This is a genomic window from Marinomonas polaris DSM 16579, from assembly GCF_900129155.1.
Lineage (GTDB): Bacteria > Pseudomonadota > Gammaproteobacteria > Pseudomonadales > Marinomonadaceae > Marinomonas > Marinomonas polaris.
In genome coordinates this window covers 1-115343 of record NZ_FQVF01000010.1, presented here as the reverse complement: position 1 = coordinate 115343, position 115343 = coordinate 1, and the positions used below count along the sequence as shown (strand labels likewise).

102 protein-coding genes (1 of these 102 running past the window's edge) are annotated in these 115343 nt (G+C 41.9%); 35 read left to right on the top strand and 67 right to left on the bottom strand.

Annotated features, from left to right (window positions below):
* The 4 genes from BUA59_RS12240 to BUA59_RS12225 form a co-directional block, all read left to right on the top strand.
* Positions 1 to 681: the 3' portion of a 2-hydroxycarboxylate transporter family protein gene (locus BUA59_RS12240; protein ID WP_084122397.1), read on the top strand. It extends 603 nt beyond the left edge of the window; only the last 681 of its 1284 coding nucleotides appear in the window; its start codon lies off the left edge, out of view; it ends in the stop codon at positions 679 to 681.
* A 137-nt stretch (positions 682 to 818) separates the two neighbouring features.
* Entirely contained in the window at positions 819 to 2417 is a 1599-nt protein-coding gene (locus tag BUA59_RS12235) for an ATP-binding protein (RefSeq protein WP_072840049.1), read from the top strand.
* Positions 2414 to 3100 (top strand): response regulator, encoded by a 687-nt coding sequence (locus BUA59_RS12230; protein WP_084122395.1) that lies wholly within the window; start codon positions 2414 to 2416, stop codon positions 3098 to 3100. Before BUA59_RS12235 ends, BUA59_RS12230 begins: the two co-directional genes overlap by 4 nt.
* A gap of 54 nt (positions 3101 to 3154) precedes the next feature.
* Complete coding sequence (locus BUA59_RS12225) at positions 3155 to 3517, top strand: nucleoside-diphosphate sugar epimerase/dehydratase (RefSeq protein WP_245813143.1); 363 nt, start codon at positions 3155 to 3157, stop codon at positions 3515 to 3517.
* Positions 3518 to 3578: 61 nt separating this feature from the next.
* Here the strand turns inward: BUA59_RS12225 and BUA59_RS12220 are convergent, their stop codons facing one another.
* The 12 genes from BUA59_RS12220 to sdhC form a co-directional block, all read right to left on the bottom strand.
* Positions 3579 to 4043: a hypothetical protein gene (locus BUA59_RS12220; protein ID WP_072839983.1), complete on the bottom strand. Its 465-nt coding sequence runs from the start codon at positions 4041 to 4043 to the stop codon at positions 3579 to 3581.
* 100 nt (positions 4044 to 4143) lie between these two features.
* On the bottom strand, positions 4144 to 5367 hold the full coding sequence (gene lhgO / locus BUA59_RS12215; protein WP_175550771.1) for an L-2-hydroxyglutarate oxidase: 1224 nt from the start codon (positions 5365 to 5367) through the stop codon (positions 4144 to 4146).
* 87 nt (positions 5368 to 5454) lie between these two features.
* The gene (locus BUA59_RS12210; RefSeq protein WP_072839982.1) at positions 5455 to 5658 is read right to left on the bottom strand and encodes a cysteine-rich CWC family protein; all 204 of its coding nucleotides are present in this window, start codon (positions 5656 to 5658) and stop codon (positions 5455 to 5457) included.
* Between the two features lie 87 nt (positions 5659 to 5745).
* Positions 5746 to 6618, bottom strand: a complete 873-nt coding sequence (gene sucD, locus BUA59_RS12205; RefSeq protein WP_072839981.1) for a succinate--CoA ligase subunit alpha — start codon at positions 6616 to 6618, stop codon at positions 5746 to 5748.
* Positions 6619 to 6620: 2 nt separating this feature from the next.
* Positions 6621 to 7787, bottom strand: coding sequence for an ADP-forming succinate--CoA ligase subunit beta (sucC, locus tag BUA59_RS12200; RefSeq protein ID WP_072839980.1), 1167 nt, complete (start codon positions 7785 to 7787; stop codon positions 6621 to 6623).
* A gap of 87 nt (positions 7788 to 7874) precedes the next feature.
* Positions 7875 to 9314 carry a dihydrolipoyl dehydrogenase gene (gene lpdA, locus BUA59_RS12195; protein ID WP_072839979.1) on the bottom strand — a complete coding sequence of 480 codons (1440 nt, stop codon included), beginning with the start codon at positions 9312 to 9314 and terminating at the stop codon, positions 7875 to 7877.
* An 85-nt stretch (positions 9315 to 9399) separates the two neighbouring features.
* A complete protein-coding gene (gene odhB, locus BUA59_RS12190) occupies positions 9400 to 10932 on the bottom strand; it encodes a 2-oxoglutarate dehydrogenase complex dihydrolipoyllysine-residue succinyltransferase (protein WP_072839978.1) in 1533 nt (510 codons plus the stop codon).
* Positions 10933 to 10965: 33 nt separating this feature from the next.
* Positions 10966 to 13803: a 2-oxoglutarate dehydrogenase E1 component gene (locus tag BUA59_RS12185; protein ID WP_072839977.1), complete on the bottom strand. Its 2838-nt coding sequence runs from the start codon at positions 13801 to 13803 to the stop codon at positions 10966 to 10968.
* Positions 13804 to 14178: 375 nt separating this feature from the next.
* Positions 14179 to 14883: a succinate dehydrogenase iron-sulfur subunit gene (locus BUA59_RS12180; protein ID WP_072839976.1), complete on the bottom strand. Its 705-nt coding sequence runs from the start codon at positions 14881 to 14883 to the stop codon at positions 14179 to 14181.
* Positions 14884 to 14895: 12 nt separating this feature from the next.
* On the bottom strand, positions 14896 to 16668 hold the full coding sequence (gene sdhA / locus BUA59_RS12175) for a succinate dehydrogenase flavoprotein subunit (RefSeq protein WP_072839975.1): 1773 nt from the start codon (positions 16666 to 16668) through the stop codon (positions 14896 to 14898).
* A 3-nt stretch (positions 16669 to 16671) separates the two neighbouring features.
* Positions 16672 to 17019 carry a succinate dehydrogenase, hydrophobic membrane anchor protein gene (sdhD, locus tag BUA59_RS12170; RefSeq protein WP_072839974.1) on the bottom strand — a complete coding sequence of 116 codons (348 nt, stop codon included), beginning with the start codon at positions 17017 to 17019 and terminating at the stop codon, positions 16672 to 16674.
* Entirely contained in the window at positions 17013 to 17390 is a 378-nt protein-coding gene (gene sdhC, locus BUA59_RS12165) for a succinate dehydrogenase, cytochrome b556 subunit (protein WP_072839973.1), read from the bottom strand. The genes sdhD and sdhC overlap by 7 nt, the downstream gene beginning before the upstream one ends.
* A gap of 571 nt (positions 17391 to 17961) precedes the next feature.
* Here sdhC and gltA point away from each other — a divergent pair.
* Positions 17962 to 19245 (top strand): citrate synthase, encoded by a 1284-nt coding sequence (gltA, locus tag BUA59_RS12160; protein WP_072839972.1) that lies wholly within the window; start codon positions 17962 to 17964, stop codon positions 19243 to 19245.
* 80 nt (positions 19246 to 19325) lie between these two features.
* Here gltA and BUA59_RS12155 read toward each other — a convergent pair whose 3' ends face one another.
* Both BUA59_RS12155 and BUA59_RS12150 read right to left on the bottom strand, forming a co-directional pair.
* The gene (locus BUA59_RS12155; protein WP_072839971.1) at positions 19326 to 19556 is read right to left on the bottom strand and encodes a hypothetical protein; all 231 of its coding nucleotides are present in this window, start codon (positions 19554 to 19556) and stop codon (positions 19326 to 19328) included.
* Entirely contained in the window at positions 19557 to 20642 is a 1086-nt protein-coding gene (locus BUA59_RS12150) for a DUF2066 domain-containing protein (RefSeq protein WP_072839970.1), read from the bottom strand. It lies immediately after the preceding gene.
* A gap of 116 nt (positions 20643 to 20758) precedes the next feature.
* Between BUA59_RS12150 and purM the strand changes: the two genes are divergently transcribed.
* Genes purM through BUA59_RS12135 form a run of 3 tightly spaced genes read left to right on the top strand, consistent with a single transcriptional unit; the run spans position 20759 to position 23221 of the window.
* Positions 20759 to 21817, top strand: coding sequence for a phosphoribosylformylglycinamidine cyclo-ligase (gene purM / locus BUA59_RS12145; protein ID WP_072839969.1), 1059 nt, complete (start codon positions 20759 to 20761; stop codon positions 21815 to 21817).
* Positions 21814 to 22467, top strand: a complete 654-nt coding sequence (purN, locus tag BUA59_RS12140) for a phosphoribosylglycinamide formyltransferase (protein ID WP_072839968.1) — start codon at positions 21814 to 21816, stop codon at positions 22465 to 22467. The genes purM and purN overlap by 4 nt, the downstream gene beginning before the upstream one ends.
* A gap of 13 nt (positions 22468 to 22480) precedes the next feature.
* Entirely contained in the window at positions 22481 to 23221 is a 741-nt protein-coding gene (locus BUA59_RS12135) for a DUF3108 domain-containing protein (protein WP_072839967.1), read from the top strand.
* Positions 23222 to 23247: 26 nt separating this feature from the next.
* On the opposite strand, the gene BUA59_RS12130 is transcribed toward BUA59_RS12135, so the two are convergent.
* The 14 genes from BUA59_RS12130 to BUA59_RS12065 form a co-directional block, all read right to left on the bottom strand.
* Positions 23248 to 23823 carry a molybdenum cofactor guanylyltransferase gene (locus BUA59_RS12130; RefSeq protein ID WP_072839966.1) on the bottom strand — a complete coding sequence of 192 codons (576 nt, stop codon included), beginning with the start codon at positions 23821 to 23823 and terminating at the stop codon, positions 23248 to 23250.
* A 14-nt stretch (positions 23824 to 23837) separates the two neighbouring features.
* On the bottom strand, positions 23838 to 24887 hold the full coding sequence (locus BUA59_RS12125) for a glycosyl transferase family protein (RefSeq protein WP_232617032.1): 1050 nt from the start codon (positions 24885 to 24887) through the stop codon (positions 23838 to 23840).
* A complete protein-coding gene (locus BUA59_RS12120) occupies positions 24884 to 27583 on the bottom strand; it encodes a nitrate reductase (RefSeq protein WP_072839965.1) in 2700 nt (899 codons plus the stop codon). The genes BUA59_RS12125 and BUA59_RS12120 overlap by 4 nt, the downstream gene beginning before the upstream one ends.
* Positions 27584 to 27886: 303 nt before the next feature.
* Positions 27887 to 28219: a nitrite reductase small subunit NirD gene (gene nirD / locus BUA59_RS12115; RefSeq protein ID WP_084122393.1), complete on the bottom strand. Its 333-nt coding sequence runs from the start codon at positions 28217 to 28219 to the stop codon at positions 27887 to 27889.
* 4 nt (positions 28220 to 28223) lie between these two features.
* On the bottom strand, positions 28224 to 30794 hold the full coding sequence (nirB, locus tag BUA59_RS12110) for a nitrite reductase large subunit NirB (RefSeq protein ID WP_072839964.1): 2571 nt from the start codon (positions 30792 to 30794) through the stop codon (positions 28224 to 28226).
* 71 nt (positions 30795 to 30865) lie between these two features.
* On the bottom strand, positions 30866 to 32131 hold the full coding sequence (locus BUA59_RS12105) for an NAD(P)/FAD-dependent oxidoreductase (protein ID WP_072839963.1): 1266 nt from the start codon (positions 32129 to 32131) through the stop codon (positions 30866 to 30868).
* Positions 32124 to 32972: an ABC transporter ATP-binding protein gene (locus BUA59_RS12100; protein ID WP_072839962.1), complete on the bottom strand. Its 849-nt coding sequence runs from the start codon at positions 32970 to 32972 to the stop codon at positions 32124 to 32126. The genes BUA59_RS12105 and BUA59_RS12100 overlap by 8 nt, the downstream gene beginning before the upstream one ends.
* A gap of 39 nt (positions 32973 to 33011) precedes the next feature.
* Positions 33012 to 33983 (bottom strand): ABC transporter permease, encoded by a 972-nt coding sequence (locus tag BUA59_RS12095; RefSeq protein ID WP_100185702.1) that lies wholly within the window; start codon positions 33981 to 33983, stop codon positions 33012 to 33014.
* Positions 33984 to 34046: 63 nt separating this feature from the next.
* Positions 34047 to 35456: a CmpA/NrtA family ABC transporter substrate-binding protein gene (locus tag BUA59_RS12090; RefSeq protein ID WP_072839961.1), complete on the bottom strand. Its 1410-nt coding sequence runs from the start codon at positions 35454 to 35456 to the stop codon at positions 34047 to 34049.
* Between the two features lie 343 nt (positions 35457 to 35799).
* Complete coding sequence (locus tag BUA59_RS12085; protein ID WP_072839960.1) at positions 35800 to 36993, bottom strand: CmpA/NrtA family ABC transporter substrate-binding protein; 1194 nt, start codon at positions 36991 to 36993, stop codon at positions 35800 to 35802.
* Positions 36990 to 37595, bottom strand: a complete 606-nt coding sequence (locus BUA59_RS12080; RefSeq protein ID WP_072839959.1) for an ANTAR domain-containing response regulator — start codon at positions 37593 to 37595, stop codon at positions 36990 to 36992. The genes BUA59_RS12085 and BUA59_RS12080 overlap by 4 nt, the downstream gene beginning before the upstream one ends.
* 198 nt (positions 37596 to 37793) lie before the next feature.
* Positions 37794 to 38429: a helix-turn-helix domain-containing protein gene (locus BUA59_RS12075; protein WP_072839958.1), complete on the bottom strand. Its 636-nt coding sequence runs from the start codon at positions 38427 to 38429 to the stop codon at positions 37794 to 37796.
* A 104-nt stretch (positions 38430 to 38533) separates the two neighbouring features.
* Positions 38534 to 39865 (bottom strand): HlyD family type I secretion periplasmic adaptor subunit, encoded by a 1332-nt coding sequence (locus tag BUA59_RS12070; RefSeq protein WP_072839957.1) that lies wholly within the window; start codon positions 39863 to 39865, stop codon positions 38534 to 38536.
* 2 nt (positions 39866 to 39867) lie between these two features.
* Positions 39868 to 42156, bottom strand: a complete 2289-nt coding sequence (locus BUA59_RS12065) for a type I secretion system permease/ATPase (protein WP_072839956.1) — start codon at positions 42154 to 42156, stop codon at positions 39868 to 39870.
* 144 nt (positions 42157 to 42300) lie between these two features.
* On the opposite strand from BUA59_RS12065, the gene BUA59_RS12060 reads away from it, so the two are divergent.
* A complete protein-coding gene (locus BUA59_RS12060) occupies positions 42301 to 42672 on the top strand; it encodes a hypothetical protein (RefSeq protein WP_072839955.1) in 372 nt (123 codons plus the stop codon).
* 40 nt (positions 42673 to 42712) lie between these two features.
* Here the strand turns inward: BUA59_RS12060 and BUA59_RS12055 are convergent, their stop codons facing one another.
* Genes BUA59_RS12055 through BUA59_RS12035 form a run of 5 tightly spaced genes read right to left on the bottom strand, consistent with a single transcriptional unit; the run spans position 42713 to position 47061 of the window.
* The gene (locus tag BUA59_RS12055; protein WP_072839954.1) at positions 42713 to 44662 is read right to left on the bottom strand and encodes a bifunctional diguanylate cyclase/phosphodiesterase; all 1950 of its coding nucleotides are present in this window, start codon (positions 44660 to 44662) and stop codon (positions 42713 to 42715) included.
* Positions 44663 to 44672: 10 nt separating this feature from the next.
* A complete protein-coding gene (locus BUA59_RS12050) occupies positions 44673 to 45362 on the bottom strand; it encodes a transglutaminase-like cysteine peptidase (RefSeq protein WP_100185747.1) in 690 nt (229 codons plus the stop codon).
* A 7-nt stretch (positions 45363 to 45369) separates the two neighbouring features.
* Complete coding sequence (locus BUA59_RS12045; RefSeq protein WP_072839952.1) at positions 45370 to 45663, bottom strand: DUF1244 domain-containing protein; 294 nt, start codon at positions 45661 to 45663, stop codon at positions 45370 to 45372.
* 42 nt (positions 45664 to 45705) lie between these two features.
* A complete protein-coding gene (locus BUA59_RS12040) occupies positions 45706 to 46305 on the bottom strand; it encodes a tRNA-uridine aminocarboxypropyltransferase (RefSeq protein ID WP_072839951.1) in 600 nt (199 codons plus the stop codon).
* Between the two features lie 30 nt (positions 46306 to 46335).
* Complete coding sequence (locus BUA59_RS12035) at positions 46336 to 47061, bottom strand: pyridoxine 5'-phosphate synthase (protein ID WP_072839950.1); 726 nt, start codon at positions 47059 to 47061, stop codon at positions 46336 to 46338.
* 411 nt (positions 47062 to 47472) lie between these two features.
* On the opposite strand from BUA59_RS12035, the gene BUA59_RS12030 reads away from it, so the two are divergent.
* From BUA59_RS12030 to BUA59_RS12020, 3 genes are all read left to right on the top strand, one after another.
* A complete protein-coding gene (locus BUA59_RS12030) occupies positions 47473 to 48147 on the top strand; it encodes a DNA-3-methyladenine glycosylase I (protein ID WP_072839949.1) in 675 nt (224 codons plus the stop codon).
* A 40-nt stretch (positions 48148 to 48187) separates the two neighbouring features.
* The gene (locus BUA59_RS12025) at positions 48188 to 48829 is read left to right on the top strand and encodes a DsbA family oxidoreductase (RefSeq protein ID WP_072839948.1); all 642 of its coding nucleotides are present in this window, start codon (positions 48188 to 48190) and stop codon (positions 48827 to 48829) included.
* A 187-nt stretch (positions 48830 to 49016) separates the two neighbouring features.
* A complete protein-coding gene (locus BUA59_RS12020; RefSeq protein WP_072839947.1) occupies positions 49017 to 49211 on the top strand; it encodes a (2Fe-2S)-binding protein in 195 nt (64 codons plus the stop codon).
* Between the two features lie 34 nt (positions 49212 to 49245).
* Here the strand turns inward: BUA59_RS12020 and bfr (BUA59_RS12015) are convergent, their stop codons facing one another.
* The 3 genes from bfr (BUA59_RS12015) to parC all read right to left on the bottom strand — a co-directional run bounded on the left by bfr (BUA59_RS12015) (position 49246) and on the right by parC (position 52616).
* Positions 49246 to 49710, bottom strand: a complete 465-nt coding sequence (bfr, locus tag BUA59_RS12015; protein WP_072839946.1) for a bacterioferritin — start codon at positions 49708 to 49710, stop codon at positions 49246 to 49248.
* A gap of 11 nt (positions 49711 to 49721) precedes the next feature.
* Complete coding sequence (bfr, locus tag BUA59_RS12010) at positions 49722 to 50195, bottom strand: bacterioferritin (RefSeq protein ID WP_072839945.1); 474 nt, start codon at positions 50193 to 50195, stop codon at positions 49722 to 49724.
* 123 nt (positions 50196 to 50318) lie between these two features.
* Positions 50319 to 52616 (bottom strand): DNA topoisomerase IV subunit A, encoded by a 2298-nt coding sequence (parC, locus tag BUA59_RS12005; protein ID WP_072839944.1) that lies wholly within the window; start codon positions 52614 to 52616, stop codon positions 50319 to 50321.
* 181 nt (positions 52617 to 52797) lie between these two features.
* Here parC and BUA59_RS12000 point away from each other — a divergent pair, with 181 nt between their 5' ends.
* Entirely contained in the window at positions 52798 to 53529 is a 732-nt protein-coding gene (locus BUA59_RS12000) for a hypothetical protein (RefSeq protein WP_072839943.1), read from the top strand.
* Between the two features lie 7 nt (positions 53530 to 53536).
* Here the strand turns inward: BUA59_RS12000 and BUA59_RS11995 are convergent, their stop codons facing one another.
* The 15 genes from BUA59_RS11995 to BUA59_RS11925 form a co-directional block, all read right to left on the bottom strand.
* Complete coding sequence (locus BUA59_RS11995) at positions 53537 to 54424, bottom strand: GNAT family N-acetyltransferase (RefSeq protein WP_084122391.1); 888 nt, start codon at positions 54422 to 54424, stop codon at positions 53537 to 53539.
* A gap of 365 nt (positions 54425 to 54789) precedes the next feature.
* Positions 54790 to 55668, bottom strand: a complete 879-nt coding sequence (gene aguB, locus BUA59_RS11990) for an N-carbamoylputrescine amidase (protein WP_072839942.1) — start codon at positions 55666 to 55668, stop codon at positions 54790 to 54792.
* A 47-nt stretch (positions 55669 to 55715) separates the two neighbouring features.
* Complete coding sequence (gene speA, locus BUA59_RS11985; protein ID WP_072839941.1) at positions 55716 to 57620, bottom strand: biosynthetic arginine decarboxylase; 1905 nt, start codon at positions 57618 to 57620, stop codon at positions 55716 to 55718.
* A 155-nt stretch (positions 57621 to 57775) separates the two neighbouring features.
* Complete coding sequence (gene lipA / locus BUA59_RS11980; protein ID WP_072839940.1) at positions 57776 to 58735, bottom strand: lipoyl synthase; 960 nt, start codon at positions 58733 to 58735, stop codon at positions 57776 to 57778.
* A gap of 1 nt (position 58736) precedes the next feature.
* Positions 58737 to 59381 carry a lipoyl(octanoyl) transferase LipB gene (gene lipB, locus BUA59_RS11975; protein ID WP_012070530.1) on the bottom strand — a complete coding sequence of 215 codons (645 nt, stop codon included), beginning with the start codon at positions 59379 to 59381 and terminating at the stop codon, positions 58737 to 58739.
* Positions 59382 to 59687 (bottom strand): YbeD family protein, encoded by a 306-nt coding sequence (locus BUA59_RS11970; RefSeq protein WP_072839939.1) that lies wholly within the window; start codon positions 59685 to 59687, stop codon positions 59382 to 59384.
* A gap of 29 nt (positions 59688 to 59716) precedes the next feature.
* Positions 59717 to 60865: a D-alanyl-D-alanine carboxypeptidase family protein gene (locus tag BUA59_RS11965; protein ID WP_072839938.1), complete on the bottom strand. Its 1149-nt coding sequence runs from the start codon at positions 60863 to 60865 to the stop codon at positions 59717 to 59719.
* An 82-nt stretch (positions 60866 to 60947) separates the two neighbouring features.
* The gene (locus BUA59_RS11960; protein ID WP_072839937.1) at positions 60948 to 61883 is read right to left on the bottom strand and encodes a septal ring lytic transglycosylase RlpA family protein; all 936 of its coding nucleotides are present in this window, start codon (positions 61881 to 61883) and stop codon (positions 60948 to 60950) included.
* The gene (gene mltB, locus BUA59_RS11955; protein ID WP_072839936.1) at positions 61870 to 62925 is read right to left on the bottom strand and encodes a lytic murein transglycosylase B; all 1056 of its coding nucleotides are present in this window, start codon (positions 62923 to 62925) and stop codon (positions 61870 to 61872) included. The genes BUA59_RS11960 and mltB overlap by 14 nt, the downstream gene beginning before the upstream one ends.
* A complete protein-coding gene (gene rodA, locus BUA59_RS11950; RefSeq protein ID WP_072839935.1) occupies positions 62925 to 64046 on the bottom strand; it encodes a rod shape-determining protein RodA in 1122 nt (373 codons plus the stop codon). The genes mltB and rodA overlap by 1 nt, the downstream gene beginning before the upstream one ends.
* Entirely contained in the window at positions 64039 to 65919 is a 1881-nt protein-coding gene (gene mrdA, locus BUA59_RS11945) for a penicillin-binding protein 2 (protein ID WP_072839934.1), read from the bottom strand. The genes rodA and mrdA overlap by 8 nt, the downstream gene beginning before the upstream one ends.
* 9 nt (positions 65920 to 65928) lie before the next feature.
* A complete protein-coding gene (gene rlmH, locus BUA59_RS11940) occupies positions 65929 to 66396 on the bottom strand; it encodes a 23S rRNA (pseudouridine(1915)-N(3))-methyltransferase RlmH (protein ID WP_072839933.1) in 468 nt (155 codons plus the stop codon).
* Positions 66397 to 66407: 11 nt separating this feature from the next.
* Positions 66408 to 66761, bottom strand: a complete 354-nt coding sequence (gene rsfS / locus BUA59_RS11935) for a ribosome silencing factor (protein ID WP_072839932.1) — start codon at positions 66759 to 66761, stop codon at positions 66408 to 66410.
* 14 nt (positions 66762 to 66775) lie between these two features.
* The gene (nadD, locus tag BUA59_RS11930; RefSeq protein ID WP_084122389.1) at positions 66776 to 67441 is read right to left on the bottom strand and encodes a nicotinate-nucleotide adenylyltransferase; all 666 of its coding nucleotides are present in this window, start codon (positions 67439 to 67441) and stop codon (positions 66776 to 66778) included.
* Entirely contained in the window at positions 67431 to 68690 is a 1260-nt protein-coding gene (locus BUA59_RS11925; RefSeq protein ID WP_072839930.1) for a glutamate-5-semialdehyde dehydrogenase, read from the bottom strand. The genes nadD and BUA59_RS11925 overlap by 11 nt, the downstream gene beginning before the upstream one ends.
* A gap of 132 nt (positions 68691 to 68822) precedes the next feature.
* Here BUA59_RS11925 and tsaA point away from each other — a divergent pair, with 132 nt between their 5' ends.
* Together tsaA and BUA59_RS11915 are read left to right on the top strand one after the other, a co-directional pair.
* A complete protein-coding gene (gene tsaA, locus BUA59_RS11920) occupies positions 68823 to 69542 on the top strand; it encodes a tRNA (N6-threonylcarbamoyladenosine(37)-N6)-methyltransferase TrmO (protein WP_072839929.1) in 720 nt (239 codons plus the stop codon).
* A gap of 11 nt (positions 69543 to 69553) precedes the next feature.
* Complete coding sequence (locus BUA59_RS11915) at positions 69554 to 69802, top strand: hypothetical protein (protein ID WP_072839928.1); 249 nt, start codon at positions 69554 to 69556, stop codon at positions 69800 to 69802.
* A gap of 133 nt (positions 69803 to 69935) precedes the next feature.
* Here the strand turns inward: BUA59_RS11915 and rpsA are convergent, their stop codons facing one another.
* The 6 genes from rpsA to gyrA all read right to left on the bottom strand — a co-directional run bounded on the left by rpsA (position 69936) and on the right by gyrA (position 79780).
* Complete coding sequence (gene rpsA / locus BUA59_RS11910; RefSeq protein ID WP_072839927.1) at positions 69936 to 71618, bottom strand: 30S ribosomal protein S1; 1683 nt, start codon at positions 71616 to 71618, stop codon at positions 69936 to 69938.
* A 181-nt stretch (positions 71619 to 71799) separates the two neighbouring features.
* Positions 71800 to 72483 carry a (d)CMP kinase gene (cmk, locus tag BUA59_RS11905; protein ID WP_072839926.1) on the bottom strand — a complete coding sequence of 228 codons (684 nt, stop codon included), beginning with the start codon at positions 72481 to 72483 and terminating at the stop codon, positions 71800 to 71802.
* Between the two features lie 19 nt (positions 72484 to 72502).
* Positions 72503 to 74713 (bottom strand): bifunctional prephenate dehydrogenase/3-phosphoshikimate 1-carboxyvinyltransferase, encoded by a 2211-nt coding sequence (locus BUA59_RS11900; RefSeq protein WP_072840043.1) that lies wholly within the window; start codon positions 74711 to 74713, stop codon positions 72503 to 72505.
* Between the two features lie 59 nt (positions 74714 to 74772).
* Positions 74773 to 75894: a prephenate dehydratase gene (gene pheA / locus BUA59_RS11895; RefSeq protein ID WP_072839925.1), complete on the bottom strand. Its 1122-nt coding sequence runs from the start codon at positions 75892 to 75894 to the stop codon at positions 74773 to 74775.
* Positions 75895 to 75934: 40 nt separating this feature from the next.
* Positions 75935 to 77014 carry a 3-phosphoserine/phosphohydroxythreonine transaminase gene (gene serC / locus BUA59_RS11890; protein WP_072839924.1) on the bottom strand — a complete coding sequence of 360 codons (1080 nt, stop codon included), beginning with the start codon at positions 77012 to 77014 and terminating at the stop codon, positions 75935 to 75937.
* 75 nt (positions 77015 to 77089) lie between these two features.
* Entirely contained in the window at positions 77090 to 79780 is a 2691-nt protein-coding gene (gyrA, locus tag BUA59_RS11885) for a DNA gyrase subunit A (RefSeq protein ID WP_072839923.1), read from the bottom strand.
* A gap of 336 nt (positions 79781 to 80116) precedes the next feature.
* On the opposite strand from gyrA, the gene ubiG reads away from it, so the two are divergent.
* From ubiG to BUA59_RS11870, 3 genes are all read left to right on the top strand, one after another.
* The gene (gene ubiG / locus BUA59_RS11880; RefSeq protein WP_072839922.1) at positions 80117 to 80839 is read left to right on the top strand and encodes a bifunctional 2-polyprenyl-6-hydroxyphenol methylase/3-demethylubiquinol 3-O-methyltransferase UbiG; all 723 of its coding nucleotides are present in this window, start codon (positions 80117 to 80119) and stop codon (positions 80837 to 80839) included.
* A 20-nt stretch (positions 80840 to 80859) separates the two neighbouring features.
* Complete coding sequence (locus BUA59_RS11875) at positions 80860 to 81603, top strand: YciK family oxidoreductase (protein WP_072839921.1); 744 nt, start codon at positions 80860 to 80862, stop codon at positions 81601 to 81603.
* Positions 81604 to 81680: 77 nt separating this feature from the next.
* A complete protein-coding gene (locus tag BUA59_RS11870; RefSeq protein WP_245813142.1) occupies positions 81681 to 84698 on the top strand; it encodes an insulinase family protein in 3018 nt (1005 codons plus the stop codon).
* 30 nt (positions 84699 to 84728) lie between these two features.
* Here BUA59_RS11870 and BUA59_RS11865 read toward each other — a convergent pair whose 3' ends face one another.
* Positions 84729 to 85268, bottom strand: a complete 540-nt coding sequence (locus tag BUA59_RS11865; protein WP_072839920.1) for a hypothetical protein — start codon at positions 85266 to 85268, stop codon at positions 84729 to 84731.
* A gap of 103 nt (positions 85269 to 85371) precedes the next feature.
* Complete coding sequence (fabV, locus tag BUA59_RS11860) at positions 85372 to 86574, bottom strand: enoyl-ACP reductase FabV (protein WP_072839919.1); 1203 nt, start codon at positions 86572 to 86574, stop codon at positions 85372 to 85374.
* Between the two features lie 163 nt (positions 86575 to 86737).
* Here fabV and BUA59_RS11855 point away from each other — a divergent pair, with 163 nt between their 5' ends.
* Entirely contained in the window at positions 86738 to 87970 is a 1233-nt protein-coding gene (locus BUA59_RS11855; protein WP_072839918.1) for a glycosyltransferase, read from the top strand.
* Positions 87971 to 88020: 50 nt separating this feature from the next.
* Here BUA59_RS11855 and BUA59_RS11850 read toward each other — a convergent pair whose 3' ends face one another.
* The 4 genes from BUA59_RS11850 to BUA59_RS11835 all read right to left on the bottom strand — a co-directional run bounded on the left by BUA59_RS11850 (position 88021) and on the right by BUA59_RS11835 (position 91399).
* The gene (locus BUA59_RS11850; RefSeq protein WP_072839917.1) at positions 88021 to 88212 is read right to left on the bottom strand and encodes a DUF1289 domain-containing protein; all 192 of its coding nucleotides are present in this window, start codon (positions 88210 to 88212) and stop codon (positions 88021 to 88023) included.
* A gap of 108 nt (positions 88213 to 88320) precedes the next feature.
* Positions 88321 to 89037 carry a YebC/PmpR family DNA-binding transcriptional regulator gene (locus BUA59_RS11845; RefSeq protein WP_072839916.1) on the bottom strand — a complete coding sequence of 239 codons (717 nt, stop codon included), beginning with the start codon at positions 89035 to 89037 and terminating at the stop codon, positions 88321 to 88323.
* 179 nt (positions 89038 to 89216) lie between these two features.
* Entirely contained in the window at positions 89217 to 90383 is a 1167-nt protein-coding gene (locus BUA59_RS11840) for an aminotransferase-like domain-containing protein (protein ID WP_072839915.1), read from the bottom strand.
* A gap of 110 nt (positions 90384 to 90493) precedes the next feature.
* Entirely contained in the window at positions 90494 to 91399 is a 906-nt protein-coding gene (locus BUA59_RS11835) for an acyltransferase (RefSeq protein ID WP_072839914.1), read from the bottom strand.
* A gap of 241 nt (positions 91400 to 91640) precedes the next feature.
* Between BUA59_RS11835 and BUA59_RS11830 the strand changes: the two genes are divergently transcribed.
* Both BUA59_RS11830 and BUA59_RS11825 read left to right on the top strand, forming a co-directional pair.
* Positions 91641 to 93047: an ATP-binding protein gene (locus BUA59_RS11830; protein WP_072839913.1), complete on the top strand. Its 1407-nt coding sequence runs from the start codon at positions 91641 to 91643 to the stop codon at positions 93045 to 93047.
* Positions 93048 to 93078: 31 nt separating this feature from the next.
* A complete protein-coding gene (locus BUA59_RS11825) occupies positions 93079 to 93759 on the top strand; it encodes a response regulator (protein ID WP_012070560.1) in 681 nt (226 codons plus the stop codon).
* Between the two features lie 9 nt (positions 93760 to 93768).
* Here BUA59_RS11825 and BUA59_RS24135 read toward each other — a convergent pair whose 3' ends face one another.
* Positions 93769 to 93951 (bottom strand): hypothetical protein, encoded by a 183-nt coding sequence (locus tag BUA59_RS24135; protein WP_245813141.1) that lies wholly within the window; start codon positions 93949 to 93951, stop codon positions 93769 to 93771.
* Between BUA59_RS24135 and BUA59_RS11820 the strand changes: the two genes are divergently transcribed.
* The 7 genes from BUA59_RS11820 to BUA59_RS11790 all read left to right on the top strand — a co-directional run bounded on the left by BUA59_RS11820 (position 93872) and on the right by BUA59_RS11790 (position 102545).
* Positions 93872 to 94732, top strand: a complete 861-nt coding sequence (locus BUA59_RS11820) for an AEC family transporter (RefSeq protein WP_332835592.1) — start codon at positions 93872 to 93874, stop codon at positions 94730 to 94732. The two genes, BUA59_RS24135 and BUA59_RS11820, sit on opposite strands and share 80 nt — an antisense overlap.
* Before the next feature lie 58 nt (positions 94733 to 94790).
* Complete coding sequence (locus BUA59_RS11815) at positions 94791 to 96872, top strand: sensor histidine kinase (protein WP_072839911.1); 2082 nt, start codon at positions 94791 to 94793, stop codon at positions 96870 to 96872.
* Position 96873: 1 nt separating this feature from the next.
* Positions 96874 to 98247: a sigma-54-dependent transcriptional regulator gene (locus BUA59_RS11810; RefSeq protein WP_072839910.1), complete on the top strand. Its 1374-nt coding sequence runs from the start codon at positions 96874 to 96876 to the stop codon at positions 98245 to 98247.
* 135 nt (positions 98248 to 98382) lie between these two features.
* Positions 98383 to 99270 (top strand): helix-turn-helix domain-containing protein, encoded by an 888-nt coding sequence (locus BUA59_RS11805; protein ID WP_072839909.1) that lies wholly within the window; start codon positions 98383 to 98385, stop codon positions 99268 to 99270.
* Between the two features lie 23 nt (positions 99271 to 99293).
* Positions 99294 to 99830: a flavodoxin gene (locus tag BUA59_RS11800; RefSeq protein WP_072839908.1), complete on the top strand. Its 537-nt coding sequence runs from the start codon at positions 99294 to 99296 to the stop codon at positions 99828 to 99830.
* A 271-nt stretch (positions 99831 to 100101) separates the two neighbouring features.
* Positions 100102 to 100416: a DUF3301 domain-containing protein gene (locus BUA59_RS11795; protein ID WP_072839907.1), complete on the top strand. Its 315-nt coding sequence runs from the start codon at positions 100102 to 100104 to the stop codon at positions 100414 to 100416.
* Positions 100417 to 100658: 242 nt separating this feature from the next.
* Positions 100659 to 102545: a methyl-accepting chemotaxis protein gene (locus BUA59_RS11790; protein ID WP_072839906.1), complete on the top strand. Its 1887-nt coding sequence runs from the start codon at positions 100659 to 100661 to the stop codon at positions 102543 to 102545.
* A gap of 113 nt (positions 102546 to 102658) precedes the next feature.
* Here the strand turns inward: BUA59_RS11790 and gltX are convergent, their stop codons facing one another.
* Together gltX and xni are read right to left on the bottom strand one after the other, a co-directional pair.
* Positions 102659 to 104140: a glutamate--tRNA ligase gene (gene gltX, locus BUA59_RS11785; RefSeq protein ID WP_072839905.1), complete on the bottom strand. Its 1482-nt coding sequence runs from the start codon at positions 104138 to 104140 to the stop codon at positions 102659 to 102661.
* 102 nt (positions 104141 to 104242) lie between these two features.
* Positions 104243 to 105034: a flap endonuclease Xni gene (gene xni / locus BUA59_RS11780; RefSeq protein ID WP_072839904.1), complete on the bottom strand. Its 792-nt coding sequence runs from the start codon at positions 105032 to 105034 to the stop codon at positions 104243 to 104245.
* Positions 105035 to 105151: 117 nt separating this feature from the next.
* Here xni and BUA59_RS11775 point away from each other — a divergent pair, with 117 nt between their 5' ends.
* Both BUA59_RS11775 and BUA59_RS11770 read left to right on the top strand, forming a co-directional pair.
* Positions 105152 to 106408, top strand: coding sequence for a hypothetical protein (locus BUA59_RS11775; RefSeq protein ID WP_072839903.1), 1257 nt, complete (start codon positions 105152 to 105154; stop codon positions 106406 to 106408).
* A gap of 196 nt (positions 106409 to 106604) precedes the next feature.
* A complete protein-coding gene (locus tag BUA59_RS11770; RefSeq protein WP_072839902.1) occupies positions 106605 to 107933 on the top strand; it encodes a TolC family outer membrane protein in 1329 nt (442 codons plus the stop codon).
* An 80-nt stretch (positions 107934 to 108013) separates the two neighbouring features.
* Here BUA59_RS11770 and BUA59_RS11765 read toward each other — a convergent pair whose 3' ends face one another.
* A complete protein-coding gene (locus BUA59_RS11765; protein ID WP_072839901.1) occupies positions 108014 to 109312 on the bottom strand; it encodes a M18 family aminopeptidase in 1299 nt (432 codons plus the stop codon).
* A gap of 123 nt (positions 109313 to 109435) precedes the next feature.
* Between BUA59_RS11765 and BUA59_RS11760 the strand changes: the two genes are divergently transcribed.
* From BUA59_RS11760 to BUA59_RS11740, 5 genes are all read left to right on the top strand, one after another.
* Entirely contained in the window at positions 109436 to 111484 is a 2049-nt protein-coding gene (locus BUA59_RS11760; protein ID WP_072839900.1) for a carboxy terminal-processing peptidase, read from the top strand.
* 101 nt (positions 111485 to 111585) lie between these two features.
* Positions 111586 to 111876, top strand: coding sequence for a LexA regulated protein (gene ybfE, locus BUA59_RS11755; RefSeq protein WP_072839899.1), 291 nt, complete (start codon positions 111586 to 111588; stop codon positions 111874 to 111876).
* A 70-nt stretch (positions 111877 to 111946) separates the two neighbouring features.
* The gene (locus BUA59_RS11750) at positions 111947 to 112525 is read left to right on the top strand and encodes a thymidine kinase (RefSeq protein WP_072839898.1); all 579 of its coding nucleotides are present in this window, start codon (positions 111947 to 111949) and stop codon (positions 112523 to 112525) included.
* A 2-nt stretch (positions 112526 to 112527) separates the two neighbouring features.
* Entirely contained in the window at positions 112528 to 113424 is an 897-nt protein-coding gene (locus tag BUA59_RS11745; RefSeq protein WP_012070576.1) for a recombination-associated protein RdgC, read from the top strand.
* A 299-nt stretch (positions 113425 to 113723) separates the two neighbouring features.
* Complete coding sequence (locus tag BUA59_RS11740; protein WP_072839897.1) at positions 113724 to 114890, top strand: cation diffusion facilitator family transporter; 1167 nt, start codon at positions 113724 to 113726, stop codon at positions 114888 to 114890.
* Positions 114891 to 115343 lie beyond the last annotated feature (453 nt).

Here is a 115343-nt window from a genome sequence, read left to right as displayed (position 1 = left end):
CCAGCGCTAGCTATTGGTAATGCTATTGCCATTGTTATGGCCGGTTTGCTACACAAACTTGGTCAAGTAGCACCAAGTCTTACTGGCAACGGACAGCTAATTCGCGGTCAAAAATCTATCGCGGAAGAAGATCAAAAAACCTCACCGCTGAACATCACAACACTAGGTGTTGGCGCTTTACTTGCGGTAAGCATGTATTTCCTTGGTACCTTGCTATCCAATTACATCAGCATGCACACCTATGCACTAATGATCCTATCTATCGCGATCATCAAAGTGTCTGGCATCATGCCAAAAGCATTAGAGCAAGCTGCGTTCTCTTGGTATAAATTTGTTGTTGGTAACTTAACACCTGCATTGTTAGTCGGTATTGGTGTTGCTTATACAGATCTAAACCAAATTCTTGACGCCTTGTCTCCTATGTACTTCTTGCTTGTGTTAATCACAGTGCTTGGTGCCGTGTTTGGCGCTGGTTTGATTGGCTGGTTAATGGGCTTCTACCCTATCGAAGCAGCTATCACTGGTGGTCTTTGCATGGCAAACATGGGTGGTACGGGCGACGTAGCGGTTCTTGCGGCAAGCAAACGCATGGAGCTAATGCCTTTTGCGCAAATCTCTTCTCGAATTGGCGGCGCTTTCATGCTAATTCTTGCGACCCTAGTGGTTCAAGCGATCGCTTAACCCAAAAGACGGGTTATATTACGGTCAATTATCAAACAAAAGGGAAAAGTCCATTATGGCTTTTCCCTTTTGTTTAGCACTTCCTCTGTATGTTGTATAATCGCGACTCTTATTTTTTCATTAGTAATGAAGCGCATATGACACTCAAGTCTTACCTCGCCTTAATCACAATTTCGACTATTACCATTATTGTGTTAGCGGTTGGTGTGGTGCTAGGCTATTCTCTGCAAAAAACCTATCTAGATGGCATTAGCCAACGAGGTCTAGAGCTGGGTCACGTGATTGCACACAATGAAAGAGTGATTCAGGCCGTCGAATTAAGCAATCAAGGTAAGGCAAGTGATATCGAAGTCTATATAGAAATGCTTCGCGCCCAAACCGATGCCTCTTATATTGTTGTTGTTAATAAAGACTCCATTCGCTTAAGCCACCCAGAACCAGAAAGAGTCGGTAAACACTTTGTTGGTGATGATATTTACCAAGCGCTTAACCAAGGTAAAGATTACACAAAAGTCGCAGTGGGTACGCTAGGGAAAGCCATTCGGAATTCAGTCGCCATACGAAAAAATGGCCAAATCATTGGTGCTATTAGCATAGGCTATCTATCCCAACCCACCAGTGAACTAATTTTTAAACATTTACAAGAAGCGGGACTATTAGTCGGCTTTGTTTATCTTCTTGGTGTTGTTATTGCCGGCTTTTTGATTCTTAAACTCAAACGAACTTTTTTGAGCTTAGAACCAGAAGAAATAGTTCAGAAATTTAAGGAACATGAGTTAATTTTAGATAGCATTCGTGATGGTATTGTTGCTATCGACCATGAGCAAAACATCACCGCTATCAACAGCATGGCAATTGAATGGCTAACAATGAATGTGCTTAGTGCAACACAAGTTGTAAGCAAACCATTGAGCGAACAATCACAAAGCCTTTCTCACTTTGCATTAGAAGCCAAAGGACAAATAACACAAAACCGATTTAATTTAGGTAAGCTAGAATTCATTGCAACCCTGTACCCTATTAAAGGAAAAAAGGGCGAAGTAGGTTACGTCATTGTATTTTTCCCAGATCATGGGGAAAAATCACTAGAACAAGAACTAACAGCAACAAAAAACTATGCCGACTTATTACGCGCTAAAACTCACGAATATTCCAATCACTTAAATGTACTTTCCGGCATGTTACAAGCAGAACGCTATGATGATGCCATCGAGTTTCTTCAGCAAGAAAGTGACGGCGATCAAATCGTACTAAGACGTATTATTAAAACTATTGAAAACAGTGCTGTGGCAGGACTAATTTTCGCCAAGCACAATAAGGCCAAGGACTTAAAAGTCGATATGCTGATCGAAAGTGATTGCCAGCTTGGTCGATACCCCTCAAAAACCAATGAAGCATTGGTTACACTAGTAGGAAACTTAATAGACAATGCCTTGCTAGCCGCTTGGTCCAACAGATTACTTACACCACCTTTTGTTAAACTGTATATTAGTGACCGAAATGCCCACATTATGATTCAAATCGAAGACAGCGGTGCTGGCGTAGATGAGAAACTAGAAAGTCGAATATTAGACTTTGGTGTGAGCAGCAAACACAACACTGAACAGCATGGTATTGGGCTTTATTTGGTCAAAAAAGTTGTCGATCAATATCACGGCAGCCTTGATTGGGAACGCAGTGAGATTAATACCACTGTGTTTAGTATTTACTTAGACAAACGAGCGCTAACAAGATGAATCGCATTCCGGTCATGATAGTGGAAGATGATCTACGTGCTAGCTACGTATTAGAAAACACCATCAATCAACATACAGATTTTTATGTCGTCGCCGCTTGCGAAAGCCAGCTAGAAGCAGAGTTAAAAGCAGAGGCTTTTGACCCCGAACTCATTATGGTCGATATTTCCCTACCTGATGGTAGCGGCATTGATCTAGTACAATCATTAAAAAGCAAAGGCATCAAAGCCGCTTTCATAATGACCACGGCGGAAAGAGAAACTACTACTATCGAAAAAGCTATTCAGCTTGGCGTGATGGATTACCTTGTAAAACCCATTCGAATGTCTCGTGTGTTACAGGCCCTTGACGATTATTTAGACTTTAAAAAACGCCTTACCAAAAACGATAAAATTGATCAGCAAGACATAGATGCCTTATTTAGAAAAAGCGCGACGCTCGCCGGTAGCCGAAAAACACCAAAAGGTATTGATGAAAACACCTTAGATAAACTCACCCAATATCTAGAAACCATAAACGATGACAGTCCATTCACTGCAGAAGACATAGGTGAAGCAATCAATCTTAGCCGCATTACCGCCAGACGCTATCTTGAGTACTTAGAAGCCCAAGGCCAAGTAAGTATGACACTAGATTACAAAACCGGTGGTAGACCAAAGCAGCGCTATACCAAGACGGTTTAATTAGAGATGATTCAACTAACTCATTTTTTTAGGCAATTTTTCCGACGTAAAGCCATGCCCAAAAAGGTTATTTTTATTGGAATAGATTATCTGTGCTTTTCCTTGTCGAAGTCCCTACTCGACAACAACAAATACGCCGAACAACCTATTGAGATTATCGCGTTTATTGACGATGAGCCTTGGAATAATCGTACTCAAGTTCACGGCGTAACCGTATTTTCACCAAGTGAAATATCCGCTCTCGTTCGGAAGCACGATGTTATGCTGATAATACAAATACAGGGGGAATCCATCAGCATCGCTGATAATATTTGGGAAGGTATTTTTAAAACAAAAGCCAAACTGATAACACTACAACACCACCAAGATATCGTGACCATGCAAAAAGCTGTTTATAAAGCCTATGCAATCAAATAGTGCTAGATCTTAAAGCTAAAGAATCCATCTTTTAGTTTTAAGATCTAAACCTGAATTCATACTATTGAGCAAAAGCTACTCGTTCGTTAGACATACTCATTGCTGTTTTAAGAGACTGAGTAGACGACATAGCCACCACATTCAATTGATCTGTATAAGTACCTTCTGGCAATTTAATATCATTACGCTGTGCCATCACAGTTTTAAACTTCTCAACATCTATTGAATCTGGACTATTCTTGATCGAATTCAACTCATCCTCTGTCAAGCTCGCCATGCCACCGCCTGGCAGATAAATAGCGCCTGTAATGAAATCGACACCAAACGCCACAACACCAGGGACAAAGAAAAACAACAGGCCAATAGCATCTAATGCAGCAACACCCACATCGATTTGACCATTTGTTTGACCGCGACGCTCTGGATAAAGCAAAGTACCACACGCTGTCACTTGAGTAATAAGCAGCGCAGCTGCAATGCCTCGCGCCAAATGAGTAAAGCCTAGATTTTTCTTTAAACCAGTCATACTTATTCCTTATCAGTGATTGTTACGATTACCTACCACTCTATATCGAAACACTTACAAAGCACAAACTAAGCCACCTTTATTTCACAATGCTTTCGTACTAAACAGGCGAGATTTGCTCATCGAGTTTATCGATAATATAAGTGCCTATAGGAAACGCACTGGTAGCTGCTGGTGAAGGCGCATTACAGACATGCAATGTCCGAGCACTTTGAGCAAATAGAAAGTCATGCACCAAACTACCGTCATTCAAAACAGCTTGCGCTCGAATTCCAGCAGGATAAGCTTGCAGGTCATCTAAGGAAACAAGATCACAATACTTTCGGACTTGAGCTAAATAGCCGGGCTTATACCAAGAATTTTTGGTCTCTACCAACCCAGTTCGCCAATGACTCTTTAATAACTTCCAAAAACCTGGAAAACGCACCATATCGAAAATATCACGCAAATCAATATTGATTCGACCGTACCCTTCTCGCTTCCATCCCTGCACAGCATTAGGGCCAACCGTCACTGAGCCATCAATCATTCGAGTAAGATGCACACCTAAAAATGGTAAATCTGGATCAGGAATCGGATAAATTAGATGATTAACAATCTGATTATGTTTCGCCGGTAATTGAAAATACTCACCACGAAAAGGAATGATCTGAAAATCGGTTGGAATATTCAGCATTTTAGTTAAACGATCAGCCATAAGGCCACCACAGCTCACAAGATAAGAAGTATGGACAACATCGTTATTCAGTGTAATCGCAACACGCTCATGGCTTTCATCTAAATTCATCACCTCAGTACTTAAACGTAACTCTCCGCCTTTTTGTACAAATAGCTCAGCTAGCTTTTGACAAATTTTCCGATAACTAACAATCCCGGTGGAAGGAACAAACAAGGCAGCAACACCCTTCACATTCGGCTCACGCTCTTTTAGCTGAGCTTGATCTAACTTATGCACTTCCAAGCCATTATCCTGACAACGTAAGTACAAGGCCTCCATACGCTCTTCTTCAAGCGCATTCGTCGCAACCAATAACTTACCACATTCGTCGAACTCAATATCATGCTGGAGACAAAAAGCCTTAGTCGCTTTAGCGCCACGCTGACAAAAGTCAGCCTTAAGACTACCTGGCGCATAATACACACCCGCATGTATCACTCCAGAATTGTGCCCTGTTTGATGCAACCCTACTTCGGATTCTTTTTCAACCAGTAAAATACGATATTTAGGATAGCGCTGAAGCAACTGCCACGCCGTCGAAAGCCCAACAATACCCGCACCAATCACAGTAATGTCATAAATAGAGTTTTTTAACGCTTCACTCATCACCTCATTCCTTTTTTATTGTTGTTAAAACACATAACAAGATACTAATGTGCTCGCGACAAATCATCTCAAAAAATAGAGAGCATTTTAATCAAAGCTAAATGCTTTTAAGAAGCCTAGTTTATCGGTGCTATAAAACTCAATACATTGCAGACAAACACAAACGCTACCTTTTTGTTGTGATGGAATAAGCGCCACCATATCGTCAGGCACTGTGACATTAAAACACCAACAAGTCTGGCTATCATCGAGTGCACAACCATTATCAGTCAAACAAAAAGGACACTTCATTTTTGACACCTACTTACGTACCTACAAAGCAAAAAAATCCCCGCCGAAGCAGGGATTTTATAATCAGTAACACTTTAAAATACTAGCTTACCAGCCAGTGATTTCTTTAAGTGCAGTACCGATGTCCGCTAGAGAGCGAACAGTTTTAACACCAGCGTCTTGAAGAGCTGCGAATTTCTCGTCAGCTGTTCCTTTACCGCCAGAAATGATCGCGCCAGCGTGACCCATACGCTTACCAGCAGGTGCTGTAACACCAGCAATGTAAGAAACAACAGGCTTAGTCACGTTTGCTTTGATGTAAGCAGCCGCTTCTTCTTCAGCAGTACCACCAATTTCACCGATCATAACAATCGCTTCAGTTTGTGGATCGTTTTGGAACATTTCCAATACGTCGATGAAGTTAGTACCAGGGATTGGGTCTCCACCGATACCTACGCAAGTAGATTGACCGAAGCCAGCATCAGTAGTTTGCTTAACAGCTTCATAAGTCAACGTACCAGAACGAGATACTATACCTACTTTACCCGGCATATGAATATGACCAGGCATGATACCGATCTTACATTCACCTGGTGTGATAACACCTGGGCAGTTAGGGCCGATTAGACGTACGCCTAGCTCGTCACATTTAACTTTACAGTCAAGCATGTCAAGAGTCGGAACGCCTTCAGTGATACAAACGATTAGTTTAATACCAGAATTAGCTGCTTCAAGGATAGAATCTTTGCAGAAAGGAGCTGGAACGTAGATAACAGACGCTTCTGCACCTGTTTGTTCAACAGCTTCTTTAACTGTGTTAAAAACGGGTAGACCTAGGTGAGTTTGACCACCTTTACCAGGAGTAACACCGCCGACCATTTTCGTTCCGTAAGCAATTGCTTGCTCAGAGTGGAACGTACCTTGTCCGCCAGTGAAACCTTGACAGATTACTTTAGTATCTTTGTTTATTAAAACAGACATTATTATTTGCCCTCCGCAGCTTTAACAACTTGTTCAGCAGCGTCTTTTAGACTTGTTGCAGCGATGATGTCTAGACCAGAATTTGCTAGAACTTCACGGCCTTTCTCTGCGTTAGTACCTTCAAGACGAACAACAACAGGCACGTTAACACCTACTTGTTCAACAGCACCGATAATACCTTCAGCGATCATATCGCAACGAACGATACCACCGAAGATGTTAACCAATACCGCTTTAACATTGCTGTCAGAAAGGATGATTTTGAATGCTTCAGCAACACGCTCTTTAGTCGCACCGCCGCCTACGTCTAGGAAGTTAGCAGGTTTGCCACCGTGTAGGTTAACGATATCCATAGTACCCATTGCTAGGCCGGCACCGTTTACCATGCAGCCAACGTTACCGTCTAGAGCTACGTAGTTAAGTTCCCATTTAGCTGCATGTGCTTCACGCTCATCTTCTTGAGATGGATCGTGGAACTCTTGCATTTTCTTCTGACGGTACACAGCGTTGCTGTCGATGCCAATCTTGCCATCTAGACAATGAAGGTTACCTTCTTCTGTGATAACAAGAGGGTTGATTTCAAGAAGTGCGAAATCGTAGTCGTGGAACATTTGAGACAAACCAAGGAAAACTTTAGTGAACTGCTTGATTTGAGTTGGGTTAAGACCCAATTTAAATGCCAATTCACGAGCTTGGTAAGGCTGAGCGCCAACTAAAGGATCAATGATCGCTTTGTGAATAAGTTCTGGAGTTTCTTCAGCAACTTTCTCAATTTCAACACCGCCTTCTGTAGACGCCATGAAAACAACGCGACGAGTAGAACGGTCAACTACTGCACCTAGGTACAATTCGTTTGCAATGTCAGTGCATGATTCAACAAGAATCTTAGTAACAGGCTGACCCTTTGCATCTGTTTGATAAGTAACGAGGTTTTTGCCTATCCAGTTTTGTGTAAACGCTGCAACTTCTTCATAAGAATCAACAAGCTTTACACCGCCCGCTTTACCGCGACCACCAGCGTGAACCTGAGCTTTAACAACCCACTTGTCACCACCAATTTTTTTCGCTGCTTCAACTGCCGCTTCAGGCGTGTCTACTGCGTATCCTGTAGATACTGGCAGGCCGTATTCAGCAAAAAGCTGTTTAGCCTGATATTCATGTAAGTTCATTTGATTCTTCCGCTCATCTGAATGATTGACATAAGCTCTGCCCGCTAAGACAGAAATTGCCGGCTCGAAGCCGGCAAATCTAATTTATTAACGCTTTTTACGGTTTGCGATATGAATCGCGTGGTTATCTACCGCTAGCGCTGCTTCATGAACTGCTTCACTTACTGTTGGGTGAGCAAATACAGTCAAAGCAATATCTTCTGCTGTAGAACCGAATTCCATTGCAATAACCGCTTGTGCGATCAAATCAGCCGCATGACCACCAATAATATGGCAACCTAAGATACGGTCAGTTTCTTCACAAGCAATCATTTTAACGAAACCATCAGTGTCATTAGCCGCCATAGCACGACCAGACGCTGCAAATGGGAATTTACCCACTTTAAACTTAACACCTTCTGCTTTTAGCTCTTGCTCATTTTTACCGACCCAAGCTAGTTCTGGATGAGTATAAATAACAGATGGAATACAGTCATAATTCATTTGTGCTTTATGGCCAGCGATAATATCCGCAACCATCACACCTTCTTCTGATGCTTTGTGAGCCAACATTGGACCACGAACGATGTCACCAATCGCGTATACGCCTGGAACAGAAGTACGGCATTGCTCATCAACAAAGACAAAACCACGCTCGTCCAATTTCACACCAGAGTCTTCAGAGAAACAACCTTGAGTGAATGGTTTACGACCAACAGCAACAATTAACTTGTCAAATGTCTGCTTCTGCTCTTCGCCTTTAGCATCAAGGTAAGTTACTTCAACTTCTTCACCATTGATTTGGCTACCAGTAACGCGAGCGCCAAGACGAATATCAAGATGTTGTTTCTTGAAGATTTTAGCTGCTTCTTTAGCAAGGTCTTGGTCACAAAGGCTTAGGAAAGAGTCTTGCGCTTCAAGCACAACAACTTCAGAACCTAGACGAGCCCATACAGAACCAAGTTCTAGACCGATTACACCTGCACCGATAACGCCAAGACGTTTTGGTACAGCGCGGAAATCAAGAGCACCTTCGTTATCAACGATAATATCGCCAGTACGAGGAGCCGGTGGAATGTTAACTGGCACAGAACCCGTTGCTAGAATAACGTTTTCAGTTTCAATAACAGTCACAGTACCGTCATGCGCAGTAAATTCTACTTTTTTGTTCGCTAGAACTTTACCGAAACCTTCAAAGCTAGTTACGCCATTTGCTTTGAAAAGGCCTGTGATGCCACTTGTCAATTGATCTACGATTTTGTCTTTACGATCAACCATAGTATCAACATTCATAGCGACATCTTTCATACTAATACCATGAACGCCAAAAGCGTCTTTTGCATCATGGTATTTTTGTGAAGAATCTAACAACGCTTTAGAAGGAATACAGCCAACGTTCAAACAAGTTCCGCCAAGGCGAGGCTTGCTATCTTTGTCTAACCATTTTTCGATACAGGCTGTTTTCAAACCTAACTGAGCAGCTCGGATAGCGGCTACATAGCCGCCAGGGCCGCCACCAATTACAACAACATCAAATTTATCAGACATAAGAGGTCCCATTTTTCAGTCAAGCTGAGCAGCACACACAATGCCACTCAGCATTCAATTCATACAAAATAGTTGGTACGAATACTTAGATTTCAAGTAAAAGACGTGCTGGGTCTTCAAGCAAGTCTTTGATCGTTACCAAGAATTGTACGGCTTCTTTGCCGTCAATCATACGGTGATCATAAGACAAGGCCAAATACATCATTGGCTGAATCACAACTTGACCATTCACTGCCATTGGGCGCTCTTGGATTTTGTGCATACCCAAGATAGCTGTTTGCGGTGGGTTGATGATTGGCGTAGAAAGCAAAGAACCGAAAGTACCACCATTAGTAATAGTGAAAGTACCGCCTTGCATGTCATCCATACCAAGTTTGCCATCACGACCACGAAGCGCGAAGTCCATGATTGCTGACTCGATATCCGCAAGACCCATTGCTTCAGTATTACGAAGAACAGGAACCATCAAACCACGATCAGTAGAAACAGCAACACCGATATCTTGGTAACCATGGTAGACCATGTCATTGCCATCGATAGATGCGTTTACTGCAGGGAAACGTTTAAGTGCTTCAGTCGCCGCTTTCACGAAGAAAGACATAAAACCAAGCTTAGTACCGTTATGAGCTTTGATAAACTCATCTTTGTACTTCTTACGAAGTTCCATGATTGGACCCATGTTCACTTCATTGTAAGTCGTCAATAGAGCAGCAGTTTGCTGAGCTTCAACCAAACGCTTAGCAATAGTTGCGCGAAGACGAGTCATAGGAACTCGTTTTTCGATCCGGCCTTCAGCGCCTAGTGCTGCCATTGGTGTAGCTGCAGCTTTAGGAGCTGATGCAGGAGCGGCTTTTGCAGGAGTGGCAACAGGAGCTGCTGATTTTGCTTTAACAGCAGCGTCAACATCTTCTTTAGTAATACGACCGCCTTTGCCTGTGCCCTTAACTTGAGCAACAGTTAGACCTGCCTCAGAAAGTGCTTTACGAGCAGCAGGACCTGCAACACCGTCTTCGTCTGCTTCTGCAGCAGAAGTAGAAGCTGCTGGAACAGATGCCGCTTCAGCGCCAGACGCACCAACCAAGAAGTTAGCAAGAACTTCGTCACTAAGAACAGTATCGCCTTCGTTTTTCAAAATTTCGCCAATCACACCATCAGCAGGCGCTACGACTTCTAGAACAACTTTATCGGTTTCGATATCAACAATATGATCATCACGTGAACAAGCTTCACCTGGCTGTTTGTACCAAGTAGCAACCGTACCATCAGCAACAGATTCAGGGAAAGTCGGCGCTTTAATTTGAACAGTCTCTTTTGAAGAAGAAGTGGCAGCTGCAGCTGCAGGAGCGGCTGCTTTTTCAGCTGGAGCGGCAGAAGCTGCTGCACCAGATTCAAAAATAGCCAACACTTCATCGCTCAATACAATGTCGCCTTCCGCTTTTAAAATTTCTTTTAGCACACCATCAGCAGGTGCAACGACTTCTAAGACAACTTTATCTGTCTCGATGTCTACAATGTGTTCATCACGAGCACAGGCTTCGCCTGGCGTTTTGTACCAAGTAGCAACGGTGCCGTCTGCTACAGATTCTGGAAAAGTAGGTGCTTTAATTTCAATGCTCATTTTATACCCTTATCTCTCTGACAGGCTATGGTACTAACCAACTAATGCGTCGTTGACCAGCGCTTCTTGTTCTTCAACATGGATAGACATGTAACCAGCCGCTGGCGCAGCAGACGAAATTCGACCTGCAAAGCGGATTTTCAATTCTGGATACAATTTTTCCAATACTCGATTCATACGGTGACGATTGGCATGCCAAGCACCTTGGTTTTTCGGCTCTTCTTGACACCAAACCAAGCTATCAACATTTTTGTACTGTTCTAACTCAGACTCAAGGTCTGCATATGGGAACGGATACAATTGCTCCAAACGAATCACAGCAACATCATCTTTTTGTAGCTCTTCACGACGGTTAATCAAGTCGAAATAAACCTTACCGCTACATAGGACAATGCGTTTTACTTTATCCGCAGTAACAGCTTCAGATGATTCTGGTAAGACTGTTTTAAAGCTTCCTTCCGCCAAGTCTTCTAATGTCGAAATTGCTTGTTTGTGACGCAACAAACTCTTAGGAGACATTATGATCAGCGGACGACGCATAGGACGAATCGCTTGACGACGAATAATGTGGAAAATTTGTGAAGGTGTCGTCGGAACACAAACCTGAATATTGTATTCAGCACAAAGCTGCAAGAAGCGCTCTAGTCGTGCTGAAGAATGCTCAGGACCTTGGCCTTCGTAACCATGTGGCAACAGCATAGTCAAACCACATAGGCGACCCCATTTGTGTTCACCACTAGTAATAAATTGATCAATTACAACCTGCGCACCGTTGGCAAAGTCACCAAACTGTGCTTCCCAAATAACCAAGCCTTTAGGTGAAGTACTTGCATAACCATACTCAAAGGCCAATACCGCTTCTTCTGAAAGGTAAGAGTCATAGAGATCCATCGTAGGCTGATCATCTGACAAATGTTTCAGAGGAATATAGGTACTGCCATCTTTTTGGCTATGAATTACCGCATGACGATGCGAGAAAGTACCACGACCAGAATCCTGACCTGTAATACGAATCGGATAGTCTTGCTCAAGCAAAGTTGCAAACGCTAACGTCTCTGCGTAACCCCAGTTTAGAGGTAAAGCACCCGCTGTCATTTTATCTCGGTCTTGGTAAATCTTTTGAACTTGACGCTGAACAACCACACCATCTGGAATATTCGTTAATTTCTTAGCGACTTCCTGCAATTTAGCCAATGGGTATGTTGTATCACCTGCATCAGTCCATTCAACACCAAGATAAGGCTTCCAATCAACAAATGAACCAGTCTGAGACTCAAGAACAAGACTTTTCGCAACATGGCGAGCATTGTCTAAATCTTCACGATTCTCAATAACCATTTGATCAGATTTTTCTTGTGTAACAACAGACTCTGCAACTAGACGCTCTGAGTAAAGAGTACGCGTTGTTTTCAGATTATTGATTACACTGTACATTAGTGGCTGAGTACCAGAAGGTTCGTCTGTTTCGTTGTGACCACGACGACGGTAACAAACCATGTCAATCACAACATCACGACCAAACTCGTAACGGTAGTCTAATGCTAGCTGTGTAACAAACAATACCGCTTCAGGATCATCACCATTAACGTGGAAGATAGGCGCTTGAATGATTTTAGCAACATCTGTCGCATATTCAGTAGAACGCGAGTCTTCTTGACGGTTGGTAGTAAAGCCAACTTGGTTGTTGATTACGATATGTACTGTACCGCCGGTACGATAAGCACGAGTTTGAGACATCTGGAATGTCTCCATAACCACACCTTGACCAGCAAAAGCAGCATCACCGTGAATCGAGATAGGAACAACAGTCTTACCTGTCGTGTCTTTACGACGATCTTGACGAGCACGAACCGAACCTTCAACAACAGGAGAAACGATTTCCAAATGCGATGGGTTGAAAGAAAGGGCTATATGAACTTCCCCACCAGCCGTCATCACATTAGAAGAGAAGCCTTGGTGGTATTTAACGTCACCTGAAGTGTTAACTAATTTTTTACCTTCAAACTCATCAAATAAGTCTTTAGGGTTTTTGCCTAGAGTATTAACTAATACGTTTAGACGGCCACGGTGAGCCATACCGATCACAACTTCTTTAGCACCGAGTGCACCAGAACGCTGAATCAATTCATTCACCATAGGGATCAAACTCTCGCCACCCTCAAGACCAAAACGTTTTGCACCTGGGTAACGGCTAGCAAGATATTTCTCTAAGCCTTCAGCCGCAGTCAAACGCTCAAGTAGGTTTTCGCGAGTTTCTTGTGAGTATTCTGGATGAGAACGAACAGATTCTACACGCTGCTGAAGCCACGCTTTTTCCTGCGTATCAACAATGTGCATGAATTCATAACCTATGCTTCCGCAATAAGTTTTTTCAAGCTCGGATACAATTTCACTTAATTTAAGAGAATCTTTGTTAAAGAACAAAGAACCTACATTGAATGTTGTATCTAAGTCAGCGCCCGTTAATTGGTGGTAACCAATATCTAGATCGGCAACTTTCTCACGTTTTTGCAATCCAAGCGGATCAAGTGTTGCATGTTGATGCCCGCGTACGCGATAAGCATTAATCAACTGCAAGACATTAATTTGTTTTTGCTCATGTGCAGAACTAGCCACTACGCCTGTAGAAACAGGCATTGAGCGGAACTTGTTCTTACCAATCTGTAAAAACTGTTCTTGAATCACTGAATGAGGAAGATCAGTTGATTGCGCTTCACTTACGCGAGGCAATTGATCAAAACATTTACGCCATTCTTCCGACACAGAGTTCGGATCGACGAGGTAGCTTTCAAACAACCCTTCAACATATTCCAAGTTTCCACCTGAAAAATGAGAGGTGCTCCACAGCAACTCCATTAAACTTTCGTGCATTCTCGATCACCCTTATGTTCGAGCCAGCTACCGGGGTCCCGGTATCAACCTATGATTAAGATCGATCATTTTATCAGGCCCGTAAGGCTATTAAAGCCTCGATTTTTTGTTTATTTCCAGCTACTTTCGCCCTTTTACGTTCAATACTAAGCCACTAAAAGCGTTTCATTTAATTAAACAAAACCCTTTGAATCCATAATCACTGAGTTAGTGGCTTTTCTTAGTGCATCCTTGCTCGTAAAGATCGAATTTTAAATTCTTTTTGTTACATTCTCTACATTAGAATATGCAAAAACGGCGGCATTGAATCAATATTCAAGCCGCCTACTTTCGGTGGTCACATCAAATTACCATTATGAACCACACGGAGCATTATTAGGTCGCTCTCTGCAAAAGCATAGTACGGATATTACCAATTGCCTTAGTAGGATTTAACCCTTTAGGACAAACGTTCACACAGTTCATGATACCGTGGCAACGGAAGACACTGAAAGGGTCATCTAAATCACTAAGACGCTCTTGGGTTGCCGTATCACGACTATCAGCCAAGAAACGATATGCTTGCAACAAACCTGATGGCCCAACAAACTTATCTGGGTTCCACCAGAAAGATGGACAAGCAGTTGAACAACAAGCACATAGAATACATTCGTAAAGTCCATCAAGCTTTTCACGCTCTTCAGGGCTTTGCAAGCGCTCAATTGCTGGTGCAGGCGCATCATTGATCAAGAATGGGCGAATCTTCTCATATTGCTTATAAAATTGCCCCATATCTACAACAAGATCACGAACCACAGGCAAACCAGGAAGTGGACGTAATACCAACTTACCTTTTTTAACTGCTTCTGAAACTGGTGTGATACAAGCTAGACCATTTTTACCTGACATATTCATACCATCTGAACCACACACACCTTCACGGCATGAACGACGGTACGAAATACTAGAATCTTGAGCCTTCAACAAGTTTAAAACATCAAGCACCATTAGGTCTTTACCTTCTGGCAACTCAATTTCATAATCCTGCATATAAGGAGCGTCGTCCTTCTCAGGATTGTAGCGATAAATACTAACTAACATTGACACAACTCCTTAGTATGAACGAATTTTAGGTGGGAAAGCTTCCATAGTTTTTGGCGCGAAGTTTACATCGCGCTTAGTCACTTTCTTATCAGCTGGGTGGAACAAAGAATGTTTCAACCAGTTTTCATCGTCACGTTCAGTAAAGTCATTACGCGCATGAGCGCCACGGCTTTCCTTACGGAATTCAGCAGGAATCGCTGTAGCTTCAGCAACTTCCAGTAGGTTCTCAAGTTCAAGCGCTTCAATACGAGCAGTATTAAAGGCTTGACTCTTATCTTCAAGGTGCAAGTTCTCAACACGAGTACGAATGTCTTTAAGTTGAGCCAAACCTTTCTGCATTGCTTCGCCATCACGGAATACACCGAAGTAGAGCTGCATTACACGCTGAAGGTCTGCACGAACCGCAGAAACACTTTCGCCACCTGTTGTGTTATTCAAGCGATTTAGACGAACCAACGCCTTTTCAATATCAGTATCTGCAGCATCCAATGACTCAAAACCTTCATCCAAAGATTTTTTAACTTGAATACCAACAGCACGCCCAAATACAACCAAATCAAGTAACGAGTTACCACCAAGGCGGTTTGCACCATGTACAGATACACATGCAGCCTCACCACAAGCGTAAAGACCATCAACAATCGTCTCTTCACCTGCTTCATTAATTTTAATTGCTTGGCCGCCGATATTGGTTGGAATACCACCCATCATGTAATGACAAGTAGGAATAACTGGAATTGGCTCTTTAACTGGATCAACGTGAGCAAAAGTACGAGAAAGCTCAAGAATACCAGGAAGACGTTTATTCAACGTTTCTTCACCCAAATGATCCAATTTAAGCAATACGTGATCGCCATCAGGACCACATCCACGACCTTCCAAAATTTCAAGAACCATTGAGCGAGCAACAACATCACGACCAGCAAGGTCTTTTGCGTTTGGAGCATAACGCTCCATGAAGCGTTCACCGTCTTTATTGATTAAGTAACCACCTTCACCACGACAACCTTCAGTTACAAGTGTACCTGCACCGTAAATTCCTGTTGGGTGAAATTGCCACATTTCCATATCTTGCATTGGGAAACCAGCACGCAATGCCATACCCACACCATCACCTGTATTGATGTGGGCATTGGTAGTAGATTGGTAAATACGGCCAGCACCACCAGTCGCAATAACAGTTGCCTTGGCTTTTAGGTAAACGGTTTCACCATCTTCGATACAGATTGCAATAACACCAACAACCGCACCTTCGCTATTTTTCACAAGATCAGTTGCATACCATTCGTTCAAGAATGTCGTGCCGCCTTTAAGGTTACCCTGATAAAGCGTATGAAGAAGAGCATGACCTGTACGGTCAGCAGCAGCACAAGTACGGGCAGCCTGACCACCCTTACCGAAGTCTTTAGACTGTCCACCAAATGGACGCTGGTAAATACGACCCTGCTCTGTACGAGAGAATGGTAGACCCATATGCTCAAGTTCAAAAACTGCTTGAGGACCAACAGAACACATGTATTCGATTGCGTCTTGGTCACCAATGTAATCTGACCCTTTTACGGTGTCATACATGTGCCAGCGCCAATCATCATTTGGATCATCACTTGCAATCGCACAGGTAATACCACCTTGTGCCGATACAGTGTGTGAACGAGTCGGAAATACTTTAGTAACACATGCGGTATTCAAACCAGATTCAGTTAACTGAAGCGCTGCACGCATACCTGCGCCGCCGCCACCGATAACAATGGCATCAAAAGAAATAGTACGAATATTTGCCATTACTTATAGCCCCCAAAGAACCTGAACACCCCATACGATGTAAACAAACATTACAAGACCGCATAGAGATTGAAAAAAGAAACGAGCACCGGTTGCTTTAATATAGTCAGTAGAAATAGACCACAAGCCAATCCAAGAATGCATACCAATAGACAAAAGCACCATCAAGCTAAATATACGCATCCATGTAGCTTCAAACAAAGCGCTCCACTGGTCGTATGTAAGATCAGGATTTAGCAACAAATAACCGATAATAAAAACTGTGTATAAAGACAAAACTACAGCAGAAACTCGCTGCATCATCCAGTCATAAAGACCTGATCGTCCAAAACTTGTGATTTGAGTTACCATATCCACACTCCCGCTAACACAATAAGAACCGCAGCAATCACAATATTTGCGATAGCAGCATGACGTCCGCTTTCTAACTCTTCAAAATACCCCATATCCATGAACAAGTGTTTTACACCCGCTACGAAGTGGTACATCAGCGCAGAAACAACACCCCAAATAACAAACTTTACTAGAAAGCTAGTTTGCAGTGCATTAACCACCTGATCAAAACCTTCTTGAGATTCCAAAGAAAGATCGAATGCATAAAACAAGAAAGCCAATCCTACAAAAAGGATGATTCCTGTTACACGGTGAAGAATAGACACGATTGCTGTGACTGGCTGAGATATGGTTAAAATATCAAGGTTGACTGGTCTTTTTTTATTCACGACTTTTTACACCATCTTATCGATTGAATGGTCAATCACGACCCAATGTCTATACGTGCTTACATAAACCTTAAAAAAGAGTAACGTAACCACGTCATAGGCCTACTTTGAAAATCTCATCGATTTGCAAACAAATGTTTAAAAGCGACTCTCTTTTATCCATTAGCATCAGCAAATCAATGAAATCGTCTGAGGCGCAATTATAGACCAGCCAAAAATACTAAGACAAATAGACTGAACAAGAGGTTTTCAATGGTCACCATTCAGCAAATGAATGTAACCATAAGCCGAAACAATAATGGTATAAAATTACATAATTTATTACCCACAAAAAACACATAAAATCCATATATATCAAAAAGATAGATAAAAACCAACTACACCTTGACTTTAGCCCATATTACGATTTTGTCAGATAATTACAAAATTACGCACCACAATGTAAATAGAGTGCAAATGAACAAGATTGACTTTTATAGTCTAGAGACAGTATTTTTTCCGCACCTTCTGGGCTAGATAGAGTCAAACAATAACTTAATAGCCCCGAATCAGAATACGAAGGAGACCATAAATGGCTGATAAAAAAGCGACACTCAAAGTGGACGGGATCGATAAAACTATCGAACTTCCTGTTCTTTCAGGCACTTTAGGCACAGACGTTATCGACGTTCGAGGCCTAGGCGCTAACGGTGTATTCACCTACGATCCAGGCTTTATGTCTACCGGCTCTTGTGAATCCTCTATTACGTTCATAGATGGAGACGCTGGAATCCTTTTGCATCGTGGCTACCCAATCGCCCAACTTGCAGAACACTCAGATTACCTAGAGACATGCTATTTGTTACTTTATGGGGAGCTTCCTGATAAAGATCAAAAAGCCGAATTCGAAAAAACGGTTGGCAAGCACACTATGGTGAACCAATCGATGCACAAATTCATCGAAGGCTTTAGAAATGATGCTCACCCTATGGCTATTATGTGCGGCCTAGTGGGTGCATTATCAGCCTTTTACCAAGACCATATGGATATCACCAATCCGAAGCATCGTGAAATTGCGGCTTTTCGCCTAATTTCTAAAATGCCGACTTTGGCATCGATCTGTTACAAGTACTCGAAAGATCAGCCTGTTATGTACCCACGTAACGACCTATCTTATGCCGAGAACTTCTTGTATATGATGTTTGCAACGCCTTGTGAAGACTATAAAGTTAATCCTGTTTTTGCTAAAGCAATGGACAGAATTTTCATTCTTCATGCGGATCATGAACAGAACGCATCTACATCTACTGTACGTTTAGCTGGTTCATCTGGCGCTAACCCGTTTGCTTGTATTGCAGCGGGCATTGCAACACTTTGGGGGCCTGCTCATGGCGGCGCCAATGAAGCTGTACTGACAATGCTAGAAGAAATCGGTGATGTTGAAAATATCGATGAATATATTGCTAAAGCAAAGGATAAAAATGATCCATTCAGATTGATGGGCTTCGGTCATCGTGTTTACAAAAACTTTGACCCACGTGCAAAAGTTATGCGCGAAACCTGTGACCAAGTATTGGCAGAATTAGGTCAGTCTGATGATCCATTGCTAAAAATTGCAAAACGCCTTGAGCAAATTGCACTAGAAGATCCATACTTTGTAGAGCGTAAGCTTTACCCTAACGTGGATTTCTATTCAGGCATCATTATGAAAGCAATTGGCATTCCGTCCAGTATGTTTACTGTGATTTTTGCTATGTCTCGTACCATTGGCTGGATCTCTCATTGGAACGAAATGATCAGTGGACCATATAAAATTGGCCGCCCTCGTCAATTATATATTGGTAAGCCTAAACGCGATTACCCTGTTAAAAAATAATTCATTAGACTAATGCATTAAAAAAAACCGCGCCAATAAGCGCGGTTTTTTATGTCTAAATTTTGCTTTAGAACTAAGCGTTATTCTTCATCGTCTTCAACTATTTCAGTCACAGTCGAATTACCACACTTAACACAATCACCTTCTATCCAAACTCTATCTTCACTTTCAAACTCCTTAGGGTTAGTCATACCTAAGTCCACTTCCATACAGTGATTACACCAAGTTTGTGCTAAGAAATCGCCTTGCTCCTCCACTGGACGAGCAAAAAAATCTCGCTCTATAACTTTTTCATCCAATAGATCTGTCATTTAATTCACTCCACTATATTGATAAGACACAACTCGATTTGCATCAGGATCTAAAGCATTTAACGGCGCATTAATTAACAACCGACTCAGCGATATACTGTTAAACAATTTTTGCTTGTCACCATCAATTTCAATCGAAAACTCTATTTTTTCACCATCCACTTGGACCAAAGTTACATCGCGAACTACACCTATACTTTCTAAATAGGACTGCACTTTATTCATAATGCTGTAGTTAGTAACACCTACCACTTGAATATTAATCTTGCTAGCTGAGCCACTATTACGTACTGAAGCATAACGAGAAGAAAAAGCTTTAGCCAAATATGCGCTCGCTTGATCAATTAAATCATTAAGATTCTCACCACGTAAAACAAATCGCTCTGTCTCACCATTTTTTAACAACACCAGCAAATTACCACCAACTTGACCTGCGTAATTACTTATTCTCAAAGCAGCCACAGAATCTGTCTGATAACGCTTACTTGCATTCATTATGCTGTCTTCAAAGAAACCCCAAACATCTGATGCAGAAAGACTTCTTTTATCAACATCATCAAGCAAAGGTGCATAGATAGGCACACCTATTTTACTTGTAGATTGTGCTAATTTATTTAATGCATCAGATGGCTCTTTTGAACCAGACAGAGCCCTAACGCCATTATTTTCATTTACCAACCAAACTAAGACAGAAGGTCGATTATCACCCCAAACTGGCAAGTTACTCTGCGACAAAAAGCCATCAATAGATTCTTGATAGAAAGTCACTTTAACTTGCTTACCAGGAACCAGCCCATCATCTGAAGGCAACAACTCGCTAAGCGATGCAACAGAATGCTGCGCCACCCAAGTTGGCGCTTTCTTTTTAGCTTGCTCCAACAGATCACCAGTAATGGCATTTTTATCGCCCGATACTTTTATCAGCACATCTTCAGCAGCCAAACCAAATGCTTCATTTAGCATTTGTGCCTCAGATTGCGTCACTGGCAAGTTAATTTCAGCACTATAAAGCCCCTGAACAGGGACAGCATTGGCTGGCGAAATACAAAAAACACTGATTAGTAGTAAAAATATACGAGAATTCATAACCCTTCCTTCGTTTATTTGCCTATTCTACTGTCTTAATTGCAAAGAACCATAGCCCTAATGCGCCACTATGCTAAAATGCCTTTTTTTCCTCGTACCATGATAAGGCATAGGCAATGACCAAGTCGGATAAACCATCCATTAGTTATAAAGACGCAGGCGTTGATATCAACGCAGGCAATCAACTTGTTGAACGTATTAAAGGCGTAAGCAAAAAAACTCGTCGCCCTGAAGTAATGGGTGGTCTGGGTGGATTTGGTGCTTTGACACGTCTTCCAACAAAATACAAAAAACCCATTCTTGTTTCTGGCACCGATGGTGTTGGTACTAAGCTTCGTCTAGCAATGGACCTTAACCAACATGACACTATTGGTATCGACCTCGTCGCTATGTGCGTTAACGATCTAGTAGTAGCTGGTGCTGAGCCACTATTATTCCTAGATTACTACGCAACTGGCAAGCTAGATGTTGATGTGGCTGCAAACGTTGTGACAGGCATTGGTGAAGGCTGCCTACAAGCAGGCTGTGCACTTGTTGGTGGTGAAACCGCCGAAATGCCTGGCATGTACCATGACGGCGATTACGATCTAGCTGGCTTTTGTGTTGGCGTGGTTGAAGAAGAAAACATCATTGACGGCAGCAAAGTAAAAGCTGGCGACAAATTGATTGCTTTAGGCTCATCTGGCCCACATTCAAACGGCTACTCACTTATTCGTAAAATCCTTGAAGTAAGCAAAGCGGATCTTAATCAAGATATCGACGGTGTTGCTTTGAAAGATGCGCTAATGGAGCCAACTCGTATTTACGTCAAATCCATTCTTAAGTTAATGGAATCCATTTCTGTGAATGCACTAGCTCACATTACTGGTGGCGGCTTACTTGAAAATATACCTCGCGTTCTTCCTGAAGATGCAGCAGCTCGTATCGACGCAACTAGCTGGAAACGTCCTGCTGTGTTTGATTGGTTGCAAGAACAAGGAAATGTTAAGCAAGAAGAAATGTACCGTGTTTTAAACTGCGGTGTCGGCATGGTACTTTCTATTGATGCAGCAAAAGCAGACGAGGCATTGGCCATTCTGAAAGCTGAAGGTGAAAATGCTTGGATCATCGGTGACATTTGCCCTCGCAACGGCGGAAAAGAGGTTTTAATCTCTGATCTAGAAACGCAGGCATGAGTTATCCGATCGTTGTCTTAATTTCTGGCAGCGGCAGCAACTTGCAAGCTTTGATAGATCAAAGCTTGCAAGGACTACTCAATATCAAGATCTGCGCTGTTATTAGCAACAAAGCAGAAGCTTATGGTTTAGAGCGTGCCAAGCTAGCAGGCATTCCAACGCACACACTTAATCATAAGTCGTTTGATAGTCGAGAAGAATTTGATACTGAGCTGCAAGCGCTTATCGATCAATACCAACCAAAATTGGTTGTTCTCGCTGGTTTTATGCGTATTCTAACTGAAACCTTTGCGAAACATTTTGAAGGTAGAATGCTAAACATTCACCCTTCTTTGCTTCCAAAGTACAAAGGCTTAAATACGCATCAGCGTGCTATTGATGCAAACGAAAAAGAGCATGGAGTATCGGTACACTTTGTTAGTCCAGAACTAGATGCTGGCGCTGTTATTCTTCAAGCGAGTACAGTAATAGCGCAAGAAGAAACAGCAGAAACTTTAGCTAGTAAAGTTCACTGTTTAGAACATATTATCTACCCACTAGCGGTTAAATGGTTCAGTGAAGAAAGATTAACATTCCATGACGGAAAGGCTTTTTTTGATAAGAATGCACTGCCTGAAAGCGGCATTTTATATAACGAAGCACTAACATGATGTAGGAGAAAGTATGAGAACTCGTAAAATTCCAATGTTTTTAATGGCCATTTTTATGAGTATTCCCATACTTTCTTTTTCTTCAATAAAAGCAAATGCTACTGAAACAAAACCACAAGAAACCTTCCTGAAACCTTACTCTGCTGTTTACAGCACAATCTGGAAAAAAGGCATTAGCCTAAAAGTGGAAGGCAAACAGACCTTATCTAAAAAAACAGACAATTCGTGGCAGTTTGTATTTACAGCAGACAGCATGATCGCCTCGCTTAATGAATCATCAATTTTCTACGTTGAAGACCATCAAATAATTCCTGCCAAATACGAATATCATAGCTCGGCTCTAGGAAAAAAAAGAAGCGCGGTACTCACTTTTGATTGGGAAAACAAGCTTGTCCATAATGATGTAAAAGACAAACCTTGGAACCTTACGATACCACCCAAAACATTAGACAAACTATCTATTCAGTTGCAAGTTAGACAAGATCTCAAAATGGGTAAAAACGAATTCGACTATCAGATTGCCGATGGCGGTTACATTAAAAACTGGCGCTTTGAACGTGAAAAAATGGAAACCATCGACACTAAGCTTGGCCGAGTCTCTGCAATTAAAATCATCAGAACCGATAATCTAGAAAAAGGTAAAAGAACCTCTTTTTGGTTTGTGCCAAAATTTGACTATTTACTGGTCAAAATGGAGCATAAAGAAGACGGTGAGTCTTATCGCCTAGATATCGAATCCATGAGCCAATCCTAAGAGATACATACCAACATAAGCAGAGCTTAGGCCAACTCGTCAGGTGTATTAACATTGAGTAACTCTGCAGCATTGTCCCAAGCAACAGACTGACAACCAAACATATCATAAAAGCCTAATACGCTGTAACGTTGCCCCTCTCCTAAAAAGCACTTAAGGGCAGCAAACGCAGTTTCAACAGGTAAGATAGCATGCAAAGGATGAGCCCCCGAAGTTCCTCTTAAATAATAGATTCTCTCTGGTGACAATAAGCTGGCTTCTTTTAGTTTTGCAAAAGCTTCACAGCTAATGCGAGGCGTATCGCAAGGTGAGATCAATAAATGCGATGTTTTAGCAAAGGCCAAACAAGTTAATAAGCCAGACAAAGGCCCTTTTCCTTGATGACATAGCTCATCGACAACTACTTCATAACCAAGCTTTGCATAAGCTTCAAAATTTCGGTTGGCATTAATAAACACTCTTTCAGCAACCTGCTGTAAAGCTCGCCCTACTGACAAGGCCATAGGCTCATTCTGAAACAACAGCAAACCTTTGTCCTGACGCGACATTCGCTCTGCTTTTCCACCAGCTAACACCGCCGCCGATAAGGATATAAACGCCATATCACTTTCTCTTTCTACAAAATCGAATCAAAATACCCTTTATCTCTTCTAGCCCATATATCATCAGCCAAAACAAGGCACTCTTCATGAGACGAAACGCCATAAAGAAGCCCTGCCACTGACGCAACGGTTTGTCGCACAGCTTGCCCACCAAACTGATCAAGCTGATCACCGCGCCAATGATCTGTCAATCGAGACAGATCTAAATTATCTTTTAATCGCTTATGCTCTTTCTCAGCCTTTGGCCAATCTGACCAAGTCGCCATACCATCTTGCCATTTCCCTAAAGTGACATCTCGTTCTGGATTTACTTCTGCTTCACCATTACCACCACGAAATACTAACACAGACGCATCACCTAACTGTTCGCAAGCAGCTAGATGCAACTGATCATAACCACGGTGAAACACACCATGAACACTGTTATTGGCAAAAAACGGATTCATCATACGCACCACAGTATTTACTGGTGAACGTAAACCCAAAACATATTTAAGGTCCATCATAGCGCCTAACGATTCATCTATCTCAGCCAGTGGCATATATGCAAAGTGGCTTGTCTCAAGCTCGTGTTTTAGCTGACCCTTGGAATTACATACGACCAAGCCCAATTTACTGATGGCATGCTCCACATACATTCGGTTTTCCCCATCAAACATATGGCCATGCATCACAATATTCACGCCCGTATTAGCGAGCGCGAGAGCTGCTAGTAAAAACCAAGGCAATTCATTACGTTTGCCAGCATAAGCAGGCCAATCTAAATCGATGTTTATGCCCAGAGGTTGTTTTTTTAATAAGTACTGCCTGGTCGCTTTGGTAAAACCAACCGTTTCTTCAACAGTCTCTTCTCGTATCCGAATTAGCATCCAGAAAGCCCCCGACTGTTCTGGCGCTACATTGCCGGATAACATCAAACTCATGGCGTGCTCGGCTTCTTCCAATGTTAGACTGCGCGCGCCTTTCTTTCCACGACCTAAGATTTTTACATATTGAGTGAAGTCGTTACTCATTCTGATGGTTGTGCTAGTAGTTGCTTTACTAGTAGTCGCTCTGTCAGTCATGCTGATAACTCCGTCACAATGGGAATAAATCGTTTTAATTCAGGAAGACAAGAGCCGCAGTTGGTGCCACATTTAAGCTTGACTCCCAACGCATCAACAGAACAAACACCTGACGCAATCGCTTTTTCTATTTGCTTGCTGCCAACTTGATAACAAGAACAAATAATCTCACCTTTATCTTCAATGTTTGCTGGAGTGCCCACCAAAATAGCCAAACGATCTTGTATTGATAACGACGTATCTATCGCCAACTTAGAGATTAACCAATCAGCCATGATGGATTCAGGTTGCGGATGCATATACACAAGCAAGGTCAGTGTTTGGTCAATCAGTTTTGCCAATCGAATTTGCTGTGTAAGCGGATTCGAATACTCCAGCCATTCTGCTTTTTCAGCTGAATCTTGACTCTGTTCTACATCTATCGATTTAAGCGAAGCTTGCGTTTGTCCATTAGGCCAAACCACTTCGTAGTGATAGCCTTGCTCGGAAGGCACTTGGCACCAATATAGACAGTCAGATAATACAAGTGGTGCAGCCGAAACAATCACCCCATAACAAATATCTGTGACTGCTTCGAGCTGTACCTGGGCATGTTTTGATTCCGGCTGACCTGATAACGGATCAACTACTTGCGGGATAAGATTCGATACCACAGACGCATTGGCAAATTGTTGAGTCCAATGAATAGGCGCAAATACATTGGCAAAGGCAACCGCTCGACTCAGTTTAGCTTTTAACAAAACCTCTCCGTAAGGCGAAGTAAGACGTACCAAGGCTTTATCTTCGATACCAAGACGTTTCGCATCTTTGGGATGAATTTCCACATAAGGTTGCGCGGTATGCTTAGCCAAAGACGCCGCATCTCCCGTCCTTGTCATGGTATGCCACTGATCTCGCACTCGTCCGGTATTTAATGTAAAAGGCCATTCTTGTGAAGCTTGGTTCTTTGGCAAACTTGGTGTAATCGCAATAAATCGTGCTCGACCGTCGGGTGTAAAAAAACGCCCATCCTTAAACATACGCTTGGTGCCTTCTGGCCGACCTTTTGGCACAGGCCATTGCACTGGTATCAAAGAGTCGTATTCAGCTTTGGTTATCTGAGCAAAGTGACCAATATCGAAATCGCGCTTGCCATTGTTTTCAAACGTCGATAAAGCCGCGTGCTCAGCAAAGATCTCATGAACATTTTGATATGAAAAAGCAGCAGAAAAACCAAGACTTTTTGCCACTTCACAAATCGCCCACCAATCGTGTTTAGCATCACCCACTGCAGGTAATAAACCTCGTTGACGAGAAATACGTCGCTCCGAATTCGTTACCGTACCGTCTTTTTCACTCCAACCTGTTGCAGGAAAAAGCACATCAGCCATGGCCGTTGTGTCAGTATGCGCTTTGCAATCACTAACAATCACTAGCTCGCATTTTTCCAGCGCGCGTCGAACCTGAGCGGTATCTGGCAAACTCACCATAGGATTGGTCGACATAATCCACACAACCTTGACTTTCCCCTCTTCCATGGCTTGAAATAAGTCGACAGCTTTCAAGCCATTTTCTGTTGCCATATTGGGTGCTTGCCAAAAACGCCGCACCAGATCCAGCGCTCCTGGCGTAGCGAAATCCATATGAGCAGCTAGCTGGTTCGCCAAGCCACCCACTTCCCGCCCGCCCATAGCATTTGGCTGACCAGTAATAGAAAAAGGCCCAGCGCCTTCTTTGCCAATACGCCCCGTGGCCAAATGACAATTAATAATCGCATTGCATTTATCAACACCTGACGAAGACTGATTCACCCCTTGAGAATAAAATGTGATTGTCTTTGCTGTGTCGCGCCACCAGCAGGCTAAACTTGTTAAATCTTGCTCACTAACAGCACAAAAATCAGCTGTAAAAGAGAGACTCAGTGTCGATTCATTCGCTTGTGCCAAGGCGAGATCGAATCCATTGGTGTGGTTCGCAATAAAGTCATCATCCAAAATGCCAGATTGAACAGAATCACTTAATAAAAAGGAAAAAATCGCCGCGTCGCTTCCTGGCTTAATCGCCAAATGCAAATCCGCAATATCGCAAGTCGCGGTTTCTCGTGGATCGATCACCACCACTTTCATATTCGGTCGTTGCTGTTTAGCTGCTGCAATTCGCTGATATAAAATCGGATGTGTCCAAGCCGCATTTGATCCAACCATAATAAGTAAATCACAGCGCTCGAGATCTTCATAATTACAAGGAACAGTGTCCGAGCCAAAAGCGCGTTTGTAGCCGACCACCGCAGATGCCATACACAAACGAGAATTGGTATCAACGTTGGCTGTACCGATAAACCCTTTAGCGAGTTTATTCGCCACGTAATAATCTTCAGTAAGAATCTGACCAGAAAGATAAAAAGCAAAAGCATCAGGACCATGATCTTTTACGACTTGAGCAATTTTCGCACTCACTGTTTCAATAGCCGATTCCCAAGCAACAGGATGACCATCAACCATGGGCGTTAATAAGCGATCATCTGATTGAATGGTTTGCGCAAGACTGCTGCCTTTCACACACAAACGACCAAAATTCGCAGGATGATCTTCATCGCCAGAAACAGGTGGAACCGCTTCGTTTGTAGAGCATGGAAGCGTTAAGGTGACGCCACATCCAACGCCACAATATGGACAGGTCGTTTTCCCGCTTGTTGCTGTCTTCATTGTTGCCGTCATGCAGCTTCCTCGCACTTTTTATATTTTTTAAAAACAAAAAAAGGCCCAATCACTTTTCTAAAAAAGTGATTGGGCCCCGTTGCCTTTTGTAATATCTGTATGCTTTATGTGTAAGCCATCATCGGTTTACGGTGCATCAGTTATCCTAGATAAAGCAATAAGCAAGCCAACTCTGAAAACACTTATAAAATAGATCATGCCTTGCTCCCTCTGGGTTGGCAGTTAAGTTGTCCAGAAAGTTCTACCTACCAATCACCCAACAAAGCGCCTAAACAGTGCAGTCGTGCAATACTATGCACCGTTTTAATTGACGGCAATAAACACTTCACCGCCTTCAAGTTTTGCCAGCCAATGAGGCACACTAATATCTTCCTCAAGGCATTGACCCGACGCCAATACAAAATGCTGTTTGTACAAAGGGCTAGCCACAACCCATTGCTCTTGCAGGTGAGCAACCAAACCTCTGGACAAGACATTGGCCTTGCCAACAGGATCCCAATTTCCAATGGCGAATACTTGATTGTCGGATTCAGGAACATAGAAGATGGCCACTTGTTCGCCATTCACTATGGCGGCAACACCAGCGCCTTCTACCAAATCCTCTTTCTTACAGATTAATTTCCATGGCATCGTCATCGTATTAGCCCACCTTCGCAATTAATTGCTGTTTTTCTAATTCTGTTGCTGGACGCATTTGATCGCGCTCTTCAACGAATACCACATTGTTATCACTTCCCTCATAGTTCACAAATTGACGGAAAGTCTTTAATGCTTCAGGATCTTCTAACGTGGTTTTCCATTCGCATTGGAAAGTATCGACAACGTGCTGCATACGAGCTTCAAGTTCGCCACACAATCCTAGCTTGTCATGAATCACCACATCTTTAAGATAGTCCAAACCGCCTTCCAGTCCGTCCATCCAAACGGAGGTACGCTGCAATCGATCCGCAGTTTTGGTGTAAAACATCAATACGCGGTCGATGTATTTCACCAAGGTTTCATCATCTAAATCTTTGGCAAATAAATCACCGTGGCGTGGCTTCATACCGCCGTTACCACACACGTATAAATTCCAACCACCTTCCGTTGCGATCACACCGATGTCTTTACTCTGAGCTTCAGCGCATTCTCGTGTGCAACCAGATACTGCGAATTTGATCTTATGTGGCGAGCGCAAGCCTTTGTAGCGATTTTCCAGATCAATCGCCATCTTCATGCTGTCATTCACACCATAGCGACACCAAGTGCTACCGACACAGGACTTCACCGTACGCAAGGATTTACCATAGGCTTGGCCCGTTTCAAATCCGGCTGCGATTAACTTTTCCCAAATTTCAGGCAATTGTGGCAAGGTGGCACCAAACAAATCGATACGCTGACCACCCGTTATCTTGGTGTATAAACTATATTCTTTTGCCACTTCACCCAAGACGATCAATCTATCTGGTGTTATTTCCCCACCAGGAATTCGCGGTACGATGGAGTAAGTTCCGTCTTTTTGCATATTGGCAAGGAAGCGATCGTTAGTATCTTGCAAACTGATGTGTTCTTTTTTCAACACATAATCGTTCCACACACTCGCTAGAATAGAACCAACAGCGGGTTTACAAATTTCACAACCGTGACCTTTGCCATGCGTTTTTAATAACTCATTAAAGGTTTTGATTTCGCCAATTTTGACTAAGTTATATAAATCTTGGCGTGTGTAAGCAAAGTGCTCACAAATATCTGTACTGACTTCGACACCTAAAGCCAACAACTCATTGTCGACAACTTTTTTCAATAACGCCGCACAACCACCACAACCTGTCGCCGCTTTAGTTACGCCTTTCACATCACCGACTGACAAGGCACCACTACAAACAGCGTCACTAATGTCTTGCTTAGACACGTTATGACAACTACAAATAGAAGCTGTCGCTGGCAAAGCATCCACACCTAAGCCAACTGGTGCATCACCCATAGCGGGCAAAATAAGCGCTTGCGCTTGTTCCGGTAAATCAATGGCATTGAGATAATATTGCAGCAAGGTGTCGTAATAACTGTTATCGCCCACCAAAACAGCACCTAATAGCTTCTTGCCGTCTTCAGATACCACCATTTTTCGATAGCTCTGGCTAATTTCATCTTGATAAACGAATACTTTGCAGCCTTGAGATTGAGCATGAGCATCGCCAACCGAACCGACGTCACAGCCTAAAAGCTTCAATTTCGTACTCATGTCGGCGCCAGTGAAAGTCACGCCTGCATTTCCTAATAAATGAGCTAACAAATGCCCAGCGGCAGATTTGGCCATCGCGTAACCCGGTGCTACCAAGCCAAAGATACGATTATTCCAAAGCGCACACTCGCCAATGGCATAAATGTCTTCATCACTGGTTTGGCAGTGATTGTTCACACAAATGCCGCCACGTTCACCTACCGTCAAACCAGACTGATGCGCCAAAGCATCCTGTGGTCGAATACCAGCAGAGAATAAAATCAGATCTGTTTCAAGGTGAGAACCATCAGCAAAGTTCATCCGGTGGAAAGCGCTCTCGCCATCGACAATCTCTTTGGTCGCTGTGTCGGTATACACCTTCACATCTAAGCCTTCGATCATTTCCTTAAGAACCGAACCGCCCTTTTCATCCAGCTGGACTGGCATTAAACGTGGCGCAAACTCCACTACGCTGGTTTCTAAACCAAGATTTTTTAGCGCATTGGCAGCTTCTAATCCTAGCAAACCACCACCGACAACCGTGCCTCGTGTCACTTGTTTCGCACAGGCTCTGATAGCGTCTAAATCGTCGAGAGTACGATAAACAAAAGTGTTCTCACGGTTATGCCCCGGAATGGGCGGAACAAAAGGATAAGAACCTGTTGCAAGGACAAGTTTCTCATAAGATAGAGAGTCGCCATTTTGTAATAACAATTGCTTAGCAGCACGATCGATCTCGGTCACCAAGCTGTTAGTAAAATAGCGCACACCGTGTTCGTTATATAAAGAGCCATCGGTCATTGCCAAATCCGCCGCGCCTTTGCCAGTAAAATACTCACTTAGATGTACGCGGTCATAGGCTAAATACGGCTCTTCACCAAAAACAGTAATATTAAATTCTTCATGACCACCTTGAGCGATCATTTGCTCAACAAAATGGTGACCGACCATGCCATTGCCAATGACAATGAGATGAGGTTTTGTGGTAAGAAAAGACACAGTTGACGTCATTATATTCCCCTTGCTGTAACCCTTGTTTATGTAGCATGCCTTACGGCTAGCAACGTCTAAAACTACTTAATTCAGGCCACTTTTGGGCAGCAATACGCTTCGCCAAATACCAGTAAATCAAGTATGTCAGAGACATTGGTCTTATTTTGAATTAGCTGGAAATACCAGCTTCCATCGGCGACGTTGCCATAAAGAATTGCTCCAACCAGCAAGCCATCGTTGACCACCAGTTTTCGGTAATGATTTGCGCTAACATCTTTAAAAAAGATGCAGCTGTCTTCTGCTGAGGGTTGAATCTTACCGACTGAAAAAAGATTCACGCCTGACACTTTCAACTTGGTAGGCGTTGGCTCTATCACAAACGCAGACTCTTCCCCGACCAACACCTTCATCAAGACGTTAATTTGTGTCCAAATAGGCGCAACTAAACCGAAGGTCTGTTGATTAAATTCACAACATTCACCCAGAGCATAAACATCAGCACGAGAGGTTTGCATTCGTTCATCGACTAAAATCGCTCGATTCGTTTCCAACCCAGCTGCCTTGGCCAAAGTAATTTCAGGCGAAATCCCAGCCGCCATAACGACTAAACTCACCGCTAGCTGATCGCCATTCTGACAAACGACATGAGACACGCGATCACCGTCCGTTTGCAAAAAAGACTCAGGTGACTCGCCAAGGCGAAATTCGACGCCCATTTCCTTCAGTCTATTAAGCAAAAGTACGGCTGATTCTTCGTCTAGCTGTCGATTTAACAACCAATTTGAACGATGAAAGACCACAACCTTATGACCGCGTTTCATCAAACCCACCGCCGCCTCTAACCCCAACAGCCCACCACCTATCACACAAATAGGCTGGCTGCCTTTCAGCTGCGTCATGAGTTCAACATCATGCCAAGTACGAAAGCCCATTACATTGGATGCAGATATTCCTTTAATAGGCAATACACTTGCCCGAGACCCAGTCGCTAGCACCAATTGGTCATACGCTATTTCCTGCCCACTGGATAAATGCAGGATTTTCATTTCTAAATTCAGACTCGTCACAGGATCATTTGAAAGAATCTGAACGCCGTCATCTTGCATTTTCTGCGTATCAACTAGTGCCATATCGGCATGAGAAATATCGCTCGCCAATAAAGAAGACAGCATAATTCGGTTGTAGCCAACTTTAGGCTCTTCTCCGATCAAGGTGATCTGATAAAGATGCCCATACGCTTGTTGTAAATCATGCGCCAATTTGCTGCCAGCCATGCCAGCACCAACAATGACAAGACGGCGTTTATCCGTCTGATTTACTAGGCGTTTCCCAGACTGAGAGATAAGACTAGGCATTGGCAACCTTGGCACTAGCGGCCGTTTTTTTGCTTTTCGTAGCAGCTTGAATAGGCTCAACTTTGCGCTGTTTCTCATACAAAAAAGTCAGAACTTGAGTTCTGTAATCCACATATCTTGGATCCTTCGCCAAGGCCAAACGATCACGAGGACGTTCAAGGTCAACATGCAGAATTTCGCCTACTGTCGCTTCTGGACCATTAGTCATCATCACAATACGATCAGAAAGCAGCACGGCTTCGTCCACATCATGGGTGATCATAATCACTGTGTTGTTAAGGTCTTTTTGAATTTCCATCAAAGAGTCTTGAAGATGTGCACGAGTCAAGGCATCCAAGGCACCAAAAGGCTCATCCATCAACAACACGCTTGGTTCCATCGCCAAGGCTCTAGCAATACCGACACGCTGCTTCATACCACCTGAAATTTCATCTGGGCGTTTGTCCGCAGCATGGGTCATATGCACCAACTCTAAGTTGTGCATGATCCAATCATGCATTTCCTTCTTGGATTTAGTTTTACGAAAAACCTGCTTTACCGCCAATTCAACATTTTGGTAAGACGTTAGCCAAGGCAGCAAAGAGTGATTTTGAAAAACCACCGCACGCTCAGGCCCTGGCCCTTTTACTTCTCGACCATCCAATAAAATCCCGCCTTCAGTAGCATCGTATAAACCGGCTACTATGTTGAGAACCGTCGATTTACCACAACCTGAATGCCCGATCAGAGAGACAAACTCGCCTTTCTCGATTTTTAAACTGACATTATCCAGCGCTTTAAACGGCCCTTTTGGCGTTGGGAACTCAATCGAAATGTGACTGATGTCTAAATGTGTTGCCATGTTTCTCTCCAATCCAATCTGTTTCTAGTGAAAGTCTATTTAGCGTAGTACCTGAGTTTTATCCCAAGAAACAAAACGCTGAATTGTCAGCATGACTCTGTCTAGCAAGTAGCCGATGAAACCAATCATCAACACCGCCACCATGATTCGACCTAATGAATTCGAGCTACCATTCTGGAATTCATCCCAAACAAACTTCCCTAACCCTGGGTTTTGCGCCAACATTTCCGCCGCGATCAATACCATCCAAGCAATACCGAGCGACAAGCGTAGACCGGTAAACATCAGAGGAATCGCCGACGGAATGACGATTTTCATCACATGCGTCATCCAACCAAGGCGTAATACTTTTGAAACATTAAGTAGATCTTTTTCTACTGCCGCCACACCAACTGCTGTATTAATTAGCGTTGGCCACATGCAACACAAGGTCACAGTGAACATGGAGGTTAAGAAGGATTTAGAAAACAGCGGATCATCAGACACGTAACTGGCACTCACAACCATGGTAACTAAGGGCAACCATGCCAGCGGCGAAACCGGTTTGAAAATTTGAATAACAGGATTTAAAGCACTGTAAACCGATCTATTTAAGCCAATTAAAATCCCTAAAGGAATGGCAATTAGGCTGGCCAATCCAAAGCCAGCCAATACGGTATATAAACTGGTAAATATCTGATCAAAAAAAGTAGGCTTACCTGTGTAATCTCTTAACGTACCGACATAGCTAGGATCTTTAGCTTGTCGCTCAGCAATACGCTCTTCTTGACGAACATAAAATTTGTCTTCTTTTACACGCTCTCTCTGATGCTCTGCTACGAGACTATTCCATTGCTCATAAACTACCACCGGCCCTGGAAACTCACCCAAAGAGGTATGAACACGACTCGCTCCCACCTGCCACAACAAGATGAACACTAAAATGCCAAAGACCGGCAGCAAGATCCCTTTAAAAGAAAAGGTGCTGATTTTGTCTTTTAAAGAAGCCATGGTTACGTTTGGTATCATCATCTGTTTCTCGCTCAATTTGACTCATAAAGCGACTACGACTGCGGCCGCTTTATCCTGTTTGGTTTAGATTTGGTCGTCGCCTTTTAAACCGATTTTGAAGCTTTTCAAGTAATCATTTGGGTGTTTGCCGTCATAAGTCACACCATCAATAAAGTCACTTTGTGGCGGTTTAAAGCCATCTTCTTTAGCGAAATCAGGGAACTCAGACGCTGTCATAACACCATCTTCAATCAAAGCGTTTGCGGCTTGCGCATAAATATCTGGGCGATAAACTTCTTTCGCGGTTTTCATAAACCATTCATCGGATTTTGGTTCAGCAATTTGCCCCCAACGGCGCATTTGTGTGAGATACCAAATGGCATCGCTGTAATATGGGTAAGTCGCGTTATGACGGAAAAAGACATTAAAGTCGGGGATTTCACGCTTATCGCCTTTTTCATACTCAAATGTCCCTGTCATGCTGTTGGCAATGACATCGTAATCTGCCCCAACATATTGGCTACGAGCGAGTATTTTTACCGCTTCAGGACGATTGGCGTTGTTGTTTTCATCCAACCATTTCGCAGCGCGAATCATGGCCTTTACGACTCTAATATGGGTATTGGGGTATTTTTCCGCCCAATCACTGCTCACACCGAAGACTTTTTCTGGATTGTTTTTCCAAATTTCATAATCCGTAATGACTGGCACACCAATACCTTTAAACACAGCTTGTTGGTTCCAAGGTTCGCCAACGCAGTAACCTGAAATCGTTCCTGCCTCCATAGTCGCAGGCATTTGTGGTGGTGGCGTCACAGATAACAAAGCATCGGCATTAATTTGGCCGCTGGTATCACCACGCGCTGGCGCGTAATAACCCGGATGAATGCCACCAGCAGCAAGCCAATAACGCAACTCGTAGTTATGAGTGGAAACAGGAAACACCATGCCCATTTTGAATGGCTTACCTTGCGCTTTATAACCATCGATCACAGGTTTCAATGCACTCGCGCTGATTGGATGAACTGGCTTGCCATCTGGTCCATTTGGAATGTTTTTCTTCATTTCATCCCAAACATCGTTTGAGACCGTAATGCCGTTACCATTCAAATCCATACTAAAAGCCGTCACTATGTGGGCCTTCGTACCGTATCCAATAGTTGCACCGAGTGGTTGACCCGCTAACATATGCGCGCCGTCTAGCTGGCCGTCAATTACTCGATCTAACAAAACTTTCCAGTTTGCTTGCGCTTCTAAGGTGACGTATAAACCTTCGTCTTCGAAATAACCTTTCTCGTAAGCGATGGCTAATGGCGCCATATCCGTCAATTTTATAAAACCAAATTTAAGCTCTTCTTTTTCTGCATAACCCAGCTCCGCATGAGCTGCTCCAGATAAAAGCACAGAGCCCAACAATATAGAAAAACTAATTTTTTGAGTGGCATTAACGAATCTCGGCAAGGGAATTACCGTTTTCAAAAATCTTAGGTTCATAGTCACACTCCGCTTAAGGGGTTAAAAAGTACAAAAACAAAAAAAGGCGCATGCGAATCACAAAAAAATGTGTTCGCAGGCGCCTTTGCCATTCAAAGAAAATCCTACATTGGACTATCAATAATGTGGGTGATAATTAACGGTCGTTGCTAATTCCACCAATTTTTTTCAAAACTTTATGTCTATGTGTTTTACAAAGCACGCAGCGTGCCAATAAAACTAACCTTATGATTTATAGGTTTTTTATCTTAAATCCGCTGTCTAGATAAAATAATTCAGCAGGCCAAATAAATCTATTTGCCCAATTATCATGCATAGCGCACTAAAAAAAGACATGTACAAACTACTTATCAAAACCATTTAAAATGCCATTTGGATGTAAGCGGATCTTTCCCAAAGCAACAGAATCCAACCAAGTAGACTCATCTTCGACAGACAAATGCCAATCCGTGTTGTTTTTTTCTTCCGTCAACCCTAATGCTTTGTAATAAAGATCCTGACGATAAACCTGCTCCGCCACGTCGTTCAGTGACTTAATGTCACCCAGTTGCTGCCAGCGGTACATTTGCGCCATGATCCATAATGCATAGCTCGGCAAAGGTTTATTAATATCGCTACCAGAAAAACGCTGATACGCCTTCATTGGCCAATCAAATTGCCCCTTTGGTTTAATCGCACTAAAACCATAAACCAGCTGCTCTAACGTGCAATTCAAATAATCAGGATGACTTAAGATACTCAGTAATTCAGTCTGGTTATTTGGTTCATCTACCCACAAACAAGCTTTTTCCAAAGCGCGAATAATTGACAAATATACTTCTAGGTTATGTTCAGCCCATACGGAATTTACGCCAAAGACTTTTTCCGGTGTACTACCCCAAATTTCATATCCAGTAACCAACATGTGGCCTATACCTTGCTCCACTGCAAGACTGTTCCAAGGCTCACCTACGCAATAACCATCAATATCACCTTGTCTTAAGCTATCAAGCATTTTTACCGGTGGAACTACAACTATTTGCACATCTTTATCGGAATCAATTCCAGCTCGACTCAACCAATCTCTTAACTGATAGTTATGGGATGAGTAAGGATAGACCATCGCAAAACGCAATGGTGCTGCATTAGCTGCTCGGCCATCTAGCAACCTCTTCAATGCCACGCCAGTTCGAATATCAACCGAAGATTCAGCATGGTGCTGTAGCTCTTCGTACAAAGCGTTACCAATAGTGATGCCATTACCATTATGACTAACAGTAAAGCTGGTTTGCATGGGTGTCTTAATGGTGCCAATTCCTAAACTAGCAGCAATCGGCATAGACGCCAACATGTGTGCACCATCAAGCAAATTGAAGGCCACTTTATCGCGGATACTTGCCCAAGATGCTTCTTTAGATAACACCACATCCACGCCTTCCTGAATAAAAAAGCCTTTTTCTTGGGCAATCACAAAAGGCGCACAATCGATTAATGGAATAAAACCAATCCGCACAGACTCGCTAGTTTGAATAATATTATTTGGCTGTATCAGGTTCATTTTGAACCTCCCATCAATTCCATCACAGATATGATATTTCGAGCGACGTCAGTCATTCGCTGACTACGATCCATCGCTAGTTTCCGAAGCGCTTGATAGGCTGCGGGCTCATCACATTTTTGATGTTTCATTATCAAACCTTTTGCTTTGTCTATCAGCTTACGGTCTTCAAGCTGACTTTTTACAGATTCCAATTCAGATCTTAGCGCCTGAAATTCTCTAAACCGGGCAATCGCAACTTGCAATAACGCTTTCACGCTACCGCTGTTAACACCATCAACCACATAGGCACTGACACCCGCTCGAATAGCTGCTTCTACATGTCTGGAGTCATCTTCTTCAGCAAACATAACAATGGGACGAGGATTGTCTTTGGTGAGTCGCGACATGTTTTCCAACATATCTCGATCAGGAGATTCGATATCAATAATTACCATATCTGGTTGAAATTCCGTTACCGCTTCCGTTAGGTTTTTGGCATTTTCCAGTCGTCTAATAACACGATAACCACTGTCAATCATGGCCTGTTCTACAATAGCTGCTCGCGCAGGCTCATTATCAACAAGCATCACGGTTAATTCTTTTTCAGGGGGCGCAGGCATGGTGCATTCTCTTAAAAATCGTAAAATCACATTCAGATAAAATGCAAGATATGCGCCATTTCGACACATTATTTTTCCGGAGATTAGAGGCAAAAAAGGCTCTAAATAGAGCCTTTTAAGAGTAATTAACCAAAAAGTAACACACGAATAATAGGTAAGAACTGAAGCAGTGCAAGCTAGCGCTAATAAAGAACCAAATTAATGCACAGCATATCGAGTCTGTGCAAGCAGAGCTAAAGCCAAGCGGTCTTTAGTGTTGGTTTTCTTAAAAATAGACGTCAAATGCGCTTTTACAGTACGCTCTGTAATACCCATTTCAAGTGCGATTTGCTTATTAGACAAGCCTTTCGAAACACTGTGAGCAACATCTAATTCACGTTCAGACAAGTCATCCAGTTCATCGTTGTGAATCTCTGCGGGCGCGGTAGATTGCATAATAAGCTGTTGAATAAATGCTTTTCCGCCCCAGATTTCACCGGAGTCAACAACCGAAAGCACCAGAGAAAGTTGCTCTTTACCAATATAAGGAGCACATTGCCCGCTAACGCCAACAGAAAAAAGTCTTAAAGCGGCAGCTTGACTTGATTGATTAGGAAACACGATAACTTTTTGCTTTGGAAAGGCTGAACAAAGTGCAACCACTTCTTCAACCTGTTTAGAAAAAAATTTATCTTCTAAATAGATAAAGCAGTAAGTGAAGCTAGACGATGCCGCTTCTAATGTTTGATATACCTCTTCAAATGTCTCTGCTCGTACCAATAAGGAATCCACACTGACTATTTGATTCCAATGTTTCCATACGGCGTCATCTGTATTCCAACACAAAGTTTTCAAAATAAGTCTCGTCCTATTAAGTGCGATGAACCATTCTAACCAGCAAATAATAACGTATTGTTAACATTTGTAACTGTTCATTGAGCTTGAAAACTTTTTTGTAATTACCGTTCACGAAGCGCATTTTGTTTTGCTTTTAAAATTGGCTTAAGCAAATAATCCAATAAGGTTTTCTTACCAGTAATTATATCTACTGTCGCTTGCATGCCTGGAATAACGGGCAATGGGGCTTGCTCTGTTCCTAAATAGTTTTTATCAGTCCTCACCCTGACCAAATAAAAGCTATTGCCCTCTTCATCAAGAATAGTATCGGCACTGATGTTTTCAACTATGCCATGCAAACCACCAAATATTGCAAAATCATAGGCGGAGAGTTTAACCACGGCACTCAAATCAGGTTTAATAAAACCAATATTTTCAGGACGTACTTTTGCCTCAATCAACAATGAATCTTCAAACGGTACAATTTCAAGCAAATTCATACCGGGCTTGATGACACCGCCAACCGTATTAATTTGAATCTGTTTCACGATACCTTTTACTGGTGAACGAACCTGTGTTCTTGATACTTTATCTTCAAGGGATACATTACTTTCACGTAACTGATCTAATTTACTTTTTACTCCAGTTAGGTCTTCTTGGGCATCCGCCCTAAATTTCGCTTCACCTTCGGATAGTTTACTTTGCGCTTCTTTCAGCGCTGAACGCGCCCGAGGAATCGCTAACTGAGTTGCTTCCAAATCCCCTTGCAACTGATTGACTTGGCGTTCGAGCTGCAATAACTCAACCCTAGACACGGCTCCTTGCTCAAACGCAGGTCGAGTTAATGCCAGCTCTTCTTTCGAAAAAGCATAACTCTGTTTTAAATTTTCTAGTTTTGCCTGTAACTCAACTATTTCTTGTTTCTTTTGCTCAATCTGCTGCTGAAAGCCAACCTGGTTAGTCCGTAAAGACTCTAATCTGTTGTTATATAAATCAAGTTCACGCTTTACAACCAACGGATAATCTTTCATGATTTCCGGATCAAATTTAGGCTCCAGACCATAAGATTCAGCCTGTAAACGAGTCGCTCGAACTTTTAAATTAATCGATTCGGCTTGCTGCTCACGCAATGATGACAAGGCTTCAGTATTTTCTATCGTCATCAACACTTGTCCACTATCGACCACTTGACCTACTTTGGCATTAATTTCTTTTAAAATACCACCTTCAAGGTTTTGAATCTGCTGGACTTGGCTAGAAGGAATAACTTTCCCTTCGCCCACAGTAACTTCATCTAAAGCCGTATAATTAGCCCACACCAATGCCGCTGCCACGAAAATAAAAATCACCCAAATGATAATTCTACCGCCACGTGGTGTTTTCAACATCAAGGCCGCATTTCGGTCTGTCAGATACTCTAAATCATCTTGTGAAATCGAATTTTTATTACTCATTATTAACTGACCTTCAACTTGCCTTGACGAAGCGCTTCATGCACTTGCGCTTTTGGACCATCAGCAATCAAGCGACCATTATCCATAACGATAATTCGATCGACCATATCTAGCATAGAGGCCTTATGTGTAATCAAAATAAGGGTTTTGTCTTTCACCCCTTCTATTAAGCGACGCTTCATTCGAGACTCTGTGGTGTTATCCATCGAAGCTGTCGGCTCATCCAAAATCAAAATTGGTGGATCAAAAAGTAGTGCCCTTGCGATAGCAATACTTTGACGCTGCCCCCCAGATAACAAGGCGCCACGTTCACCAACAATACTGTCTAAACCGCTTGGTTTACGATTGGCAAACTCAGATACTCCGGACAGATCTGCCGCACGAATAATGGCATCGTCTTCCATATAAGGAACGCCCATCACAATGTTATCTTTTATCGAGCCATAGAATAAATTCACATCTTGCGAAACTGCACCAATATTCCGACGTAGATCGGTTGGGTTTACTTGGCGCAGATCCACGCCATCAATTCTTATAGCGCCGCTATCAGGTGTATAAAGCCCTGTCATTAATTTACCAAGGGTCGACTTACCAGAGCCGATCCGGCCAATAATAGCGACTTTTTCGCCTTGCTTAATATTAATATTAATAGCACTAACTGCGGCTTGTTCTTGATCAGGATAAGCGAAGTTAACTGCTTCAAATTGAAATTCTCCCTTAAACACTGGGCGATGAACAAACTTGACATCATCCGGGTTTTCAACTGGCGAAGACATAATTTCATTTAGAGATGTAAAAGCAGATTTTGCTTGGTTATAGCGTGTCGCTAAACCAGCTACTTGCGCCATAGGGCCAAGCGCCCTTCCAGTCAACATAACAGACGCAACCAAAGCGCCCATACTCATATTACCTTCAGATATTTGATACACCCCAACAATGACAATAATAACGGTAGTTAGCTGCTGAGCTACCATCGCAAAAGAGGAAGAAGATTGTGACAACTGACGAGTTTTGACTCCCCAATCAGCAATGTTACCAACAGCATTTTCCCACTGTTTCTGCATCACGCCTTCAGCATTATTGAGCTTCACACTTTCCGCGTTATACAAACTCTCAATCAAAACCGCATTTTTTTGTGATGCCGTTTTTTGACCCTCTTCGATAGAGCGACGTAATGGGATTTGAATGATGATGCTATAAAGGACGATCAGAGCAATGGTTACAATGGGAATATAGCCAACAGGACCACCAATCAACCAAATCACACCAATAATCAGAAACATAAAAGGAATATCAACCAAAGTGGTGATAGACGCCGATGTAATGAAGTCTCGAATACTTTCAAATTCTTGTAGGTTTTTGGCGAAAGCCCCAACAGACTTAGGCCTTGATGCCATGGTGATATTATTTACTCTGGAAAAGATAGCTGCCGATATCAAGATATCTGATTTTTTGCCAGCTATGTCAATGAAATAAGCCCGCAAGGTTCGCAATAAAAAATCAAATAAGTACACGACAGCAGCGCCGATGGCCAACACCCAGAGTGTATCAAATGCATTGTTCGGCACAACTCGGTCATAGACGTTCATCACAAAAAGAGGACTAGCAACAGCGAAGATATTGATTAATAAAGACGCAATAAACACGTCTCGATAAATTCGCCAAGAACCAGAAATAGTTCCCCAGAACCAATGCCCTTTTTTACTTTCTTTTTCATCGCTTTTTTCAGAGCGTTTATCAAATTGATACAAAGGACGAACAAAGAAGCAATAACCAGTACAAGACTCGGCAAGCTTATCGATAGGAAGAGTAATTTCCCCCTCACCAGATTCTGGACGAAGTATTTTTGCGGTGCCTTGCTTTTTATCCAATTCAAGTAGAATACAGGCTTGCTGATCCCTTAATAGCAACACCGCGGGCATGACCATGTTGGGGATTTTTGCGATAGGTCGTTTAACAAAACGAGTACTAATGCCAATACGCTTAGCCGCACGCTGAAAAAGTTCTGGTGTCATTGCATTGTCGGTAATAGGTAAACCTGAAGCAATACCATCCGAAGTATAAGGATTATGAAAGTATTTGCTTAACAGTACTAAGCAATCTAACAGAGGATTAGGGTATTCTAACGAAGCACCTTGTGTATCCCACTGATCAATATCTTCTTTAGAACCATCTTCAACTTCTGCATCCGTCTTCCCTTCGTCTGATTCATTTGTAACTTCATTTTCTTCATACGAATCATTTTCTAAAGGTGACGAAGAGTTCTGTTCTGAACGACCAGAGTCAGACATACTCTATATTCTCCTAAAACTACCGAAAATCTGTTTTTTTATAAACAAATAGCTTATTAATTATGGTCTAGAATAGTGTTTATTAAGTAATATGTGAAGCGAACTTATGCCTTACTACAAATTGAAACACAGAAGGAAATCAACATGCTATACGCAAAAGTCAATGAGAATGGTGTAATTATTGATGTCGCCACATCTCAATCAGATGAGTACAAACTACTCGTAGCACCAAATGATCCGACAGTTGCTAGCATATTGGAAAAAAAATTCACTACAGCAAGCACTAGCACCCAAGAAATACTCGCTAGTTCTGACGGTGAAATGATGCGAATACTTGAAGATTTGGTAGACCTTCTAACTGAAAAACGCTTAATACAATTTACTGAATTGCCCCTAGCGGCACAGAAAAAATTACTCGGTAGAAAATGGGTTCGTGGCGTACACAGTAGTAGCGACGAAAGCTTAATGACAGATAGTGGTATTGCCGAAGGAGACGATGAAGACGCTTTAATCTAAAGTATCTTCATTTTTAAGGAAACAAGATAGCGACATCGATCTACATATCTTGTGCACGACCGATTAGAAATCCTTGACCGCCCGATACATCAAAACGTTTCAATGCTATCCATTGTTTTTCGCTTTCAACCCCCGTCGCAATCACTTCAATGTTTAAGCTATTAAACATCTTACACAAAGTGTGCATGAAGAAAGACTCAGACTCTTTGCCTGCAGCCATTCGGGTATAAGAAGAATCTACTTTGACATAATCCGGCATCAAAGTTTGTAAATATTGAAAGGCAGAAAACTGCTTGCCCACATTATCAATCCCAAATTGCACTCGCTGTGTTTTTAGCATCTGAGCCAACTCATTCGCCTGTGCCTCTTCAACCAGAACACTCTGCTCCGAAATCTCAAACATCAATTTACTTTTTACGTCTGCATTAAGGTTACTCAATGTTTTATCTAACCACGTAATAAAAGCAGGTTTAGCGTAAGAAGAGGCTGACAAATTTACGGTTAATGGAACAGTAAGCTGCCTCGATTTAATGTGTTCGATCACTCGCCCAATAATGACTTGGTCTATTTGACTACCTAAATCAAACAGTTCAGCCAAACCAATAAAATACCCCGCATGATACTCTTTCCCAGCATGCTCCAAGCCCATAAAGACTTCTTCATGAAGAATAATTGGCGTTTCATCCAAAGTTGTAATTTTTTGTTTTTTAAGTTTGAAAGATTTATGCCGTATTGCTGATTCTAATATTTCTTTCCAAGCAGTTTTACTAATGGCCATATCTTGGCCCATATTAAGGTCAAACACTTTACTCGTATTGCTACCTTCTCGTTTTGCCTCACGCAGAGCCGCATCTGCTTGAGACATGGCACTTGAACGCTCTACCGATCCATCAATGGTCACTGCACCAATATTGGCCACCGCAGCAGAATAACTAATGCTAGCCGTATTCAACTCCATTAGCTCTGCCAAAATTTCATCAACTACTTTGATAAGCTGACTTTGATCAAAATTAGGGATAAGCAAAACAAAGTCCGCGCCAGATAAACGCGCTAAGGTTGAGAAAGAAGAAAGTGTTGACACTTTTTTGGTTAAAATATCGGCCGCAGACTGAATAAACATATCCGCTGATTCATAACCACGCTCATTATTTAACTTACCCAAATCCGCCAAACTAATCAGAACCAGACCATCAATACCACGCTCTCTTTCAGCAAAATGTGACTTCATCTGGCTTTCAAAAAAATGTCGATTCCCTAATCCACTAACGGGATCTTTAAACGCTTTGGCTTGCAGCCATTGAGCCGTTTCGACTTCAGAAGCGAACTCTTTTTCTAGTTTCTCTGCCATTCGATTCATAGATAAAACAACAGACTTTAGCTCTCGTGTTTTAGGCACTGCAATGGTTTTAATAAAACGACGTTGCTGAATCGCTTCCGCTTGTTTTTCAAGCTCAGCCAAAGGTCGAAATAAATAACGTAACGCAAAACTGCCAATAACCAGAGTGATTGCACCAATCACAAAAAAGGACACTAATAAATCCCGTGAAGCGAGCCAAAGCTGATTGTAGCCATACCCGGCACTACCCGTAATATAAACTTGCCCTAACTCACTCCAGCCATTTGAAATAACCGCTTTGGCCACTGGCACCTTGAAATCAATTAGCTGAATAAACCAGGTTGGTACACCGTCTATTTTTGTTTCATTGGAACGGGTAATATTTTTATCTGTATCGTAAACATGAATGCGCACTTCTGAAAAATAGCCGCTATCGAATACAGCGTTAATGCTACTTTCCACTGATGCATAGTCTTCTAACGCCATGAAATCGGATACCGACATACTCAAGGATGTTGCTGAGTCTTGGGTGGTGGATTCCAATTGCCCGATCAAATAGCCTTTCGTAGTGTTAAAATTAATGCCCATCACAACAGCTAGCATCAATGAGAATATGGCAATAATCGTCATCATTAATTGGCGGAACAGCGTCATCCAAGTTCTCCTAGTTTGTCATCGTATTAAAACGATTATTTAAATCTGTCCACAAGCTCAATCTAGATGAGCCACCTACCAATACACCGCGCCCTTTTTCTTTTGAAAGCCACAAATTCTCTGCGTTGAACGAATAAATAGGCAAGAGATCATTGCGCTTTGACGCGGGTTTTAATTCTTTATCAAGATTATCAAGCAAGACAGGGACGGACGTTGGTTTATGATAATACGCCAATACCATATGATGCTGATTAAGCTTTAACGCCTTTACATAGACAAGTCGTAGCTTTTCATCTGGCACACCAAGCTCTCTGAGAGTGAAGTATTTGGCTATGGTAAAGTCTTCACAGTCTCCAGCTTGCATGCCTAAAAATTCAATGGGTGTTGCCCAATAGTCTTCTTTCCCCCACAAGGTCATGTCGTCGACAAAATCCATCTGGTTAAAAAAGTTATTCACTTGAGCAAGCTGATCAACAATAGGTAAAGATCGAGAATCATCAATCAGCTTTCGCCAAGCTAAAATACGCTTTTCTGCACCCGCGCCATAGACTACGCCAGCTTGTTTCGCTAACTTTCGATATTTATCTGACACATCAGCATACAACCACCAATGCGGCACAAAGCACATGATAAGAAGCACACAAACAATACGTTTGGTGCTTCTTAGATAGGAAAAAAACGAATTAAATCGTTTTTTCACTGCAAAGTTACTTGTCAGACTTAGGCTTTGCATTAAAAGCGGCCAACTGCTCGGCTGTGGCTTCTGGTTGATACTTGGCTTTCCAAGTGTCATAAGGTTCGCCATAGACAAATTCGCGTGCTTCATCGTAGTCTACTTTCACGCCTTGCTGCTCTGCCTCGGCCATATACCACTTACTCAAACAGTTACGACAAAAACCAGCTAAGTTCATCAGATCAATATTTTGCACGGACTTATTATCGTCAAGGTGTTTCAAAAGGCGACGCAACACGGCGGCTTCAATTTCAGTTTGTTTATTCATAATAATTTCAAATCTCTTTGTCTTCTTATAATTCGTTAACGATTACTCAAGGTGTCGATGACTTAAAGGCTGCTTACGCCACTGCCATTCTTGCGCCACAACCATAAACTCTCTTAATGGCTGCATATTTTCGCCAGTAACTTGTTCTATTGCATAGGCACACGCTTCTAAGGTTGATAATGACTCAATACCTGGTGACTTTCGAATACTGTACTGCCCAACTGGCGCCTGTGAAAAACAAACCGCTTTAAAAGCATATAGTAAGGGTTCTATGAAATAGAATTTCTTCGCCTTCCGCCAAGTTGCATCAATTAAAATTAAGCCTTCAACCTCAGCAGTCGAGTCTGCATCTATCGATTCGATAGCGACAGCAGAATCCGATGGAAATACCAAACGCCATTTAGCTGGATCTTTTTGCCTCAAAGCACTCGCCAGCACATCGTGATTTGCTATCGAAATACATTCCACTGACGACAAACCTAAAGACAATAATGACACAGTGTTTTTGGCATGTTGCGCTTCTTTAGGATCTTGCAAAATCAAGATCTTTAATCGCGTAGAAAGCACAGGTATCCAATGACAAACACACTGTTCTGTTAAAAAGTGGCAATTATCACAGCGTGTTCTTTTTGCGCTTTGCATGCTCGAGTCTCTAGTTTAGTCACCTATTTCTCAAGCCAATTTTTCAAGATAGGCTTTTACAACGTTATTCCAGCCTAGATCCAAAGCTTCAACCGTCAAAGCATGACCAATCGATACTTCCATAATTCGACCTTGTTCACACAAAGCTTGAACATTATTCAGATCCAAATCATGTCCAGCGTTCACTTCTAAACCCGCGTCTAATGCGGCTTGTGCAGCGTGCTGATAAGTCTCAAGAACCTCAGTAAATCCGTCTTTTCCAAACGAATTAGCATAGGCTTCAGTGTAAAGTTCTACACGGTCAGCACCAACCTCTTTAGCTAACGCCATATTTTCAGCTTCTGGGTCCATGAATAATACAACGCGTATACCTTTGGCTTTGAGTTTAGCAATGACTGGACGCAATGCATCTTGGTCACGAGCGATATTCCAACCGTGATCAGATGTTAGCTGATTTGGATCATCAGGTACCAGCGTACATTGATCAGGTTCTACTTCTAAAACAACGTCCAAAAACTGCGCATCAGGAAAACCTTCAACGTTTAATTCAGCACCTGGAAAACGTTTTAATAGCGTCTTCAAATCGTAGGCATCTTGATAGGTCGCATGACGCTGATCTGGTCTTGGGTGAATGGTAATACCAAACGCGCCCAGTTCCAGCGTACGCTCCGCCATATCAATCAAATTTGGATAATCTCTTCCACGAGAATTTCGAAGCAAGCCAATTTTATTCAGATTAACGCTTAAGTGTGTCATTCAACTTCTCTCGACAGGGTCATTTATTGGCATTATAGGACAAACACATAGCGTCCATCACTAAAATACCAAACAAGTTATCCGCTCAGCCATTATCTAGGGAAGGTGCGAACAAGTCCTCTTGTCTCAGCATGTGGATAAAAGCCTGTTATTCGAGGCGAGTAGCGAATGTGAATAATGGTTCTATTTTCGAGGTACTCAACAAAGAATACAGGCTTTTAGGACATGCCCTGCGGGTCTTTCAGAGAAAACGCCACTTGTCGTTGCGACTCTTTGAAAGGTACCTACATTCCTTCAGAGTCGCGCCTTATTTGACGATTTCTCTGAAAGACTGAGGCTTAGTAGACTTATTCGCACCTTCCCTAGAGCAAGGCTTATGATAAACTGAGCGCCACAAAATAGGAGTCCAGGATGAAATACGAACTCTTTCAATCCATTTACGATCGTGCAGCTCTTCGACATGGTGGAGCAAAACACCTTGAAGCCATGCTATCTGTACCACTAAGCCCATCAAAACTCAGTCAACACAGTGACGATAGATGGCTGGCGGCGTTCTCTCAGAAAGTCTTTCAATCTGGCATTAACTGGCAAGTAGTTCGCAACAAATGGCCCGGTTTTGAAACGGTTTTTTTCGGTTTTGATATCGAAAAAATGTTGTTAATTCATGACGAAATGTGGGAAGAAAAAGCCAAAGACGTACGCATCATTCGTAACTTTGGCAAGGTGATGACTATCCGAGAAAACGCCCTGATGATTAGCGAATGTCAGGCTAGCTATGGATCATTCTCTAACTTTGTTGCTAACTGGCCGAATGACGACATTATTGGCCTGTGGGCCTATTTGAAAAAGCATGGCGCTCGCCTTGGTGGCAACACCGGCCCCTATACATTAAGAGCAATGGGCAAAGACACGTTTATGCTCACCAGAGATGTCGAAGGCTATTTACGTCAACACGAGATAATTACCACAGGAAGAGACACTCAATCCGCGTGGAAAGCAGCACAAGGCGCGTTTAATCATTGGCACAAAGAAAGCGGTCGCTCTTATACAGAAATTAGCCAATGCATAGCTTTAAGCGTCAATTAAACACTTTACACTCTCAGTAACTTATTTTTTAGGAGAAAACATGGCAGATCTTCGTATCGACATTATTTCAGATGTAGTTTGCCCTTGGTGCTATTTAGGTTATTCCCGCCTTAAACAAGCTATTGAACAATTAGGCGATGACTATAAAATCGACATTCGTTGGCAGCCCTTTGAGCTACATCCTGATATGCCATTAGAAGGCGCCGACCGAGAAACTTACCTCGGCGAGCGGTTTGGCAGTCAAGAAAAACTCAATGAAGCCACTCACGCTATTCAACAAGTGGGGATTGAAGCAAGTATTCAATTCAATTTCTCAGAAAAAGATCGCATCCCCAATACTAAACTTGCTCACCAATTTGTGCTTGCTGCCACTAAGTCAGGATTAGCAACACCGTTTGTTTTGGCAGCATTTCATGCCTATTTCACGGACGGAAAAGACATAGGATCGAAGAGTATCTTAGAAGAAGTAGCAGTAAGTATCGGTATGCAAAAATCCGATATTGAATACGCATTGAGCACAGAAGCTAAAGCACTGACTGAAAAAAAACTACAGCATTTACGTGGTATAGAAATTAATTCAGTGCCGACATATGTCATCAACGACAAATATATGGTTCAAGGCGCTCACACTCCAGAATCCTTCTTAAAAGTGCTTACCGATATTGCAGAAAAAGAGTTGTAATCCATATAACTACATCCTACTGACGATAAGGCTAAAGCTGTCATTTGGTCTTATCGTTAACTCTTCGACAAAACTCTAAAAAAAAACTATCAAACCATGCAAACAGATAAATTCTTATCTATTGATAATCATTAACATTAAAAATACAATCGCATGATTAGAATATTAGTGAGAGTGATTTTCATTTATGTACGTTTGTATTTGTAACCGCGTATCAGACAGAGAAATCAAAGCGTCCATTCAAGAAGGGGCGACAACCATGCGTGAGCTATACAAAGAGCACAGCATTGGTAGCCAGTGTGGAAAGTGCTGTCAGTGCGCGAAAAAATTACTGAACAATGAGCTTCTCAAAATAGCAGAAACTCAAGTTCAGGTCGCTTAAGATCAGTTATTACACCGTGGTAATAACTGATTTATTACATTTGTGACTGAAGATAATTTTCGATTCCAGAACTGGCAATTAAATGCTGCTGAGTTTCAAGCCAGTCAATTTGCTCTTCTTGCTCTTCTAATATTTTTTCCAGCGTATCACGACTCATAAAGTCTTTTTTCTGTTCGCATAAATTGATAGCTGCTTTAAGAGCTGGCAAAGTATCTAATTCGAACTCTAAGTTAGCCGAAATCATCTCTTCACTATTTTCCCCAATACGCAGACGTCCAAGATCTTGCAGATTAGGCAAACCTTCTAAAAACAAAACTCGCTCAATCAAACGATCAGCATTTTTCATTTTTTGAATGGAAGTTTTATAGTCTGCTTTATCAAGCGTACTAAAACCGAAGTCTTTAAACATACGAGCATGAAGAAAATATTGGTTAATACCCACCAATTCATTCGCTAATACCTTATTTAGGTTGGCAACTACGTCACGATCCCCTTTCATAAAATCTCTCCTTAGTTACCCATCTGTGACTGGTAATAGTTCTGCATGCCAATTTTATCCATTAGGCCAAGTTGTTTTTCCAACCAATAAACATGGTCTTCTTCAGTATCAAACAGTAACTTTTCAAGTGTCTCACGTGTTTGATAATCGCCTTCGGCTTCGCACACAGCAATCGCTTCACGAACACAACTCACGACTTCTAGTTCAAGTGTCAAATCATTACTCATCATAGAATGAACATCAGAGCCAATTAGCAAATCGCGACGCTTAGTCATGCACGGCACACCTTCCAAAAACAAAATGCGCTTGATAAGCCAATCAGAGTGCTGAGTTTCTTCTTCCATTTCATGATTAAGGCGATCATACAACTTGCTCAAACCCCAATCTTCATACATACGCGAGTGAATGAAATACTGATCAATTGCCGCTAATTCATTCGCTAACAGCGAGTTCAGACTATCAATTACTTTTTTACTGCCTTTCATATTCTTCTCCTCTTATTTCAAGTAAGTCCATTTCACATGACGAATGTAGTACGGAAAACTTGATTAATAAAACACTGAAGTCTAGAACATAATTCTAGACTTCAGTGTTAATTTGCTAATTTTTTAAAACAACTCTTTGCTTGACGACTCGTCGCCTTTGATTACCTTACCCTCACCTACTTTCACTTCAAGACTGTCGATACGCTGAAGTCCCCTAGGCAGTTTCAAGCCTCTTCGGCCACGCTCGCCAAGATATTCTTCTAGATCCTTTTCAGTAAAGGAGATAAAACGCTTGCCAGCATAGGCCGTCAACAGATCATTTGGTTGAACACAAGCTAGTGCTATGACTAACTCTTCCCTGTCTGCAGCACGAGCACTTGGAATACTTAGCATCTTGTTGCCCTTACCTTTCGCCATTTGCGGTAACGAAGCGACATCAAACGCCAACATACGGCCTTCATTAGAGATAGCAACAACACGTCCAGACGCTGGATCTTGCACATGAACCGGCGCCATTACTTGAGCACCTTTCGGTAACGACAAGGTCGCTTTGCCTGCTTTATTTTTTGCATACAGCTCTTTTAGCTGGGCAACAAAGCCATAGCCTGCATCACTTGCAATCAAGTAATGCGCCTCTTCATTATCCAGTACCGCAGATACAATAGTTGCGTCTTTTTCTAGTGAAATACGACCTGTAATAGGCTCGCCTTGGCCACGAGCAGAAGGTAAAGTGTGTGCCTTGATAGAATAGGTTCGTCCATTAGAAGCAAGCAATACAAGTGTTTGGTTAGAACGACCTTTAGTACTCACTAAGAACTCATCGCCAGACTTGTAGCTCAACCCATTCACATCAATGTCATGGCCTTTTGCGGCACGAATCCAACCTTGTTTAGAGATAACTACCGTAATTGGATCATTCGACAATAAGTCTTCTTCACTAAAAGCCTGCGCTTCTTTACGAGCAACAATAGGCGTTCGGCGATCATCACCAAAGTCGTCAATAGCTTCTTGAATTTCTTCAGTAATTAGTTTTTTCAGCTTACGATCCGAAGACAGCAGACCTTCTAACTGCTTACGCTCTTTCTCTAGCTCGTCTTGCTCACCTTTAATACGCATTTCTTCAAGTTTAGCAAGGTGACGCAATTTCAACTCTAGAATAGATTCAGCTTGCATATCGCTCAAACCAAAGCGAGCCATCAACTCAACTTTTGGTTTTTCTTCCGTACGTATGATGTCGATAACTTCATCGATATTTAAGTAGGCAATTAACAAACCTTCTAAAATATGTAAACGGTTATTAACTTTATCAAGACGGAATTGCAAACGACGACGAACTACATCAATACGAAAGCGTAACCACTCAGATAAGAAGTTCTTTAATGGCTTAACTTGAGGCAAACCGTCTAGGCCAATCACGTTCATATTGACGCGATAAGACTTTTCAAGATCGGTGGTCGCAAAAAGATGCGTCATAACCGAATCAATATCAACACGATTTGATTTAGGCACAATTACCAGTCGAGTTGGGTTTTCATGATCTGATTCATCACGCAAATCCACAACCATTGGTAGTTTTTTCGCCTGCATTTGCGCCGCAATTTGCTCTAAAATTTTGCTACCAGATACTTGATGAGGTAACTCATTAACAACAATCTCGCCTTCTTCAATCGTAAAACGAGCTCGAGCTTTAATCTGCCCTTTGCCAGTTTCATAAAGTCTAACTATGTCACTTTTTGGCGTAATGATTTCGCCACCAGTTGGAAAATCAGGACCTTGGATAAAATTGAGTAAGTCATCTAATTCAGCGTTTGGATTATTAAGCAGGTGAATACAAGCACTGCCAATTTCACGCAAGTTATGCGGCGGAATATCCGTCGCCATACCAACAGCAATACCTGTCGTGCCATTAAGCAATAAGTTAGGCAATCGCGATGGCAAAACCGATGGCTCTTGTAAGGTACCGTCAAAATTAGGTGTCCAATCCACAGTACCTTGACTTACTTCTCTCAGCAGTACATCCGCGTATTTTGACAAACGAGACTCGGTATAACGCATGGCAGCAAATGATTTTGGATCATCTGGCGCACCCCAGTTACCTTGACCATCGACAAGCGGATAACGGTATGAGAAAGGCTGAGCCATCAACACCATTGCTTCATAACAAGCACTATCACCATGAGGATGGAATTTACCTAGCACATCCCCTACGGTACGGGCGGATTTTTTGTATTTCGCGCTGGCTTTCAGCCCTAATTCGCTCATCGCGTAAATTATACGGCGTTGAACTGGTTTTAAACCGTCACCAATATGCGGCAAGGCTCGATCTAAAATAACGTACATGGAGTAATTCAAGTACGCTTTTTCTGTGTAGTCTTTTAATGAAAGGGTTTCATTCGACTCGAAATTTGACAACTCACTCAAGGAAACTTTCCTTCTATAATCGTTTGCATGGGCAAATTATCGGCGCATGCGGATTTCATAAACTAATATGGGCTCAACTATAAAGAAACATCCCAACTCACTGCAACACTCACCGTAAGATTATCATGGAAAGGTCGCTATTCTCGTGTTTCAATACATTCGATAATTAAAAAGGTACTTGATGGTGAACATAACTGAACAAAACACACTTGACCCGATGAACTACAGCCTTGGGGAGTCAAGCAAACACTTTATCATCCATCAACAAGATGACCTTTTTATTGCACATGAATACCTGTTTCAGACAGACATTCCTAGCCGCTTCTATCACCATCAAGCAGATACCTTTCTCTTTATCATTAGAGGGGAATTATACTTACAACAATGCACCCAACAAAACAGTGAACAAGAAACAGCCTTAAAGCAGCATCAGGGAATTTGGTTAACAGCACAGACGATTAACAGCATCACCTTGCTAACACCAGCGGTAGAACTGTGCTTAATACGACTAAAGAACACTGGCCAAGCTGAATTAAACAACTCGTTTAAAAAAGTATCTTCTGGCACAGTGGAATCAATCTCAGGAAGAAGTCACATTAAGACATGGCCACTATGGCATGGAGAAGCCGGTCAAATTGCGTTAGAACTTTACCCACCTCAATTTAAAGAGACACTTTATTATCAAAAAACAGCCACTCAATACCTTCTTCCGCTGACCGGTATCGCGTTCATTTCAAACGATAAGAAAGTACCTAAAGCTTGTCCTCGTTATGGCAAAATAATTGCTCATAAGGAGCCCAGAGCCATTTTAAATCCAAGCAACGAAAGTGTTACTGTGCTGTCAGTGATGACAACAAAAAACACCAAGGGACGAATTTTACTTCTCACAAAACCTGAAGGCAGAACACTTTAGCCTACATTCAGCGCAGTACTAATGCCGTGAGAATATGATCCTCCCATTGCCCATTGATTTTCAAGTAATCCCTTGCAATACCTTCTTTATCAAAACCCAGCGCCTTCAACACGGCTGCGCTGCGAGAATTTCTTGGCATATAGCTCGCTTGAATTCGATCAATATGCTGCTCTTTATGAATGTATTCTATTCCTGCGTTCAAGGCTTCTTGCATGATGCCTTTGCCTTGCTCACTTTCTCGCAAACTGTAACCAAGATTACAGGCCTGAAAAACACCACGTATAATATTCGAATAATTGGTGTAAGCGAGCATTCTGTCTTCATTAGGTGACAGAAAACAAAAGACAATGCCTTTATCTTCTAAAAAATCACGACGCATTTCTCGAACTCGTAACTGGCAGGTTTCAAGTGAATAGTAGCCATCGGTTCTATATGGCTCCCATGGGGCAAGAAACGCCTTTTCTTGATTAATATAATCGTGCAAGAGCGGAGCTTGAGCTTCGTCTAATATTTTCAATACGCCTCTCTCGGTAACAATCCGAGGAAAACGTGAAGCATGTAAACCTTGGTTAGAGTACTTAAATGACATGTCCCTCATCACTTCAAACAATTTTAACGAATATTCTTCATACCAAAAATTTTCACCAATGGATAAGGTTCTACGCTGCATATCATGGGTCAACCACCCCTCTGCAGCCTCCTTTGTTTGCCAATAAGTCATCAGCAGATCCATTTCCCCCGAACCATATTCAGCACCAAGATAGCCGGGCTGACCTTGAGCTAGTTCGAGCATTTTTTCTGCCATGATTCGGTAAGTCAAGTCATTCAACATCAACTTACTAGACAACATGATCGCAAAATAAGGCAATTCACTTGGGGAACTAAATACGTTCATCGATTCTCTAAAATAAATGGATGGATCTTTTAGCTAGGCGTAGATGCAAAATTATATCCGCACCTATGTAAAATCGTAGGCCATAGTTAAAATCTCAAGCTATAGTTAATATCTAGGTTTTGGACAGATCTAAACTGACGAGGATGCGCTTCTTTTTAAGCCTTGTAATTCAAAGCATTTAATTCGCTTTATATTGCCGTCAGAGTGTTTCTAAAGACACAGGCCTTGCACTATTTTATACAACGACTTTAGGCTTCTAAAAGCCAATTGCAAGTAGATCTACCTTATTGATATTCCCCCTTTGTACCAATAAGGATAAGGAAAGCTTTGTGCCCGCTTTATGCGGGCACTTTTTTACTTTACTGCTACTTATCCCAAGTAACACCCGCTCCAGAAGTAATGGCTTGATATTGGTCTGGACGACGGTCACGAAACAAACCAAAAGAACGTCGGGCCTTACGAATAGCTTCTAAATCATACTCAGAGTACAAAATGGTACTTTCATCGCGACTTGCGACACACTTCATTGCCCCCATTTCGTCTGTCATGAATGAAGAGCCGTAAAACTGGATAAAACTGTTTTCACCTTCTTCACGACCAACCCGGTTTGCAGCAATGACTGGCACCATATTCGCTGCAGAATGCCCCTGCATGGTTCTTTGCCAATGGTCTTTGGAATCCCATTCAGGATAAGGAGGCTCTGAACCAATTGCTGTAGGGTAGAAGATTAATTCTGCACCTTTCAGAGCTAGCTCACGCGCTAACTCTGGAAACCACTGATCCCAACAAATACCACAGCCAATTCGACCAAACTGCGTATCCCAAACTTTTACGCCAGTATTACCTGGTGTGAAGTAGTATTTTTCTTGGTAACCAGGACCATCTGGAATATGCGTCTTGCGGTACAAATCCATTACTTCACCATTGGCATCAATCATCACCAAAGAGTTATAAAAGACGTTACCATCGCGCTCAAAAAAGCTAATTGGCAAAACTACACCTAACTCTTTAGCAAGCTTACTCATTGTCTGAATAGCCAAACAATCATTTACCGGCTGCGCCCAATCAAAATACGCTGGCTTTTGATCAATGCAAAAATATGGGCCCATAAACAATTCTTGCAAAAGAATAATATTTGCCTGATTTGCAGCAGCTTCTCTTACTTGTGAAACCGCATTATCTAAATTCGCTTGAAAGTCTGTACTGACCGCCATTTGAACGCAGGCCACTTTTACATTACTCATACTTACTACCTCCAAAATATGTTGCGCTACAAGCACAAAAGCTCATTTTATACTTGAGTCAAATATGTTGTGCCTTCTAGCACTTTTTTATAGGTCGCCATTAGTGATACTTGCTCTTCTTGGCTTAATGGACTTGCTGCCACTTTGTCTTGATAACGCTTCATCAACTCTTGCTCATTATAGCTAACGGACTTAAGTACATCCTGAACGCTATCACCTTTCAATATGTGATCAATTCTGAAACCGTCGTCTGTTAAGTAAACGTCTACGGAACAAGTGTCGCCAAATAAATTATGCAAATCCCCTAGGGTTTCTTGATAAGCCCCAACCAAGAAAAAGCCCATTAAATAGTCTTCACCTTTTGGTGGCGGTGGTGGCAATGGCAAAGAAGACTCGATACCTTGACCATCCACATAGCTGTACAAGCAACCGTCCGAATCACAAGTAACATCTTGGATTTTGCCTCTGAAAGAAGGCGCTTGATCCAAGCCTTGTAAAGGCAATACTGGGAACAATTGATCGATTCCCCACGCATCAGGCATAGACTGAAACACTGACAAGTTAACAAATAATTTCTCAGCTAAACGTTCGTTTAGCTCATCAATTACCGCACGGTGCCCTCTATTTCGATTGTCTAAACGAGGCAACAAGTTGCGACACGCAGATAAGAAAAGGTTCTCTGCTTGCGCTCTTTGCGATAGGTTAAGCTGGCCGTGATTATATAAGGTCAAGCTGTCATTGAAATCATCTAGCAAGTCATGATAAATCTCGACCAAAGATCGACTTTCTTCTTCATTCTCGCCTTTTAAACTTTGATAAGAAGCCCAAAGTCTTTGCAGCTCTAGCTCGCTGTCTTCAGCTGGCTCTTCAATTGGCAAGTGCTCAGCTCCATGTGAGAAAACATCCGCAATCATCATGGCATGATGAGCTGTCACAGCTCGGCCTGATTCAGAAATCAAATGAGGGTGCGGAAGTTCGTATTGCTCGCACACATTATGAAAAGCAAACACCACATTATTGGCATATTCGCCGATACTGTAGTTCGCTGAAAAATCATTTTGACAACGCGTACCTTCGTAATCGACCCCCAAACCACCACCAACATCGACCCATTTAACTTTTACACCCATCTGGTGAAGTTCTGCGTAATAACGAGCACACTCTTTAAGGCTATTTTGAATATCACGGATACGAGTGATTTGTGAGCCTAAGTGGAAGTGAATTAGCTCAAGACAATGCAACAGATCCAATTCACGCAAGCGATCAATAGCTCTTAGCAATTGCGATGTGGTCAAACCGAACTTAGATTTTTCGCCACCACTGTTACCCCAATGCGTCGTACAAGTAGAGGCCAATCGAATACGAATACCAATTCGAGGCTGAACCCCGATTTTGTCGGCTTCTTCTAGAATCCAATCAAGTTCATGCATCTTCTCAACAACAATAAACACCTGATGACCCATTTTTTCGGCCATCAAAGCAAGATGGATAAATTCACGATCTTTATAGCCATTACAAACTATGATTCCATCGGCGTTTTTATGCATGGCCAAAACAGCCATAAGCTCTGGCTTACTACCTGCCTCTAAGCCAACAGTAGCAGCATTATCTGGCTGACATGCCGCAATTTCCTCTACCACACGACGCTGCTGGTTTACTTTAATTGGATAAACAATGGCATACTTTGCTTGGTAGTCGTAATGCTCTATTGCCTGTTGAAACGAATTAGTAATTTTCTCAATTCGCGAGTGCAAAATATTAGGAAAACGCACAAGACATGGATAAGGAATGCCTTGTTGTTTAAGCGCCACAGAAAGCTCAGTCAAATCAATGCTATTTTCCCTATCAGGTAGCGCAATAGCGCGCCCTTTATCATTGATTGAAAAAAAGCCACTACTCCAATGACTTACATTATAAAGTTCCATCGAATCTTTGATTGACCAAGGCTTCATATCATCTCCAAAAGTCTAAATAGCTGTAAATTAGCACCGTTTCTAATAAAGGTACGTCATAGTGAAACACAGACATATTTTTTAGGTTTAGTTCAAATAAAAAAAGCGGGGCTAAGAAATATCTTAACTCCGCTTTATTCTAACGAACGAACAAATTAAGAAACGTGTTCGCCATGAGCTTGCTTATCCGCGTGGTAAGACGAGCGAACCAAAGGCCCACACGCAGCATGCTTAAAGCCTAGCTCTTTTGCAACTTGTTCATAACGTGCAAATTCTTCAGGCGGTACAAAACGCGCCATTGGAAAATGATGCTTAGAAGGCTGTAAATATTGACCAATCGTCAACATGTCAACGTTATGAGCTCGTAAGTCTTTTAGTACTTCAACAATCTCTTCGAATGTCTCGCCCATACCAACCATCAAACCAGATTTAGTTGGTACATCAGGACAACGATCTTTAAAGTTTTTCAAAAGATCTAATGACCACTGATAATCTGATCCTGGTCTTACCTGACGGTACAAACGTGGAATAGATTCTAAGTTATGGTTGAAAACATCAGGTGGTGCAATTGAAAGTGTATTAATGGCTACTTCCATGCGACCGCGGAAATCTGGCACCAATGTTTCAATCTCAATATTCGGGCTTTCGGCACGTGTTTCTCTAATACAATCAACAAAATGTTGTGCACCACCATCACGAAGATCGTCACGATCTACAGAGGTAATAACCACATATTTTAGTTTCATATCACGAATAGCAGCCGCCAACTCTTTTGGCTCATCAACACTAAGCGGATTAGGACGACCATGCGCAACATCACAGAAAGGACAGCGGCGAGTACAAATTTCACCCATAATCATAAAGGTAGCGGTGCCATTACTGAAACACTCACCTAAATTTGGACAATTCGCCTCTTCACAAACTGAAGCTAATTTATGCTCACGCAAAGTCGCTTTGATACGAGCTATCTCTGGCGAAGCTGGCATACGGACACGAAGCCAATCAGGCTTACGTGGAATTTCTTCAGTAGGAACAATCTTAATGGGAATACGCGCCATTTTATCGGCTCCGCGTAATTTTTCCCCTTGGACAACGCGTTTGCGTTCTGTTGTCATTCTATTTCCACCCTTGTTGGATAGCCGGATAATTGTATCCGAGTTGCTCAGCCAGCTGATTCGCTAGCTGAGCCTTTACATTCGATAAAATAACGCCTTTATTGAGGCGTTTCATATCAACCATTTGTAAGCCTTGATAGCCACATGGGTTAATACGATTAAATGGGGTGAGATCCATATCAACATTTAAGGCAAGTCCATGAAATGAACAACCTCTGCGTACACGTAATCCTAGTGACGCAATTTTTTGTTCATCCACATAAACGCCTGGTGCATCTGGCTTTGGGTAGGCCTCTATAGCGTTCAGCGCTAAAGCGCGCACCACAGAGTTCTCTAACACACTAACCAAATCACGAACGCCTATCCCAAGACGTTTTAAATCAACCATAACATAGGCAACCAGTTGGCCCGGCCCATGATACGTGACCTGACCACCACGGTCGACCTGAATAACAGGAATATCGCCCGGAGCCAAAAGATGCTCTTCTTTACCGGCTTGACCTTGCGTAAACAAGGAAGGATGTTCTAACAACCAAATCTCATCAGCATCGTCTTTTGAACGAATTTGAGTAAATTGCTTCATCCTTTCCCATGTTTCAGCATAATCAACAACACCCAAATCACGGCAAATTAAATCAAGTTCCATTTACATGACCATCTTAACGGCTTCAATTGACATCAAGTCACGATGCAAAGCCGATAGTTGATCTTCACTTTGAGCCACTATACGAAAACTAAAGCTAATAAAACGCCCCTTACTGGAACGATTAGTATTCTCAGCAGCGGTATTCATCTCCGGAGCATGAATAAGCAATCGCTCAGTTATCTCAGCATGAATACCATCCACATCAAGTGAAACCACTTTTATAACGTAATTTTCACAAGGGAACTCTATTTTGGGTGCATCAACTGTTTTCTCAGCCTGATCACCATTTTTCGTAATTAGTGCCATTAATTTAATCTACCACTCGCCATTAGGGCTTAAAACAAGTTCATAAAAAAGAGTTTAATTTTATCAAACATTCGCTTGAAGAAACCACCTTCTTCTACTGCTTCTAATGCAACAACTGAGCGCTCTAGTAAAATATTGCCTTCAGAACCAACAACAATCTTACCCAATACATCACCCACAGCAATGGGTGCCATAATTTCTTTATGCATATCAAGTGTTGCTGGAATAGACTCACCTTGCTGACGCGGCATAGTAACAAGTACATCTTCTGCAAAACCCACTTTCACATTAGCCTGTGTACCACCCCAAACACGGGCATTATTAACCACTTGACCACGGCTATATAGCTTGCGAGTTTCATAATATCTAAAACCATAATCTAACAATTTTTGCGACTCAATAGCTCGAGCTGTATCAGATTTAGTACCCATAACCACAGTAATCAGACGTGTGCCGTTTCGAACTGCAGAGGCCGCCAAACAAAAGCCAGCGGCTTCAGTATGACCAGTTTTCATACCATCAACGGTTTTATCACGCCACAACAACTTGTTACGGTTAGGCTGACGAATATTATTGTATGTGAACTCTTTCTCAGCATACATGCTGTAATTTTCTGGGAACTGCAAAATAGTTGCACGCGCCAACTTAGCTATATCATGTGCACTCGAGTAATGATCTTCTGCTGGAAAACCAGTTGCATTTACAAAGTGTGAATTTGTCATACCAAGAAGTTGAGCATGCTGATTCATCAAATCGGCAAAAGCAGACTCACTACCAGCAATATGCTCCGCAGCAGCGACACTAGCATCATTACCTGACTGAATAATAATGCCACGCATCAAGTCTTCTAATTTAACTTGTGTACCTTCACGAATAAACATACGCGAACCTTCCATCCGCCATGCTTTTTCACTTATGTTTACTTTATCATCCAATGATAAGTTTCCACGCGCTAGCTCATATTCAATAATATAAGCCGTCATCAATTTTGTTAGACTTGCTGGAGGCAAGGCCTGATCAGCATTATGTTCAACCAAAATGTCGCCAGTATATGCATCCATAAGAATGTAACTACTTGCTGACAATTGTGGTGGCGTTGGGATTAATGAAGGAGCAGCAAAAACAGAGCCGCTCACGAAGCAAAATACAAGGGATAAAGTAACTAGGAGTTTTTTCATACTCAAAAATATCGTCTTCTTAAAAAATGTTAACAAATGATACTAGAGCCATCTAGGAATCTCTAGCCCAAACAAATCGTACCTAAGGCACTAAAGCAACTCTTACAGGGTTACCAAAGCCTTCTAGTTGTAATTTTTTTTGCCATTCAACCAAGTCATTAGGATCGACAAAAGGCCCAACTAAAACCTTAAACAAACCATCATCTTGTTTGTTAATAACAACTTTAACACTCGTATCAAACGCCTCAAAAAGACGCTGCTTGAGCTTATCCGCAGACTCCTCCGAACTAAAAGCTCCCATTTGGAGATGAGAAAAAACCAACTCAGATGGGGCATTTACCGTATCTGTCGAAGAAACTGGTGATACCTTAGCTGGCAAGGCTTCTGGCGGAGTTACTGACTCTTTAGCAACGACTTTAGGTGGATTATAAGACTGCCCTTGTGATGGCGTAATGGCCTCAACTCGCACCCGAGCCAAACCTTTCTTATGATAATCAAGGCGAGCTGCAGCCGCATATGAAAGATCAATCAAACGATCTCCATGAAACGGCCCTCTATCATTAACTCTAACAATAACAGAGCGCTGATTATCAAGGTTCGTAACCTTCAGGTAAGTGGGTAACGGCAAAGACTTATGGGCAGCAGAAAAACTATACATGTCATATGTTTCCCCATTTGAGGTCTTATGTCCATGAAACTTCTTGCCATACCAAGACGCTGTTCCCTCTGCCACATACCCTTGAGCAGAATCCATTACCCAATATTTCTTGCCCCATACTTCATATGGGCTCTTATTACCACCACGGCTTTTCGCTTCCCACCTTGGAACTAGATCAGGAAGATGATCCACTTTGATATCACCAGTCGGAGCATGATCTTGTAAAATGGAATAACGCCCTCCACCTGATGCTTTTTCATAATCTGCGTCATCCTTACCTAAAACATGACGCGTGCTCATACATCCATTCAATACCAGCAAACTAATGCCAGCAACAAATAGCATGTTAATTACTTTCATAGGTCCCTATACTCTCAGCGAGCTCCAATACAGACATGGCATATCGCCTACTAGGGTTGTAATCCATAATCGTGAAAAAGTTCTCATACGCAAGCCAATAAGAGACTTCTTCAGGCCCAGTTCGCAAACCAATTAACCCCGTCTTCTGAGGAATAAAAGGCTGAGTTGGAAGCACATTTAACGCCGACCACTCAGTCATGTCAGCACTAGGCGCTCTGCCACGATTAATTAAATCCGCCACAGAATCAGGATCCGCAACATAAGCCATTACAAACCAAGGCTGGCGAGATTGCCAACCATGATGTTTAAGATAATTTGCTACACTACCAATGGCATCGGCTTCGGACCCCCACAAGTCGATATGTCCATTTTTATCATAATCTATTGCCAGTTTTTGATAGTTACTGGGCATAAACTGCACCATTCCCATCGCTCCACTGTATGACCCTTTTGTTTCGCCAATGTTCCATCCTTCTTGACGGGCAAGCAACAAATAGGCTTTTAGTTCACTTTGGAAGTATTCTTTTCTTCGAGGGTAATCAAAGGCGAGAGTAGTAAGCGAGGTAAAAACATCTTTTGACCCTGTAATGCGCCCGTAATAGGTTTCAACTCCTATAAGAGCTACGATGACGTTTGGCTCAACACCAAACTCCTGTTCTGCTTTGCGTAACCACTGAGCATTACGCTTGGCAAATTCTCGTCCGAGTTTCGCCCGCTCTTCGTTCACAAAGCGAGTTTTGTACTCATAGTAAGGCGTCACAACTTCAGGTTGATTATCTGATTTCGAAATAACATTCGGGCGCACTTTAATATGAGAAAAAGCTAATTCGAGGCGCTTTTTATCATAAGCATGCTCTTTAACCAGCTGATTAATAAAAACTTGAACCTCTGGATTTCCAGCATAAGAATCTGCCCATTCTTTGGGCATTTCTTCAAGAAGTGAGTCGCTAACTCCTATATCCGAGGGTAATGTAGAATGATCCATACTACTACACGCAGTTAGACCAAGCGCTAGAAACAACAACGTAGCTTGCTTAATCATTATCTTGCTCTTTTATGTGTTTGTATTGACATTAAAATCCCAAATGTCGCCATGATGGTAATGATAGAAGTACCACCATAACTGACAAGTGGTAAGGGTACCCCAACCACAGGCAGAATGCCTGACACCATCCCAATATTTACAAACATGTACACAAAAAAGGTAAGCGTTAAACTACCCGCTAATAACCGCGCATAGTTGTCTTCTGCATTTGCAGCAATATACAAACCTCGAGCTATAACAAGCAAATAAGCCAAGATCAGCACACCGCAACCCAACATACCAAACTCTTCGGCAAGCACAGCGATAATAAAGTCTGTGTGACTTTCTGGCAGAAAATCTAACTGAGCCTGCGTCCCTTCTAAAAAACCTTTACCATAAAGTCCACCAGAACCAATCGCAGTTTTAGATTGAATAATATTCCAACCTGATCCCAGCGGATCACTTTCCGGATTCAAAAAAGTCAATACTCGCTGACGCTGATAATCATGCATAAATTGCCACAATGCATAGCCAGCGATAGGTGCTAAAGCTGCCGCACCTAATATATAGCGCCACCCAAGCCCGGCAAGAAACAGCACAAAAATACCAGACACAGCAACTAATAAAGCCGTCCCCAAATCTGGTTGCTTGGCTATCATCAACACTGGCAAAACAATAAGACCAAGAACCGCCAATATTTGTTTAAAACTTGGAGGAAGCTGCCTGTCAGAAAAGTACCAAGCAATCATCATAGGCATGACAATCTTCATAATTTCTGAAGGCTGAAACCGCAGCCCTCCCGGCAAAGCCAACCAACGCTGCGCACCTTTTGCCCCAACACCAAATAACAACACACCAATCAAAAGCACTGTGATAAAAATAAATAGCGTCGGTGAAGCCCGTCGCATATATTTAGGGGGCAACTGAGCCAACGCCACACAAATAAGCAAACCTATTATCAATCGAAACACCTGCCGCTCAACCATGGCCACATCTTGCCCGGAGGCTGAGTACAGAATAAAAAGCCCTCCACTAATAAGCAGCAACAAAGATCCCATCAGTAAAACGTCAACGTGAACCAGCTGCCATAAGCGAGCATTGGTAAAAGATAGCGCTCTGCGATAAAAGCTATCAGTCATTTTTATCACCCTTTAAATAATCGTAACGCGCTGGATAATCATCGTGCAGATAAGCATCAAATAATGCTTTAGTTAAATCAGCCGGCTTGGAACTACTGCCGCCATTTTCAAAAATAGCAAACACCGAAATTTTAGGATTACGAGCCGGAGCAAAACCGATAAACAATGCATGGTCATGTAAACGTTTTTCAAGACTATCTGCATCGTATTCCTGGTCTTCTTGCAAACTAAATACTTGGCCCGTTCCTGTTTTTCCGGCTATCTCGTAATCAGTCCCCTGCAAACGCCTTGCTGTACCATGCGCATCTGTTATGACTTTGCGCATCGCATCAATCATGCGATCCCAATTGCGCTGATCCTTTAAAACAATATCATGCTCATCACCAAGACCATCCTCAAACTCAGCAGGATGATCCCCCACCAGCCGAGTCATGCGGGGATAGAAGTAATGTCCTTTACTTGCTAACGCAGAAGTCGCAGCAGCAATTTGCAACGGTGTCGCCACCATAAACCCTTGCCCGATACCAACGTTTACAGAGTCACCTGGATACCAAGGCTCTTTGTATTTAGCTTTTTTCCATTCATTAGAAGGCAACAAACCATGACTCTCACCACTCAAATCGAGCAAGGTTGTTTGACCAAATCCGAAACGTGTCAAAAAGTTATGGATAGGAGTAATGCCCATCTTGTTAGCCAATTGATAGTAATAAGTATCAACTGACTCAATAATAGAGCGCTCTAAATTAATCCAACCATGACCTGTTCGCTTCCAGTCTCGATAGCGACGACCATCAGGATTTATTTGATAATAGCCTTTGGCAAAATAGCGTTCGGTCCATGACGAAAAACCGTATTCAAGCCCAGCAAGCCCCATGAAAGGTTTGATAGTTGATGCAGGAGGATAACCTCCTCGTAAGGCTCGATTAAAAAGAGGGAGTTTTTTAGATTGGCGCAGTGTTGCATAATCATCAACTGAAATACCACGCACAAAGAGATTAGGATCGTACCCAGGCTTAGAAACTAGGGCTAGGATTCCGCCTGTCGTTGGGTCTATAGCTACAACTGAGCCCGTATATTCGCCTAAAAGATCATAAGCATATTGCTGAAGCCTTGCGTCTAAATATAGATGAAGATCTTTACCGGGAGTTGGATTCTGTCGTTCCAGTTCGGACATGATCCGACCACGAGCATTCACCTCTACCTTACTAAGACCAGCTTCACCAAAGAGGGTTTTTTCGTAAAAACCCTCAACACCTGTTTTACCTATAAACAAGGCACCCTGATAAGCTAACTTATCGACTGTTTCTAGATCTTTCGTGGTAATTCGCCCCACGTAACCAACAGCATGAGCAAACGCTTCTCCATAGGGGTAATAACGTGTTAATTGCGCTTCAACTTGAACACCGTCGAGCTTATATAAATCAACAGAAACCTTTGCCCACTCTTCATCCGTCAATTGAGATTTTAAAGTAAGGGATTGATAGGGGCGGCGATATTCTTTTCGCCTGTCATCGAAATCCTCCCATTCACTATCACTAATATCGATAATGCCAGAAAGCATTTGCTTTAACTTGGGAAAACTTTCTACCCGCTCAGGTATTACAGTTAAACTATGTATAGGACGATTATCAGCCAACACCAATCCGTTGCGGTCATATATCAAACCTCTTGGAGGTGGCTCTGTAACCAACATAACACGGTTGTCATTAGCCTTGGTTTGGTATAATTCATGCTCTATCACTTGAAGATAGAACAACCGAGCCATTAGCACGACAGCCATTAACAAAACAAAAACAGCGGCAGCCAATACACGCTGCTGCGTCAGTCGTTGCTCTTGACGATAATTACGGAAGTTTTGATGTCGACGACTCACAACATCACCTTATCTATGATACGGATGATTATTCATGAGTGTCCAAGCGCGATATATTTGCTCAGCCAAAATCACTCTCACCATAGGATGTGGCAATGTCAGACGAGATAGAGACCAAGTCTGATCAGCACGAGCTGTACATCTAGGGTCAAGACCATCCGGCCCACCTACTAACAAGCTCACATTATAGCCATCCATACGCCACTGCTCAGTCTGGTCTGACAGTTGATCGGTAGACCACTCTTTACCAAGAACTTCCATTGCAATCACTTTGTCTCCAGAAGGTATAGCCTCAAGCATACTATCCCCTTCCTTACGGATTGCCTTTGGTATATCAGTGTTTTTTCCACGAGGCGACATAGGTATTTCAACAAGCTCTAACGCAAAATCTTTCGGTAAGCGCTTAGCATACTCATCATAACCTTCAGTCACCCACTTTGGCATCTTATTACCAACAGCAATCAAACGAACACGCATTTAAAAGAGCCTTACATTTGTTCTGGCTTAATGTCCCAAAGCTTCTCAAGATCATAAAATGCTCGAGCTTCTTCTGTCATCACATGCACAACAACGTCATGTAAATCCACCAACACCCAATCACTGCCCATACCACGACCTTCACAACCCAATGGTTGAAGACCTTTACCTTTTAAATGTTCAAATACATTTTGACCCAAAGCATTTACATGGCGCTTTGAAGTACCGGTACAAATCACCATGTAATCCATCATGTCTGTATGATTTCCTACATTCAATACTGTGATCTTATCACCTTTCACATCTTCCAATGCTTCAACAGCAAAAGCCAAAATTTGATCTGCTGTGAGGTTAAGCTGACTCATATAATTACATTACCCTATCGATATAATTGATGTTGTTCTATATATTTTTGGACTGGCTCTGGCAACAAGTAAGCAATCGACTCGTTTTTACGAGCTAGCGCTCTAATCATGCTAGAGGATATCCCCAAAGGAGTAAGAGTCTCGAACCAGACCCGCCCTGAGGGCGCGCATTGTAACTCATGCGACGATGCGGCACGATAGTTTTCGCAAAAACCACTCAATTCAGAGATTAAGTCAGGCTCCCAACCAGGCCGCGACACAACCAACAAGTGAGCATACTTGATTATCTGTTGCCATTTATGCCAAGTTGGAAGAGATAAAAAGCTATCCATTCCCAACACCATAATTAACGATTCATCAGGACCGATTTCCTCACGAAGATCTCGCAACGTATCAATACTATAGCTTGGCCCTTCCCTATCAATTTCACGAGAATCAACACTCAATCGAGCATCACCTGAGATAGCAAGCCTAGCCATGTCAAGCCGATGTTGAGGTAAAACACTTGGTCGATCTTTATGCACAGGCTGAAAACAGGGTATTAACTTCAAATTTGAGTAATGATAGCGATCCAAAATCTCAACCGCTGTTCTTAAGTGACCATTATGAACAGGATCAAATGTCCCACCCATAATGGCCAACCCAGAAACCTTCACGCTATCGTTGACTCTAGTTGTCACGAGTATGACCATCGCCAAGCACAATATATTTCTGACTAGTCAAACCTAACAACCCAACCGGTCCACGAGCGTGAATTTTATCTGTAGATATACCAATTTCAGCCCCAAAGCCATACTCAAAACCATCCGCAAAGGATGTCGAAGCATTCACCATAACCGATGATGAATCCACTTCCGTCATAAACGCTCGGGTTTTTGAATAGTTCTGCGAAACAATTGCGTCCGTATGATGAGAGCCATATTTATTGATGTGCGCAATCGCCTCATCCATATCTGAGACAATTTTGATAGATAACTTAGGAGCATGATATTCGGTATACCAATCCTCTTCACTAGCAGGACCAATTGAAGCCGACATAGCCTGAGTTGCCTCACAGCCCACCAACTCAACACCCTTATCTAAAAATGCAGAAATCAACTTAGGAAGGACATCGCGAGCAATTGCTTTATGGACCAACAAAGACTCCATAGCATTGCACACACCATAACGACGTGTTTTTGCATTCAGAGCAATATTGAAGGCTTTAACTAAATCCGCTTCATCATCAATGTAAACATGGCAGTTACCGTCAAGGTGCTTAATCACAGGAACTCGAGCATCTTCACTAATGCGCTGAATCAAGCCCCTACCACCACGCGGAACGATCACATCTACGTACTCAGGCATGGTTATCAATTTACCAACCGCTTCACGGTCTGTCGTATTTAACACCTGAACCGCTTCTTCAGGTAAATTTACAGACTTGAGGCCCACAGATATAGCCTCAGCAATAACTTGATTAGAATGAAACGCTTCTGAACCGCCGCGCAAAATAGTCGCATTGCCTGATTTCAAACACAGACTTGCTGCGTCGATGGTCACATTTGGGCGAGACTCATAGATAATACCAACCACACCAAGCGGTACGCGCATTTGCCCACGCTGAATTCCAGATGGCAAATACACCATATTTGATATCTCACCAATAGGATCAGGCAGTGACGCCACCTGCTTTAAGCCTTCAATCATGCCATCAATACGAGCATCATTTAGCAATAGCCGATCTAGCAAAGCCGAATCAAGACCTTTAGCACGACCATTCTCCATGTCTTTCACATTTTCCTCTATCAATCGAGGTCGAGCATTTTCCAAAGCGTCAGCCATAGCAAACAGCGCCATATTTTTTTGCTTTGTGGATGCCTTAGCAAGAAGACGAGAAGCTGCTCTAGCTTGCTGACCAATTCGATTCATATAAGATTCTAAAGACATTTTTAATCTCTAATAAAAGTAAAAAGAACAAACAATAGATCACCAAATAAGTCGCGATCTATTTCATCAAGACAGTATACTATCACAATATTTTTATTCATTTAGCGCAGATTTTCACGAAAGGATAACCCATTGCCACCCATCAATTCTTTTACTCTCAACACCATTGGCATAGTACATTCTTGTTACAAGGAAAAATTTGGTATACCACGACAACCAGGACTGGTAACAGAAGCAACAGCGCGCCTAGAGCTAATCCCTCCTTATAGCAGGTTAGACATATTAGAAGGGCTAGATGGATTCTCTCATATCTGGATCCAGTTCGTCTTTCACGCCTGCATGACAGAAAACTGGAAAGCAAAAATACGACCACCACGCCTTGGGGGGAAAATAAAAATGGGCGTATTCGCCACACGAGCCACGCACAGACCTAACCCGATAGGCTTATCCGTTGTGAAAATTGGGCGCATCTACCAAGAAGACAAAAAAACCTTTATTGATTTGCATGGTGCAGATTTACTAGATGGCACACCAGTTCTCGATATAAAACCTTATCTACCTTATGCAGACAGCATTGCCGATGCGAAAGGAGGCTTTGCCCCAACACCAGCGCAAATGCAAATAAAGCCCGTACTCTTTTCAGAACTCGCAAAAGCACAATGCGAGACCTATCAAAATTTGCACAAAAGAGAAATAACGACTTTAATTAAACAAATTGTGGAACAGGATCCTAGACCCTCTTACTTATCAGAACAGGTCGATAGAGAGCACGGAATCAAGCTTTGGGATATCAATATAAAGTGGTGCGCAAGAAACGACCATTTTGAAATACTTCGTATAGAAGACGAATAAGAGAGCAGGAGATGAATAAAAAGCAGTTCTTAAATACTTATAAAAAAATCAGCTCGCTCAATCAAGAGAGAACAGAAAACACTCAAAATCGTGCACTTTATCGCTCAGAACACGACGAACGCCTAATAAAAGACTTTCATTACGCCAAATTCCAAAAAAACCTCCATAACGCACAGCAAAGCAAAGCCCTCAAAGAGCTACTGGAGAAAGACAATTGGAACGAAGAAGACACTGAAAAACTACTTAGCTCATTACGCTAAAAAAACATACACCAAGTCTATACCCATGGTTATCCACATGTTCTGTGTATAGTTTCCCTGTCAATAAATTCAAAAAAATAAGCAAAAAAAAGCGGACCTAGGTCCGCTTTTTACAACAACCAGAAATCAAAACTTAGTTTTGGTTTTCTAGTTGCGCTTTGATCAAATCACCGATAGTGGTTGGACCATTAGTTTCAGCTTGTTGTTTCTCAGAATGAGATTTCAACGCTGCTTTCTCTTCAGTAGCATCTTTCTGCTTGATAGAAAGAGTGATAGTACGCGCTTTACGATCGACGTTAATGATCGCTGCTTCTACTTTATCACCAACTTTCAATGCTGTTGTAGCATCTTCGATACGCTCACGGCTAATTTCAGATACTTTCAAAGTAGCTTCAACGCCTTCAGCAAGAACAACTACAGCACCTTTCGCATCAACTTCAGAGACAGTACCGTTAACGATAGTGCCTTTGTCATTTTCAGCAACGAAAGCTAGGAACGGATCTTCCTCTAGTTGTTTAACACCTAGAGAAATACGCTCACGCTCAGCATCGATAGACAATACAACTGTTTCTAGCATATCGCCTTTCTTGTATTGACGTACTGCATCTTCACCAGTTTCGTCCCAAGATAGGTCAGATAGGTGAACAAGACCGTCGATACCGCCGTCAAGACCAATGAACACACCAAAGTCAGTGATAGACTTGATTGCGCCAGAGATTTTGTCGCCTTTATTGAAAGAAGTTGCGAATTCTTCCCATGGGTTCATTGTACACTGCTTGATACCCAAAGAAATACGACGACGCTCTTCGTCAATGTCAAGAACCATAACTTCAACTTCATCACCAATCTGAACAACTTTAGATGGGTGAATGTTTTTGTTTGTCCAATCCATTTCAGAAACGTGCACTAGACCTTCTACGCCTTCTTCAAGTTCAGCGAAGCAACCGTAATCAGTCAAGTTGGTAACTTTAGCAGTTACTTTAGTGTTTTCTGGGTAACGAGCTTTGATAGCAACCCATGGATCTTCACCCAATTGCTTAAGACCTAGAGACACGCGGTTACGCTCGCGGTCAAACTTAAGAACTTTAACGTCGATTTCATCGCCAACAGCAATGATTTCACTTGGGTGCTTAATGCGTTTCCAAGCCATGTCAGTGATGTGTAGAAGACCATCAACACCACCAAGATCAACGAAAGCACCGTAGTCAGTAAGGTTCTTAACGATACCTTTAACTTCTTGACCCTCTTCAAGAGAAGCAAGCAATGTTTCGCGTTCAGCGCTGTTAGTCGCTTCCATAACGGCACGACGAGAAACAACAACGTTGTTACGTTTTTGATCAAGCTTGATAAGTTTGAACTCTAGATCCACACCTTCCAAATGAGATGTATCGCGGATTGGGCGAACATCTACCAAAGAGCCTGGCAAGAAAGCACGGATGTTAGCGATATCAACTGTGAAGCCACCTTTGACTTTACCGTTGATAACACCGTGAACAATGGCATTTTCTTCGTAAGCTTTTTCAAGAACAGACCAAGTTTCTGCACGTTTAGCTTTTTCGCGAGACAATTTAGTCTCACCGAAACCATCTTCAACAGCATCAAGAGCAACTTTAACTTCGTCACCGATGTTTAAGTTGAACTCACCACTATCCGTTAGGAACTGAGAACGAGGAATTACGCCTTCAGATTTAAGACCTGCATGAACAGTTACCCACTCGCTGTCAATATCAACAACGATACCAGTAACAATTGAGCCTGGCGCCATTTCGACGGTTAATAGGCTTTCTTCAAACAGTTCTGCGAAGCTTTGAGTCATTGTATTTCCTATATAGTCGGCCTATATAAAGAACTAGGCCATATCCACATTGCCAGCAAATGTGGGTCAATTTTTTTGGATGATGCGATAAAAGCTTGCTGGCACCTTTATCGACTTGAATAACATTTGATCTATTCTAGCACATTCTAGATGCAAAAAAGTAGACGCAAAAAAGAACAGATTATACGAGACCTGCTTTTGCTGTTTCAGCAAAAATCATCTCGACAACCTGTTCTATCGTCAAATCCGTACTATCTATAACTAAAGCGCCTGCTGCAGGCACAAGAGGAGCAATCGCTCTATTCGCATCTCGCTCATCTCGCTCTTTAATCGTTTTAACAAGTTCATCTAGATTAACAGCTTCGCCTTTTTGCTGCAATTGCTGTAAGCGACGCTGAGCTCGCTCTTCTGCCGATGCTGTTAGAAATATTTTAATCTGCGCTGAAGGAAAAACCACCGTCCCCATATCACGCCCATCCGCCACCAAACCAGGCAATTGCGAAAAAGCGCGCTGACGTAGCAACAAACCCTCTCGAACTTCTGGAATAGCTGCCAATTTAGACGCGCAATTACCAACTTCTTCAGTTCGAATCGCTTGAGTAACAATCTCACCTTCTAGAATAATTTCAACTTTACCTTCTTCTGACTGCTCAAACTGTATATCCAAATGTTCAGCCAAGACCTTCAAGGTCTCAACGTCATCAGAAGACATACCGTGATGCGATACAGCAAGAGCAAGTAGTCGATATAAAGCACCACTATCAAGTATGTGCCATCCCAGCTTTTCTGCGATTAACTGACTTACAGTGCCTTTACCAGCACCACTTGGACCATCAATCGTAATAACTGGGCCTTGATTGATCATAACTATTCCTCTTAAAAAACTATTGCGCCACTGAACAGTGAAAACCTAACTGCATAGTGACACTCTCCAACTCGTTAAATTCTTCTAATAATTTTTGGCAATCATTCACTTTCGTTAGCAATTGGCTTCGCGCCCCTAGTGCCAACATGGCAAGTGCTAATTTATCATCACCAGCACAATCCAACTCACCACCCAATGGAAGACCACCCGCAATAAATAAATCCCCATTTTCGTAGGTACAAACAATCTTCATATGCTCAAGCGCATCCACTAAAGCCAGGACCCTATCTTCACAATAATAAGGTAGAGAGCCAACACCTTGAATACAACTTTCACCCTTCGCGTAAGCCGCAGCGACACACAACAAAGGCAACTCATTTCTAAATTGGTAACTCTGCTCTGGCAACAAACTGAACGAATTCAACTCAGCAAAACCTGCCTGAAGTCTACCTTCGTACAAGCCAAACTCACCCTGCTCAGGTATAGATATATCCGCACCGATCGATTTTAAAAACGATAGAAATGCAAAAGATACAGAATCCAAACCCGCATTCTCGATTAGCAATTCAGAACCTGGCAACAAGCTCGCCAATAACACCAACCAAGCAGCCTCATATTCATCACCAGATAAAACAATATCCGTACCAACCAAAGGCGCAGGAACAACACTAAAGCCGTCAGCATGACCTAATATTGTCACACCAAAATGACGCAACAACACCTCACAATGAGATAACCCCGTCGACAGAGTCATAACAGAACCTTCAACGGGCGAATATAGTGCTGCCAAAAACGCCGACATACGCAAGCGTTCAGACCCAATCTTCAAATCAACAGATACATTCGAAGGTTCACCAGGCAAAAGATCAACTGGCAGACAATCAGCCATTTCAGACACGACACCGCCACCCATTTTGCGCACCAAAGAAAACAAATCACCCATCGATTGATTAAGTAATTTTTCTTCTGCAACGACAGACACAGAAAATGATTGACCAGCTAAAACAGGCAGCAACAAATACAAACTTTCCCTAGATTGGTGCACATTGATTGGCGCAATTGGTGCTTTTAAGCCACGAAGACCAACCCCATGAACGCGTAAGTGATCAGCGGATGCCTCCTCTATCACAACCCCCATATCCCGAAAAGCTTGCATAGTAATGCGCACATCACCAGTCAAATCGACGTTCTTTATTTCACTTACACCTTCAGAAAGCGCCGCTATAGTAATCGCTTTATGTGACAGAGATTTGTCACCCAATAAAGAAATATCACCTTTAATTGCAGAAGCAGGCAAAACAGAAACAGAAACTGGACGAACCTCTTTCGTAGAACCAATTGTACGCTGCTCTAACAATCGAAGAAAATGATCTCGCGCAGACTTAGCGCGAGTAAAAACACCAAACATGCTTGCGCCATCACCTTGCTCTATCGCAGCGCGCATATCAGCAAGGCGATCAGTAAAATGATCTAACGTAGCCAAAGTAGCTTCTTTATTGGCCATAAAGACATCTCGCCACATCACAGGGTCACTTGACGCAATCCGAGTAAAGTCACGAAAGCCACCAGCAGCAAATTTAAATATATCCTGACTACGCTCACCATTGGCCAGCGCATCAACCAAAGTATAAGCAAGCAGGTGCGGCAAATGACTTGAAGAGGCCAACACGTGATCATGATGATCAACATCCATACTCACAACATCAGCGCCAACAGCACGCCAAAGACGGTGAAGACGATCCAACAAAACAGGATTACTGTCTGCCAACGGCGTCACTATCGCCATGTGCTTTTCGAAAAGAAGAGGATTAGATGCCAATACACCACTTTTTTCTGCTCCAGCAATAGGATGACCAGGGATAAAATTAGCCGGCACATGCCCAAAGACACGACGAACAGCCTCAATCACACTCCCCTTTGTCGACCCCACATCAGTAACTAGGGTACGCTCAGATATGAAAGGCTTAAGATCAGTCAAAACAGATTCCATCGCCCTTACTGGAGTAGCAAGAACAATAACATCCATCTTAGAGACAAATTCAGCTGAAATTTCAGCAGGGTAATCAATAACTCCCGTTGAAACCCCTAGCGCTAACTCCCCCTCCCGACGATCAACAGCATACAAGGTTGCCAAGCCGCGCTCTTTTAACGCTTTCGCAAATGAGCCACCTATCATACCAAGACCAATGATCATTACATTGCCAAATTTCTTTTTTTCTTGAGACGTCATATTAACAGACGCCTGAAAATCACTTTCACCAGTCAAAGCACAACACTCTTATAAAATTGCTAAAGCACAGCCACAGGATAGGAACCCAACACCTTCACTTCCGATGCACGCTCACGTAACTCATCGATTACGGCACGGCAATCTTCATCTAAATAATGACCGACGAAATCAATATAAAATATATAACCCCAACGACTCATTAAAGAAGGACGAGTTTCCAAACGCGTCATATCAACCCCATGACGCTCGAAAGCCTCAAGCAATCGATATAAAGCACCTGGCTCATTTTTCGCACTAATTAGCAGTGATGTTTTATCTTTACCGCTTGGTGGAACATCCTGATTACCAACGATCAAAAAGCGCGTGGTATTATCTGGACGATCTTCAATATTAGAAGAAACTTTTAATAAGCCGTATAACTCACAAGCAACTTCACCCGCAATGGCAGCAATAGCCCGACCACTGCGACCCGCTTCAGCCGCAAGACGAGCCGCCTCTGCGTTGGAACTTACAGCAATACGCTCAGCATGCGGCCAATAACGATCCAACCAAGCACGGCATTGCGCCAAAGACTGTTGGTGTGAATAAATATGAGTGACGTCTTCGGAGTTAATATTCGGACTCACCAACAAATGATGGTGAATACGCTCTTCCACTTCGCCACATATTTTTAAACGCGAGTCACGAAAACTATCTAACGTATGGTTAACAACACCTTCTGTCGAATTCTCAACTGGCACGACACCATAATTAGCAGCACCAGATTCCACTTCACGGAACACCTCATCAATAGCCGCCATCGGCGCACTAACAATAGATTTCCCAAAGTGCTTTAATGCCGCTTGCTGCGTGAAGGTGCCTTCTGGTCCTAAGAACGCGATACGCATTGGTTTTTCAAGCGCTAGACATGAAGACATCACCTGACGAAAGATCTTCGCCATCTCTTCATTCCCCAAAGGTCCTTCATTACGCTCCATAACTCTGCGCAAAACTTGAGCCTCGCGCTCCGGGCGATAAAAGACAACAGACTCACCACCCTGCTCAGCCAACTTAACTTCAGCCACTTTTTGAGCGCAAGATGCACGCTCATTAATCAGTATTTGTATTTGCGAATCAATGGAATCAATACGTTCGCGCAATAAAGGCAGAGTATCTGGTACTGCTTGTTTAGAATTTGACATGCTATTTATTATCCATAGAGGTTATTGTCTCTAAAAAGTATTATCCGTGACGCTTTTCGAAGCCACGCATAAAATCAATCAAAGCTTCAATACCTTCCATAGGCATTGCGTTATATATACTTGCTCGCATACCACCAACAGAACGATGTCCAGCTAAAGTACGTAGGCCAGCCGCTTCAGATTCTTGCAAGAAAAGAGATTCAAGAGACTCATCAGCCAAAATAAACGGCACATTCATGCGAGATCTATAAGCAGGATCAACAGGGTTTGAATAAAATTTGCTAGCATCAATGAAGTCGTATAAAGCCTGCGCCTTACGAATATTGATCGCTTCGATCGCTTCAACACCACCTTGCTCTTCCAACCACTCGAACACTAAATCAGCCAAGTAAATTGCAAACGTTGGCGGCGTATTAATCATAGAGTCATTCGCAGCCAAGTTGGCAAAATTCCAAATTGATGGCAACTCATCACTACTACGCGCCAGCAAATCTTTACGAATAATACATATAACCACACCAGCAGGACCGACATTTTTTTGTGCGCCAGCGTAAATCAAGCCATATTTGCTCACATCAATTTTGCGAGACAAAATCGTTGAAGACAAATCTGCAACGATAGGCAAATTCGTTTCAGGCAGGTCGGAAAACTCTAGACCGCCGATAGTTTCGTTTGGACAAAGATGCAAATATGCAGCATTTTCATCCAACTCTAGAGTAGAAAAGTCAGGAACCGTACTATAGTTCTGCTCTTTTGAAGATCCCACTACGTTTACTTTAGTGTATCTTTCTGCCTCTTTAATTGCCTTTGAAGACCAAGCACCAGTATCCAAAAAGCAGGCAGAATCAAAGCCATTCACTAAGTTCGCAGGAATTTGAGCAAACAAGGTAGAGGCGCCACCTTGAACAAACAGAATTTCATATTCATCGCTAATATTCATCAAGCGCGACAAACGCGCTTTAGCAGATGCGAGAATGGACATAAACTCAGAACTACGGTGGCTCATTTCCATAACAGAAACACCAGCACCATGCCAATCTAGCATTTCAGCCTGTGCTTTTTTTAAAACCGCTTCTGGAAGCGCTGCTGGACCAGAACAAAAATTATATACTCGGCTCATCCTGCGTATTACCTCTAGTATTTTCAGGACCTATCTACAACAAAAGCGACGCACCTAGGTGCGCCGCTTTATTTTCTATTCCATATCGCTATCAAGGATATCAGGAGATTCGTCACCATCACTTGGCGCCTGATCAACGACAACAGCATCACCTGCTTCATCGATCTCAACATCTTCTTCATCATGTTCAACAACACGTTCAATGCCAACCAAATGCTCATCATTGGTCAAACGAATCAAAGTAACACCTTGAGTGTTTCGGCCTTGACATGACACTTCTGTCACCCGAGTACGAACCAAAGTACCTTGATCGGTAATCAAAATAATCTCATCTGTTTCATCAACCTGAGCAGCACCAACAACAGGGCCGTTACGCTCAGAAACCTGAATACCGATAACACCTTGACCGCCACGACCATACACTGGGAAATCTTCTACCAAAGTACGCTTGCCATAACCATTTTCACAAGCCATCAATACAGCAGAACCATCCTGAGGAACGATAAGCGAAACAACCTTAGCATCTTCGCCTAAACGAATACCACGAACACCTGCTGCAGTACGACCCATTGCACGAACATCAGACTCTTTAAAGCGGATTGTTTTGCCTGAAGATGAAACCAACATAATATCATTTTCACCATTGGTAACAGATACACCAACCAGCTCATCAGTCTCATCTAAGCTAAGCGCAATCAAACCAGTCGAGCGAGGGCGAGCAAAATGCTGCATCGCTGTCTTCTTAACTGTTCCGTTTGCCGTCGCCATAAAGATATAGCTACTAGCTTCAACAATTGCGTCATCTGCAACTTCGTCATCCGCTTCCGAGTCTGCCTCAACTGCTTCAACAACCGGCAAAGGCAATAAAGCAGAGATAGACTCGCCTTCTCTTAACGGCAACAAGTTAACAATAGGACGACCTTTCGCACTACGACTAGCTACCGGAATCTCAAACACACGCAACCAGTAAACTTTACCAAAATTACTAAACAGCATTATGGTGTCATGACTACTAGTAACCAACAGATGCTCGATGTGATCCTCGTCTTTCATGCTCGCAGAAGATTTACCGCGACCACCACGACGCTGAGCTTGATACTCAACTAATGGCTGAGATTTCGCATAACCTGTATTCGAAATCGTCACTACCATTGGCGCTTCATCAATCAAATCCGCAATGGTCAAATCTTGACGAGAAGTTAAGATTTCAGTACGACGAGCGTCGCCGAAAGTATCTCGAACCTCTTCTAGCTCTTCACGAATAACTTCCATCAAACGATCTGGGTTAGATAGAATATTTAGCAATTCACCAATAAGCTCAATCAGAGACTTATATTCGCCCAGTAACTTATCGTGTTCCAAACCTGTCAAACGATGTAGACGCAAGTCCAAAATCGCTTGAGCTTGATCTGGTGACAAATGATATGCACCATCAACAAAACCGTAGCCAGCCTCAAGATCATCAGGACGACAAGCGTCAGCACCAGCACGCTCAAGCATGGCAACCACATTACCCGGCTCCCAAGACTCGCTAACAATTTTCTCTTTTGCTTCTGCAGATGTTGGCGATGTACGGATTAACTCAATTACGCGATCAATGTTCGCTAGAGAAACAGCCAAACCCTCAAGAATGTGACCACGCTCGCGCGCTTTACGAAGTTCGTAAATAGTACGACGTGTAACTACTTCTCGACGGTGTTTAACGAAGCATTCAAGAATTTGTTTGATATTAAGTAACTGAGGACGACCATCAACCAAGGCCACCATGTTAATACCAAACACTGACTGCAATTGAGTTTGCGTGAAGATGTTATTCACAACAACATCAGGATTTTCACCGCGACGCAACTCTATAACGATACGCATACCGTCTTTGTCAGATTCATCACGAAGCTCACTGATACCTTCCAGTTTTTTCTCTTTAACTAGCTCAGCGATTTTTTCAATCACTTTCGCTTTATTTAACTGATAAGGGATCTCAGTGAAAACGATGGATTGGCGGTTACCTTTTTCCATGTCTTCAAAATGATGACGGGCACGCATGTAAATACGACCGCGACCGGTTTTGTAAGCTTCAATAATACCAGCGCGACCATTAATAAACGCCCCAGTTGGGAAGTCAGGCCCTGGTATATGATCGATAAGCTCATCAATAGTAATGTCTGCGTTATCAATAACAGCTAAACAACCATCGATAATCTCACCAAGATTATGAGGTGGGATATTAGTCGCCATGCCTACCGCAATACCCGCAGAACCGTTTACTAACAGTCCAGGTACACGCGCAGGCAATACTTCCGGCATAAATTCCGTGCCATCGTAGTTAGGCACGAAGTCGACGGTTTCTTTCTCTAAATCCATCAAAAGATGATGAGAAATTTTCGCCATACGGATTTCGGTATAACGCATTGCCGCAGCACTGTCACCATCGACAGAACCGAAGTTACCCTGACCATCAACCAAGGTGTAACGCATTGAGAAAGGTTGCGCCATACGAACAATCGTATCGTATACAGCAGAATCACCATGTGGGTGATATTTACCGATTACATCACCAACGATACGCGCCGATTTTTTGTACGGTTTATTCCAATCATTTTTAAGTTCATTCATCGCAAATAGAACGCGACGGTGAACAGGCTTTAACCCGTCTCGCACATCAGGTAATGCTCGACCTACAATTACACTCATTGCGTAATCTAGGTAAGATCCCTTAAGTTCATTTTCGATACTGACGGGAATAATTTCTTTGGCTAATTCACCCATAGATACAATCGATCCTTATGCCTCGGAGTCAAAAAGACTCCCTAATATCTTTTTATAAGCGCCGCATTGTAACATAAGGAAATAAATAACACCCCTTCAAGGAGCATGTTTTGTTGCTCTATATTGTATTTATAGAAACCACCTACGGAACACTCTCTTTAACAAAGCAAGTTTGCTATTGGTCACCTCTGAGGTTGGCGCTATACTAAGATGACGTAATAAAAATAAGCTTCGCCTCTATTACCTAAAGAAGCATTTCAGAACACAGGCGATCGGTTCAGTACAACGAACATAGCTTTATCACTCTTAGCGACATTGAAAAATGGAAAACAAAACATGACAAACACACAACAGAATAACGTAGACCTAAATGAAGTTGCGAAGTTTGAAGCGCTTGCGAGCCGTTGGTGGGACACAGAAAACGAATTCAAACCATTACATGATATCAACCCGCTACGTACCAACTACATCAGCGATCGCGCCAACGGGTTACAAGGAAAGAAAGTCATCGACATCGGTTGCGGCGGCGGCATTCTGTCAGAAGCGATGGCAAAACTAGGCGCAGATGTGAAAGGCATTGATATGGGCGAAGCGCCTCTTGCCGTAGCAAAACTACACAAAGAAGAATCTAAACTCGACATTGATTATGAGAAAATCACTGCTGAAGAAATAGCACAACGAGAAGCAGGCCAGTACGACGTTGTTACTTGCCTTGAAATGTTAGAACACGTGCCAGACCCATCGTCTGTAATTAAAGCCTGCATGACGCTAGTGAAACCAGGTGGTCACGTATTCTTTTCTACTATCAACAGAAACCCCAAAGCGTATCTTTTTGCCATCGTTGGCGCGGAATACATTTTAAAGATGCTGCCAAAAGGAACGCACGATTACGCAAAGTTCATTCAGCCAGCCGAACTCAATAATTACGCAAGAAAAGCCGGATTAGAAGTCACTCACATGACAGGAATGACATACAACCCTCTCACCAAAGTGTACAAGCTGAATGACAAAGACGTGTCTGTCAATTACATGATGCACACCCAAAAAATAGAAGCCTAACCAAGGCACAAGGAGGAGATATGTTTGATTATCAAGCCCCAAGCCAATTACTTAAAGACAAGGTAATCCTTGTTACTGGAGCCGGTGATGGTATAGGCAAAGAAGCTGCCATCACCTACGCAAAACATGGCGCAACCGTCATACTTTTGGGCCGCACAACTAAAAAACTCGAAGCGGTTTACGATTACATCGAAAAACAACAATATCCACAAGCAGCCATTGTGCCATTAAATCTTGATGGTGCTGCCGAACACGACTATATCGAACTTGCTAACACCATAGAAAGCGAATTCGGCCATCTTGATGGCATTCTTCACAATGCCAGCCTACTAGGCGAGCGAACAACCCTAGCAACCTACGACCCAACGCTGTTTGAACAGGTTATGCGTGTCAACGTCACCAGCCAACTAATGCTAAATCAAGCCCTGCTGCCTCTTATGCAAAAAGCAGAGCACGCCTCCATAATATTTACCTCTTCAGGCGTTGGAAGAAAAGCCAAAGCCAACTGGGGAGCCTATGCGGTATCAAAGTTTGCTACTGAAGCTATGATGCAACTACTATCCAGCGAACTAGAAAGCCTATCACCTAACGTTCGATGTAACGCCATAAACCCTGGCGCAACAAGAACCAGCATGCGAGCAAACGCTTACCCAGACGAAGATCCAAAAACACTACCTACAGCAGAAGACATTATGCCGATTTATCTTTATCTAATGGGTAAAGACAGCCTAACAGTAAACGGCAAATCATTGGACGCCCAATAGAACAACCTAACTTTATAAGCAATGGGCATAGTGCACGCCCATTGCATCCCACCGCATGCTTCAGTTAATCTGAAGCCATGATTAATATCAGAAAAAAAGTCGCCACCTATTACTTGCCACTTGCTGCACTTGCATCTTTTTCGATACAAGCAGACACCTCGTACCTTATCGAAAACAACACAACACCCGAAATAAGCAATCACATGAACCAAGACAATACGTCATTTAAAGCAGCACAAGAAAGCAATCAAGCCAGCCCACAACAAACCAACAGTAGCGTAGTAGAAGTGACAAATGATCAAATTATTAACATACCTAACAAAAGCCTCACCGACAAAAATGACTACCACCTCATAACTCTAACTAACAACCTAAAAGTATTATTAGTAAGCGACCCGCAAGCCGAACGCTTTGCCGCATCACTATCAGTCAATGTCGGTAATTTTCAAGACCCAGACAACCAACAAGGATTGGCGCATTTTTTAGAGCACATGCTTTTTCTTGGTACTAAAAAATACCCAGAGGCGGGCAACTACCAATCCTATATAAATACTCATGGCGGCTCCCATAACGCTTACACAAGCACCGACACGACAAACTTTTACTTCGACATCAAACCCACCGCATACGAAGGTGCACTAGACAGATTCTCGCAATTTTTTACCGCACCACTATTCAGCGAATCCCTCACACAAAGAGAAAAAAACGCAGTCGATTCTGAATACAAAGCCAAACTAAAAGATGAAAGCAGACGAAACAATCAGGCATTAAAAACATTACTCAACCCTAAACACCCATACAGTCACTTCACAGTTGGTAGCTTAGATACACTCAAAGACAGGCCAAACAATCCACTAAGAAAGCAATTGCTCAAACTTTATGAAGAAAATTATTTTAGTGAGAATATGGCGCTAGTTATGGTAGCCAACCTACCCTATAACCAAATGGCCACACTTGCCCGCCAGTACTTTTCGAACATTCCGAGTAAAAAGCCTGAGGCAGAAAAACACTACCCAGCACTCATCCAAAAAGACAAACCACAATTACAGTTTGTGCGCTCACTAATCGACAACAGCACATTAAGTTTTTACTACCAAATAGACGCCCAAAATAAAAACTACAAGACCCAACCAACACGCTATTTATCTTATATTTTAGGCAATGAAAACAAAGGATCACTATATTCATCCCTTAAATCTGAGGGGTTAATAAACGGCATATCCGCAAGCACTAGCGCAGATTATGGTGACAACGCTTTATTCACTGTCAGAATCGCCCTGACCGATGAGGGAATAAGAAAAATAGACACAGTAGCCAAACATTTTTTTGCCACCGTTAGCACCTTAAAATCCTCCCCTATCAACTCAATGTACCTACAAGAGGGACTAAAACTTAGTCAGCTCATGTTTAACAATCAAAGCTATGTAGACCCTCAAAGCTTAGCCAGATCCTTATCAACAAGAATACTAAAAACACCACCTGAAGACATTTTGAGCTGCTATCGCCTAGAATCAGCTGCAGACAAAAAGCAAGTTCGCAACCTCCTAAAACAGCTCTCTCAAGAAAACCTTTTAGTACAAATCACATCAAATCACGAATTCCCAGAAAGCTGGACCGAAAAAAAGCCAACATGGCAAACAGAACCCTGGTACCAGAGCAAATACAGCAACAACAATTTCAGCCAACTATTTTTAGACATCATCAATTTATCAGTAAAAAGTACGCAAGTTAGCTTGCCCGAAAAGAACACCTTCATCCCTGAATCTTTAGATTTAATTGATAAAAAAGACACAACCCCCTCAATCATTTTCCAAAAAAAGGGCTTCACCTACTGGAATAAATCCGACTCAAGTTTTGGCAAACCCACCGCAATGAACTTTCTAGCAATACGTTTTGCCGATGCTGCAGATACACCAGAACACACCCTACTCAACAGACTATGGAGTCGTCTTTTTAATGATAGTGTGAGCGAATCAACCTATGCACCGTATGTTGCAGGGCTGGGTTATGCATTTTACCCTCATGCCAACGGCGTAACCTTACGAACCAGCGGCTATTCAGATAAACAAAACACCTATATCACTTGGCTAGTAGATCAACTTTTCTTATTTCGCCCAACACCAGAGCGATTCGAACAAGCTAAAACACAACTAGAAAAAGACTTAAGCAACCAAAAAAGCCGACAAGCTTACAGCAACGCTAGTAGCGCACTAAGCATATTGATTACTAAAAATAGTTTTACTACAAAACAACTAGAAGATGCGCTGGCACAGCTCACTTTAGAAGACCTTCGGGAATACACAAAAAAGGCACGCGAACATTTTGATATAGTTGGCTACAGCACAGGCAACTTAACTAAAGAACAGGCAGAAAAGCTTGCAGACTCGATTTATCAACGCTTTAGTGATCGACTCACCCCTAGAGAGCCACTAGAAATTGAAACCAAAAACCTCACCACTCAAAAGAAATACCACTACCAGTTCGAATCAACAAGCGACGACAAGGTGATTTTATATGCACTAATAGACACCAGCGCTCAGGCAACAAAAAAAGCCATTACAGAAAAAGCTTATTTTTCAATATTAAGAAAACTAATCAGCAGCCCTTTTTATCAAGAGCTAAGAACCAATCAACAGCTTGGCTATATTGTTGGAGCACAAGACCTCAGTATTAGGAACACACCAATACTAGGGTTATTAGTACAATCCCCCAATAACGACAGCCTAACGATCGTTCACTCTATAGAAGACTTCCTAAAGGAACAGAGCAATAGATTACCCAATATATCGGAAAAAGATTTTTTACAAGCTAAGAACGCACTACTAAGCGAACTGAAAATGACAGCAAAAAACCTAAGTGACAATGCACTAAATGAATGGCATCAAATTGCCAAACCAGACCCAGATTTTCTAACCAGAGAAGAATGGATAAACAACGCAGAAAAAATTCAGCGAGAGGACTTTATTGCTTTTATAAATCGCAAACTGCAATCAACAGATACGACAAAAATAATCATTCACAACAAAGCACTCCCAAAAGAACTCATCGAGCAACAAGACTGGAGAGAAACATCACCAAATTCCCCCAATCTTTAAAATAAAGCCACCTAGAGAACCCAAAAAGCCTCAACCACCAATCAGCTTCTCTAATTTTTCTTGATCAGTTGCAGGCGCCCCCTTAGCCCCGCTTGCTGCAGGAGCAACCCCTTTGCCAATTGGTGAAAAATCACCCACATCTGGCTGCACCTTGTTAACTGACGTATCTTCTGTTTTTGCTTGGTCACCAAAAATACCAATCTCCGGCATCATCCGAAGGCGCTTAGCCTGAATATCCTCAGGTATATTTCCAGTAAACAGAACCGTAAATGGTGCATCCTCTGTTCGCTTATTAACCTCATCGTAAATTGCTTGTTCCCGCTCGGCAATGGCATTTTCTTCCAAATACGACATACCTTTACCATCAGCCGTTATCACAATATTTGGCCCCAAAGTCGTTTTCGACTTTTCTGCAGGAATAATTGCTACCTCTTCTCGAGAGCTCACAACAATTTGATGCTGCGTATGAATCACCTGATTGCCGTAAATAATATCGACTGGCTGACGTTCAATGGTCTGGGCATCAACAAACCATGACACAACACAAAGCAACCCCAATGAATATTTCATAATCACCCCAAAGTTAGAACTCATTCACTATAAGAGATAAAAAGGCATAAAAAAAGGAGCTCAAGCGATACTTGAACTCCTTTTTTGTCTCTTTAAGTAAAGACTAAAGTGTAATTACTTCAAAGTCTGCTTCCGGATCAGCTTCAGCATCGTAATCAACACCTTCCACTCCAAAACCAAATAACTTCAAAAACTCGTCTTTATAAAGCTGGTAATCTGTCTGGGCAAACAAATTAGCATCATTCACTTGCGGCCAAAGTTCACGACAAGCTTGCTGAACATCTTCACGCAATTCCCAATCATCCAAACGAAGACGATTTTTATCATCCGTCAATTCTGCTGGGTTATGATTATTATACAAACGCTCAGAGAACATACGATAAATCTGATCCATACAACCTTCATGAAGGCCTTTTTCACGCATAACCTTGAAGACCATTGCCAAGTACAAAGGCATAACTGGGATTGCTGAAGAGGCTTGAGTCACAACAGACTTCAATACTGCAACATTAGCACCGCCACCGAGCTTAGCCAACTGAGCATCAATTGCTGAAGAGGCACGATCCAAATCCTCTTTAGCCCTGCCTAATGCACCATGCCAATAAATTGGCCAAGTAATGTCAGACCCAATATAAGAGTAAGCCACTGTGCGAACACCCTCAGCTAAAACACCAGCTTCTTGCAAAGCAGACATCCAAAGCTCCCAATCTTGACCACCCATTACTGTTGTCGTTGCCGCAATTTCTTCTTCTGTTGCTGGCTCGATTTCCGCTTCGATAATCACATCTTTATTCGTATCAATCGCAGTAGAACGGTATGGCTTACCAATAGGCTTAAGAACAGAGCGAATGACTTCGCCTGTTTCTGGCATTTTACGAACTGGGGAAGCCAGCGAGTAAACCACCATGTCAACTTGACCAAGGTCTTGCTTAATCAAATCAATAACGGTTGCACGCGCTTCATTTGAGAAGGCATCACCATTAATGCTTTTAGCATATAAACCTTCTTCTTTGGCAACTTTATCGAATGCCGCAGAGTTGTACCAACCCGCTGTACCAGTTTTCTTATCTGTACCTGGCTTTTCAAAGAAAACACCTATTGTTGCTGCGCCAGAACCGAACGCTGCAGCAATACGAGAAGACAAGCCATAACCACTTGACGCACCGATTACAAGTACTTTTTTAGGACCATTTTCGATAGCCCCTTTGCTTTTAGTAAAAGCAATTTGCTCTCTTACATTTTGCTCACAGCCCACTGGGTGTGTTGTTGTACAAATAAATCCGCGAATCTTTGGTTTTATGATCATAATATCTTCTCAACGTCATGTTTTGCTTACATCTTGCCAGACAATCCCTTCAAATGAGGCAGGCAAGACAAATCTGTTCGCCATGATACAATAGCCAGACGAATATGTCCTGATTCTGCTAAAAATTCAGAACCAAAAATCATTGAAACATTGAGAGAACACCGTGCATCTACTTGTCATCGGCTACGTCTGGCCAGAACCCAACTCATCTGCCGCTGGCAGCCGAATGATGCAATTACTTAATTGTTTTTATAAACAACAATGGCAACTGTCTTTTGCCAGTCCAGCTCAACAAACTGAGCACATGACGGATCTATCCCAACTAGGCATACAGGCTGAACACATCGAACTTAACGATGCATCTTTCGATACCTATATCGCAGACAAAAAAGCGGACATTGTGATATTTGATCGCTTCATGATGGAAGAACAATTCGGTTGGCGCGTTGAAAAATTCAGCCCAGACTCATTACGCGTTCTCAACACAGAAGACCTTCACTCATTAAGACAAGCCAGACACAATGCTCTTAAACAAAATAGAACCTTTGTGATTGAAGACCTTTATAGCGATCTGGGCATTCGTGAAATCGCCGCCATTCATCGCTGTGACTTAACCTTGATGATTTCCGAAGTAGAAACCAAACTGTTAATTGATGAATTTCACGTACCTGAAACCCATGTATTTCACCTTCCATTTATGCTACCCAAACCTAAAGACACTGATGCTCTAACCAGCTTTGAAGAGCGCCAACACTTCATTAGCATCGGCAATTTTCGTCACGCGCCAAATTGGGATGCCGTCCTGCAATTAAAAACAGAAATATGGCCAAAGATACGCAAACGGCTACCAAAAGCAGAAATGCATATTTATGGCGCTTACCCACCACCAAAAGCCACGCAATTACACAACGCAAAAGAAGGCTTTTTGGTAAAAGGCTGGGCCGAAGATGCTCAAGAAGTCATGCAGCAAGCTCGACTTTGCTTAGCACCATTACGTTTTGGCGCGGGTATTAAAGGCAAATTGGTGGAAGCCATGCAAATGGGAACGCCGAGCATAACCACTACGATTGGCGCAGAATCCATGCACGGAGAGCTTCCATGGAATGGCGTCATCAAAGACGACAATGACACCTTTGTTGATGCAGCAGTTTCTCTCTATGAAGACAAAGAAAGCTGGCTACTAATGCAACAAAATGGCAATAGAATCCTACAGGCTCGATATCAAGCAGAAGAATGGGAACCGAAATTAATCAATCGATTTAAACTGCAAATACAGCTAAGGGAAAGTTTGAGAAAGAAACATTTCTTGGGATTGATGCTGCGACACCACAGCCTTAAAAGCACACAATACATGTCGCAATGGATAGAGCTAAAGAATACAGGTGGAAAGAACTAAACAAGAAAAACAGAATAGATGGTAGAGTCAGTAAAGGTACCAAAAGATATCTAATTAACAAACTGACTCTTAACTTCCCTCTCACGAACCTTCTTCATAACCGCCTGCTGCGAAGCCTTATTCATGCTTCCCCACTGACTGATTTCCTTACCCGTTCGATAACAACCGACACAGATATCTTCATCATTAAGAAGACATACATTAACGCAAGGAGATTTTAACTGAGGTTTTGGTTTGGTCATTTTTAATCAACATATATTATAAAGAGACCTTTGCACCATGTCGCGAGCGATGCAAAAGTCCCATAAAGCAAAAAGCCTTAGCGAAAAACATCACCAAGGCCTTTAATTCTAATATTCAGCGTTATGATAAACGCGCTGAACATCATCCAAGTCATTCAATAGATCTAAGAAACGATCAAACTGATCCACCTCTTCGCCTTGAATTTCTGTGGTGTTTTGAGCAACGAATTGAATTTCATCAACCTCAAATTCAATCTCTCCAAATGCATCTGTTAGTGCAGTTTTAGCCTTACTGTAATCGGTATGAGGCGCAAAAACAGTTACTTTACCGTCCTCTAGCTCAATATCTGTTACATCAACATCAGCCATCATCAAGGCTTCCAATACAGCTTCTTCGTCAGTACCAGCAAAAACAAAAATAGCACTGTGGTCAAACATATGACTCACGCTACCTTGGCTACCGATTTTACATTTTACTTTGTTGAAGCAAGTACGCACGTCACCAAAAGTACGGTTTGGGTTATCAGACAAACAATCCACGATAACCATAGTATTGCCAGGACCAAAACCTTCGTAGCGAGCAGTATCAAAGTCTTCTCCACCGCCACCTTTCGCCTTATCAATCGCTTTGTCGATAACGTGAGTTGGCACCTGATCTTTTTTAGCTCGGTCGATCAGAGAACGTAGTGACAAATTACCATTAGGGTCAATACCACCGGATTTTGCGCAAACATAAATCTCACGGCCGTATTTACTGTAAACCTTGGCTTTTTGGTCAGACGTTTTTGCCATGGACTCTTTGCGGTTTTGAAAGGCTCTGCCCATTACATATTCCTATTCTATACAGTCTTAAAAATAAGATTCTAACGTGTCGCCTAAAAAGAAGGAACTGCTAGCCGAGCATAAATACAATAAAAAGCCAGCCTTACCACAACAAAAAGGTTTTGAAACAAGAAACTTAGCCAATATAGACATACAACCAGCAGTACCCAAGTGACAATTAACTAAACAAGCTGTCGAATGACTTTAGCAAGCACCGTGATTGCTTGATGGATTTGCGCCGGTGAAACACGCGCAAAACTCAACCTTAGAAACGAATCATCAAGTGAACTCTTACAGGGGAAAAATGGCGTTCCGGGAAGAACCAACACCTTATCCTTCAACGCTTCAGTCAGTACTAATTGTGATGAAACGCCTGCGGGCAATTTCACCCAAAAAAACATACCACCAGCTGGAAGCGAAAATTCAATGAGATCGCCAAGCTCTGCATTTAAAGCCTCAGCCATCACATCTCGCTTTTCCTTATAGGCTTTTTGAAGCTTAATAACGTGATCCGGATATTGTCCAGACTTAAAGAATTGAGTAATCATACTCTGACCAAGACGATTGGTATGAAGATCAACAGCTTGTTTTACTTTAACCAAGTACGGAGAAAAAGCATCACAGGAAACGATATAACCAGTACGCAAACCTGGCCACAAAACCTTAGAGAAACTCCCCATGTACAGCCAAGGCGCTTGTTTTATCAAAGTTGAAATTGGCGTAAGGTCGACATTGTCATAACAAAGATCACGATACGGATCGTCTTCAATGAGCAATATATTTTTCTCATCAAGCAGAGCAGCAATTTCGAGTCGACGCTCCAAGCTATAACAATGCCCTGCTGGATTCTGAAAATTAGGAATCAAATAAACGGCTTTTGGATGATGCTTTTCAATCGCATCGCGTAAAGCTGAAACAGACATACCCTCAGCATCCGACATGACATCTTGAACCTTTGCACCTTGCAATTTAAATACCTGACAAGCAGCGAGATAGGTCGGCTGCTCGGTTAAAATAGTCGAACTTTCGTCTAAAATTAAACGACTGACAATGTCCAAGCCTTGTTGCGAGCCATTGGTTACCAGCACATTATCAGTAGATGTCTGAATACCTCGCTCAGCCACAATCGACACAATACATTCTCGCAGGTCTTTCTCACCTTCACTTGGACCATATTGTCGACTGTCGGTTAGTTGCTTCAGTTCTGGGTAAGCAGGCATCAAATTTTCATCTGGCAAACCACCGGCTAAAGATAGAACGTCTGGCTGTTGACTATAATGCAGCAATTCACGAACCAAAGAGGCTTCCATGTTTCGTGAATGTGAAGTCAATAAATGAGAAATATCCATACCAAACGCCTCGATATATTAAGAGTAGATAAACAGAGTCAGACATTTTTAAAAAAAAGAAAAGATACAATTCTCGATTTATTGAAGGATACAGAAAGAGAATGTGTTATTTATTGCTCAATATTTTTCGTCTCAGCGTGCAGTAAGCATGCGAACTGCTGATCTTTTTCTTGCCAAAGATTATTCACCCACTGCTGAAAATACGCTCTATATTCAGCGTCACCTTGATAGTTCCCAAGTAAAGAATCATCAATAGGCATTACTCTAATATGCACTTTAATATTGGGCACTTTTCCACAAAGATAATCAAAAAAGCTCGGAATACCTTCAGGATAAACAATGGTTACGTCAATTAATTGATGTAACTTTCCATCCATCGCATTTAAAGCAAAAGACAAGCCACCCGCTTTTGGCATAAGAAGGTGCTTATACTGACTAGATTGTTGATCATGTTTTTCAATTGTGAAACGAGTTCCTTCTAGAAAGTTCATAATCGACACGGGGAAATACTGAAATTTATCACAAGCTTTTTTCGTCACCTCAATGTCTTTTCCTTTAAGTTCTGGTTTCTTTTTGAGCAGAGCAGAACTGTAACGTTTCATGAAAGGAAACTCTAATGCCCACCAAGCAAGACCGATAAAAGGCACCCAAATAAGCTCACGTTTTAAAAAGAACTTAATGAATGGAATACGCCTATTAAACAGGCGCTGCAGAATAAGTATATCCACCCAAGATTGATGATTAGCCGTTATCATATACCAGTCATTCAACACAAAATCACGTGCACCCGATACATCAATAACAGAACGGCCTAAGTAGCGCTGATTGATATTATTTATCCCGATCCAGAACGTTGCTATGTTATCCAATACAACATTTAAAACCGCCCGTATCGACGCAAAGGGTAAAATACACTTAAACAAAGCCAAAACCATGACGGGAACGAAACAAATCAAGGTATTCATTATGATCAAAAAAAATGAAACCAGACCTTTTAGCACAAACAAAACAGGCATAAGCCAACCTAAAAATACAAAAATTGACGCATAATACTAAAGGAAACCCTTGATTGGAAATCCTCATTATTTACACTCCAACCAAGTAGCCAGCTTTCCACATAAAACTGTATAGTAAACAGACGATTAGAATGACTAGAGAACCAGCTCGATACCGAAGACATTGTGATAACGTATCGATGATTATCAACCCCCTGTAAATAACACATAAACAGGACACAATAGGACCTCAAACTCCACTATGGCAATGACCAAAGGGTTAAAAATTCGACATAAACTTTTTGCAGTTTTTGTTTTAAGTAATATTTTACTCATTGTTTCTATGTGGCAAGTATTTCAATGGAGTTTTGACAGAGGATTTGTATCCTACGCAACGGAACGTGATCGCGACTTTTTAGAACAAATGGCAAACAGAACAGCCAACCTGTACATTTATTACGACGATTGGTATTTCTTGGTCCAAGAAAGCCGAATGGAAAGCGAATGGCATAAAGCAAAACTAGAAAACTTACGAGATTTGGTTCCGCCTCCTAGCACACCTAACTTAGATTTGATCTATCCTTCCCAGTATTATCGCCAACGCTTTCTATTATTTGATAGTCAACAAAAACCGATCATCGGCAAAACTCGCTTTGCCGATGCAGAAACCCATGCGGTTAGCGTGAATAAAAAAATAGTAGGGTATGTTGGCCTTCGTTCAATCAGAGAGCTTGTTCAGGATCAAACATTACGCTTTGTTCGCCAGCAAGGTGAAGCGTTCCTACTTATCTCTGCCTTCATGCTCGCGATAGCAGCGCTTTTAACCTGGCCTTTGGCTCAGTGGTTAAGTCGCCCTATCATTTCGATGCAGAAAGCCACAAAAAAACTGGCTGCTGGAAAGTTTGATACTCGCATATCAGTAAAAGGCGCAGATGAGTTAGCCAGCCTTAGTTGTGATTTTAATAACTTAGCTTGCACCTTAGAACACACGAGAGAGGCACGTAAACGCTGGGTTGCTGACACCGCTCACGAGCTAAGAACTCCTGTGGCAATTCTTAGAGGAGAAATTGAAGCAATGCAGGATGGGATTATTAAAGTATCTCCTGAGAGCCTCTCTTCCTTACATCAAGAGACGTTGCATATTGCACGCCTAATTGATGACTTAAACCAATTATCAATGCATGATATGGGTAACTTAAGCTATGAAATGGAAGATATTTCAATAAATGACATTATTGAACAAACCGTTCAATCTATGACACTTCCTTTTAATGAGGCTGGATTAGAATTAGGGTTTGAATATTCTCAAAAAAACCCTATTGTTATGAATGGTGACTCTGATCGATTACATCAGCTCTTTTCTAATCTAATGAATAATTCATTAAAATACACAAATGCACCTGGAAAGCTAACCGTAAAACTTTCAAAAAAGAACAAGAAAGCCATTGTTCTTTTTGAAGATACTGCACCAGGTGTTAGCGACGAAGATAAAAACAGAATTTTTGAACAGTTTTTCCGTGTCGAAAATTCAAGAAACCGAGCAACTGGCGGAAGAGGCTTAGGTCTCGCTATTTGCGCAAGTATTGTAGATGGACATCAAGGCACAATCAGTGCTTATCATTCCCCTGATGGTGGCTTAGGAATAAAAGTAGAATTCCCTTTAAACTAGTCTCGTTAAACGAATAGGAACGAATAATATTATGAGCAAAGTACTGATTATTGAAGACGAACCAAAACTAGCAGAACTAATGTCAGCTTATTTAGAGCAGGCGGGTTATGAGCATCATCACCTTGACCGCGGTGACATCGCTGTTAATTACATCAAAAACAACCAAGTTGATATTGTTCTACTAGATCTAATGCTACCAGGCTTAGATGGTGTAGAAATTTGTAAACAAGTTCGTCAATTCAGTGGCGTGCCTATCATCATGGTGACGGCAAAAGCAGAAGAAATCGATCGTCTGATCGGGTTAGAAATGGGTGCAGATGACTACGTATGTAAACCATTTAGCCCACGTGAAATTGTCGCTCGTGTAAAAGCAAACTTACGTCGCGTAGAATTAGACCAAGCAGAATCACCAAGAACTGATGGCTTCGATCTAGATGTAGATCGTCTTCGCGCAACCTATAAAGGTGATTTAATCGACTTAACAACAGTTGAATTTCAATTGCTTCAATTGCTAATCAAAGAACCTGGTCGCGTTTTCGGCCGTGATCTTATAATGAAAAGCATTTATGCCGACAGCCGCGTAGTGAGTGATCGCACTATTGATAGCCATATCAAAAAGCTTCGTAAGAAAATTTCTGCTGTGGCACCTGAATTAAATGTTATTCATTCTGTTTACGGCGCAGGCTACCGCTTCGAAAACAACGATCAGTAAAACCCTTATCTAAGGAATGGCGTTGAACAACTTTTTAGATGTACTGGTATTTTCTTTCTCTATAACAATGCCAATATTTATGATATTGGCATTGGGAGTTATCTTATACCGAATACGAATCATCAATGACAACTTCATTGATGTCGCATCTAAACTGGTGTTTAACGTTACACTCCCTGCTTTACTTTTCATTAGTATTTCCAAGAGTGACATATCTTCAAACACTGACTTATCATTGGTGATATATGCAATGATAGCGGTAACTGTTACCTATATTGCATTAGAACTACTCTTGTCTATTTGGGAGCCAGATAAAGCAGAAAGAGCGGTTTTAGTTCAAGGTGCTTTTCGATCAAATATGGGCATTATTGGATTAGCCTATTGCGTTAATGCCTACGGTAATAATGTTTTTTCAGTGGCGTCAGTCTATCTAGGCGGAGTTACTATATTATTTAATATACTATCCGTCATTGGCCTAAGCCGAGCCCTAGGAAAAAATGCCAGTTTAATAGGCATTCTAAAAGGCATAGCGAAAAACCCACTAATCATCGCCATTTTGGCAGCCTTTATTACTTCACTAACAGGTTTATCACTTCCTTCAACGCTTTATAAAGCAGGCGATTATTTTGCACAAATGACACTACCTTTAGCACTATTGTGCGCTGGAGCATCACTCAACTTTAAGTCTTTAAAAAGCGGGATGCTAGGCGCTATATTGGCATCTGTAGGTAAGCTTATTTTTATCCCTTTCATACTGACTTTTGGTGGATATTTACTAGGCTATCGCGGCATGGAGCTCGGCGTACTATTTCTCATGTCATCCGCCCCAACAGCGTCCGCGAGCTATATCATGGTACGCGCCATGAATGGAAACTCTACGCTTGCGGCAAACATCATCGTTATAACAACCATCGCATCCTTGATTAGTACCAGTATTGGCGTTACTTTGTTACGCAGCTTTAATCTAATCTAATCCGATTAATTAAACATTTAAAACTGGCTAAACACATTAAAGGCTAGCGAGACTCTCTTTGATTTCACAATTCCGTAAACATCGTCTTTTCTTTCTCACCTTCGGTTGCACTCTACTAACCCTACTATTCTTTGGTGTAAACACCATTGCCTATCAAGCACTCATTATAGACAAGCATTCAGAAGGCCAAGATAAACTACTCGATTACGTTATTGAGTTACGCAACGAATTAAAAAACTACCATATTCTCCCCTATGCTCTTGCTGATAACCCTACTCTACTAGCCTTTATGAATAACCCTAAAGATCAAGTGTTAACACAGCGACTGCAGCGACAACTGGAAGACCTGACACATGTATCCAAAACACAAGATTGGTTTATTTTATCTGCTCAGGGTGATCTTTTGGTTTCCAGTGAACAATCTCCACACTTCAATTTAGACGACTACTTTAGTAAGCAAGACTTAAGCAATGTACTTAGGGAACAACAGGGAGAATACATCCTCGTCTCTGGTTACAACCCCAAGAAGTATCAATCAGCACATCTAGTATTGGCTCCTGTTTATACAAAGGCAGGATTAGCAGGCGCTGTCGCAGTAAGAATTAACGTCAGTGATTTGATTGAGCGCTGGAATCTTTTCGATGATCTCGTTGTGATGACAGATCAAAACAGCCTCATTTTCTTAGCCAGTAAATTGAATCGGCTTTTAGTTAGTAATTGGCTAGATAACCCTACAGATGTTCAGTTTTTGAATAATACTCGCTCTAAAATTTACCATCTAAACGATGAAAACTACCTTTTACAGAACGTCACCTTAGATGACTTAAAATGGCAAATCCATTATTTATCAAATTTAAAAGGCATTCAGAAAAAAGCACAAAATATCGCTTTTATCAGCCTAGGTATTTTTGCTCTGATATTTCTTTTTTGGCTTTATCGGCGTGAGCGCTCTTTAAAAATCGCGTCAAAATTAGAGAACGAAATACTCATTGCCAATAGTGCCCTGCGCCAAAGAGTCCTGATCGAAAACACTCATGTCGGACTTTTGCAGCTAACAAAACGCGGTGAAATATCCTTTGTAAACCCGATGGGGTTGCGTTATTTCGGGCAAAGAGCTGAGCTTAACAGCCATTATTTATATGAATTCCTACCAGATTGCCCCGAGAACCAAATCGCATTAGCTTTTATCAGATCCCTGCAAACACAAGAGGTCGCTGGAAATACATTTGCAGCAAACTTGCTAGAACAAGAAGTAGTCCTGCAAAAAGAAAACGGTCAAATTTTTCCAGCGTTACTCTCTGTCTCTTCTTTAGAATGGAGTGACTCACAAGGATACTTAGTAACCCTACTCGACATCAGCAAGCGCAAAAGAGCAGAATTAAACTTGCTCGACGCAAACACTCGCCTTGAAGAGCGGGTATTAGAACGAACGAAGGCATTAGAAGCCGCACAAAAAGAGCTATTAAGAACAGAAAAACTCGCTGCCATAGGGCAAATGTCTACAGCCATCGCTCATGAGCTAAATCAACCGCTCACAGGCATAAGAACATTAGCCTATACCGCAGAACTGCTACTTAAACGCCAAGATTCAGAACAAGCTTTAAAAACGCTCATAGACCTAGAATCGCTTGTTGTTAGAATGCAAAAACTAACCAGCGAACTAAAAGTACTTGCTTATAGAAGACCAGAACAGCTTGCATCAACCTCTATAAAAAGCTCTGTAGAACGAGCTATTGAAAGCCTTGGTGATGACGTAAACAGTGTTCAGTGGGAAATTGCATTCAACGACTTAGATGCTGTTATCGCAGAACCTACTCGACTAGAAAGAATATTTTCTAATTTAATTAGCAACTCAATTCAAGCCTGCTCCGAACAAAAAATCACACCAAGTATTAAAATATCCCTAGAAACACACGATGAGCAGATAACCATAAACTACCAAGACAATGGTCCAGGTATAGAATCATCTCAACTTACGCATATTTTCGAGCCTTTTTTTACGACAAAGCCGATCGGTAAAGGCTTAGGATTGGGGCTGGCCATTAGTGCAAACCTAGCAAAAGACATGAATGGCTTACTAAAAGCAAGCCATAACAATGACTCGAAACTTGTATTCAGCTTAACACTGTTAAAGGCCTAATATGGAAAACCGTAACACCAACAATCACATTGAAATATGGCTACTTGATGACGACGATATTGTTCGTTCAACCACCGCCCAATGGCTGCGTTTATCAAACTATAACGTACGAGAATTTCAAGAAGCCCAAGAGCTAATCGATCAGTTCAACATTGGGCTACCTTGCATTATCGTCAGCGATATACGTATGACGCCAATAGACGGTTTAACATTGATGAGCGACTGTCTCAGCAAAGAGCATGAGCTTCCATTTATACTGATTACCGGACATGGCGACGTTGACACCGCCGTCAATGCTTTGCGTGACGGCGCTTTTGATTTTCTTGAGAAACCCTTTGACCCAAACAGGTTGTTACAAACTGTTGAAAAAGCTATTCAACTAAGAAAAGTGCAGCTTCAACATGCTAACCAATCTCAGTACCTTGGCGACTTACATGGCTTAGAAGAAACCATTATTGGTAAAAATGAGCAAATCATCCGTGTCAGACAGCAAATTCGCACCTTTGCCAGCATGGACACCCATGTCATTGTTTACGGAAAAACAGGCTGTGGCAAAGAGTTAGTTGCAAAAGCTTTACATGACTGTAGTCCAAGAAGCAGCAATCCATTTGTTGCCATTAATTGCGCCGCTATTCCAGCAGATCTGTTTGAAAGCGAACTATTCGGCCATGAGGCTGGCGCCTTTACCAGTGCGAACAAGCAAAGGATTGGCAAGCTTGAGCATGCCAGTGGCGGCACATTGTTTCTCGATGAAATAGAAAGTATGCCACTCGCGATGCAAATTAAATTGCTACGCGTATTGCAGGAAAATCAACTCGAGCGAGTTGGTAGTAATAATACAATCAAGATAGACCTAAGAGTCGTCGCGGCTGCAAAAAGTGACCTACAGACGCTAGAAAACTTTAGGCAAGACTTATTCTTTCGTCTGAATGTATCGCAAATACATCTTCCAGATTTACGCAACCGGGGATCTGATATCCCACTGCTCTTTGAACATTTTTGTCGAATAGCAGTAAAAGAGCGCGGAGGAGATCTTAGACAACTCAGCCCAATCGATCATGAAACATTGACTTTGTATGGATGGCCTGGAAATGTTCGTGAGCTTAGAAACGTTGCCCTGCGTTATGCTCTTGAACCTAATACAAGTGTGGCAAAAATATTGGCTGGCTACCAAGCTCAGGACGATATAGACACCATAACCCCTCTCCCACTTAGCGTGAAGGTACAAGAATTTGAACGCAGCTTAATTGAAGCCAGTATTCGACAACAAAAAGGCAATATTCAACTTGTGTTAGAACAACTCCAGCTTCCTCGCAGAACACTCAATCAGAAAATGCAAAAATACGGCCTGAATCGAACAGACTACTTAGACTGACTCCCACCAAACAATACATATCAGATAAAAATATGAATAAAGTGATTCTCATATAAAATATTTAATGAGAATCACTTGCATTGAAAGCGAAAAGAATCTCTAATGATAACCATTATCAGATTGAGGCAACATACGATGCAACTAAACATGCGCGATGTGTATGACAATGCAGGAAAAGTCAAAGAAGAAGTAGCGCCATGGCTATCTGGCCATAAACAATTACTTGCCCTACTTCCAAATTTGCAATTACTTAACCAACACTTAATTAGTAATGCAGACGTTTCACTTCATGAAGAAGCACGATCAGGACTCTATTTTTCTTTTTTAGGAGCAGGGCCAATTAATACGGCAAAAGATATTAATTCTGTACAGATTTCATATCAGCCGAAAAACATTAACGGTCATTTCTTGATGGCAAAGGGTGATGAATACAGCCTACTGCAAACTCGAATTAGTCCAGCCCATTTAGCAGCTGTCCTAGGTGAAACAGAAGATCAAATCATCCAGCATTTTATGGCTATGCGAGACAAACTAGGCAATGAAAACGCCGTGATTCAGCTGCCTATTACAGAAAGAACCATCAGTGCCATTGAGCCAATATTGGCACACAAGGGACACTCAATAAGCCTTGCTGGATACCTCTATTCACTTATATTTATACTGATCGAGCAGCTACAAATGCTCAGTCACTTATCACAATGTGAAGACTGCCAAAGCAAACTTTTCCATGCACAAAATTTAATAGAAACACCGGAATACGATACTCTCAATATTAAACATCTAGCGCAACAAGTTGGCCTTAATACAGAAGCTCTTGCCATTGGCTTTAACCTTATTGTTGGGCAACCTATCGAAAGTTATTGCACTCGTAGCCGGATCAAATTCGCAGCAGCCCAACTAAGACAAAACCCGACGGCAAAATCTCATATTGTTGCTCAAAGTGGCTTTTCAGAAGACCAGTTCGAAGCAGCTTTTATCCAACACTTTGGTGTCAGTAGCCACCAATATAAACAAATTCACTAAATTACAGAAAGCAAAGGCATCACATGGCTCAATCAACAATTGCCCTTATTTACGGCACAGATACAAACAACACAGAAGAAGTTGGCCGCAAGATTGCCAAACAATGGGAAGAACTTGGCGAGCAAGTAGATATATTCAATATCAAGGATATTGAACTCAGCCAACTTGAACAATATTCCATGCTCATTTTGGGAATTCCTACTTGGGATTTTGGCGGCATTCAATCCGACTGGGAAGACATTGGAGACAATTTAGCTGAACTGGCTCTTGAAGATACAGTCATAGCCCTATATGGACTAGGCGATCAATTTGGCTACGGCGATTATTTTGTAGATGCTGTAGGTTGGCTATATGAAAAATTATTACCAACAAATGCGACCTTTATTGGCCAATGGCCAACAGAAGGCTATGAATTTGAAGCATCTAGAGCTTGTGTTGATAACAAAGAATTCTTCATCGGCCTAGCAATTGATGAAGATCAACAGTTTGAACTCACTGATCAACGCATCGAGCAGTGGGTCATCCAACTTTACGCAGAGAGAGCAGTAGAAGCCGCCTAAATTATCGCCTGACTGGCCATTTGATTAAAGCTAACGACTCAAATTTGGTTTACCCACACATTCGCTGCCCCGAATGCCCAAATTTAGCTTTTGATAAATGAGATAATTTTACGACTTGCTCTAAATAGCGTGAAGACCGTGGCTACCTCTCCTTTCTCTCCTGCTTGGAGGTAGCCACGTATTTCTTTCTATTATGACTATTTTTTTCTAGTCACTATTCGCTATGATGTTAAAGAAGATCGTAAACCTCTTTAACAAATAGTTGGCGCACATGAACTTACAGCTTTCCGACATAATCATTCTTCTATTAATTTCCGCTGCAGCCTACGCTTGGTGGCAAAATTCCTCCATTCGAGAGCAAGCTCTAATAAACGCAAAAAAACACTGTGAATCACTCAACCTACAACTACTAGAGGAAAGTGTCGCTGGCGCAGAATGGAGACCAATCTGGAACCGAGGAGAAATAAAAATTAAAAGAACCTACAGGTTTGAATTTAGTTCCAGTGGAATTGCACGATATCAAGGAAAAATCAGCTACCTTGGCACCCAAAAAATAGATGTATGGCTAAGCCCTCATGACTTTTAGACAAACGAAACTTACCTTACAACAAGAAACATACTAAAAATAACATTCGCAGCCATTATCACAACAAGATAAATCTATATTTTTATGTCAATTAATTGCAAACAAGGCCATAGTAGAAATAGAATGCTTAAGTAAACATTTGTAATGCTTTAATAGACTCATTAATGAAGGCTAAGAGTTTTGATGACTCTCTGCAAAATGTCTATTTGTTCAATTTATAATAAAAAAGTGCAGGATATAATATGTTGGCAAACCTTAGTTTTCGTACCAAGTTACTCTCATTATTGATTGCGGCTATTCTTGGATTCGTTGTTGTAACTGCTGTTGCTTTACAAGGATTGAATGTTCAAGAAACCTCATCCTCAAAATTCGATCGCCTTACCACAGTAGATAAAGATCTTGCATCTTTAGCTATTACCTTAATGGAGGAATACGAGACACTGTCTGGCATTGACAATAGCTCCTACGAAAATTTTCTAGAGCAGCTAAATGCTAACCATGAAAAGTTCATGGTTACGCTAGAAGGCGATACGAATCTTCTTCAAGATCCAGAAGCAAAGAAAAACATAACTAGCATTACCTCTTCTTTAGCCAACTACAGCGATACATTAAAGCTACTTGTCAATCAAAGACAAAAAGTTGGCTTTAATGGGTCTTCTGGTTTAAAAGGCGAGATCTCTCAATTAGGTGAAAAAGTAACAGAAGAAATTTCTTTCCTAAGCTTAGTGAAACAAGAATTCCTGCCAGTTCGAGAAGCCGAAAAAAACTTTATCTTCGAACCAGTTCCTGAAAATAAAGCTGCCTTCATGGAACGTTATGACAAATTTTATAAGCGTGTTACTAACTTCGGCCTTGAAGAGCGCTTCGGCGAAGTTATTAACAAGTATTTTTCAGCTGTTGAGAACTTCGATAAAGAAAACCAACAGCTAAAAAACCTACAATCACAGTTTCTAGACAGTAAAGCAAATTTTGCTCAAACTCGTTTAGCTGCAGTTGAATACATGCAAAAAGCAGTGCTAGAAGCACGCCAGCAAGCTTCTGAAAGTTCTCAACAAGCTAGCATAAGCTTAATCATTGTAAGTATTGTTGTTGCTGTCATTGCCGCGCTTATGATGATGGGGATTGGCAGTAGTGTAAACAGTACACTTAATCAAATCATCAAGGACCTCGGTAAAGTAAAAGGTGGTGACCTAACGGCTCGTTTACACGTTAACAAAAAGCGTAATGATGAATTTGATTCCTTATGTAGCTCTGTAAATGAAATGACGACGGGGCTAAGCTCAGTAATTGGCGAAGTTGTGGATACCACTCAAGGTGTCAACAACATGGTTAATGAACTAAACACTTCCGTTACTAACATTGCACAAAGCAACCGTTCCGTTAGTGAGCAAACAAACTCTCTAGCAGCAGCGACAGAAGAAATATCCACCACTATTTCTAGTATTTCTAGCACAACAGAAGACTTAAGCAGCCAGTCTCAACACACTTACGAATCTGCAAAAGTTGGTGCTGAAACGATTAAGGGCGCGTTATCGAATCTTTCTAGCACTATTAGTGTTGTCAACAAAACAAGTGAGCAACTTAACGAGCTTGGCCAATTATCTAAAGATATCGACAACGTTATAGGCATGATCAATGACTTAGCAAATCAGACCAACCTCCTTGCACTAAACGCGGCTATTGAAGCAGCACGTGCCGGTGAAGCAGGCCGTGGGTTCTCTGTCGTTGCCGATGAAGTACGCTCTCTGGCTGAGAAGACAGTTGATGCAACAGCCAAAATCACAGATATCGTAAGCACTATTCAATCTTCAACACAAACAGCAATCGAAACCATGCAAAGTGGTCAAGAAAGCCTACATGCAATTGAAGAGTTTAGTGAAAAAGCAGAATTGGCCATTCGTGAAATAGAACAGAATGCTCAGACAAGTTCAGCTTCCTCCATTGATATGGCTCGCTCTATCCAAGAGGTTGCAAAAACAGCTGTACACATGAGTGAAGAAATGGACAAAATTGCACAGCAACTTCAACGTGATAATAGCTATATTAATAGCATTGAAGGCAATACCCGTGACATTCACAATCAAGTTAGTAGCTTAGACAAAAAGACGAGTGTCTTCACCACTCGTTAGTGTAAATAAGCAAACGGTTGATCTAATAAATTGCGTAAAAAAAACCGACTATCAAAGTCGGTTTTTTTTGTTCAAAATTTCTTTAGCATTATTGTCGCTAAAAACAGCTGATCTTATAGATCAGCGTATTCTTTTTCCCAGCGCTTCGCTTCTTTCTTAGAAGGACCACCAAGTACATTTACTGCGGTGCGCATACGAGCGCGAGAAATATCAGAGCCTAGAATCGCCATTGAGTCAAAAACAGAAACCGACGCAGTCGTTCCGGATATAGCGACGAATAACGGCGCAAAAAAGTCTTTCGGCTTAATTTCCATCACTTGAGCTAATGATTTCATCTCATTAAAAATTTCGTCTTTTTCCCATTTGTTCAATGCTTCCAAACGCCATAAAGCGAACTGCATGGCCTTACGAAGTGTTTCTTCTTCCATCTTGATAGAAGAAAAATCCTCTTTGGTAATTGGCAACATACCTTTTAAGAAAAAGCCAGCCACATCAGCGACATCTGAGAAAGTTTCAACACGCGGAATAACCAGCGGCAAAATCTTCATCAAATATTCAGGGTTAAGCGCCCATTCAACATATTTTTGCGCAAAGGTTTCTGGGGTTAGATTCTCACGAATCCACATACCATTTAGCCAGCTCAATTTTTCAACATCAAAAACTGGACCACCCAAAGAAACTCGCTGAATATCAAAATGTTCTATCATTTCGTCTAACGAGAATTTTTCACGCTCGTCAGGCATAGACCAACCCATACGACCAAGGTAATTGATTACCGCTTCAGACATATACCCCATGCGTTGATAGTACAAAATACTCGTTGGGTTTTTACGTTTTGATAACTTAGATTTATCTGGGTTACGCAACAAAGGCATATGACACAAAGTCGGCATATCCCAACCAAAGTATTGGTACAACAATATATGCTTAGGCGCTGAGTTGATCCATTCTTCACCACGAATAACATGGGTAATTTTCATTAGATGATCATCAACAACGTTTGCTAAATGGTAAGTCGGCATACCATCTGCTTTTAGTAACACTTGCATATCCACTTGAGCCCAATCGATTTCGATTGTGCCTCGAAGCATATCCTGAACAACACATGTGCCCTCTTCAGGAATTTTCATACGAATAACATAAGGAACGCCTGCATCTAATTTTGCCTGCACTTCTTCTGCAGTCAGGTTAAGAGCACGACCATCGTACTTTTGTGGCAAACCTTGCTCTTTTTGATCATTACGCATTTGATCCAATTCTTCAGTGGTTTCAAACGCATAAAAAGCATGCCCCTTCTCGATCAACTCTTGAGCATATTGACCATAAATATCGCCTCTTTCGCTTTGACGATATGGCCCGTATGGTCCGCCCACATCTGGACCTTCAGCCCAATCTAGACCTAACCAACGTAATGCATCTAAAATCATTTTTTCAGATTCAGGTGTACTACGAGTTTGGTCGGTATCCTCAATACGTAAAATAAACTTGCCGCCCATTTTACGTGCGAAAGCCATATTAAATAGCGCAATATAGGCTGTACCTACATGCGGATCGCCAGTTGGAGACGGCGCAATACGTGTTCTTACCTCTGACATAAAAATCTCATTTATTTGTTGTCTGAAATGCCGCTATTATAAGCGTCTCATAAGATATGAGTAAGGGGTTGAACCTAACTTTTCTACTTAGAAGTTTGATATTCACTCAACTTTACTTTCGATATACCTAAGCTGAGAAAGCCGAACCCCAATTTCCACATCTGTTTTCAAGGCAACTAATGAACGGGACAGCAAACACTGCTCATAACCACCAGCTAACATAGACTGAATGCGCTCTGAAAAAGACGGCAAATTGGCATAAATTTCTTCAATTGTAGGAAACAAACTAATAATACTTAATGCTGTTTTCGGCCCAATACCTTTTACACCTGGAATTCGGTTGGTGGTATCACCGACTAAAGCCCAATAGTCTGTTAGTTGTTCAGGCTCCACTCCATATTTACCGGGTACCCAAATTTTGTCGTAACCCAATTTGGCAAAGTAATCATATTGAAGAATACGATCATCCCCTAATAACTGCGTGAAACCTTTATCTGTTGAAACAATATAGGATTTAACATTGCTGTTCGCCGCTTTCACCGCTAACGTAGCGATAAGGTCATCTGCCTCCCAACCATCTATTCTCAAACAAGGCAAATGATTGAAACGAAATACCTTAGCAAAGTCTGGCAAGGATTCGAGTAAGGTATCATCCATAGGTACACGGCCTAGTTTGTATTCTGGGTAGACTCGATGGCGCCAAGTTTTACCATTTGAATCAAACACAACAACAGCATAAGAAGGGAAAAATTGATGGGTTAATTTCGCCAAGGCTTCAATCGCAATACTTTGGGTGCGCTCAATACGACGATTTGCATCATGCTCTGATTCTAATGCAGCATAGAGTCTTCGAATTAGATTCAATCCGTCAATAATTAGTAATTTTTTATCCACTGCAAACCCTTATTTTTGCTACATTGTTTGACGTTTACTTGAATTTAATAGGGTACCATGAGAGAAGATTCATCACGACAACTTGCGTGCTGTTAAAACCAACAAAAGGACTCTGTTATGAACAACCAACCAGCCTATTTTTGCCTTAGCATTCTTTTAGGAGCCTCTGCTCACAGTGCTTTTGCAGCTCCGATCAATGCCGTTATCGGTTTAGATAATAGTCAAATCGTGGAAACTAGCCAGCAACTTAGCCTTACTCCGAACACAGGCTCACTACTACCGCTTCAAGAAAATTTCGCACCAATTACTCATTTAGAAAATAACTTAAATGCTAACTGGTTTGATCTGATAAACAAGAAAGTAAGAGTGGAACACAAACAAAGAGATCTAAATTACACTGGCACACTGGCTAAAATCGAGAACAACACTCGATCCTTTGTGCTTAGCAATAAAGAGTTTTCTATGACATTACCCATAGATGACTTTTACTTAATCCCGCTTGAAAACCCAAGTACTGCGGAGACAAAACCTGAAAGTAAAGCTGATGCCGATAAAACAGCGCCCTACAAGGTTAGCTATCAAACAAACGAGCTTTCGTGGTCACCACAGCTCAGTCTGATTTTCGAAAATGATAAGGTTTCTGTTTCTCAACAAGCGCTTATTCACAACAATTCAAGCTCTACCATCCAGGTACAAGACAGCCTACTTCACTACTCCCGAAGTACTGCTCCTCAGCTTTTCAAAGCAGAGCGCAATTCACTTGCAATGAGCGCAGATAGACCCGACATAAATTACCAAGATAATGAAGTGAGCTATTCTCTGGGTGGTGGCACACTTTCAATCGCACCTTATTCAAACACCTTAATTCCTTTACCTAGCAGCGATAGCAATATAGATAGCCAAACACATAAAGCAAAGCTTTATACTTATGGTAATAGTTCTGGAAAAATCGACTTAAATTTCTATAACAACCTAAGCTTCTCTTTTGAAAAAAATGGCCTTCCAGGCGAATACAAGACATTTTGGAAAAGAGGAGATCTGCTTATTCCCGGTAATACAGTCCGTTTAGAGACAGTTCGTGAAGGCAGCTCAGTTGACGTCATGACCAATAAAAGCCAAGACATAACTGGCTATTTAACCTTGGTTAGTGCCTCATCTCAAAAACTTCCTAGCACTCAAGTTTGGGAAGCAACTATTGAAAACCACTCAAATACAGCACAAAAGTATTCAATAGAACAAAGTACTAATGGTGTTGTAGATATATTAGAAGGCAATGACGCAGTACCAATAAATGCAAATAGTTTACTCGTTTCAGGGGAAATACAAGCAAACTCGAAACAAACTATTACGTATAAAATAGATGTGAAAAATTAGGATGAAGGAATGTGAAAAATATAGGCTAAAAAGCGGCCCCGCTTGCATTAATTTTTCACATTCAAAGTCTATTTAAAATATTTCGTTATGATATGGTCAGTAGTCATAATAGATATAGCAAGAATGACACTGCCGAAAGCGAAAAACTTGAGGTACTATTATAACTATATTTCATACTACGAGCCCACAGAGATCTATGAAAAAGCATATTATACCATCACTCATCGCTGCAGCCGTTCTAAGTAGTACGACTGCCCATGCAGAAAGCATTTACGAAGTATACAAACTTGCCAAACAACATGATCCAGGTTTAAGAGCTGCAGCAGCAACCTATCAAGCAGAAAAAGAAGGTGTAACAGTCACTAAAGGCAATCTATACCCTAGTATTAGCTTTAATGGCAATTTGGGTTATAGCAATACTGATAACTCATCTAGCAACTACAACAACACATCAAACAGTTTATCTTTAGATTTAAGCTACCCAATATACTCTCCAGCTCTTAACTACGCTGTCGATGCAGTAGAGATAAGTTCAGAAAGTGCAGGCATTAGCTTTAATAATTCAGAAGAAGACTTAGCACTTACTACCTTGACCGAATACTTTGATCTTCTAATTGCACAGTCTACATTGCAGACAACCGAAGCCTTAGTCAAAAGCACAGCAAGCCAGCTAGATCGTGCAAAGAAACAATATGAAGTAGGTTTGGCATCTATTACAGACTTACAAGACGCTCAAGCTGAATATGACTCTGTTCGTGTTACAGAGCTAAGCGCTCGTTCAAGTGTGTCTTATGCACAAAAAGCCTTGTACCAAAGAACAGGACAAGAAATAAAAACCATTCCTCAATTATCAAAAGACTACCCAATCAGCCTTGATCCAAATATGACGGTTGACTCTTTAATTGCAAAAGCCCGTATTGATAATAAAGAACTACAAATTTTAAACCTTTCTGTAAAAAGTGCAGAAAATAACATTAACATCCAGAAAGCCAATGGACGTACTCCTACCGTATCAATAACGGGCTCTTTATCTCGAACGGATAACGATTATAGCAGCAGTGCACCATCCTCAATGAATGATGGTGCGACAAATACGTCATCTATCGGGCTAGGTGTTAGTATCCCGCTATACAGTGGTGGTGCAATAAATGCTTCTGTTAGACAAGCAACAGCACAAGCAATGTCGACTACAGAGCAAAGAGCAAGCTCATTACAAACTATCGAGCTTAATATCCGTAGTCTATACCTTGACCTGCAAACCGCGGTTGCTCAAATTGATGCTCAACAGCAACTAATTCGTTCTCGTACTAGCGCGCTTGAAGCCACAAAAGCAGGATACGATGTTGGTACGCGCAACCTTGTAGAATTGCTTGACGCTCAATCAAATCTATATGATGCGCAAAATACCTACGAACAATATAGATACAACTTTGTAGTAAAAAAACTAAACCTGTTAGAAGCGACTGGCGATCTTACTGAAGACAAGATCAAAGAGTTGGACAAATGGTTAGTCGCTAAAAACTAACCTAACTCTTTTGAGAATGAATAAAAAAGCCGTAAAACACTGTTTTACGGCTTTTTTTCTACTCGACCAATCAGATTAGCCTAGCGAGTAATCAGTTTTTCTCGTTTTGTAAAACGAGTCAGTACTTTATACAAACCATAAGCATCACAACTACCCGCCAATTCGCGAATAGAATGCATACCAAAAGTTGGCAAACCGATGTCAATAGTCGGCACACCTATTTCGCCTGATGTGATTGGCCCTATCGTGCTACCGCAAGCCATATCACTACGAACAACAAAGCATTGAACCTCATAATTCTCTTCAGCAGCAATGTCTCGATACACGCTCGCTGTTTCACTATTTGTTGCATAACGCTGGTTGGCATTTACTTTAATAACCGCACCTTTGTTAATAGAGGGCGCATGATTTTTATCGTGCTTATGAGCATAGTTTGGATGCAAAGCATGAGCATTATCAGCAGAAACCAGCATAGAACGCTGAATCGCCTGAACATATTGCTCAGGATTCGGTGTTAGACGACGCAATACATCTTCTAAAAATGGTCCATTTGCACCACAAGCAGACAAACTACCAATCTCTTCATGATCAGTACAAATAAGCAAGCTAGGACGCTGTTGGTCCGAATCCAACAAAGCACATAAACCGACAAAACAGCTCAGCAAATTATCTAAACGTGCTGAACAGATATATTCTTTGTGCAAACCAACCAGTGCAGGAGGCTGTGTGTCGTATAAGCTCAATTCAAAATCAAGAACCGTATCTATAGCCAAATCTGCATATTGTTTCTTAAGTTGAGATTTTAACAACTCATGCAGATCAAACTCGTTTTCAGCACCACACAAAATTGGCAACATTTCTTCTTGAGGGTTAACAGAAAAACCTTCATTTGCTTGCCGATTCAAATGGATAGCTAAGTTAGGCACCACTGCAATTGGATCTTTAAAATCCACCAAGCGACTAATAATATCGCCACTTTCGGTTTTCAGCGTAATGCGACCCGCAATGGATAAATCCCTATCTAACCAAGTGTGAAGCAAAACCCCACCGTACACTTCAACACCTAACTGGTGATAACCAAAGCGATCAACTTGCGCATTAGGTTTCAATTTCAGACAAGGACTGTCAGTATGAGCTCCAATCATTCGCCAACCACTTTGGCTAAAATTGAGTTGTGGCGTAGTAAAGGCAATTAAAGAGGATTCATTGCGTGTGACAAAATACTTCCCGCCCTCTTCTATTACCCAATCGTCTTCTTCTAACAATTCAGTAAAACCTTCTGCTAGCAAAGCATAGCGCATACTAGTGGTTGCATGAAAAGGTGTCGGAGAAGATTGAAGAAATGACAGTAAAGAGTCGTTAAAATTTGAAAATTCCATAGTGTCCTATAAGCAGAATGCTTTAAAAAAGTGACTTTTTAACACTTTGGCTAGCCTTACAGCCCAGTGTCTAATATGATTTTACCAATGACGTATAAAATAGACAGAGAGAGCCCATACCGGATGAACTATAAACGCCTTTTGCTTTGCCTTTTAACCGGCTATACCTTTGCCTCAACACCTGCGTCCGCTTATCAGGAGCTACAGCCTCCTCATGAATACGACAAAGTATCAAAAGAACTCGTTGAGATGTTAGAAGGCATCCATTATAACAGACCTCACATTGATGATGCCATTTCAGCAAAAGCCTTTGATTACTATATTGATGCTCTAGACCCGAGCAAAAGCTTTTTCCTTAAAAGCGACATAGATAAGCTATCTCAATATAGAAACAGCTTTGACGATGCTTTAAGAGACGGTGACACTACGGTTGCTTACACCATTTACAACCTTTACCTTGAGCGTTTAGAAAAACGACTTCTAAACCTTCAAGACCATCTACCAGAGATGATCAAAGGTTTCAATTATGAAATTGATGAAACACTTAATGCAGACCCAGACGCCCAAAAATGGGCAACAACCGAAGCAGAGCTTGATGACTACTGGCGTAAACGTCTTAAAAACCGTGCGTTAACCATGAAGCTCAACGGCGAAAGCGAAGAGAAAATCATCTCAACACTTGAGCGCCGCTATAAAAACCAAATAAAACGAGTCGACCAAACTAATGCTGTCGATGTATATCAAATTTTTGCCAACTCAATCACTGCGGCACTAGACCCTCACACCAACTACTTTGCGCCACGCGCATCAGAAGCTTTCAATATCAACATGAGTCTATCTCTTGAAGGCATTGGTGCGGTCCTACAAATGGAAGATGACTACACCAAAGTCGTGCGTTTGGTTCCTGGTGGTCCAGCGGCAACCCAAAGCGACCTTGCCCCTAACGATCGAATTATTGCGGTAGGCCAAGAAGGCAAACCTATGGTCGATGTGGTTGGTATGCGTCTTGACGATGTTGTTGATATGATTCGTGGCGAAAGAGACACGACAGTAATACTGGAAGTTACTCCAAGTAAAGGCGACACTCAAACGAGTAAGCGCATTAGCATTGTGCGTAAAAAAGTGAAGCTTGAAGATCAGTCCGCCAAAAAAGAAATCGTTGAAGTGGAGCGTGATGGCGAAAAATACAAAGTAGGCGTAATTACCTTGCCGACTTTTTATTCTGATTTTGCCGCAATCCAAGCTGGCGACAAAAACTACAAAAGCTCTACTCGAGACACAAAAGAACTCATAGAAGAGCTGCGTAAAGAAGGTATTTCGGCATTAATTCTTGACCTAAGAAATAACGGTGGCGGTTCCCTGCAAGAAGCCAATGCCCTAGCAGGATTGTTTATTCCATCTGGCCCGACAGTACAAATCCGCGACCAAAGTGGACGAGTCACGCCATTAGGCGATTCTGATCCAGCCATAGTTTACAGTGGCCCAATGGCTGTTTTAGTAAACCGTATGAGTGCATCCGCTTCTGAAATCGTGGCTGGCGCACTACAAGATTACGGACGAGCCTTAATTCTCGGTGACCAAACCTTTGGTAAAGGCACGGTTCAAGTATTGCAAGATATGGATAAAGGGCAGCTTAAAGTTACTCAGGCTAAATTCTACAGAGTATCTGGAGAAAGCACACAACATAAAGGCGTTATGCCAGACATAGCTTTCCCTTCTTTGATTGATAAAGAAACCATTGGGGAAAGTGCGCTAGACAACCCTTTACCTTGGGATAAAATCCACGAAACTCGCTATCCAGTTTATTGGAATATGCCAGCTTACCTGCCTATTTTAGAACCACGCCATGAAGCCAGAATGGCTAAAGATCCTAACTTCGTTGCGATTAATGAACAAATAGGTGAGTTCAAAAAACAAGTAGAGACCTATAAAACTATTTCTTTGAAAGAAAGCACTCGCATACAACAAAGAGAAGACAATAAAAAAAGCGAGCTAGAACGTGAAAACACTCGCCGCAAAGCGCTAGGACTAGAACTACTCACATCGGTTGAAGATATTAAACCGATAGAAGAAGACACTTACGCAAAAGAAGCGTCTGAAATCCTATTAGACTTTATTGCCACCAACCAAATGGCAGAAAAACAAGCAGAAAAGAAAACAGCGCAAAACTAAAAGATAAAACATAAAGAACGAAAAACAGTATTTGACTGTTTTTCGTTCTTATTTTTTATGCGCAATCTAAATCATTAATCCATTGATACGAACATTACACCATGGCAAAAGCGTCATCCGACCGGAATACAATCGACCTATTTGGTAAATCCCCTGGCCGCCCTCGCACCCAACCTCTCACTCGTAAAGATCAACTCAAGATCAATAAACGAGCACAACGAGAGAAAGAAAAAGCTCAGGGATTAAAGCGCTTAGAACTAATCATTGAGCAAGACATTATCGATAAGCTAGATAAACTCTGTGAGATGAATGGTTTAAAACGCGCAGAATGGCTAACTTTGCAAATAAACAAAAGTCTAGATAAACCCAAAAGCGCAAGATCCAAAAAATAAGGCCATTCACTATATTGATTTGCTATACTCACCAGCCAAATTAAACAGCAAGCTAATAAACAGACTTAATATGGCCAAACTGTACTTCTACTACTCGGCAATGAACGCTGGAAAATCTACCGTTCTATTGCAATCCGCTCATAACTATCAAGAGCGAGGTATGCGGGTTTTACTCCTTACAGCATCGATAGACGACCGATTTGAAACAGGGCAAATTGCCTCACGAATTGGTATATCGGCAGAAGCCAGCCTATTTGATAGCAATACTGACCTCATCACTTTAGTCAAAGATGAAAATCAGCCAAAAGCATTAAGCTGCATATTGATTGATGAAGCACAATTTTTAACCAAAGAACAAGTCTACGATCTTTCAGAAGTCGTTGATAAACTGCGTATTCCCGTTCTGGCTTTTGGTATTCGTACTGACTTCCAAGGCGAACTATTCGAAGGCAGCAAGGCATTACTCGCCTGGTCAGATAAACTAATAGAATTAAAAACCGTGTGTCATTGTGGCAGCAAAGCCACCATGGTCATTCGACTCAATGCACAAGGAATCCCCGTTAAAGAAGGCGCACAAGTAGAAATAGGCGGCAACGACCGTTACTTGTCCGTTTGCCGAAAACACTTTAAAGAAGCCGTGAGAGACTAATTATGTGGTTCAAGAACGCCCAGATTTTCCAATTAAAAGACACCGAATCACTAGATACTAATGAATTGATCGACAAAATCCCTGAGTTCCCATTAAAAGAATGTGGCTCTCAGGAAGAGTTCTCTTTCGGCTGGTTACCGCTTATCCGTAACAGTGAACAATGGAGCCTAGCCAGTGATCGCTGTTTACTATTCCGCGCAGGCAAAGAAGAAAAAGTCTTACCTTCTGCCGTAGTACGTGAAGAACTAGAAGCTAAAGTAGCTGAAATCGAGCTAATAGAAGGACGCAAAGTCGGTCGTAAAGAAAAATCAGACATGAAAGACGAACTGGTTTTCACACTTCGTCCGAAGGCTTTTTCAAAGCGTACAGACATCTGGGCATACATTGATCTACAAGCTAAAATTTTGGTTCTCAACAGCACTAATGCCAGCATGACAGAGCAATTATTTAAGCACCTACAAACCACGCTTGGCAGCTTCCCAATGACCCCATTGCAAGCGCAAGTTTCGCCATCTTCATTGATGACAGATTGGTTGGTTAAAAATGAAGTGCCTGCCAGCCTAGAAACCGGTGATGAATGCGAGATCCAAGATTCTTCTGAAGACAAAGCTACCATTCGTTTTAAGTCTCTAGAGCCTTTATCTGAAGACGTAACTCGTCATTTACAACAAGGCATGGCGGTTAAAAACCTAGGCCTGCGCTGGACTGACAAATTAAGCTTCGTTCTGCATGAAGATCTGACATTACGCAAAATCAAATTTGATGATGCATTAAAAGAAGCTGCGTTTAATGATTCTCAAGGTGGTGGCTTATCAGATATGGACGCTAACTTCTCCCTAATGTCATTGACTATGAGAGAATTTTTTGCATCTTACTGCTTATGGTTTGAGATCAATTAAAAAACCGTATTTTCTTAGCTCCCCAACCTTTTCCACAGATTTCGTGGATAAGCTTGGGGAGAACATTGGGTAAGCTAGACAACAAGGCGCTCTTGCCACAAAGATCCAAAATGCACCAATTTGAACAGGTATAATCCATCCTTATTGTCAAAGCTAAATTCAACAAAAATACCACTTAAATCCGATATTAATTTCTACTTAAACTCATCCTCCTTAATAGAAACTTAAGATAAGTTAAGTAAGATGGATTATGTTAAGCAACCCTCGTATTTAAAACTCTCAACAGGTCAAAAAGCCTCATGACAAAGCAGAAGCAAGAACAAGACATAGCCATAAGAGTCACCCTTGTCGGAGCCGTTTGGGATGCCCTACTCGGTTTAGCCAAAATAGTCGCAGGATATTTTTCTCAATCCCAAGCGTTGATCGCGGATGGTATTCACTCTTTATCCGACTTAGTCACTGACGTATTTGTGTATTTTGCTTCCGCCAACTCTCGCCAAGGACCAGACGAAAATCACCCTTATGGTCATCTTCGCTTTGAAACCTTGACTACAGTATTTCTTGGCATCGTGCTTATTGTTGTCGCGCTTGGTATTGCTTATGAGTCGATTACAGCACCCGCATCACAAGCACAATTTACTTGGTATGGTCTCGCGGCATTGGTTGCAACCATTGTAATTAAAGAAGCGATTTTCCATTACACCAAAAAAGCAGGCGATGAAATTGGCAGTAAAATGTTGGTTGCCAATGCGTGGCACAGCCGCAGTGATGCGCTTTCCTCTGTAGCCGTACTGATTGGCTTGATCGGTGTTTATTTTGGTTATGGCTGGGCAGACATGGTAGCATCGATTGTCGTTGCTCTATTGATTGGCAAAATGGCCATCAGCATGGTGTGGGAAAACTTAGCTGAACTGGTGGACACGGCACCTGATCCAAAACTTATTGCACAAATCAAAGAAACAGCTAACAGCCTAAAACATGTCATGGCGCCTCATGATGTCAGAGCAAGATCCATGGCAGGCAAAATCTATCTAGACATGCACATTCATGTGCCGAGCCACGCCAGCGTCAGCGAAGGTCATTACCTTGGTGATTTGGTGGCTTACACTATCAAGAAAGCCCATTCACAAGTACAAGATGTGATGGTGCATATCGACACTGATGATAAAATCCAAACCGAAAGTTTCATTCATGAATCCGGCAAGCCACCACATTTAAAACTGCCGGCTCGTCATCAAATATTAGCGGACCTAGGCTTTTTACTGCGCCAACATACAGCCTATGTGGATATTCCGAACTCTCGCTTGCACTATTTAAACAACCTTCTTGATTTAGAGATTATCGCTAATTCCGCAAAAATCCCTGAAGGCACTGACCTGCAAAAACTAACAGCAAGAATCCTTCAGGAACTACAAACAACAAGCTACATCAACAAAGCCACAGTGCTGTGGGTTTTTCCTGAATGACAAAGAAAGTGAATCTGCTAAGATTTTTGTAGGTCGCGGCTTCAGCCCGACAAAACCTTATATATCGTTATGAGCTTTTTGGGGCGTGCTTTAGCGCGACAAAATGTCATTTTTCGTGAAGAAGGTTTTGGTTTTGTGTTGGGAGTTTTTTTGTCGGCCTAAAGGCACGACCTTGTATCTCTTCTTGATGAGTGTTTAGCTAGCACTTATCGCATCGGGAAATCGGTGAGCTCGTGCGCGACCTGAGCACAAAGATGCTGTTTTGTAGATTGAGCCCTGATTTCCTAACCTCCATTAAACTGAATGGTATCCTAGCACCCCAGGTAAGGGTGATGCTGCATGTACAAGGGGAGTAGATAGAGATGAAGGCTTTTATTGGCATTGATGTTGGTAAAGAAAAGTTAGATGTTAGTTGGTTACGCGACGTGGTCAAAAATAAGCAGAAAACCAAGG

What these genes read in the sequence shown, in the direction of transcription:
- BUA59_RS12235 (WP_072840049.1), top strand. Translation starts at nt 819, where the DNA reads ATGACACTCAAGTCTTACCTCGCCTTAATCACAATTTCGACTATTACC.
- BUA59_RS12230 (WP_084122395.1), top strand. Translation starts at nt 2,414, where the DNA reads ATGAATCGCATTCCGGTCATGATAGTGGAAGATGATCTACGTGCTAGC.
- BUA59_RS12225 (WP_245813143.1), top strand. Translation starts at nt 3,155, where the DNA reads ATGCCCAAAAAGGTTATTTTTATTGGAATAGATTATCTGTGCTTTTCC.
- BUA59_RS12220 (WP_072839983.1), bottom strand. Translation starts at nt 4,043, where the DNA reads ATGACTGGTTTAAAGAAAAATCTAGGCTTTACTCATTTGGCGCGAGGC.
- lhgO (WP_175550771.1), bottom strand. Translation starts at nt 5,367, where the DNA reads ATGAGTGAAGCGTTAAAAAACTCTATTTATGACATTACTGTGATTGGT.
- BUA59_RS12210 (WP_072839982.1), bottom strand. Translation starts at nt 5,658, where the DNA reads ATGAAGTGTCCTTTTTGTTTGACTGATAATGGTTGTGCACTCGATGAT.
- sucD (WP_072839981.1), bottom strand. Translation starts at nt 6,618, where the DNA reads ATGTCTGTTTTAATAAACAAAGATACTAAAGTAATCTGTCAAGGTTTC.
- sucC (WP_072839980.1), bottom strand. Translation starts at nt 7,787, where the DNA reads ATGAACTTACATGAATATCAGGCTAAACAGCTTTTTGCTGAATACGGC.
- lpdA (WP_072839979.1), bottom strand. Translation starts at nt 9,314, where the DNA reads ATGTCTGATAAATTTGATGTTGTTGTAATTGGTGGCGGCCCTGGCGGC.
- odhB (WP_072839978.1), bottom strand. Translation starts at nt 10,932, where the DNA reads ATGAGCATTGAAATTAAAGCACCTACTTTTCCAGAATCTGTAGCAGAC.
- BUA59_RS12185 (WP_072839977.1), bottom strand. Translation starts at nt 13,803, where the DNA reads ATGCACGAAAGTTTAATGGAGTTGCTGTGGAGCACCTCTCATTTTTCA.
- BUA59_RS12180 (WP_072839976.1), bottom strand. Translation starts at nt 14,883, where the DNA reads ATGTTAGTTAGTATTTATCGCTACAATCCTGAGAAGGACGACGCTCCT.
- sdhA (WP_072839975.1), bottom strand. Translation starts at nt 16,668, where the DNA reads ATGGCAAATATTCGTACTATTTCTTTTGATGCCATTGTTATCGGTGGC.
- sdhD (WP_072839974.1), bottom strand. Translation starts at nt 17,019, where the DNA reads ATGGTAACTCAAATCACAAGTTTTGGACGATCAGGTCTTTATGACTGG.
- gltA (WP_072839972.1), top strand. Translation starts at nt 17,962, where the DNA reads ATGGCTGATAAAAAAGCGACACTCAAAGTGGACGGGATCGATAAAACT.
- BUA59_RS12155 (WP_072839971.1), bottom strand. Translation starts at nt 19,556, where the DNA reads ATGACAGATCTATTGGATGAAAAAGTTATAGAGCGAGATTTTTTTGCT.
- BUA59_RS12150 (WP_072839970.1), bottom strand. Translation starts at nt 20,642, where the DNA reads ATGAATTCTCGTATATTTTTACTACTAATCAGTGTTTTTTGTATTTCG.
- purM (WP_072839969.1), top strand. Translation starts at nt 20,759, where the DNA reads ATGACCAAGTCGGATAAACCATCCATTAGTTATAAAGACGCAGGCGTT.
- purN (WP_072839968.1), top strand. Translation starts at nt 21,814, where the DNA reads ATGAGTTATCCGATCGTTGTCTTAATTTCTGGCAGCGGCAGCAACTTG.
- BUA59_RS12135 (WP_072839967.1), top strand. Translation starts at nt 22,481, where the DNA reads ATGAGAACTCGTAAAATTCCAATGTTTTTAATGGCCATTTTTATGAGT.
- BUA59_RS12130 (WP_072839966.1), bottom strand. Translation starts at nt 23,823, where the DNA reads ATGGCGTTTATATCCTTATCGGCGGCGGTGTTAGCTGGTGGAAAAGCA.
- BUA59_RS12125 (WP_232617032.1), bottom strand. Translation starts at nt 24,887, where the DNA reads ATGACTGACAGAGCGACTACTAGTAAAGCAACTACTAGCACAACCATC.
- BUA59_RS12120 (WP_072839965.1), bottom strand. Translation starts at nt 27,583, where the DNA reads ATGACGGCAACAATGAAGACAGCAACAAGCGGGAAAACGACCTGTCCA.
- nirD (WP_084122393.1), bottom strand. Translation starts at nt 28,219, where the DNA reads ATGACGATGCCATGGAAATTAATCTGTAAGAAAGAGGATTTGGTAGAA.
- nirB (WP_072839964.1), bottom strand. Translation starts at nt 30,794, where the DNA reads ATGACGTCAACTGTGTCTTTTCTTACCACAAAACCTCATCTCATTGTC.
- BUA59_RS12105 (WP_072839963.1), bottom strand. Translation starts at nt 32,131, where the DNA reads ATGCCTAGTCTTATCTCTCAGTCTGGGAAACGCCTAGTAAATCAGACG.
- BUA59_RS12100 (WP_072839962.1), bottom strand. Translation starts at nt 32,972, where the DNA reads ATGGCAACACATTTAGACATCAGTCACATTTCGATTGAGTTCCCAACG.
- BUA59_RS12095 (WP_100185702.1), bottom strand. Translation starts at nt 33,983, where the DNA reads ATGATGATACCAAACGTAACCATGGCTTCTTTAAAAGACAAAATCAGC.
- BUA59_RS12090 (WP_072839961.1), bottom strand. Translation starts at nt 35,456, where the DNA reads ATGAACCTAAGATTTTTGAAAACGGTAATTCCCTTGCCGAGATTCGTT.
- BUA59_RS12085 (WP_072839960.1), bottom strand. Translation starts at nt 36,993, where the DNA reads ATGAACCTGATACAGCCAAATAATATTATTCAAACTAGCGAGTCTGTG.
- BUA59_RS12080 (WP_072839959.1), bottom strand. Translation starts at nt 37,595, where the DNA reads ATGCCTGCGCCCCCTGAAAAAGAATTAACCGTGATGCTTGTTGATAAT.
- BUA59_RS12070 (WP_072839957.1), bottom strand. Translation starts at nt 39,865, where the DNA reads ATGAGTAATAAAAATTCGATTTCACAAGATGATTTAGAGTATCTGACA.
- BUA59_RS12065 (WP_072839956.1), bottom strand. Translation starts at nt 42,156, where the DNA reads ATGTCTGACTCTGGTCGTTCAGAACAGAACTCTTCGTCACCTTTAGAA.
- BUA59_RS12060 (WP_072839955.1), top strand. Translation starts at nt 42,301, where the DNA reads ATGCTATACGCAAAAGTCAATGAGAATGGTGTAATTATTGATGTCGCC.
- BUA59_RS12055 (WP_072839954.1), bottom strand. Translation starts at nt 44,662, where the DNA reads ATGACGCTGTTCCGCCAATTAATGATGACGATTATTGCCATATTCTCA.
- BUA59_RS12045 (WP_072839952.1), bottom strand. Translation starts at nt 45,663, where the DNA reads ATGAATAAACAAACTGAAATTGAAGCCGCCGTGTTGCGTCGCCTTTTG.
- BUA59_RS12040 (WP_072839951.1), bottom strand. Translation starts at nt 46,305, where the DNA reads ATGCAAAGCGCAAAAAGAACACGCTGTGATAATTGCCACTTTTTAACA.
- BUA59_RS12035 (WP_072839950.1), bottom strand. Translation starts at nt 47,061, where the DNA reads ATGACACACTTAAGCGTTAATCTGAATAAAATTGGCTTGCTTCGAAAT.
- BUA59_RS12030 (WP_072839949.1), top strand. Translation starts at nt 47,473, where the DNA reads ATGAAATACGAACTCTTTCAATCCATTTACGATCGTGCAGCTCTTCGA.
- BUA59_RS12025 (WP_072839948.1), top strand. Translation starts at nt 48,188, where the DNA reads ATGGCAGATCTTCGTATCGACATTATTTCAGATGTAGTTTGCCCTTGG.
- BUA59_RS12020 (WP_072839947.1), top strand. Translation starts at nt 49,017, where the DNA reads ATGTACGTTTGTATTTGTAACCGCGTATCAGACAGAGAAATCAAAGCG.
- bfr (WP_072839946.1), bottom strand. Translation starts at nt 49,710, where the DNA reads ATGAAAGGGGATCGTGACGTAGTTGCCAACCTAAATAAGGTATTAGCG.
- bfr (WP_072839945.1), bottom strand. Translation starts at nt 50,195, where the DNA reads ATGAAAGGCAGTAAAAAAGTAATTGATAGTCTGAACTCGCTGTTAGCG.
- BUA59_RS12000 (WP_072839943.1), top strand. Translation starts at nt 52,798, where the DNA reads ATGGTGAACATAACTGAACAAAACACACTTGACCCGATGAACTACAGC.
- BUA59_RS11995 (WP_084122391.1), bottom strand. Translation starts at nt 54,424, where the DNA reads ATGAACGTATTTAGTTCCCCAAGTGAATTGCCTTATTTTGCGATCATG.
- aguB (WP_072839942.1), bottom strand. Translation starts at nt 55,668, where the DNA reads ATGAGTAATGTAAAAGTGGCCTGCGTTCAAATGGCGGTCAGTACAGAC.
- speA (WP_072839941.1), bottom strand. Translation starts at nt 57,620, where the DNA reads ATGAAGCCTTGGTCAATCAAAGATTCGATGGAACTTTATAATGTAAGT.
- lipA (WP_072839940.1), bottom strand. Translation starts at nt 58,735, where the DNA reads ATGACAACAGAACGCAAACGCGTTGTCCAAGGGGAAAAATTACGCGGA.
- lipB (WP_012070530.1), bottom strand. Translation starts at nt 59,381, where the DNA reads ATGGAACTTGATTTAATTTGCCGTGATTTGGGTGTTGTTGATTATGCT.
- BUA59_RS11970 (WP_072839939.1), bottom strand. Translation starts at nt 59,687, where the DNA reads ATGGCACTAATTACGAAAAATGGTGATCAGGCTGAGAAAACAGTTGAT.
- BUA59_RS11965 (WP_072839938.1), bottom strand. Translation starts at nt 60,865, where the DNA reads ATGAAAAAACTCCTAGTTACTTTATCCCTTGTATTTTGCTTCGTGAGC.
- BUA59_RS11960 (WP_072839937.1), bottom strand. Translation starts at nt 61,883, where the DNA reads ATGAAAGTAATTAACATGCTATTTGTTGCTGGCATTAGTTTGCTGGTA.
- mltB (WP_072839936.1), bottom strand. Translation starts at nt 62,925, where the DNA reads ATGATTAAGCAAGCTACGTTGTTGTTTCTAGCGCTTGGTCTAACTGCG.
- rodA (WP_072839935.1), bottom strand. Translation starts at nt 64,046, where the DNA reads ATGACTGATAGCTTTTATCGCAGAGCGCTATCTTTTACCAATGCTCGC.
- rlmH (WP_072839933.1), bottom strand. Translation starts at nt 66,396, where the DNA reads ATGCGTGTTCGTTTGATTGCTGTTGGTAATAAGATGCCAAAGTGGGTG.
- rsfS (WP_072839932.1), bottom strand. Translation starts at nt 66,761, where the DNA reads ATGAGTCAGCTTAACCTCACAGCAGATCAAATTTTGGCTTTTGCTGTT.
- BUA59_RS11925 (WP_072839930.1), bottom strand. Translation starts at nt 68,690, where the DNA reads ATGTCTTTAGAATCTTATATGAATCGAATTGGTCAGCAAGCTAGAGCA.
- BUA59_RS11915 (WP_072839928.1), top strand. Translation starts at nt 69,554, where the DNA reads ATGAATAAAAAGCAGTTCTTAAATACTTATAAAAAAATCAGCTCGCTC.
- rpsA (WP_072839927.1), bottom strand. Translation starts at nt 71,618, where the DNA reads ATGACTCAAAGCTTCGCAGAACTGTTTGAAGAAAGCCTATTAACCGTC.
- cmk (WP_072839926.1), bottom strand. Translation starts at nt 72,483, where the DNA reads ATGATCAATCAAGGCCCAGTTATTACGATTGATGGTCCAAGTGGTGCT.
- BUA59_RS11900 (WP_072840043.1), bottom strand. Translation starts at nt 74,713, where the DNA reads ATGACGTCTCAAGAAAAAAAGAAATTTGGCAATGTAATGATCATTGGT.
- pheA (WP_072839925.1), bottom strand. Translation starts at nt 75,894, where the DNA reads ATGTCAAATTCTAAACAAGCAGTACCAGATACTCTGCCTTTATTGCGC.
- serC (WP_072839924.1), bottom strand. Translation starts at nt 77,014, where the DNA reads ATGAGCCGAGTATATAATTTTTGTTCTGGTCCAGCAGCGCTTCCAGAA.
- gyrA (WP_072839923.1), bottom strand. Translation starts at nt 79,780, where the DNA reads ATGGGTGAATTAGCCAAAGAAATTATTCCCGTCAGTATCGAAAATGAA.
- ubiG (WP_072839922.1), top strand. Translation starts at nt 80,117, where the DNA reads ATGACAAACACACAACAGAATAACGTAGACCTAAATGAAGTTGCGAAG.
- BUA59_RS11875 (WP_072839921.1), top strand. Translation starts at nt 80,860, where the DNA reads ATGTTTGATTATCAAGCCCCAAGCCAATTACTTAAAGACAAGGTAATC.
- BUA59_RS11870 (WP_245813142.1), top strand. Translation starts at nt 81,681, where the DNA reads ATGATTAATATCAGAAAAAAAGTCGCCACCTATTACTTGCCACTTGCT.
- BUA59_RS11865 (WP_072839920.1), bottom strand. Translation starts at nt 85,268, where the DNA reads ATGAAATATTCATTGGGGTTGCTTTGTGTTGTGTCATGGTTTGTTGAT.
- fabV (WP_072839919.1), bottom strand. Translation starts at nt 86,574, where the DNA reads ATGATCATAAAACCAAAGATTCGCGGATTTATTTGTACAACAACACAC.
- BUA59_RS11850 (WP_072839917.1), bottom strand. Translation starts at nt 88,212, where the DNA reads ATGACCAAACCAAAACCTCAGTTAAAATCTCCTTGCGTTAATGTATGT.
- BUA59_RS11845 (WP_072839916.1), bottom strand. Translation starts at nt 89,037, where the DNA reads ATGGGCAGAGCCTTTCAAAACCGCAAAGAGTCCATGGCAAAAACGTCT.
- BUA59_RS11840 (WP_072839915.1), bottom strand. Translation starts at nt 90,383, where the DNA reads ATGGATATTTCTCATTTATTGACTTCACATTCACGAAACATGGAAGCC.
- BUA59_RS11835 (WP_072839914.1), bottom strand. Translation starts at nt 91,399, where the DNA reads ATGCCTGTTTTGTTTGTGCTAAAAGGTCTGGTTTCATTTTTTTTGATC.
- BUA59_RS11830 (WP_072839913.1), top strand. Translation starts at nt 91,641, where the DNA reads ATGGCAATGACCAAAGGGTTAAAAATTCGACATAAACTTTTTGCAGTT.
- BUA59_RS11825 (WP_012070560.1), top strand. Translation starts at nt 93,079, where the DNA reads ATGAGCAAAGTACTGATTATTGAAGACGAACCAAAACTAGCAGAACTA.
- BUA59_RS24135 (WP_245813141.1), bottom strand. Translation starts at nt 93,951, where the DNA reads ATGAAAAGTAAAGCAGGGAGTGTAACGTTAAACACCAGTTTAGATGCG.
- BUA59_RS11810 (WP_072839910.1), top strand. Translation starts at nt 96,874, where the DNA reads ATGGAAAACCGTAACACCAACAATCACATTGAAATATGGCTACTTGAT.
- BUA59_RS11805 (WP_072839909.1), top strand. Translation starts at nt 98,383, where the DNA reads ATGCAACTAAACATGCGCGATGTGTATGACAATGCAGGAAAAGTCAAA.
- BUA59_RS11800 (WP_072839908.1), top strand. Translation starts at nt 99,294, where the DNA reads ATGGCTCAATCAACAATTGCCCTTATTTACGGCACAGATACAAACAAC.
- BUA59_RS11795 (WP_072839907.1), top strand. Translation starts at nt 100,102, where the DNA reads ATGAACTTACAGCTTTCCGACATAATCATTCTTCTATTAATTTCCGCT.
- BUA59_RS11790 (WP_072839906.1), top strand. Translation starts at nt 100,659, where the DNA reads ATGTTGGCAAACCTTAGTTTTCGTACCAAGTTACTCTCATTATTGATT.
- gltX (WP_072839905.1), bottom strand. Translation starts at nt 104,140, where the DNA reads ATGTCAGAGGTAAGAACACGTATTGCGCCGTCTCCAACTGGCGATCCG.
- BUA59_RS11775 (WP_072839903.1), top strand. Translation starts at nt 105,152, where the DNA reads ATGAACAACCAACCAGCCTATTTTTGCCTTAGCATTCTTTTAGGAGCC.
- BUA59_RS11770 (WP_072839902.1), top strand. Translation starts at nt 106,605, where the DNA reads ATGAAAAAGCATATTATACCATCACTCATCGCTGCAGCCGTTCTAAGT.
- BUA59_RS11765 (WP_072839901.1), bottom strand. Translation starts at nt 109,312, where the DNA reads ATGGAATTTTCAAATTTTAACGACTCTTTACTGTCATTTCTTCAATCT.
- BUA59_RS11760 (WP_072839900.1), top strand. Translation starts at nt 109,436, where the DNA reads ATGAACTATAAACGCCTTTTGCTTTGCCTTTTAACCGGCTATACCTTT.
- ybfE (WP_072839899.1), top strand. Translation starts at nt 111,586, where the DNA reads ATGGCAAAAGCGTCATCCGACCGGAATACAATCGACCTATTTGGTAAA.
- BUA59_RS11750 (WP_072839898.1), top strand. Translation starts at nt 111,947, where the DNA reads ATGGCCAAACTGTACTTCTACTACTCGGCAATGAACGCTGGAAAATCT.
- BUA59_RS11745 (WP_012070576.1), top strand. Translation starts at nt 112,528, where the DNA reads ATGTGGTTCAAGAACGCCCAGATTTTCCAATTAAAAGACACCGAATCA.
- BUA59_RS11740 (WP_072839897.1), top strand. Translation starts at nt 113,724, where the DNA reads ATGACAAAGCAGAAGCAAGAACAAGACATAGCCATAAGAGTCACCCTT.